The organism is Streptomyces sp. NBC_01450 (assembly GCF_036227505.1).
Classification (GTDB): domain Bacteria; phylum Actinomycetota; class Actinomycetes; order Streptomycetales; family Streptomycetaceae; genus Streptomyces.
Genome location: NZ_CP109481.1, coordinates 228,574 through 339,896, shown reverse-complemented (window position 1 = coordinate 339,896; position 111,323 = coordinate 228,574). Strand labels below are relative to the sequence as shown.

Here is a 111,323-nt window from a genome sequence, read left to right as displayed (position 1 = left end):
CCGGTCACGCCGGAGACGGACCTGTACGACCTCGGCGCCGACTCGCTGACCGCCATCCGGCTCCTCAGCGAGGTGCGCAAGCGCTTCGGCGTGACCATCCCGCTGGCCCAGGTGCACGAGGTCCGCACCGTGCGCACGATGGCGGCACGCGTGCGATCGGGCGGGTGAGCGGGTAGCCGCCGACGTTCCCGGCCGGCCGGTCGGCCGGGAACGTCGCGCTCGAACGGCTTGTATCGGATCAACCTCGGATCAACTTTGGATCGGAGATGATGTGGGCGACAACGACAACGACAACGACAACGACAACGACAACGACAACGACAACGACATCGACGCGGTCGTGGTCGGCTCCGGCCCGAACGGGCTCGCGGCCGCCCTGGTCCTGGCCGCCGCCGGGCTGCGGGTCCAGGTCCACGAGGCGGCCGACAGCGTGGGCGGCGGCGTCCGCACGCGGGAACTGACCCTGCCGGGATACCGTCACGACGTCTGCTCGGCGGTGCACCCGATGGCCGTCGCGTCCCTGTTCTTCCGCGCCTTCGATCTGGCCTCCCAGGGTGTCCGGATGGCCTGGCCGGAGGCGTCGTACGCCCACCCGCTGGACAGCGGCCGGGCCGCGGTGGCGTGGCGTGACCTGGACCGTACCGCCGCCGGGTTGGGACCGGACGGATCCAGTTGGTCCCGCCTGCTCCGCCCGCTGGTCGATCGGACGGAACCGCTGGTGGAGGCGGCGATGTCCGACCTGCGCGGGATCCGCCCGCAGGTGATGGCCCTCGCACGCCTCGGGCTGCGCGTCACCGAACAGGCGTCGCCGTGGTGGAACGCCCGGTTCCGCGGCGATCTCGCCCCCGCCCTGCTGACGGGCGTCGCGTGCCACTCGATCGCGCCGCCGCGCACGCTCGCCTCGGCCGGCGTGGGCCTCCTCCTCGGGTCGCTCGCCCATTCCGTCGGCTGGCCGCTGCCGATCGGCGGCAGCCAGGCCATCGTCGACGCGATGGTGGGGCAGCTGACCGAGCACGGTGGCCGCATCGTCACCGGCCACCGGGTACGGTCGCTCGACGAACTGCCACCCGCGCGGGCCGTTCTGCTGGACGTCGCACCGGGTGCCCTGCTGGAGATCGCGGGCCCACGACTGCCCGAACGGTACCGCCGTCAACTGCGCGGCTTCCGGCACGGCGGCGCGGCGTGCAAGGTGGACTTCGCCCTGTCCGGTCCGGTGCCGTGGTCCGCACCGGACTGCGCGAAGGCGGGCACCTTGCACCTGGTGGGTTCACGCGCCGAGGCGGTACGGGCGGAGTCCGACGTGGCGGCCGGCCGGCACGCCGAGCGTCCGTTCGTGCTGGCCGTACAACCGGGGGTGGTGGACCCGGGGCGTGCCCCTGCCGGACGGCATGTGCTCTGGACCTACGCCCACGTACCGAACGGGTCCACCAGGGACGTCAGCGAACAGATCAAGCAACAGGTGGAACGGTTCGCCCCCGGCTTCCGGGACCTGATCCTCGCCGAGCACGTCGTCACCGCGGCCGAGCAGGGCCTGCACAACCCCAACTACGTGGGCGGGGACATCTCCGGCGGCGCGACGACCGCCTGGCAACTGGTGATGCGACCGGCCGCCCGCTGGGACCCCTACCGGACACCGCTCCCGGGCGTTTACCTGTGCTCCGCCTCCACCCCACCGGGCCAGGCGGTGCACGGGATGTGCGGAGTGCACGCCGCGCGGCGTGCACTGCGCGACCGCTTCGGCGTGCGGTCGGACCCCTTGCGGCTGGTCGCCGAGGCGTACGGCGGCGGGACGAACACGGCGGCGGCCGACCGGTAGTGACCGGTCGGCTGTGCCTCGGGACCCGCGGGCTGCTGGGAGGCCCTGGCCCCATTCGTCGACCTGGTAGTAGTGAAGCTTCCCTTTGATCGTGGACACCTGGAGACTGGGACCTGAGGTTCCAGAGGAAGTAGCACCAGGTGGGAAGCAAATACACGAAGCGGTACACCGAGGAGTTCAAGCGGGACGCGATCGCGCTCGTCGACTCCTCGGGCAAGACGGTCAGCGCGGTGGCCCGGGAACTCGGCATCAGCTCGGAGTCCCTGCGCGGCTGGTACCGCAAGGCCATGGCCGACCGGGGCGGGGGCCAGAGCGGCGAGCTGACTAGCCTCGCGCTTTCGCGAGTGGGTCTGTCCGAGTCTTGATCAAATAAATGGAGAGTGCAGCTGACCTGCAACGATGGGACTTGTCGAGGGTCCTGTCAGCTGCAAGGAAAGAAGCACTCTCCAGGTGAAGAAGAGTAGCGGGTCGTACCCGCGTGTCCGTGTCGAGGGCGGCGGCCGTGGAGTTGTTGCCCAGGCCGGGGCCGTGCTGCTGGTCGAGACGGTCCGCAGGTCCGCCCTGGACACCGCGATATCCGCGGCGCTGGCGCCGTGGCGCAAGCGGCGGGCCGGGCACGATCCGGGCAAGATCCTGCTGGATGTGGCCCTGGCCGTCGCACTCGGCGGCGACTGTCTGGCCGACGTCGGCATGCTGCGGGCCGAGCCGGCGGTGTTCGGCCCTGTGTCCTCCGATCCGACCGTCTCCCGCCTCGTCGACGCGCTCGCCGCGTCCGGCCCGAAAGCTCTTGCAGCGATCCGCGGCGCACGTTCCGAAGTGCGTCAGCGCGTCTGGGAGTTGGCCGGGGCAAGCAGTCCGGCCGCCGACGGCCAGGTGATCGTGGACATCGACGGCGTGCTGGTCCTCGCCCACTCCGAGAAACAAGACGCCACCGCGACCTGGAAGAAGACCTTCGGCCATCACCCGCTTGTCGCGTTCGTCGACCACGGCCCAGCCGGGTCCGGAGAGCCGGTGGCGGCCCTGCTGCGGCCCGGCAACGCGGGCTCCAAACCGCCGCCGATCACATCGAGACCGCCCAACTCGCCCTGGCCCAGATGCCCCAACGCCTGCGGCGGGGACGGCAGACGCTCGCCTTCGAGGGCGTGCTTGAGACCGGTGCGGGCCGCCATCCGGGCGCCGGCGTCGACCGAGCCCCAGAAGGCGTGCGTGACGATCGCGGCGGCGAGGTCGCGTTCCCGCAGCGTCGCGAGCTCCTTCTGCTCCCGCTCCGACCAGCCTGGCGAGTCGGCGTACGAGCGTGCCGTGCCCAGCCAGTAACCCTCGGGACGCTGCCACGCCTCCATCGGCTCCACAGAGTAGGGAAGCCCCCTGACCAGGGCGGACAGTTCGGCACGTGCCGTGTTGAGGTCCTGCTGCAGCTGAAGCAGATCGCCGGGAAAGTCGTACGTTGTCGCCACGACCCCAACAGTAGTTCGACCCGGCGGCCGCGCTGCCCGTACGACGACGCAGCGGCACCATGTGTCCGGCCGCTTCCGCCGATGACAGCTCAGCGCTGGTCGGGCGGGGCGTCCTGCATGTACCAGCCGTAGGCAGCCATGGACTCCTTCGTCCACTCCATCAGCAGGTGCGCGCCCTCCTTGACGCGACTCTCGTCATGACCGCCATCGTTGGCGAACCACTGGACAAGAAGGCCGGCCGCCGGGCGGTCCACGTCGCCGGTGTCGCACACCGGGCACAGCTCCAGGTGGATCGGCCGCCCGTGTTCGTCGTCCTGCGGCGCCACCCCGCTCATGATGAGATCGCCCCGGCAGCGTGAACACTGCGGCAGCCGGTCGGAGAACTCCAGAAACGCCATGGCCAGCCCCCTTGCTCTGGATGTGGCCCTCCACCCAAAACCCACTGACCTGCGCCGTCAACCCCTCCCGCAGCGGTGAACGGGCCCCCGACCACGGATTCTGTCCACAGGGGAACGGGTGTCTGCTGGATGAATGATCGACAGCGACGACACGCAGCAGCCGGCCCCACGCCGCAACAGGGTCCTGGACGCCCTCAAGCGGGCGGAGCGCAAGGTGTTCACCCGACCCGCGCCGAAATCCGCAAAGGCTCAGGTGGAATTCCTCTACAAGCAGGCCAAGCAGTCCACGAAGGCCCTCGCCGAACAACTGGGCGTCTCGACCCGCACCGTGCAGCGCTACCGCGCCGGACAGCAGACGAAGCCTCAGAAGAGGCTCCAGGCGGCCTTGGTGGAGGAGACTGAATCCCAGTGGCAACCACAGGTCAGAGTCCAGGCGCGGGAGTGCGCGGCTACGACCGGCGGCATGCAGGTGGAGGTCTACGCCTACTTCGGATTCGCCTGCTCCGGAAGCTCGGACGACGGCCGCGAGCGCTACATCAGCACGCCGATCTCACCCACCTACGCGAAGCAGATCCTCCAGATGCAGGAGGCCGGTGCGACGGAGGAGGACCTGCATCCGGTCGTCGCGGACGCCATCACCGAGTCCTATTTCACGGAATGGGGCTCCCGCGCCAAAGGCATCCGAGCGGATTTCACGCACGTGAGGTCGATAGATTTCAAGTTCTGACCACCCGCAATTCAGAGCCTGCTATAAAACGTATTGAGCCAAAGCGCGATAGTTGTCACATAGGCAGGCCTGTTGTCACCTTCGAGGTTGGGCGCCGGACTCGGGGGTGTCGGCCGATGTCCCGTGGCGTTCTGGTTGGCAGATTCGCAGTCTTTCGCGTTCGCGGTGGCTGATTCGCATTGGATCTTGCTTCGATCGTGGGGTTTGAGCCCTGCTCCGCTCGGTTCGCTGCTTCGTGCCTGTCATGTTCGTTTTTGGCAGGAACACCGAGCCGGAGGTGGGGATGGACCTGGGGTTGGTCGATGTCGAATGGGCTGGTGACGGGGGTCTTCGCCGGTCCCCGCTGAGTGCAGTTCACCGGGTGAAGTTCGAGACGGCGGCGCCTGTACGTCGGTTCGCGTCGTACCGCGGGCAGCGGCACTTCCCGGGCTGGTACTGGGCGGCGACGACGTGCTCGCTGGTGGGGTTTGAGTCGTGGCTGGAGCGGGATCGGGTGATGCTGCTCGATCACGATCGACGGGTGGCCGGGCTGTCGTCGCAGCCGTTCCGGGTGTCGTGGCCGGGGGCAACGCGTCTCGTCTCGCATACGCCGGACTACTTCGCCCGGCTGGAGGACGGCTCGGCCGTCGTGATCGACGTCAGGCCGAGGGATCGGGTGGGGCCGCAGGACGCGGAGAAGTTCTCGGCGACCGAGTCGATGTGCCAGGCATTGGATGGCTGGTCGTACGTGCTGGTGCACGAGCCGGACCCTCTAGTGATGGCCAACGTCCGCTGGTTGTCAGGTTATCGCCATCCGTGCTACCGCGTCCCCGGCCCGGCCGGGAGGCTGTTGGACGCCTTCGACGAGCCGCAGCTTCTGGCCGACGGGGCCTGGGACGCGGGCGATCCTCTGGAGGTGCTGTCGACGCTGTTTCACCTGTTGTGGTCCGGCGAGTTGGAGATCGATCTGACTGCCCCGTTGGGGGACGGCGCGCAGGTTGTCCGCGGGGAGGGGACCGATGGGTGAGATCGCTCCTCGCGGAGTGCAGGGAACGCCACGTGCTGGAGGTGATCACGGGACTGCCGCCGGACACCGAGGAGGGAACACCGCCTCAGCCCGAGTACGACCCGGCCTGGCGAACACTGACGGAACGGGAAGCGGCCAAGGTCGCCGAGCTGACGGCGGCTGGGCACCGGACCAGCAGGCGGATGTTCATACGGATGCGTCAGCGTTACGAGGCCGAGGGATTGTGGGGTCTGGTCGACGGTCGGTCCCGCAAACCGCCGGCGGAGGTCGGCAGCACCGGCAGGGTCGACAACCGCGTGGTCGAGGCCCTGACCACGGCTCTGGCCGGACAGCATGACCTGTCGAGCGGTTATCGCAAGCGACTGTGATGGTCCAGACCGAGCAGATCCTGGCCGCTCGGCACGGCGAGGACACGGTGGAGATGCCGACGTTGTCGACGTTTTACCGGTTGGTGAACAGGCTCACCAAGGGCAATGACCCGTCCGGGGCTGCCACCGCCCGACGACAGCGTGCTCTGAGGCCGACGGGACCGTTCACTCCGTCCCTGGCCGTCCGGCCGGGCGAGATCGTGCAGATTGATTCCACCCGCCTGGACATCATGGCCGTGCTCGACGACGGTGTGGTGGCCCGGCCGGAGCTCACTATCGCGGTCGATGTCGCCACCCGCACAATTTGCGCTGCTCTGCTGCGGCCTGCCGGGACCAAGGGAGTCGACGCGGCCGTGCTGCTGGCACGGATGCTGGTCCCGGAGCCCATGCGGCCGGGCTGGAGCCGCACCCTGTGACTTCCTCAACCTGGCCCCAGGTGAGCGTCGCGCCGGCATCATCGGCCGCCGTTGCCGGTCCTGCATGGCCCGACGCAGCTCGGCGGCACCGATGGTGATCACGCTCAACCCCGTTCACCGATACGTGTGTTATCGCCACCGGGCGTGGACACGGACCACCCATGATCTGCCCTTGACACGGCTGCCGGAAGCGCTCCGGGCACAGCATCAACTCGATCGTCTCGCCCGTCGCCACCAGGCCCCGAGCATGGCGAAGGCTCTCGACACCGCCCACAAGGTCGTTGACGAATGGGCGCTACACGCCACCCCGATCAACGTCGGGGACGAGTGGGCCCGACGGCTCAGCCACATCGCCGCAGAACCGGTCAGCCGGGCAGTCCCGACTTCCGATCAACGCCGCCTGGCGGCCTTCCCTGAAACAGTCGTGCTGGCGGAACTTGTCCTCGATCCGCCTGAACACAGCATCGAGCCGAAGGACCTCTACCTGGCGACGACCGCCGAGCTCAGCCGTCGGCTTTCACGGAGTTACACCACACTGGGCATCCAAAACCCTCTCTTCCAGCACCTCTGCAACCCGCAGACCGGCCTCGATGAGAGCCAAACGCACTGAGCGTGACACGACCTCATGAGTCGGCACGGAGCGGGAACATGACGCTCAATCGCGGCAGTCTACGAGTTGCCTCTGCTTCATCCCTGACATTCCAGCGTTCCCCCGCCAACCCCCGGTTGACCACGTGCTCGCCGCGCTGAGCCCGCACCGCGGCATAGAACTCTTCGTGTCGGCGACGGGTGAATCGTGACCCTCTGACGGCGGATCAAAACTGACCCACTTCGTGGTCTTCTGACCAACCTGATCTTGATCGAAGGTCAGGAGAAGAGGGTGATTTCCGTGGAGGACTGGGCAGAGATCCGCAGGCTGCACCGGGCCGAGCAGATGCCGATCCGGGCGATCGCCCGGCAGCTGGGCATCTCGAAGAACACCGTGAAGCGGGCCCTGGCCACCAACCGGCCACCGCTCTACTCCCGGCCGGCGAAGGGTTCGGCGGTCGACACGGTCGAGCCGCAGATCCGGGAGCTTTTGAAGCAGACTCCGACGATGCCCGCGACGGTGATCGCCGAGCGGATCGGCTGGGACCGTGGCATGACCGTCCTCAAGGAACGCGTACGCGAGCTGCGGCCCGCCTATCTGCCCGTCGATCCGGTCTCACGCACCACCTATCAGCCCGGCGAGCTGGCCCAGTGCGACCTGTGGTTCCCACCCGTCGACATCCCGCTCGGATACGGGCAGTCCGGCCGTCCTCCAGTGCTCGTGATGGTCTCGGGATACTCGCGGATCATCGCCGCACGGATGCTGCCCACCCGCACCACCGGCGACCTGATCGACGGCCACTGGAAGCTGCTGACCGGCTGGAACGCGGTCCCGCGGATGCTGGTCTGGGACAACGAGGCCGGCATCGGCCGCGGCAAGGTGACCGGCGACTTCGCCGCATTCGCGGGCCTGCTCGCCACCCGGATCTACCTCTGCCGGCCCCGTGATCCAGAAGCGAAAGGGCTGGTGGAGCGGGCCAACGGTTACCTGGAGACGAGCTTCCTGCCGGGCCGCACCTTCACCGGGCCCGACGACTTCACCACCCAGCTGACCGCCTGGCTGGCCATCGCCAACCGGCGCCAGCACCGCACCCTGGGCGCCCGCCCCGTCGACCGGTGGGAAGCCGACCGGGCCCAGATGCTCACGCTGCCGCCGGTCGACCCGCCGCGCTGGTGGCGTTTCGCCACCCGCATCGGCCGCGACCACTACATCCGCGTCGACACCTGCGACTACTCCGTGCACCCCCTGGCCATCGGCAAGAAAGTCCAGGTCCGCACCGACACCGACGAGGTCGTCGTGACCCTCGCCCCCGGCGGGGCGGAAGTCGCCCGCCATCCACGGTGCTGGGCCAAGCAGCAGACCATCACCGACCCGGTCCATGCCCGCGCCGCCGCCGTTCTGCGCGGCGACTACCGCCACCACCAAGCCTCCCAGGCCCAGGCCGCCCGCCGGCACAACGCCGCCACCGCCAGTGATCTCGTCGAGGTCGAACAACGCCAACTCGACTCCTATGACCGCATGTTCACCCTCATCGAGGGCGGCGGCCAAGCCGATGATCCGGAGGTCTCCTGATGCCCACCACCAAGACCGCCGCCGCGGCGGCGGGGCCCAGGACCGGCCGTCAGACCGCCGCCGACCTGTCCTTCCTGGCCCGGGCGATGAAGGCCCCGGCCCTGCTGGACGCCGCCGAACGCCTGGCCGAACGCGCCCTGAAGGAGACCTGGACCCACACCGAGTTCCTCGTCGCCTGCCTCCAGCGGGAGGTCTCCGCCCGCGAGTCCCACGGCGGCGAGGCCCGCATCCGCACCGCCCGCTTCCCCGCGATCAAGACGATCGAGGAACTCGACATCACCCATCTGCGCGGCATAACGCGCCAACAGCTCGCCCATCTGGGCACGTTGGACTTCATCGCCGCGAAGGACAACGCTGTTTTTCTGGGACCGCCGGGAACCGGGAAGACACACCTGGCGATCGGACTCGCGGTCCGCGCCTGCCAGGCCGGCCACCGGGTCGCGTTCGCCACCGCCGCCGAATGGGTCGACCGCCTGGCCGCCGCCCACCACGCCGGACACCTCCAGACCGAGCTCACCAAACTGTCCCGCTATCCGCTGATCGTGGTCGACGAGGTCGGCTACATCCCCTTCGAAGCCGAGGCCGCGAACCTGTTCTTCCAGCTGGTCTCGAACCGATACGAGAGAGCGAGTGTGATCGTCACGAGCAACAAACCCTTCGGACGCTGGGGCGAGGTCTTCGGCGACGAGACCGTGGCCGCCGCCATGATCGACCGCCTCGTCCACCACGCCGAGGTCCACTCCCTCAAAGGCGACTCCTACCGCATGCGAGGACGCCAACTCGGACGCGTCCCCACCGCCACACACGACACCGACTGAACACCGGCAACCAGACCCGGTGGGTCAGAACTCGACCGCCCACACCGGGTCAGGATTCAGCCGCCGCCGACACTTCGCCACACGGATCTGGATCCCCGGTCACAAACCCGTAGGCTTCCGACGCCACATAGTCCAGCAACTCCCACCCAGGCCAGTCCTCGCCCCAGTCCCTCCAGCTCCTCCCGGTCAACGCCAGCACCTCAGACGCATCAGCCAGAGCGTCCGGGTCAAGCACCGCTCGCCCGAAGATCTCGCCTCCGAGCCCGACCATCCAGAGGCCGAAGTAGTCGAAATCGTCGTCCGAGCACCGGCCGCCGAAGATCCGCTCAGCTGCAGCAACCAAGTCCCAGTGGAATGTCTGACGGGTTACCTGGTCGAGGCACAGCTGGAACTCGACGATCTCCACCTGCGACCTTCGCGACAGTTCATTCCGCAACCAGGCAAGTCGCGCATCCCTGCCCTCCGACTGGCGTCGGCAGGTCTCCATCAGTTCCCAGAAGGATTCAACGTTCACGCGGCACACACTGCCAGGTGCCACTGACAAGCACCGAGATCACTTCCGCGAAGGCCAGGTCGTTTGAGAATGCCGCCAACACCGGGCCGCCGACTACTTGGCAGCTCCGCAGGTCAGCGCCGCATCACCTGCCATCCGGTCTGCGACAGGACAGCCGACTCCATGGTGGTGGGTCGGCGTCCGCCGCAGTAGGCCACCACTGCCGTCGCCGTGGAGTTCAGGAAGATCGTGAACCAGGATGACCTGTCCACCGCGTCGATGGATCCGGTACGAAGCGGCTCTTCCCCGGCTCGCCGAAGGATGTCGACACTGTCGGCCAGGCCATCGATCGTGTGGCCACGCTTCAAGGAGTGGTGCATTCGACCCCGGAACACGCCCGCGTGCCGGTTGGCCGGGACCAGGCCGTCCCAGACGACGAAGTCAGCCCCAGCGATCAAGGCGTTACGCGCAGGCCCGCATGCCGGAGTCTGTTCGTGGAGCATGGCGATGAGGTCGTCGCGAGTCACACTGTGCCCCGGTGACAGGAAGACCAGTGATCGGCTACGTGTGACAACTCCAGCGCCTCTCTGGTGACAGTCAGGCTGCTTCGACCTGGTTTCTGTGCAGCCTATGCGGTGCCGTCGGTGACAATTACCGAGCCTCGGCACACGTATTCGGCGGGCCGTCGCACAGCGCTCTGACGGCGGTCCGCTCCTTACTCCGCACCCGAATGCGAGGCCCTGATGAGCAGCCCCTGGCCGCCCCGGCGCACTGTCCGCCATCCCGTTCCCCGCGCGGCCGCGCCCCGCGAGCCGGTCGACCACGCGCGCATCGGCCGGCGGGTCGTGCGCCGCCGGGCGAAGGGCATGGACACCGCCGCCGTCGTGGCGGCCCTCGAGGACGCCCGCTTCGACTCCCGCCACGAGCACCTCGCCGACGACACCCGCGGCCGGGCGGAGCTCGCGGAGTGGGAGCGCATCGCCCAGCTGCTCGCCGACGCGGCCCCGGGCACGGCCTACGACCCGGACACCGTCGACGTCGTCCAGGAGGCGCTCGCCGCCGAAGCCGCGGCCCGCTGCCGCCCGGGAACCCGGCCTGCGCGAAGCCGCCCGGATCGCGGCCCACGCCGATGAGCTCCAGGCCGGCAACAGACCCTTCCCTGATCAGGGGGTCAGTCCTCCGCGATGACCTCGTCCGCCTGCATACCCTTCTGGCCCTGCACCGCGATGAAGGTCACCTTCTGGCCTTCCTTGAGACTCTTGAAACCGTTCCCCTGGATCGACCTGAAGTGCACGAAGAGGTCCGGACCGCTCTCGGGGGTGATGAAGCCGAACCCCTTCTCTTCGTTGAACCACTTCACGGTGCCGGACTGCCGCTGCGCCATATCCACTCCCTCGAATCACGTGCTCGGGCTGGACGTGCAAAACGCCCAACGAGCTGATCATTCCCGATGACGGGGACGATCCCGGGAATCCCCGACCTTGTCTGACAAAGTGATCGGAGCCAGGCGATCAAACTCACCTGACAAACGGTCAAGATCTCCTGTCAGAGGTCAGCCGCCGCGATCACCGAAAGTGACCGTCACGCTGTCACGCTCCGGGGTGTCACGCTCCCTCGATCGGGTGTCACGCCGTACTGTCACGCTGCCCGCCCGGCCCGAAAAAACGGGCCAGAGGGCCGATTCCAGGGCCCGAGCCGATCAGCGTGACACGGGTTCGGGCCAGGCTACGGTCCGCGTTCGTCCGTGTCCGGTGGTGACCTGTGTCAGTGGGTGTTGATCGATTGCCAGCGAAGGCCGATCGATTGACTTCTGTGCCATTTAGGGATGACTGTCTGCGGGGTTTGTGACAGTGGAGGATGACCGCAGACGGCGACGATTACTCTGCTCGACGGGTCTGTAGTGTGCTGCAATGACAAGAAGCGAGCGGCTCGCGGAGCAGTTGGATTGGTACTGGCGCAAGAACCTGCGGCCACGGCTGGACGGTCTTACTGACGAGGAGTACTTCTGGGAGCCGGTGCGCGGCTGCTGGAGCATCCGCCCACGTGGCACGTCGGCCGCACCGATGTTGGAAGGCTCGGGGGAATGGACGATGGACTCCGCGTCCCCAGCCCCGGTGCCGGCACCGGTGACCACGATTGCCTGGCGGCTGGCGCACATCATCGTCTCGTGCCTGGGCTATCGGGTCGGATGGTACTTCGGAGGCCAGGACGTCGACTCCCAGACATTCGCCTACGCGGGGACCGCTGACGAGGCGCTAAAGCAGCTCGATGAGATGTATGGGAGATGGAACGCGGGGGTCCGCGAGTTCTCGGACGCTGACCTGGACAATCCGCCCACGGTGGGTCCCGAGCGGTTTCCCATGGAGAACAGGGTCCTGCACGTCAACAGGGAGCTGATCCATCACGGCGCCGAGATCTCCCTGCTGCGCGACCTCTACCGCCGGCAGGACGGAGCCGGACCGCACCGAATATGACTTTCGGTAACCGGCGATCGAGCTTCGGAAACTTACGTGGAGTCCGTGACGCTCCATGGCTGCTGCCGCCGATAGGCCTCACGATCTTTAACCGCCGTTCTGCCTTCCCTACGTTCTCCTTCGGGACAGGACAGCGTCATCTTCCGTCGCCGATATGCCTTCTGGCGACAGCGCTGAGAGCATGTCCGGCGCTGTGACCTACGACTCCCTTCTGGCATAGGGCCTGAACATACTGGGTAGCCCGGTGATTCAAGGGATTCGTTGCGGGTCGGGGCGAGGGCGTCAGCCCTCGCCCCGACCGATTTGGGTGGAGCCGCAGGTCCCGGCAACGGGACGGGGCTTGGGGTTGTCGCCGCACGTTGCTCTCCGGATGACCGGTAGGCCCGCTGACGGCATCGGGCTGAACACGTGCGCCGTCGTGACTGTTGTCGGCGTGCAAGTGAACGTGCACCACCACGTACGGATGAGAATGCACCGTTGTTGATGCGTGGAGGGGGCTGAGGCCGGGAGTCTTCTGTCGTCTGTTTGGGGTCGGTGGAGGGCGGCTGGCAGTGGTGTTGGACCCGCATCGGTGGTTGGAGCTGAGGCGGTTTCGCGGTCTGTACGAGTCGGGTGCGATGAGCCTGCGGGAGATCGCGAGGGAGACCGGGCTGAACCGTCGCACGGTCGCCAAGTACCTGTCGGGTGAGGTTCCGGTGGCGCCGCCGAAGAGGGCTGTGAACGGTCAGCCGCGCCAGCGGGTGGTGGACGAGGTTGCGCCGCTGATCGATGCGATGCTGCGGGCGGAGATCCTGCTCAAGGGGGCGGTGATCCACGAGCGTCTGGTGGCAGAGTACGGATTCACCGGCAACTACCAGCGTGTGAAGATGTATTTGCAGGAGGCAAGGCTGCGGATCGCGGAGGAACTGGGCATCAGCCCGGGTGAGCTGGCCGGACTTCACCGCCGGTTCGAGGTGGTGCCCGGAGCTCAGGCCCAAGTCGACTGGGGAGACGAGGGCAAGATCCTCGCCCACGTCGGGATCGCGAAGGTCTACTCGTTCCACATGACGCTGTCGTACTCGCGGGATCCGTTCTGCTGCTTCACCACCAGCCAGGACCTGGCCTCGTTCTTCGACTGCCATCGTCAGGCGTTTGCCCACTTCGGCGGTGTCCCGATGTCGATCGTCTACGACCGGACCAAGACTGTGGTCCGTCGGCATGTCGCCCCTGGTGAGGCCGTTCCTCTGCATCCGGAGGCGGTCGCGTTCGCTGGGCACTACGACTTCGATCCCGACGTCCTGGCCGCATACAGGCCCACTGGAAAGGGCCGGGTCGAGCGCCAGGTCCTGATCGTCCGCGACCACGTCCTGGCTGGACGCGCCTTCTCCTCCATCGAGGAACTGAACGCCGCCTTCACTGCCTGGGTCCCGCTGCGGCGGGCCAAGGTCCATGGCACTCACGGCGAGGTCATCGGTCTGCGGGCGGTCCGCGACCACATGGCTCTCCGTCCCCTGCCGGCCACCCCATACGTGGTCACCCAGCGGCACCTTCGCTATGTCGGCAAGGACTGCCTCGTCGCTTTCGAAGCGAACCTCTACTCGGTGCCGGCTCTACGGATCCGCCCGCGGCAGCTTGTCGAGATCAGAGCCACGAAGTCCCAAGTCACCCTGCATGCCACCACACCCGATCGCCAGGGAGAGACCCTGCTGGCCACCCACCCGCGGGCAGTTGGCCGAGGCGCCCGGGTCGTGGACGAGCGGCACTGGGACGGTCTGCCCACCGGAGCCAGCCGCCGGGTCACAGCGGGCGGAGACCTGCCCGCACCCCGCCGGCAGGACGGCGGAGCGGAGGCGGGATCGCTGTTGGCTTTGCTGAACCGGGCCGCGGCCACCCAGGTCGAGGTTGGCCGACGGCCGTTGTCGGTCTATGACGAGCTGACCGGCACCCGCCCCTTCACCACCCACCCGAGCACGAAGGAATCGTCTTGAGCGAGCTGGTCTCCACCCGTATCCGCAGCACGGCCGCGAAGCTGGGCCTTCCGCACCTGGCCGAGGCCCTGACCCAGTACGCGCAGCGGGCCGATGAGGCCAAGATGGGCTACCTCGACTTCATCGACCTGGTTCTGTCCGAAGAACTCGCCGTCCGTGACGACCGCCGCTTCCGTCAGGGCCTGCGGCTGTCGAAGCTGCCACACCACAAGACGCTCGATGACTACGATTTCTCGTTCCAGTCCGAGCTCGACCCCCGCAAGGTCAAGGACCTTGCCACCCTCTCGTTCGTCGAGGCCAAGGCCAACGCTGCCCTGCTCGGACCGTCGGGGGTGGGCAAGACGCACATCGTCGTCGCTCTCGCGGTCGCGGCCTGCCGGGCCGGCTATTCGATCTACTTCACCAGCCTTGACGACATGGTCCGCAACCTCACCGCCGCCGAAGCCGCAGGGCGCCTGACCAGTAAGCTCGGCAGCTACCTACGGCCAGCCGTTCTCGTTCTGGACGAGGTCGGCTACCAGCCCCTCGCCCGCGCGGAAGCCAACCTGGTCTTCCAAGTGATCTCAAAGAGATACGAAAAGGGCTCGATCATCCTCACTTCGAACAAGACCTTCAGCGAATGGGGAGAGGTGTTCGGCGATGAGGTCCTCGCCACCGCCATCCTCGACCGCCTCCTCCACCACTGCGGAGTCATCTCCATCAACGGCCCAAGCTACCGACTCAAGAACCGACTCGCCGCCATCGAACGCGATCGCAACGACGCAGCCTGACACCCGGTTGGCGCGAGGCCCCAGCTACCTGGGTGGGCGCCTTCTACGGGCAGTGGTCCAGCGGGCATTGCGAGCCGCCGACGTGCCTCTGAGAGCCGCGAACTCGTTCGGCCCCCGCACGAGTCGGCATGCGCCGGTGTCCTGGTCCACGAGGATGGGCCAGTTTCCGCCCACTCGGATCGGACGCCCATCTTTGCCCTTCGCGGTGGGGTGCCAGGTGAAGCCGAACATGCCCGTGACGGCCGGGGTCGCCCACAGGCCCAGTTCAAAGGCCCATTCATCCCACTGCTCGGTCAAGCCACGACCGAACTCCTCTGCGAGCCGCCTCGCCTCGCTCTCCTCCAACAGGACCCCCTCCTACGGCGTCTGAATTCACAGGCAGACCATACGAGAGAGGGCTCGAACGTGGTGCACGTATCTCTGTACTTGCTGGAGCAGCCAGAGGAGTACGCCGACAGCGTTCGAGCTGCTGGATCGCCCGCGACAGAGGCGGCTGCGCGATCCCGAGCCGCTGCGCGGCGCGCCCGAAGTGCAGCTCTTCAGCGACAGCGACGAAATATCGCAGTTCCCGGCTCTCCATCCGGCCACGCTACCCCGGATCAATACCCGGACAGTATCGCCGCCCACCCGATCGGTCTTGGACCCCAGCCGGAGTCCGAGAGCAGCATGGTCCTCATGAGTGAACGAACGATTGCGCTGGTCACCGGCGCGAACAAGGGAATCGGCCACGAGATCGCCGCGGGCCTGGGCGCCCTCGGCTGGAGCGTCGGCGTCGGCGCCCGCGACGATCAGCGCCGTAAGGCCACGGTGGAAAGACTGCGCGCGGCCGGCGTCGACGCGTTCGGCGTACCACTGGACGTGACCGACGACGCGAGCGCGACCGCCGCCGCACGGCTGATCGAGGAACAGGCCGGGCGCCTCGACGTGCTCGTCAACAACGCCGGCATCGCCGGCGGCATGCCGCAGGAGCCCACCCGGGTCGATCCCGCCACCATCCGGACGGTCGTGGAGACCAACGTGATCGGCGTCATCCGCGTCACCAACGCGATGATGCCGTTGCTGCGCCGCTCCGCCTCACCACGGATCGTGAACATGTCCAGCAGTGTCGGCTCCCTCACCCGGCAGTCAGGAACCGCTGCTGAGCAGACGACGGGTCCGATCGCCGTGGCGTACGCGTCGTCGAAGACGTTCCTGAACGCCGTCACCCTCCAGTACGCCCGGGAGCTGAGCGGCACGAACATCCTGATCAACGCCGGCTGCCCCGGCTACGTCGCGACCGACCTCAACGGTTTCCGCGGCGTGCGCGCCCCCGAACAGGGCGCGGCGATCGCCATCAAACTCGCGACCCTGCCAGACGACGGCCCGACCGGCAAGTTCTTCGAAGACGCCGGCGTAGTGCCCTGGTGATGTGCACGGTGGTCATCACCCGCGGGGTGAGGCGGCTTCGCCCGCGCGTCTCGAACAGGTTCATCGGCTGCGGCGGCTGACGCTCCGCTGCCCGGGGCAACGCTCCGCACCGCTACTGGTTCCAACATGAATGGCAATTCACCGCAGGTCGTAAGCAACGTGACCATCTGGTTCCAACAAGCGTGACCTGCGGGGTCCGAAGCGCAAGGTCACCACACCCCCATGGTTCCAACTACCGCGTCCCGTCACAATCGCCTTGGCCAGGTGCTCGGCGTGGTCTTCGAGCAGCGGCTTGATGGTGCCGTAGTAGGGCTGGTGGTCAGCTTTGCGGAGCCAGTGGAACACGTTGTGTCGCTCCCGGGTCCAGACGGCGCGTAGTTCGGGGTCGGGAGCGATGTGCGGCGGGCAGGGCGCGAAGTCGGGCTCGCCTTCGGTGACGCGGGTCCAGATGTAGGCGCTGACGGCCAGGCGTCTGCGGTCGTCGCTGATGGGCGTTCGATGGCTGGTGAGGTCCGGGAGCTGGGTGAGCATGTGCTGCCAGCTCTAGATGATCAATTCCAAGGGGTCAGTGATCGCACGAGGTGAGCGAGCGGAGGGTGGCTTGTCCGGTGCGGTCGTTATGCCAGATCACGGTGGTCAGCGCGAGGATGCGCTGCATGACGCGGGCGATGACGCCGCGGGGTGTGCGCCCTCGGTGCTGTTCAAGGTCGAGTTGTCCTTTGAAGGTCTCGTTGATCGACTCGATGACTTGTCGCAACGGCTTGAACAGGGATCCGCCGGGCCGTTGCCGTTCGCCCTTGCGGGTCGGCCGTAGCAACTGGATGCCCTGCTGGGTAAGTTCGTGTTCGAAGTCGCGGCCGAAGTAGTTCTTGTCGCCGATCAGTGTCTGGCCGGGGCGGGCGGCGACCAAGTGCGGTTCGGCGGCAAGCAGGTCCAGCAGGGTCTCGCGTTCGTCGGCCTTGGCCCCGGTCAGAGCGAAGACGACGGGCAGACCCTGGAGAGTGCATATCAGGTGCAGGCGCAGGCCCCAGAAGAAGCGGCTGTGGCTGGCGCAGTAGCCGTACTGGGCCCATCCGGCCAGGTCGGAGCGTTTCACGGTCTCCCGTGAGCGTCCGCATTCCACGGGCGTGGAGTCCACGATCCACACGCTGTCGCTCCACACCGAGGTGCTGGTGGCCAGGATCCGGTTGACCCGGCGCAGCAGCTCGGCGGCTTTGCGTAGCCGCTTGTTGTAGCCAGGTTGCTGCGGCAGGTACGGGAAGAGGTGCCGCAGGTGGGCCCGGGCATGCCGCAGCCACCTGGCCTCGGATGTGAAACCGAGCAGGGCCTGCATCATCGCGAGGGTGACCAGCTCGGCGTCCGTGATCTGCGGCGCGATCCCCACAGCCGGCCGCCACGGCGCCAAGTCCGGCCGCTCCTTCAGCAGATCGTCGGTCGTCGCATAGAGTGCTGTCGCGAGGGTGTCCAGGTTGTTCGTCACACAACGATCTTGGACGTCCTCGTTCTCGTTTCCACCGACACCCCTTGAAATTGATCATCCAGTGGCGAGGAAGTCTGTGAACGACAGCGAGAGGGCGCCGTACAGCGCCGGAGCCTGGGCCGTTGGTTGGGTCACCTTCCTGGGATCCGGCTATGCGGCCTCCGTGCTGCTGAGCAACGCCTGGCATGACTGCGACATCGGTATCAACGCCTCAGCCAATCTCGGGGACCTCGTCATGGCATCGACCTCTATGGCCATGGCTTCCACGTTGCTGTGGGGGCTCATGCGCAAGGTCACCGGCCGTCGACAGTTGCTGCTTCCCCTACTCATGACCGTTGCCGCAGCCGCCGCCCTACTGTGGCCCCTAATGGCGATCTGGCACGCGCCTGACGGTTATCCGGTCAGCTTCTGTGCGCCCGACAACGTGCCACCGTGGTGGCCGGATTGGCTTCCAGTGTGAGGCAGGAGGCACTTTTCCTGGCCCGCCGCGGCGTCTGCGTCGGCGATGGTGCACAACGACCGCACCGGACAAGCCAACCTCTGCTTGCTCACGCCATACGATCACTGACCCCTTGGAATTGATCATCTAGGGTTCCAGGGGCCAGGTTGCCAGGGCTTCGCGTCGGTGTTGGTAGTCGATGGCGGGGCCTGCGAGGAGTTCGGCGGTGATGGCGTCGAGGGCTTGTTCGAAGTCGCGGGCGGAGCCGCCCTGCTGATCGCATTGCTCACCAGTCACGGCCAACGGCTCTTCTATATCCCTGGCCGCACCGTTCACCACGCCTCCCACAGCTACTGAGGGGACGGCAAGACCGACGCCAAGGACGCCTACGTCATCGCCGACCAGGCCCGGATGCGCCGGGACCTGCAGCCTCTGCAGGACTGGGATGAGATCGCGGTGGACCTTGAAGATCCTCACCGCTCGCCGCTACGACCTGCAGCCGACCGCACGCGGGCCATCAACCGAATGCGGGCCCAGCTGCTGGAGTACTTCCCCGCTCTGGAGCGGGCGTTCGACTACGCCGCGGCCGCAGCTGTGGTCCAAACCCTGGCCAAGGCCGTACTGGCACTGGACGAGGAGATCTCCAGCATCGACCTGAAGATCGCTGCCCGCTTCCGTGAGCATCGCGACGCGGAAGTAATCGTCAGCATGCCCGGGATGGGCCCGTTGCTGGGGGCGGAGTTCATCGCCTGCACCGGAGGGGACATGGACGCCTTCGGGAGTGCGGGGCGCCTCGCCGGAGTCGCTGGTCTCACCCCGGTCCCACGGGACTCAGGCCGCGTCAGTGGCAACATGCGCGACCACACCGCTACCACCGTCGGCTCCTACGCGTCTTCTACCTCTCCGCACAGATCGCCGCCCGGTTGGCTTCGTTCGCGTTCAGCAGCAGCGTTTGTTCACTGGTTGCGGCGGCATCTGGTGATCGACAAGTTCCTGGATGTTCACGAGAAATAGCGTCAGGGCCTGGGGACGGCCTGGCCGACAAGGTCAGGGGCTCTGTCGTGCAGTGTCAGCCTGGCGCGCAGAGCACTTAGTGGCTGTTGTCGTTCCGATCTTGAGAGGTGGCCGTCGAACGGGAGTCTCGATCGGGTGACCGCGGCTGGTCACGGGCATAAAGGCAGGGCCTCTTGGTAGCTCGGGGTTGCGAAGCCAACCGAGATCCAGGAGACCCTGTTGCCGCAGTTGTACGCGCTCGCGCCGGTGGAGTTCAACTCGGCTGCACCGACGTGTGATTGTGTCGCTCACCGGTTCGGAAACGCGGCCGATCACCCGGAACGTGTTCGGTGGTTTCCGTCGGACATGACGGACGCGGAGTGGGCCGTGGTCCGGCCGCTGCTGCCGGTGCCGGGCTGGCTGCGGGGCCGGGGAGGGCAGCCGGAGGCGTACTGCCACCGGGCGATACTCGATGCGATTCGCCACCTCGTCGACAATGGCATCAAGTGGCGCGCGATGCCTGCCGACTTCCCGCCGTGGGACCGGGTCTACGCGTTCTTCCGCCGCTGGCGCGACCACGGTCTGGTCAGGGAGTTCCACGACCGGCTGCGCGCCAGGGTCCGCGAGGGGCTGGGCCGCGACGCGGAGCCGAGTGCGGGTGTGATCGACTCACAGTCGGTCAAGGCGGACGCCGTCGTCGGTGCGGACAGCCGTGGCTTCGACGGCGGCAAGCTGGTCAACGGGCGCAAGCGGCACGTCGTGGTCGACACGCTCGGACTGCTGCTGGGGGTGATGGTCACCGCCGCGGACACCGGCGACCGCGCCGCCGCGCAGGTCCTGCTTGGGCGTCTTCGGACGACGTGGTGGGCCTGCTCGCTGGTGGTGGCGTCGGAAGTGCTGTCAGAGTGGGACGTGTAGGCGACTGGTCCTTTGCCATTGAGTACGGTGACGCTGTTGGCCCCACCAGCACCGGCTTGGGCGCTGTCTCAGCCATGGGGGTGGAGGCGGTCAACTTCTCCCTGAGTCCGTGGCACCCGCCATCGATGTTCGCCTACTACCACGATGGCGACTGCATCTGCTCGTTCGGTATCGGGGAAGAAGCCCGCCGGTGGGGTAAGAGTCCCGACCTGCTGGTCCCAGCTCTTACCGAGATGGGAGTTCTGCCGGCACAGCTGGATTTGCGCGGGGCTGACGCCGAACGTGTCCGTAGGCTGAGCGTCCTGGTGATCGAGGAACACTTCCGATTGCAGCTGCCACGGGCGGACGTGCTGGACGGGGAACTCCCCATGTTCATCGTGCGCGAGGCATGATCGCGAGAGTCATATCATCTCCGGAGCCACAACTGGATCGCAGCAACGGTGGCGGTGCCGTGAAAGACGTACGCCCTCTTGTCATAACGGGTGGCCACGGCCCGAAAGTTCTTGATCCTGTTGACGGTGCGCTCGACCTCGTTCCTGCGGACGTATCGGGCCCGGTCGAAGACCGCAGGTCTGCCGCCCTTGCTTCCGCGGTTCCGACGGTGGGACCGCTGGTCGCGGCGCTCGGGAATGGTGTGCTTGATGTGCCGACGCCGCAGATAGCGGCGGTTGCGGCGAGAGCTATACGCTTTGTCACCGCTCAGATGGTCTGGTCTGGTTCGCGGGCGCCCGCCTGAGGGGCGGGGAACTCGAACCCGGTCCAGGACCGGGATCATCTGTGGGGCGTCACCCCACTGACCGGGCGTCACGAGAAGAGCCAGAGGCCGCAGCCCGCCTTCACCAGCCAGGTGGATCTTCGTGCTCAATCCTCCGCGGGAGCGGCCGAGAGCCTCATCGGATTGGTGCTGGGCAGGGCGACTGCGCTTGCCGGGTATCAGTGGTGCCAGCTTGGGAGCCCCGGCAGCATGCTGGTGAACGCGGCACACGGTGGAGTCCACACTCACCATGGACCAGTCGACCCGGCCTTCCGCATCGGCTTGGGCTTGGACTGCCTGGAGAACCCTCTCCCATGTGCCGTCCGCCGACCATCTGCGATGCCTATCATGGACCGTCTTCCACTTCCCGAACCGCGTGGGCAGATCCCGCCATGGAATGCCAGTCCGCTGACGGAACAGGATCCCGTTGATCACCCTGCGATGGCTCTGCCAACGCCCACCGCGCCCGACGTTCTTCGGTAAGTGCGGCTCCAGCCGAGCCCATTCCTCGTCTGATAGGTCGCCTCTCCCCACGCCGACCGAAACGATCAGGATGTCAAGACAGTCACGCGACCCATCGGACAGGCCCTAGGACGACGTTCCGCCGGGATGCCGCAGCCCGGAGTGAGCGCCAGCACGACGCCCGGCCCAAACAAGTCCGTCGTCCAGGACGGAGTTCCCCGCTGCACGATGAAGTGCTGCCTGAACTCCTGATCAAGAGGATTCTGGCGCAGCTGCTCGGCCGCCGGTCAGCTCGCCATACTGGCCGGCTCCTGCTCGCGATGGTGCTTGAGCGCGTCACGGGCGGCCTGTACGTCGCCGGGAGCAAACGTCATCCAGTACTGGTGGCACACGAGAAGCTCAGCGAGTTCGAGTTCCCTCGCTCGCAGCCGGTCAATCTCCTCGGCGTCCTCCGGGTCCCAGCCAGGCGAGGCGGGACGGGACGCCGGCCGCCACGCGTTCTCGTGTGTCTCCCACGCGTCCATCGGTTCCACCGACCACGGCACCTTTTCGAAAAGAGCCCGGAGGTCGGGAGGAATAGTCAAGACCTGTGGATCAAGTCAGTCGCTGTGGTGTCCCTGACGTAGTCGGCGACTGGCGTCAGCGCGCACGCGTCGGGTTCTTCCGGCCTCGGCGAGCAGGGTGAGGGCGGCGGGTGAGGGCAGGGTCTCGACGGCCTTCCGCTGGAACCAGTCGGATCCGGTGGTGACTTCCTCCGAGCTCCATGGCTCGCCCACGGTGATTGACCGCAGCAGGGTCCATTCGCGCAGTCGGCGGGCGAGGAACTCGCGCTCCGTGGTGATCTCGGCCATCGCGCGGGCCCAGGCGGTGAACCCCTCGTCGGTCAGCAGCTGCGCCGCATGATGGTCGAGGTGGCGGACGATGGCCGACTGCGCCATCGTCGTGTCCGAGTCGCGCAGGATTCTGGTCACCAGATCGGCTTCGTCTTCGTCACGGACGACGGCCAGCTCGTGCAGGTAGCGGGCGAATCGCCGGTGCTCGTCCTCGGCGGACCGGTCATCGGCGCGGTGGGGACCATTCATGCGGCGGCCTCCTCGGGGCGCTCGACCAGGTGGCCGCGTTCAAAACGGGCCCCGGCCCGCACCAGCGCCACGAGATGGGGTGCGTTGACCGTGCGCCAGCGGGCCTGAGCGGATTCGATCAGCTTGAAGACCATGGCGAGGGCGGCTCCCCGGCTGCCGGCGCCCTTGGTGACCTTCGTCCGCAACCGGACCGTGGCGAAGGTCGACTCGATCGGATTTGTGGTGCGCAGATGGACCCAGTGCTCGGCGGGGAAGTCGAAGAACGCCAGCAGCTCGTCCTCGTCGTCCGTGATCCGCTTGACGACCTTGGGGTATTTCGCCTGGTAGGCCCGCTCGAAGGCGCGGACGGCCCTGGCCGCGTGCTCCTTGTCCTCAGCGTTGTAGATCTCCTGGATCGCGCGCTTGGCCGCGGGCTGGGCCGACTTCGGCAGCGCGTCCAAAACGTTGGCCGTTTTATGAACCCAGCACCTTTGATGGCGGGTGTCGGGGAACACCTCGTTCAGCGCGTTCCAGAAGCCGAGTGCGCCGTCTCCGACGGCCAGGACCGGGGCCCGCATGCCTCGGCGGGCGCAGTCCCGCAGCAGCCCGGCCCAGGCCTCGGACGACTCGCGGTATCCGTCGGTCATCGCGATCAGCTCCTTCGTGCCGTCGGCCCGCACGCCCATCAGCACCAGGACCGCGGCCTTCGCCTCCTCCAGGCGGATGCGCAGGTGGACGCCGTCGGCCCAGACGTACACATAGTCGGTGGAAGACAGGTCACGGTCCATGAACGCCCTGTGGTCGGCCTGCCATTGGACGTTCAGCCGCGTCACGGTGGCGGGCGAGAGGCCGGCCGAGGAGCCGAGGAACTGCTCGAGTGCGGGTACGAAGTCGCCGGAGGACAGGCCGTGCAGGTAGAGCAGCGGCAGCACCTCGCTGATCTTCGGGGACTTCCGTGCCCAGGGCGGCAGGATCGCCGAGGAGAACCGCTTACGCTCGCCCGAGGCCTCGTCAATGCGCTTGTCGTTCACGCGCGGGGCCTTGACCTCGACGACTCCGGCGGAGGTGGTGACCTTCCGCGGCTGGTGATGGCCGTTGCGCACGACCAGGCGGTGACCCCTCTCGTCCCGCTCACCGGCCAACTCGGCTATGTAAGCATTGACTTCCGCCTCCAGGGCGGCAGCCAACATCCGCCTCGCGCCCTCGCGGACGATCTCGTCGATCAGGGAGCCGTTTGGCGTGGAACCGTCAGCATTGACTACCGTGAGCACGGGCGTGCCTTCCCGACCGGCGCTGCGAACGCCGGCCTACTCGGTGACCTTCAATCGATCACTCGGGAAGGTACGCCCCTCGCGTGCCACCCGAGCCCCGATCCACAGGTCTTGAGCATTGCTCGGAGGTCGGCGCGGACCTGATCAAGCTCGTTCTGGGCGTCGATCAGCATCGGGGGAAATTCGTACGTTGCCACGCCCATATGGTACGTCTGTTCGAACCGGACCCCGGCCTGCCCAGGGCGGATTGCGGCACCTCCTGCGCCGTCATGTTGTCCCCGCGTCGGCCGGCGGATCGACTGCGGATGTGTCTGTGAGCGGTTGCGCGGGCGTGCCGGTGTGGGTCTGGCTGAAGTAGGCGAGGACATCGGCGGCCTGTGCTTCCCGGAGGGCTCGCCGTTCGTGGGGCCCTCTCCGGAGCTTGTTCCACGCGTCGACAAGCTGTGTCGCATGGCCGATCCCGAAGATGATGACGACGACGGCACAGCTGCCCCACCAGGGCGCGTCGGCCACTGCCCCGAGCAGACCGCCCGTGATGACACTGGTGACTGCGGAAGCGTTCATGCCACGCTCCTGGCGGTGCAACGGCTGCAGAGCCGGCCTGCGCCGCCTTCGCGGGACACGGGGAGTGGACGCGAGAACACGTCAGGGCTCCTCGGATACGGAGGAAGACGATGGCGGACACCTGCCTGGTGCCGTCCGCGGGGGAGCGCGCCGCGCGGTCGGCCATACGGCTCTCTGTGGTGAGAGCGTCCCTGATGAGCTGAAAGCCCCGCCCGAGGGTGACGTGCTGCCAGCGTACTGAGCATCTTGCACACCGTTCCCCCCGCCGCTTGGCATGAGCGTCCCCGGACACCCCGATCGACGACCGGCAGCGGGCCGGTGCCGGAGAGCGCAATGCCGAGACCCCCTCGTGCGGGCCGCACATTCAGAACGTAAGCACCGGTCCCCGGTGAGGCGGCACCCTGCAGGAGACGGCAGAGCTGTTGAGGGGCGTAGCCCTGGGCGGGTGTGATCACGGGAGGACTCCGGAGGGGATCGGCTGCGCGGACGGACGCGCAGAGGGAACAGGGGGCGGGCTGCGGCTGGCAGGCCGAGAGCACAATGGGGCAGGCGACGGTTAGCCGTGCAACTGCGGGACCGGGAGGACACTGTCACTGACTGGTCCTTCGTTCGAGGGTGCTGACCTGCGACTTCTCCGCAGATCGGATCTTGGACTGCACTTGGGGTGCTGCTAGCGAGTCGATTGCCCAAGCGGGCTGCGCCGCGGCCGCCTTGTGAAGGGACGCCCGATACCTCATCGGCGAGCTACTCACGCAACCGCCGGAGTCAGCCTCAGGACTGCCTTGCAACGCCGAGGTGCACGGCCCGACACGGGCCGCCGAACGGCGCTGGGGTCGGCGCCACCGGTGGCACAGTGGTTCCATGTGCGGCCGTTACGTCTCCACCCGCAGTCCCGAGGATCTGGTCCAGCTCTTCCAGGTCACCGACTGGCGTGCCGAGGAGGTGCTGGCGCCGAACTGGAACGTCGCCCCGACCAACAACGTGTGGGCCGTCCTCGAGCGCATGCCGCGCGACCGGACCGATGCCACCGCGGTGGAGCGGGAGTTGCGGCCGCTGCGCTGGGGCCTGGTGCCGTCCTGGGCGAAGGACATGAAAATCGGCGCACGGATGATCAACGCGCGCGTGGAGACCGTGCACGAGAAACCCGCCTACCGCCGCGCATTCGCCAAACACCGCTGCCTGCTGCCGGCCGACGGCTTCTACGAATGGGAACAGGCCAAGGACCCCGACACGGGCAAGGCCCGCAAGCAGCCGTACTTCATCCATCCCGAGGACCAGCAAGTGATGGCGCTCGCCGGCCTGTATGAGTACTGGCGCAACCCGGAGGTCAAGCAGGACGGCGACCCCGCCGCCTGGCTGACAACCTGCACCATCATCACCACCGAAGCCACCGACACGGCCGGCCGCGTTCACCCCCGCATGCCGCTCGCCCTCACACCGGACCACTACGACTCCTGGCTTGACCCCCACCACCAGGACCCGGACGAATTGCGCGCGCTGCTCACCCAGCCCGCCGCCGGCCATCTGGATGCCCGGCCGGTCTCCACGGCCGTCAACAACGTCCGCAACAACGGCCCGCAGCTCCTGGACGCGATCACCCGATAGCTGCTGACGCTCGGCGGCCGAAGGCGCTGCATGGGATGTAGCGGCTTCCGTAGTTGGCGAGGGCGACGCGAAGGCCGTGGCCGTATGGTCGGCCTCGCCATAGCTGGCAGGCCAGCTGCACGCCCAGCGACCGCAGCACATAGACGCGCCCGCCCGCTGTCAGAGGCGCCCCCTACGGTCGGAGCATGACTTCCTTACCAACCCCGCCCACGAGCGACCGCTGGCTGCTCCAGATCACGATCCAAGCAGCGCGCGCCGACGACACCCGCTGGCGTGAGCAGTTGGCCGCGCTGCGCTCTGTATCGTCGTACGACCCGGACACCCAGACCTGGAGCACCTTCATCGGTGCCCTCAATCTGACGGCCGTCCGTACACTGCAGGCGCTCTTCGATGCGGCCCGATCGTTTGGGGCCGACATCCAGCTGGAGGCCGCTCCCGTCCCGGCATCCTGGCAGGGACGAGCGAGAGTGAGGTGGCCGCCCTCTTCACGTCGCAGGCCGACAAGGGCCGGCCACTCGGCCAACTTCCCGCGGACTGACCAGCGCGCGTAGGGCCTCACGCTTTCACTGCCGTACTGGGTACGCCGACCCGAGCAGCGAGCGGATGTATTTCCCTCAACCGATCTCGTCGACGTGGGCAAGGGTCTGCTGGCGGCCGCCGGACAGGCCGACGCTCACCGCGTGTCCCTTGTCAAATGGTCTGGTCCGAAGCCGTGCTCGTGACCTGCGGCGACCAGATCAGCTGAGACAAGCAGCGGCTCGGAATCTCAACTGATCCGGTCCGGTGTGTGCGGGTGCTGCACGTCGTCTCAGCCGATCTGGTCTGCTGGTGCCGGGGTGCCTGGAGACCAGTGGATGGGCTTGGATGAACGCTGTGGGTCGCTGGAGCAATCTCCCGTCTTCCTACACTGAGAGACGTGCGTCGCCTGTTGGCGGCCTCAGGGGTGTTCGCAGTCGGCGGGCCCGTGCTCAGCCCCTCGACTGGGTGACCTTCGGGGCGTCAGCAGTGGGCAAAGGCTGCGGACATGGCCTTTGGCAGGACGGGGGCGGGGCCTGGGAGTGTGGGAGAGGGCGGGTAGACGGTCCTGCCCTCCTTGATGGTCTCCACGACGGTGATGTCCTTGATCTTCCGTTCGGGGATCGTGAGCGGATTGTGGCTGAGGATCACGAAGTCGGCGAGCTTGCCGACCTCAATGCTGCCCTTGGTGTCCTCTTCGAAGTACTGGCGGGCGGCGTTGATGGTGATGGACTTCACCGCGTCCAGGGCCGACACACACTGGTCCGGGCCCAGGACGCTTCCTGAGCGGGTGATGCGGGTGACCTGGCTGGACAGGATGGCGATCGAGTTGGGCAGGGCGACGGGGGCGTCGTGGTGCGAGGTGTAGGCCATGCCGCGGTCCACCGCCCACCGGGCCGGTGAGATGTCGACCGCACGTTCGGGACCGAGCACGGTCTTGCGGTACCAGTCGCCCCAGTAGTAGGTGTGCATGGAGAAGAACGACGGGATGATCCCGAGTTCCCGAAACGCCTCGACCTGGTCCTCGCGGGCGGTCTGGCAGTGGATCGCCGTCGTACGCCGGTCCTGTCCGGCTTCTTTGGTGGCCGTGCGCACGCACTGGATGAGCTGGTCGATGGCGGCGTCGCCGTTCACATGCGCGATGACCTGCCAGTTGTTGGCGAAACCTGCCCGGACCTGGGCCAGGACGTCCTTGTCCGGCAGGGTCGCGTAGCCGCGGTAGTTCTCGTTCTGGCCGTCGGGAGGGGTGAGGTAGGGCTCGGTGAGCCAAGCGGTGCGCCCCTGGGGCGAGCCGTCCAGGAGCAGCTTCACTCCGGCCGTGCGCAGGCCCTTGGTGTACTCCCGGCTCGCCTGGACCGTGTCAGGGGACTTCATGGCCTGGTCGGCCTTGACGTAGACGACCACGTCGGTAGGCAGGCCATCGGGGTGGGCGTCCGCGACCTGCCGCAGGAGGCCCAGGACCTCCAGGCTCGCTCCCCCCTCCTGCACGGTCGTGAAGCCGAATCTCGCCGCCGCCCGGAGGCCCATGGCCAGGAACTGCCCGCTGTCGATGGGGTCCATCCCGGCGACGGCCAGGTCGGCGGCGGGGTTGAACGCGGTCTCTTCCAGCACCCCGTTCGGCTCTCCGTACACGGGCTCGGATTCGGTCACGCGCTCCAGCTTCCGCCTGATCACCCCGCCCTTCGGGTCCGGTGTCGTGGCGGTGTACTTGAGCCGTTCGAGCCCCAGGCTGTTGACCGCTCCCAGATGGAAGGACTGGTGGATCGCCAGAACGGGCTTCTCGGTGGAGACCACGTCCAGGTCGTGGCGGGTGGGGTGCTTGCCCTCAGTGAGCATGGAGTCGTCGTAACCGAAACCGATGATCCAGTCCGAGCGTTTCCCCACCTCGCTTTCGGCGAACGCGCGCAGCTTGTCCTGGAGGGATGCGATGCCGGTGACGTCGCCGTCGGGAGCGGCCAGGAGATTGGCGATGGTGGCCTGCAGGCCGGTGCCGGTGATGTGGCCGTGCGCATCGATGAAACCCGGCAGCAGAGCCTGGTCCGGCAGCAAGTCGTGCAACCGCGTGTCCGGCCCCTGCCACTTGGCCCGCGCCTGGGACAGGTTGCCGACGAAGACGATCCGACCGTCCTTGACCGCCACCGCCTCGGGCGCTGCCGACTTCGCGTCGGCGACCGTCACGATGGAACCGCCGGAGAAGATGATGTCAGCATCTCCAGACCGCGTTCCCGGCGAGATTTCCTGGGACATCACACACCACCTGTCTCCTGTGAGCGATCAACCTTCGCCACGAAGAGTAGTCACTTGCATGCAAAATATGATTGATCGACGCCGGTCAGCAGCAGAAAGCCGCACGCCGCGACCAGATCGTCGGAAACTGACACCAACGGCAGTATCGATCGGCGTTCGCCACCGGGCGTACTACTCGGGGTGGCCCCAGGCGCAGGGGGCATACAACCGTGACGAATAATGCGCGGGTGACGACGAGTTCAGTGCCGTATGCGGATGTTCCCGCTCGCCCCTGGGTGTCCGCCGATGCCAGGCGGTGGGCGGACGTCCGGGTGCCCGCGTGGGCGCGGCCGGTGGGGCCGGCTGTGGTGCTGCTGGTGGCGGTGGTCATGGCGGCGGTGATGTTCTCGCCCGACTTGATGTGCACGGTGGCAGCGCCCTGTGGGGCGGACTGGCTCGATGCGGCCGGATCGATGCTCTTCCTGCCGCACTTGGTGTGGTTGTTTGTGCTACCGGAACTCGCGCTCGTGTCCGCTCCGTTGCTGCTGATCTGGATGAGCAATCCCGATATTTGGCTGGGTGGGCCGGCTGAGAAGATCGCGGACGCCGTCGTTGTGGCGGGGCTGTGCTGGGGCTGGGCGGCCGTCGTGGCGCGGCTGCGTGCGCGCGGCCGCCAACGCTCGCTCGTGCTCGACGCGGCCGGCGGCATCACGGTGCCTGCCCCGGCGACGGACGACGTCCGCCCTTGGCGCCGGGGCCTGGTCCGCGGCATTGCGGGGGCGATCCTGTGCGCGGTGGCCGGTGCCCTGATTACGACCGTCGTCGTGGACGACCGAGCAGACGACCGCCTGGCTCGTACGGCCACGTCGGAGAACGCCCGAGTCGTGGCCTACAACACTGACGACTACACCGTCACCGTCCGCCTCTCAGACAACACACGACACAGGTTCGACGCGCAGGGCAGCTATCGGGTCGGCAGTAGCGTGCCGGTGCTGATGCACCGCGATTGGATGCGGCTCGCCACTGAGCCCTACGGCGACCGCACCGGCCGCCAGGCGCTGGCACTCGTCCTCGCCGGGCTCGGTGTCACCGTGCTCGGCTCGGGCCTGCTCTCCCGCCGCCGGGCGGTGGCGCTGCACCGCGCCCCGGTCCCGGTACTGCGCGTCCTGACCCGTCACGATCAGGGGCGTACGGAGATATTCGCCGCCGACGACACCGCCACCCTGCGTCCGGTGCTGAGCTACGAGCCCCACACCGGTACCCGCACGGCACTGCGCCAAGCCCTGCTCTACGGTGCACCTCACGAGGGAGGTGAGTTGATTCTGGCGAGCGCAACGGAGTCGGGGCAGTGGCTCGTCGAAGGGACCGCGTCCTCGATACGGCACGGTTCTCCCGACGGCATGGGCAAGCCCGAGGTATACCGTCCCGGCACAGCACGCACAGCACGCACAGCACGCACAGCACGCACAGCACGCACAGCACGCACAGCACGCACAGCACGCACAGCACGCACGGCCGCACACCGCCGGGCCGCTGAGGCCCACGTCCAAAACGCCCTCGCCGCGATGACCCCTGCTACCGGACCGGTCCGGTGGCAGGCAGGTCCGGTGGCGCGCTCCGTCGGAGCGGCGTTGATCGTCGTGACCATCATGCTGCTGGGGACGCTCTTCACGGGTTCCCCTACGTGGTGGCAGCTGCCCTTCTGGTCGGTAGGTGGTTTGTACTGGGTGAGCGTCTGCCTCCGGATGATGATCTGGCGGATCACCGCCGACTCCAATGGACTGCACGTTCGCGGCCTGTGGCGTACTGCCCACCTCCCGTGGGCGGATGTCATCGGCGCTGTCTACACCCCCGAAGGTGAGCTGATCGTCCGTTGCCGCACCAATGTTGACGACGCCCCCGTCGGCAGTGTCGGCTTCCCGCCGCTGGAGCGACGGCTGCGCCGCCCAGGCCGTGCTGAGCGTGCCGCCGCCGAGATCACCGCGATGGTCCGCGAGCCGGGCCTGCGGCCGAAAAACGACGCCGGATGCACATGAGCGACCCCCGCTCCGACACCGTCACGCTCAGCGGTCCGTCATATCGGCCGCTCGGGGGCTGACGCCAAGCAACTGAAGCTCGCGTGGCCTTGCGGTGGCTGCCGTACTTCGCTGCTGTAGTGCAGCGGCTCCGGAGAGCATGATCAGGTCGAGATTGGCTGTACCTGTGACCTACGGCGAAGCAAGGTGAGGAGCGTGAGGTGCGCCGTCTCACACGACCCTCACGCGCAGCCGTGAACGAGGCCAACGGTGCACTGGCGATGAACAGGCGTCGGTCCGATGCGGGGACGCTTGGCATCCCGTATGTACGTTCGATCCTGCGGTGTTGTGGCCTCCTTCGGGGGCGTAGCTTCAGGGCGCACCGTCAGGGCGTCCGCAGGCGCTCAATGAGTGCGGCGGACGCTGACGCGGTATGCCACGACAAGCTGGAGGCCGCGCGCGTCTGTCAGTCGAGGATGCGGAGCTGGGCGTCGGGTGTGCAGTGGGTGCAGGCGCGCACGCCCGAGGTGAGGAGCCGGCGTGCTTCGTCGCGCGGGATGGGGCGTCGTCGTTTGCCCGCGGCGTAGCAGCCGCCCATGTGCACTTCGATGGGCGGGCGTCCGTTGCCGATGCCGAGTTCGACGATCCAGTCCGGCTCCTGTGGCCGGTTCTTCCGGCCCTGTTCCTGTTCGGCTTCCTGCTTCTGGAGGGCGGCGATTTTGGTGTCGATGCGCTGCAGCCACATGGCGTGCCACACCCGCAGGGTGAGCAGTCGTGCCAGGTCAGGCGGCAGGTCGTCGAACATGTTTCCGATTCTAGATCTGAGAGTGTCCGGGCCCGCCCTCTCGCGTGTTCGAATTCTAGTTCGATAATGTGGGGTGGAGGAGGTGGGTGCTGTGGAGGCAGGGACGGAGGCACGGCGGGTGGCGAGTGTGATGCATGTGCGCTGCCCGGACCGTCTGCCGGGGGACGTCTACCGGCAGGTGCTCGAGCAGCTGGCGGAGCTTTCCCCGGTCGTTCAGGCGCTGCCCCCGTCGGCGGCTCTGGTGGAGTTGAAGGGCGCGCTGCGCTATCACGGCGTGGATGGGCGGCGGCTGGGGGAGGTGCTGCGGGTGCGGACCATTTCCCGGCTGGGTGTCGACGTGCGGGTCGGGATCGGCCCGTCCATCACGGTCGCGGCCACCGCCTCCGGCCAGATCGCCGAGCCGGGCGGCGTCCTCGCCGTCGACCCCGGCCAGGTGGCCGACTGGCTCGGACCGCTGCCCGTCGAAGCCCTCCACGGCATCGGCCCCCGCCACGCCCAGGTCCTGCGTGACTACGGCGTGCACTGCGTCGGCCTGCTCGCCGCGATCCCGCCCGACACCGTGCAGCGCCTCCTGGGCGGCCGGGCCGGACGCCAGGTGGCCGACCGGGCCCGCGGCATCGACCCCCGCCCCGTCACCCCGCGCGCCCTGCCCGCCTCCGCGAGCGTGAGCCGCACCTTCCCCCGGCACACCCTGGACGGCGCCGCCGTCCGCGCGGCCCTGCTCGACCTGGTCGTCACCCTCGCCCTCCAGCTCCGTGGCCGGGGCCAGGCGGCCCGCGGCCTGACCCTGATCCTGCGTTTCGCCGGAGGCACCACATGGGAGAAGACCCGCCGGCTCCCGGAGGCCTCCGCCCACGACGACGACCTGCGCACGCTGACCTACCGGCTGATCGACGCGGCAGGACTCCAGCGAGGCCGCCTCACCGGAATCACGCTGAAGGGCGAGGACCTGATCGCCGCCGACCAGGTTGCCGAACAGATCAGCTTCGACCGGGCCCGCGAGGCCCGGCTCGTCGCCGAAGAGGCCAGCGACCGCATCCGCGCCAAGTTCGGGCCCGGCGCGATCCGCCCCGCCACCACACTCCTGCGCGTCTCCTGACCCGACCGAACCCGCCGCGGAGGCGAAACCCGTGCTGCTCCAACCACCAGGACTTCCTGGCCTGTTGCCCCACACCCTGCCGCACTGGCCGTACGCCACCGCGGTGGACCAGGCGCTGGTCGGCCGTGGTGTCCCGCCGGGCATCGTCCGGGTCGACCTGGGCGCCCGCCCGGACGAGCGGATGCGCATCCGGCTGAGATGGGATGTGAGCCGCGGATGTAGTCAGGCGTGACGGCCGGGTTTACCTGACCGGGCCTTCATCTTCTCCTGGCTGTGTGTCAGGCATGTCCAGGATGGCCTCTCGGGTGTATTGAGGGCTCTTTGGGGGTGGGGCCACGCTAGGGGCCATGAGTTCGGTGAGGAGCCTGCTCGGGTCATCCGTGGATAGCGCCAGGCCCAGGGTCTGCACGATGCGCAGAGCGCAGTCCCGGATGGACTGAGCGTCCTTCTCGGGCGCCGCCGTGCTCCTAATCTCGTCACACACTCGGCTGAACTGTTCAGCGCTGATCGTTGGCCGGCTTATCGGTTGCGCCATGGTGCGCTCCTCCTGGAAGAGCGGGCGGTTCCACCCGCTCTTCCAGAAAGCGCTGAGCACACTTCAACGGCAACTGGAGAGAGCCGGCGCGCAGGCGCTTGACCAGAGCCGCTCAGACTTCGTTGGCACGCGCTCAACGCGCACTGTCACAGGACAGACTCCCGGGGCCGCGAGAGTCCGGTGTGGCGCAGCCAGTACCCGCCGGGCGGACGACTGGCGGGCTGCCAACAGCTGACACCGACAATTACAAGATCACCGACAGAGTCAAGATTAGTGAATTTGTGAAGCGTTGATCGCCGCAAGGCGATTCATGTGGACGACGTTTGTGCGGCTGGGGCTTTCCGTCCTCGAGGCATGGTGCCGCACACAGACCACACGTCAACCATCGACTGCGGCACGCCGCATGAGGCGGGGGCGCAGGGCGACAAGGAGTGCAGCGATGACGGCCCAGAGCGCGAGCGTGACGATGGGTCCCGTCGCGTGCGCGCCCCCGAAGTAGCTCAGGCTGCGGATTGCGCGGACGGCTGCGCCAGGCGGTAGCAGTGCCGAGACGGCTCGGGCGGCGCTGGGCAGCAGATCAACCCCTATAGCTGCGCCGCTGGTGGCGTTGCCGACGGTGAGCAGCACGAGGGTGGCGATGGGGAGGCCGACTGGGCCGAGGTAGGCGCCAAGCAGTTTGGTGGTGAAGGCGGCTGCGGCTGCCAGCAAGGTGAGGGTGAGGGCCAAGAATATGACGGAGGCCGGGACAGCGCCCAGAAGGGGGCCGGCGATGATCGCTGCGAGGGTGCCGATGGCCGCCGAAGCGCCGCCGAGCAGCCAAAACCGGTGACGCAGGTGTAGGAGCTTTGCCAGGCCAAGTACGTTCGAGGCGAGGACGAAACCGGCCAGGGTCACACCGAAGGCCACGTAGAAGCCGGCCAAGCCGCGGGCGTCGAAGCGGGCCAGGGGGACGACGTCCTTTGTGGTGACATGCATGCCCGCGCCGTTGGCGTAGACACTGACGAGGTTCTTCACCGCCGCTGTGGTGGATGGGCCGTCCGCCCCGGCGATCTCGAGACGCAGCCGCCCTGCGCCGTCGGCGCTGAGCGCGGCGGCAGCCTCGCCATGCTCCACTGCCTGGCGCGCGCTCTCGGCGTCAGCGGCCAGGTGCACCTCGACGCTGCCGCCGAGGGCCTGGCGCATCTTGTCTGGCAGGTGGTGGGGCGCTGTGACAGCGATGGGGACTTGATGTGGCTGGGGATCACGTTGCAGGCCGACGTAGCAGCCGATGAAGGCCGATACGACGATCAGGGCGATCACAATCGGCTGGAGCCAGATCTGTATTGGCGGGCGGCGGGTCTCTTTCGGCCTGGGCAGGAGTCCGGCTCCTGCGGACGCTTCTTGGCATTCGGGGGCCGATCGGATAGGGGTTTCCAAGGCCGGGCCTTCTGGTTGAGGGACGTGGGGGTCGTCCAGGGGGAACAGGCGGAGGTCAGCAGACCTCCGCTGCAGGCCCCTGATATTGCGGGCAATCGCGCGCAGGCATGCGACAGTGGCACCCAAGACATTTAAGAGCATATGCTCGTATTCTGCATACGGCAAGCACGCACCCCCCCGCACGGTCACCGTGCGGCTGCCGAGTCATCGCTCCCACGGCACGGACCGGCACGAGCTCAAAGAGATGAGAGTCGTGGCCAGATGCAGGCACGGCCCCGCTGTGGCCTGCGTAACGCCATCACGCGCGTTTGCACGAACAGGGCCGGCCGCCCGGTGCATGCCGACCCACCGCCGGCACGACGATGGCTCGGCTTCGAAGATCTCGCTGCTGCGCCGGTATCGACACCCGCTCAATGCCTCGTCTCCGCGATGGGGCACCACAGGTCACACAACAAGGCGTGCTTCCGACAGTGGCGCCAGGCGCGACCTTTGCCACGCGCACGCAGTGCGCACACCGTCCCCGTGGAGATCGACCAACGACGACGCCGGATGAGACGCAGCTGCCACGGAGGCAGACCACCAGGATTCGACCGGAGACATACCGTCGACACAACATGATCGAGCGCCGCTTCAACCAACTCACGGGCTTCCGTGGGATCGCCCGACGACCTGGGCGTCAGCCTGCAGCACGGCGGCTACCAGTACATGTGCGTTCATGTTCTCGAGGTCGACGCAGCGCGCACCGAACTCGCTAAGCGCGGCGTCGACCTCATCGGCAAGCCTTTCGAGATCGAGGACACCAGCCGTCGCCTGGCGTTCTCCGGGGCCCGTGGGGCAACATGATCGAACTGTCCCAGAAGCTCCCCGCCGGCTCCCGACCGGCCCCCGCTACGCCCTGGACGGCGTGTCCACCCGAGCCCTTGAGCAAATCCAAGCCCATGCCAAGGCCGTCGGCGACATCGACTCGCTGGCGCAGACCGGCTCCACCATTGTCCGCGCTCACCAACACTCCTCCGCCACGGGCGAAAAGGGGGATCCACCGGCCGGACGAACCGGACGATCGCGTCTTCGGCCCATCCTGAGGCGGACTGACCACCAAAATCCACCTCGCCTGTGACGGCAAAGGCCGCCCGCTCGCGATCCCGGTGACACCAGGACAACGCCACAACAGTGTCTGCGCGCGGCCTCTGATGGAACGGATCCGTATTCCTCACATCGGTTTTGGCCGACCGTGCTGCAGGCCTGACCAGGTCATCGCCAACAAGGCTTACAGCCCCTGCGGTTGGATGACCTGACGGAGTTCGCGGTTGCCTCACAGCCGACGGAGCCGGACGGCCCAAGAGGCGGCGCCCGGGCTGGGCAGTGAGGCCTGCCCCCCGGGATCGCCGTCTCAGGACTCGTCGGCGAGGAAGTGCTCGGCGAGGGGGGTGCTGGCGAACTTCTTATTCATCTCGCGGGAGAAGAGCAGCAGCGTGTTGCGCGGCCGATGGAGCACCGCGAGCTCCTGGGCCTGTCCGGCGGCGTTGCGGGTGACCGTGACGACAACCTTCATGGGCTCGCCGAGGACCGAAGCGTCGTAGATCTCGAGGAAGCCGTTGTCGCCGAAGTCTCCGGTGAAGCTGAAGTCCTGGAACTCGTACAGTTCGCGGGCCTTGACCACGATGGCGCGGACCGCCTCCGCGCCACGCGCGGTGCCGTTCATGGCGGCGCCTTCCAGGGTGACGTCGTCGGCCAGGTTGTCCAGCCACCAGGGGTAGTAGCTGAGTCCCTGACGGTCGTTGTCGCTGTTTTCCGCGTTCGCCATGTCATGTCTCCTTCTGAGATCCGGCCCTGGTCGCCTACGTATGGACCGGCTGCCGGTGATTCCAGCGAGCAGATGAGAGCATATGCTCCTATTTTCCCGGTAGCAAGCCTGCCGCCCGGCCGGCGTGGCGCCACCAGGGGCTGGCTGACCTCGTCACAGCCGCAAGCTACGAGTACATGGGAGCAGAGTCTCCAGGTCGCCGAGGGCGCGGGCGAACCAGGTTGGCCAGGCTCCGCCTAATGTGCGCCCACGCACCCTCTACTGGGTCGAGGTCGGGCACACACCCTGGCCCACCGCCTGCAGCGCAACACGCCGGGGCAAGATGCGCGGCCTCACCGCATGAACACTCACACACTCAAGGCCGTGAGCTCGCATCCGGGCGTCCACAACGCCCTCGAGCCTTGCCACTCACAGTCGGCACGCAGCGGACCAGCCGGACGATGCCGACCCAGCGACCGTCACCCAACCCTCACCTGGCGCGCCGCCAGCCCCCTACGCAGTCACGATCCATCCGGAAAGCCGCACAGCCGCTCGCCAATCAGGGGCGAACCGTTACGGCGGCCACCCGAGCCATTACATCGGGAGTGTCATGAATCAGGCTCTGGTCCGTAGCCGGTGGTGACGTCGAGTAGCCGTCCGCGATCATGGTCTTGTGATGGATATCAACTCCCTTATAGGGATGCTGCTTTCCGGACTGTCGGCGCTGGTCGTTGAGGACGTGGCGGAGGGCGGCGGCACGGTGGTGGTCACGGTCCGCACTCGGGCTGTAGCCGTGTTGTGTCCGGTGTGTGGAACTCCGACGGCGTAGGTGCACGGGTATCGCCATCGGGCAGTGACGGAGGTGCCGGTCGACGGCCGCCAGGTCGTCGTCCACCTGCGCGTACGGCGGCTGGTCTGTCCGATCCGGGGTTGTTGGCGGCAGACCTTCCGGGAGCAGATTCCCGGACTGCTGGAGCGCCACCAGCGTCGCACGGTGCGGCTTGCCTGGCAGATATCCCAGGTGGCACGGGAGTTATGCGGCCGGGCGATCCCGTCGCGCCAGCCGCCTCCTGCTCACCAACCCCGAAAACCTGCGCTCGAAGGAAACGACTCTGCTGGAAGAGATGGCCGCAGCCTGCCCGGAGATGACAGCACTCGCTGATCTGGTGCGCAGCTTCGCCGCCCTGCTGAAACCGGCTGCGGGCAACGACGTGAAACTCACCGAGTGGATCGCGGCGGCCCGCGCCGTCGACCTGCCCCACCTGCGCAGTCTCACCAACGGTCTCGAAATCGACCGGCCCGCGGTCGACGCTGGCCTCACCCTGCCCTACGGCAAGGACCGGGTGGATAGGTCCCCCGTTGGCCAGGCCGAGGCCCAGAGCGTAGGAGGCGCCGTCGGCGAAGCCGGCGACGGCGATCCGGTCGCGGTCTACTGCGAAGTGGTCGAAGACGCTGGCCATGGCGTGCTGCACGCTGGCCGCGTCCTTGCCGAATGCGCCGTCCGCGATGGCATCCCAGGTGACCTGTTCGGAGCTGGGGGCCAGGAGCAGAACCTTGCGCCGCGCGGCTTCCGTGCGCAGCAGGGTCAGTATGTCGCCAGGTACGCCGGTGGCTCCGTGGAAGGCGACCAGCAGAGGAGGCACGCACCAGTGGGGCAGGAGGGGTGGTACGTAGAGGAGGGCGGGTTTGGTGGAGGTGTCGAGCCAGCGCAAGCCTGCACCGAGCGGAGCATGAAGGGGCGGGGCGGGCTCGACGGCCAGGGCGCCGTCAGCGAGTCCGGTGGAAGTGGTGAGCACGGTTCCTCCGTGAGGCAGTGGCTGCGGCGCCGCGCCCGTGCTCCGCGACGCGGAACCGAAGGGGTGCGGTGGCGCGCGCCCGTTGCGGGACGAGGTGCGCCACCGGTGCTGCGCCGAGAAGGGGGCGCATCGCTCGTTGGTGACGGGGCTCCGGCCGGCGGGGCCGGCACGGAAAGCCGCCGTCATGTGCGTTGAGGGCAGCTGCCCGGGATGGTGTTGACGAGCCTGAACACGGGGGCATGAAGTGGCCCTTCGCGGTCAGCCGGCGCCGGTCCACGAGATCCACAGCAGGGTCATGGCGATGAACAGCGAAATGGGCTCCCACCACAAGACGCGGAAGCACCACTGATCAAGAAGTAGCTACCCTCACGCACCGACCTCGCGACCGAACGCGGGACCGGATCCGGGTGCGACGCGACCAGGCATGACAGCGGCGTCACGAGGTATGGACCTCCCCCTTCACTCCGGTGTGACGCTGCTCCCCGGGTCGGCGCCCGTCAGGCGTCGTCCGCAAGGTTCCTCGCTGGACTGGGCGGCTTGGCCTGGACGAGCTCCTTGACGTCGGCCTTCGCCGGATGGTGGTCCATGCGTGTGAAGGGGCCGAGACGGCGTTCATTGAGCCCGCAGACCCTGAGGAGCGGGAGACGCCGGTGCCGGTGTCGGCCTCCAGGCCTTGTTCGGTGGTCAGAAGACCTGGGCGAAGCAACCCAGGGTGACAGCTATCGAGAGCACTGCCAGCGAGACTGCCATGAGGGGCTTGGGCACGTGCATGGGAATCCTCCATTGTTTGGGCTGATGTGGCTCACAGGCAGTACCGAACGAGCCACTCGTCGGCGTTGTATGTGTTCATCGCCGGGTTCGGCATCGTGGCCGCCCGTTCTTCGATCATCTCCTCGGGGAGGATTCGCTTCGGCAGCTCGCCAAACCGGGCGGGCGTAGCGGGCGGGCGGCGGCCGGTGAGGTGGAGCTTCGGGGAGAGTTCGGCCGCTGCGGAGAGTGTCGGCTTACGCACGGGCGCAGATCCGATGGGGGTTTCCATGACAAGGCTTTCGGGTGGAGGGGTGCGAGGCTCGCTGGAGGGGTCAGGAGGAGGCGTCAGGCCACAAATATGAGCATTTGCTCACATTTATTTTGATGGCAAGAGTGGGTGATTCGGGGGGGCGTTGACGTCGAGTGACTGTCGCATTTGAGAGTACCTGCTCGTATCGTGGGTGGGTGAAGCTCCGGAGGAGACAATGACCATTGCGCCGACGAATCCCGGCGACTCGTGCAACAACCTGGCCCTGCGCAAGGCGGCCTGGTACCTCGGTGCGACCTACGACAAGGCCCTGGCCCCGGTCGGACTTCGCGCGACGCAGCTCAGCATCCTGCAGAAGCTGAGTGTGCACCGAGAAATGACGATCAGCGGCCTCGCCGACGTGATCGCCATGGACCGCACGACGATGGCCTCAAACCTGAAGCCGCTTGTCCGCGAGGGTCTGGTAACCGTCGAGTCGTCGGCGGCCGACCGCCGCGCACGGATTGCTGCCATCACGCCGGACGGCCTCACCCGACTGAAGACGGCGCTACCACTGTGGAATGCCGTGCAGGCGCAGTTCGAGGAGAACTTCGGCGCCGACGGGGCAGCCCATCTGCGCGCGTACCTCGAAGCCGTCCTTCACACCGGATTCGAGCCCTGGGCCGAGTAGGAGACGATGCTTCTGGCGCTACTGAGGGCTGACGCCGGTCGCCCTGACGTCACCGAAGTGCCCGTGAACACGCCGGGCGTGACGGACCCCTGCCCTCTTGACGCGGCTGCTTCCCTGGAGCGGGCGCATGGGGGGGAGTCGTCGGGGGTGTGTGAGATCGGGCGTCGACGGCAGGGACTCGCTGTGCCGCCTGGACAGGCAAGGTCATCACAGAGTCGACTCTGTCGGCCGCGACGCAGGAACTGATCGTAGATCCGGGTCGGCCAGATCAACGGCTGAGGCTTCTGCACCGACATGCACACCAAGGGACGCCACGCACGGCGGGGAGACCTCGGTGCGTCTCAACCTGATCGCGACTGAGGCCACGGTGTTCACCGAGGCCGAGCGGGCGGCCTTGGAACTGGCGGAACAGGGCACGCGCATCGCCGACGCGGCCGGTGGCGTCACCGACGAGGCCTGGGCGAACGCGGCCAACCGCTACGACGAGGACCAGTTGGCCGGGTTGGCGTCCCTCATCGCCGTGATCAACGCTTACGACCGCACCGCATGAACGTCATCGTCCAGCGGCCGGTCCAGCTTCGACGACGCCTCCACCGTTAACTTTCCAGCTGGCGGCAGCCACGGCAACACGCCCTGCGGCGCGGCCTTCGCTTCCTTGTTCCCCAATCCCATCCGCACTCGATTGCGGAATCGATCTGAACGCCGAGGGCAAGGTCCGCCGTTCCGCAGGTCTCGCGGTCACGCCCTCGGTACCCGGCGCCCCGGAACCGGCGTGTCACTACGAACAAGTACGCCGTGGCGTTCTACGACCGCTCGCGCAATCAAGCGGGATCTGGCACGACGTACGCATCTGCGGCTACGCCGTCAATCTGCGGGCCTCCCGGGCTCGTCGCAAGCAACCGCCTTGGCCGCAGGCGGTGAGCCGCTCCTTGAGAAGGGGTCCGTCAGGGTCGGCTGACGGAGATGTCGTCGGGGGCGTCGAGCGGGGTCGGGGTGAGGTCGAGGGGGGATGCCTCGGTGTCCGGGCTTCCGTCTGGCCCGGTGGTGGCGGTGCGCTGCCGGCGGCGGTCGTTGTACCAGGCGATCGCGCACGCCGCCAGGTACAGCAGGCTGATGGGGGTGGCGAGCAGCAGCATGCTGAGCGGGTCGGTGCTGGGGGTGGCGAGCGCCGCGAAGGCGGCGATGGCCATGAACATGCCGCGCCACCAGTCGGCCATCCGGCGTGCGCTGATCACGCCGCCGAGGTTCAACAGTACGAGGAGGACGGGGAGTTCGAAGGAGAGTCCGAAGACGAGGACCATGCGGGTGGCCAGGTCGAGGAAGTCGTCGACGGGCAGGAGGTTGGTGGCGTTGTCCGGGGTGAAGGAGATAAGCACCCGTGCCGTGGTGGGCAGGGTCCAGTAGGCCACGGCGGCACCGGTCAGGAACAGGGGGATGCTCGCCCCGAGAAAGGTCAGGGTGTATTTCTTCTCGTTGCGGTGCAGTCCTGGTGCGACGAAGGCCCACAGCTGATACAGCCACAGTGGGCTCGCGGCGACCACCCCCGCGGTGATCGACACCTTCAGCGCGAGGGTGAAAGGTGACAGAAGGCCGTTGAGAGAGATCACGCCGCAGCGGCCCGCGTCGTCCGCGCCGGCAGGCTGGCCCGGAGCGCAGCCGGGCAGGGGATCGATGAGGAATCCGATCAGCTGCTTGTAGAACAGAGCCGCAACGACGGTGATGAGCAGGATCGCTCCGACGGCCTTGAGCAGGCGGTTGCGCAGCTCGCGCAGGTGCTCCCCCAGGGACATAGGCGCGGCGTCATGTGCTGGTTGGATCGGCATGGGCGGTCCCGGTCCCTTCAAGTGCGGCACCGGCCGGATGCTGGTCGGTGGTTTCGGGGTTTCAGCGCCGGTGGGAGGTGTCTGCCTCGGTCGCCTCCGGGGCCGTGTGCCGGCTCTCGGCCGCGAGCTGGTGGGCTGCGGTGGCGTGGGGTCGAGGGTTCGTCCGCGTCGTCCTTCTGCATGGCCTTGGTCTCGCTCTTGAGGATCCGCAGCGACTGCCCGAAGGAGCGGGCCATATCGGGGAGCCGCTTGGCGCCGAACAGGAGCACGACGACGAGCAGGACGAGGATGATCTCGGGTGCTCCGAGCCTGCCGAACATGGGAGTTTCCTTTCCGAGGGTCTGAAAGCGCAGGGGCGGTGCTCCTGCGCGGTGGCCTGGCTGCGGACGGATGCGGCAGCCAGGCCCTGCGTGCCGGTCGGTGCGTTGACGGGCCGGGCCGACGGCGAGGCGGCCGTGGTCCTTCCCGGTTACGGGCCGTTCTTGTCGAGGCTGTAGCGCCCCGCGCCGGTGGCTTCCCGAGGCCCGTGGCCGGTGGCCGCGGGAAGCGGGCCGGGTGCGGCGGCCTTCCCGAGGCCCTTTGAGGTGTTGGTTCCGGCGCTGTCAGGCGGTTCGTCCTCCAGGCCGAGGTCGGCGGTCAGGTCGCCCAGCCCCAGGCTCTGGTCACCCAGCAGGTTCTTGGCCACGAAGGTCTTCGGGTTGAGGTCCTCGAGATTCAGGTCCTTGAGCTCGGTGGGGAGTTCGTCTCGAATGCTCGCCTGAGCGCTCTGCGAGAACTCGCGGAGCTTGCGCAGGGTCCGCACGGTGTCGGACACCATCTTGGGGAGCTTGTCGGGCCCGACAAGAATGACGGCCAGCACGATCAGCGTCACAACTTCGAGTGGGCCGATGTCGGAAAACATCCATGCCTCCCGTCGGGGATGGTGAAGGTTTCGCCGCTCCTGGAAGGAGGCGAAGCGTGGCGTGCCAGTCGTCCGAAGGGGCGCCTGCCGAACGCAGGCCGGCCGCACGACGGCGTGCGGCTCCCCGGGGCTGACCACCCCGGGTACAACTACGTAGGAGCGTTCGCTCCGGTCCTGCCCGCCGGGACACCCGGCGGGCAGGACGACCTCGGTTGAGGGCCCCTGCGGTGGGATCAGCGCAGGAGCCGGGCGAACAGACCGGACTCTTCGGCGAGGAGCTCCGGCTGCTCGAAAGCGGCGACACTTCCGCCCGGTCGAGCGCGTGCCGTCATGCCCGGGGCATGCCCGGACGTCTGGCCGTCCGCTAGCGGGACGGGCCGGCGGCGCGGCGGTACGGGGTCAGGAAGCGGGTCAGTTCCGTGAGCAGCTCCTTGGGGGCCTGCTCGGCGACCCAGTGGCCGGCGTCGGGGATGACCACGCCCTGCACGTCGTTCGCGAGGGGCTTCATCGCTCCCGCGACAAACTCGTGCCAGCTTTCCTTTCCGCCGATCGCCAGGACCGGCATGGTCAGTTTCGTGTGGGCGCGTTTGTCGTTCTGGTCGAGGGTGGCGTCCCACGCTCGGTAAAGGCCAAAGCTGCCGCGCAGGGTCTCAGGGTCGGAGAAAACGCGGTAGTAGTACTCGCGGGTGCGGTCGGAGAGCCTCTTTCCTCCCTGGATATCGAACTCGTATCCGAAGAAGACGTCTTCCCGGCCCCGGACCAGCTTCTCGGTCGCTGGGTGGTTCACCCGGTTGAAGGCGATGTGCCAGAGCCGGTCGTTGTCGGCGGCGGCGCTGAACAGCGATGGCGAGGGGTTGTGCATCGGCGGCCCGGGGACCTCCAGGAGGGCCACCCGGGCGACCCGCTCGGGGTGGTCCGCTGCCAGGGCGTAGCTGATGACCATGCCGGTGTCGTGGCCGACCACGGCGAACTGGTCGTGTCCCAGGGCATCCATGAGGGCCACCAGGTCATTGGCGAGGGTAGCGGTGTCGTAGCCGCCCATGGGCTTGCCGGTCAGACCGATGCCGCGCTGGTCGACGGCGATGACCGTGTAGTGCCGGGCGAGCTCCGGCATCACCATGCGCCAGGCGTACCAGTTCTGCGGCCAGCCGTGTACCAGCAGCAGCGGCGGGCCGTCGCCTCCGATGACCGCGTGCTGGCGCAGTCCGCCGGCTTGGATGAACCGGCTGGTGAACGTCTTGGTGAACCCGGCCGGAAGCCCCGGAGCCGTGGAGACCGAACCGAAACCCCTCGGCCTGCGCACGGCGGGGGAGGCAGTGGCGGACGGGGTCAATCCGCCTACCAGCGAGATACCGGCTGCGGCAGCAGCAGCAGCCGCGCCGCCGACGAAGCCGCGTCGGGACAGCCCGCGCCGGGCACTGTGTGACACCGGCTGTGATCCGGGGCCTTCCTGTGCGGGCGGCTCCATGGGAGACATGGTCATGAAAATTTTCCCTTCGTACGTTGCTTGAGCGTCAGGGCGAAGCCAGGACCTCGAGACTAAGGAGCATATGCTCGTATTTACGCCGGCTTCGGGATCCGACTGATGGTGCGCCGAGGCTGTGTTCAGGGGCTTATCGAGGCCGGCCGCCCTGCAGGCTGGTCGTCGCCCGTCATCCCCGGGTGACTGACGGGATGTCAGCGACCGGGGAACCGCTGCGTGATCTCCTGGAGCACCCAGCCGTTGCCGTCCGGGTCGCTGAAGGTGGCGAAGGAGCCGTAGGAAGCGCGGCCGGGGTGCAGGCCGGCAAGCCGCCCCTGTCCCTCGACCCGGTGGGTGACCTCTCCGGCCTCATGGCCGTGGTAGAGCAGTCCTGCGGCGTCGTGGAAGACTTCGCCCACCTCGATGCCGCGACCGACGAGTTCCGCGCGGGCTTCCTCGATGTCGGAGACAACGAGATACAGGCCCTGGGCCGAGCCGGGTGCGGCGGAGGTGATCCCCGTGCCGAACATGATCGAGCACTCGGAACCGGGCGGCGTGAAGTGCACCGCGCGCCAGTTCTCGCTGGCGGCCATGTCGATGTCCAGACGGAATCCCACCTGCTCGTAGAAGGCCTTGGCCCGATCGACATCGGAAACAGGCAGCACGGTGACTTCGAGCTTCATGTACATGTAGGGGTCTTTCTCTCTTGATGTCGGTGAATCTCACACCTGCGAGTCACCGGTCGACGGGGGCTGGGGGCGGCGGAGCAGTGCGAGGTGCCCACCGGCTCGGGGATCGCGATCCGGAGGGTGGACGATCGGGTTCCAGGTGGCGCACGCCTGCTCGATGCCGCCGCTCTTGAGGTGCATCTCGGCGCCGGTCACCAGGTCGAGGGCGACGACCCGACCTGCATAGGTGTCAGATGGGCGGGCTGTGGCGGCGAGGGCGTACGACAGCCAACCGTCACTTCAGGTGGACGGTGAAGTGCCTCTCGGTGTCACCGGCAGGAACGGTGCGAACAAAGCCTCGGGCGTTACGGTAGTCGCCTGATCCGCCGGTGATGCCGACGTCGACGTAGGACGGGGCGGGCAGGTGGAGCAGCGCCTGCGCGGCGAACTGTCCCTCAGGCAGAGAGAAGGTGCCCAGGCACTGGAGCGCGGCCGGATCGACGTGAGTGTAGGTGCAGACGACGCTGTGATCGCCGACCTTCTCGCCGTCGCGGTAGAGGTCTTCGTGGATGACGCGCTGGTCACCCGGGCTGATTCCCGCCCGGCCCAGATCGAGGTCTTCGAGCGAGGTCTGTTTGCCGACCAGCTCGAAACTTTTCGCGCGCTGGCCAACGACGTGTGCACTGGTGGAAGTCGACGTGTCGGCCGACGCCATCGGGGCGATGGCGACGCCAGCGGCGACGCTACCGGCGACGACAGTGGCGATGCCGGCGGCTGCACTCAGGTAACGCAGCTTGTTGATCTTCAATGTAGTCGGCAACTTGCCGCTCCGTTCTGTGGTGTGTCGATTCGGTGGCGGCAGAACCTCGGCCCGGATGCGCGGGGCCGACGCCTGCTCCGATCGACTTGGGTACAACCTCTGTTGAGGTGGCATTTCGACACTCACGCAACCCACGTCATCTTCCAAGGGGGTGACGGATGATCCGGTGGTGACTGCCTGGATGCCGAGTCGTGCTCTTGCTTGTGCGGACCTTGCGTAGTACCGGGTTGTTGCACGTGTCGACGAGGTCCGCCCGCGTCGGGGCCATGTCGTCATGACAGGGCTTACCGATATAGACGATAGGAGCATATGCTCCTATCGTCGGGATGGCAAGGGATGGGCCTTGGGTGACACCCAACGTGACCCTCGGTCCATCGCCGGGGGGGGGGCGGGTGTGCGGTGGTCGAGTAACCCCCCCCGGCCCTTCGCGGTCGGACGGTGATCCACCCGCGACCCGGACGTCCTCATCGTTGCGGACGTCGGATGCGACGAGCACCTCGCCGTGCCTTCGCTGTTGCTCATTTGGTTAGTGGATGCTCTAATCAATATCCCTGGCGGGTAGTGACTTCGTCCAGGCGCTACCGGATCAAGGTTTCGCCTGTGCCCGTCGGATTCGACGACTGAGGAAAGATCGTTAATGCAAACCTTCAGGAAGGCCCTGATCGGGGCGACCGCGAGCCTTGCTCTCGCCGCAGGCATCGTCGGCACCACCGCCGGTTCTGCTTCCGCCAACGAATGGAAGCTGTGCAGTGGGCAATATCTGCAGTTTGAGTGTTGGAGCGGTCCCGATAGGCAGTCGGGCCTGTCTTGGTACTGGGACGAGGCCTTCTCCTCCATCGAGACCAATGGGACGGCTATGGAGGTCTGGACCAAGCCGGGCTTCAAGGGGGATTACGGGTACTTCGCCCCCTGGGGTTACTGGCCGACGCTGACTTATCCCTACGAGAACAACATCAGCTCGTTCTCCTACCCCGGAGTCTGACCTCCGCCCCCAGGGGCACAAGACGACCACATGGTGGGCTTCTGCCCCTGGGGTCCGCGCCGCGTCCAGCACGCACCTACCGCCCGCAGAGCGAGGCCCTCGCTGCGACACGGAACCACGTCACCCGGGCTCTCCCCTTTCCGTCACGACCGATGCACGGTGATCCTTGATGTCGACCGACCCGACGAGTCCCCGCCCGCATACCCGACTGTGCGATGCCATGCTTCCGGCAGGTCCGCAGCCACGTACGCCCTCGGCGGTGGCCGAGCCTCGTCGTGATGAGGTCCAGGCGGCGCGGTGGTGTGGTGGCCGTTCTACCAGGCGGCGCGCAGTGACCACATCGGTGCTGTCGGTCGGTTTGAACGCTGTGGTGCTCGCCGGGTGCGCTTCCACGGACGACGGCAGCCAGCGCCGCCCCGCACCCTCGCCGCCGCCGGCGCAGCAGATGGTCCATCTTCTGGAGAGCGTGCTTCCTGAAGGCGAGCTTTCCGGGCAGCGGGGCAACGGAGTGGTGAGGGGTGACAAGCCGGGCCCGCCGCCTTCCGCCGAGCTGGTTTTCGGCGATGGGCCGCAGGCAGCGAAGGTGACGGTGAAACTCAACCGCTATCCCGTTCCTGTCCCCGCGCTGTTGTCGCAGTGTCCTAGCACCGCTTATTACCCCTACAGCCGCTGCGCACAGAAGACGTTGCCCGGCGGGGCCAGGCTTGTTGCGGACGAGTCGCCGCAGGAGGTGGACAAGTCGTCCGGCGCCAAGGTGTACAGCGCGCTGCTGACGTTCGACGACGGCAGGCAGGTCGCCGTGTTCGAAAGCGGCAGCCCGAACGGCCGGGCGACTACGAAGGCCTCCGCTCTTCCGCTGTCCCTTGATCAGGTTTCGGCCATCGCCACCTCGCAGGTGTGGCGGCCCGTTTTCTCGGCGATGACCGTCCCGCGTAACGGAGATCCCGGCGCCGGATCGACCCCCCGGATGTCGGGGGCGCAGATCAGCGGGACCATCGAGCAACTACTGCCGCCAGGACTGCCCGCCTCGAACAAGGGCGGATCGGAGGGCTTTGGGTACGTCGTGGTCGACGACGGCCGGGGCAAGAGTCTGGTCGCCGTGAACGTCCAGCGGTGGAAGACCGACGACCCCAACATGACGGATCTGTTCCGCAAGGCCGACACCCTCCCCGACGGTACCCGTGTCAGCATCACCAAGGGCGCCCCCGACGACGGTGGGGAGAGAGCGATCGAATGGTGCGTCGACACCTTCCGCACGCACGGCCTGCGCGTCGCGATCTCGGCCCTCAACGCCCCCGCCTACCCGCTCTCCGCCACCCGGGAGGAACCTGCCCTCACCACACGGCAGCTCCAGCAGATCGCTCTCGACCCGGCCTGGCGACGCGCCAGCCGTTGACCCCTTCACGGCCTGAGGGGTCGACGCCCGGCTGCGCAGGCCTACGAGCCTTCGGAGTGTTTCTGCTCGGACTCCGATGACCCGACGCGGGGCACACCCCCGCAACCCACCTCGACCAACCGCCATGGCAATCACACCGGGCCCACCCACCAAACCCACCAGCAGAAGCCGGAAAGCCACCTTAAATCACCGGTACCGGTATTGGCCCTAGTGGTAGTCCTTCAGCAGTGCCTGGCAGGCGGAGCGGGCGATCCAGGCCTGGGCACGGTCAAACGGCCAGGCGCGTTCGCCGACGAGTGTCATCCAGGCGTGTGGGCCAAGGTGGAACCAGAGCACATCGACGGCCTCCGTGCGAGAGACGTCGGCGCGGAGCGCGTCAAGTGTCACGAGGTGGTCGGCCACGCGGGTGAGGGCTTGGACGTAGTCGTCGGCCCCCCTGTCCAGGACCGCTTTGACGGCGGGTTCCCCTGGTGGGTTTCGGTAGAAGAGCCCGTACACGAGGTCCCAGTGGCGTTCGTGAGTGAGCCGGGTGCCCTCGGCGGTCAGCTCGATCACGGTGCGTGGGTCGTCGCTGGCCTCGATGGCGGCGAGGTTTTCGGCGATGGCCGGGTCGGTGAGGGCCGGCTCCAGCAGGGCCGTCAGGATGCTCGGCTTGTTTCCCACGCTGGTGTACACCGTCGGGACGGCGACCTTCGCTGCCTCCGCGATCCCCCCGATGGTGACCCCGGGATACCCCCAGGCCAGGAAGAGTGCGTGCGCGCTGCTCAGGACGGCCTCACGCGTCGCGGCGGCCGAGTCGGTGCGACGGGGGGAGTGGTACTTCCGGGTGGTCACCCGCGCATTTTACCTTCTGCCCGGGGAGTGAATATTGACAATAGGTAATTCTAATGAATATGTTCAAGCTTGTGACTATAGAGACTTCTAATGAATCTGTTGCGGTCATTGAGACCCGCCTTGTCCATCAGGTCCATCGCGTTGCCACCACCCTGCTGGCCGAGGCAGCCGTTCGCCCCTCGGTGCCGCTCGGCGCGCTGGCACAGCTGCGCGACTTCCTCGTCGTGAACCTGCGCCATCACCACGAGACCGAGGACGACGACCTGTGGCCGCGGATCGTTGCGGCGGCGCCGGCCACGGAGCACGGACTCGGTGCGCTGAGTGAGGAGCACGAGCGGCTGGACGCGGAGCTCGACCTGCTGGCCGCGGTGAATCTGAGCGGCGACGAGGAGGACGGGGCCGGTGAGGCCGTCGGCACAGGCCTCGGCGGCGGCGCGACGGATGGCTTCCGGGCCGCACTGCGGGACGCGGCCGTCGCGGTACGCGACACGGTCCAGGATCACCTGGCCCATGAAGAGCCACTCCTCTTTCCCGCGCTCCGCGACCACATCAGCCCCGCGGAATGGCAGGACTTCGCGCAGCGGGTGATCGTGACCACGCCGCCCGTGGCCGGACACCTGATGGTCGGTTTCCTCGACGAGGCGGGCACACCCGCTGAGGTGGAACTGATGCTCGCGGCCCTGCCGGAGCCGGTGCGCCCGCTCCTTGCCGCCATGCGCCTGCAGGCTACGAACGACCTGCGGATCCTGCGCGGGATCGGCTCATGACCTCCGCCCGCGTCCGGTGGCCGGACGCGGCGGACGCCGTGATCAGGGGCGACCTCACCGTCGCGGCCGCCTATGTCACCCCGGCCGGCGGTGCCGTGGTCACCAGCGTCTCGCCGGTGGGCCTCTCAGACCGGGAGGCGGGCCTTGTCGGCTTCACCACCTCGCTCGGCTTCCAGAAGAAACTGGAGCGCATTCTGCGGGACCCGCACGTCTCACTCGCCTATCACACGCGTGATCACGGCTTCGCCGCAAGTAGCTCATACGTGCTCGCGCAGGGCACCGCGTCGGTTGATCTGCGCCCTTCACCGGAGCGCCTGGCGGAGCTGATGCGGGCCTCGGAGCCCTTCCTCGGGGAGACCAAGCGCGGGCCGATATGGGACTGGGTGCTGCGCGAGTACCACCAGGAGCGCGTCTTCGTCGACGTCGACGTCGAGCGCGTCGCCGTCTGGCCCGATCTGGCGGCCCGCGGAGCGATGACGGTCACGGGCGCCGCCTGGCCTGAGGAACCGGCCGAGCAGAAGCCGCCGATGAACGGTACGGGCCCACGCGTCAGCCTCTCCGCAGTCGCGCGGCAGATCGGTGGGCTGCCGCACCGGCTGCTGGCCTTCCGGGGCGCTGACGGCTTCCCTGTGATTGTCCCGGTGGCGGTCACCGGACACGACGACACGGGACTGTACCTCGACGTGCCCCCTGAACTGTTGCCGCCGGGCGGGCGCAGAGCCGGGTTCCTCGCCCACGCCTTCCGGCCTCAGTGCGTCGGGCTGGCCATGCGGACGTTCACCGGATGGCTGTCCGTCACCGATGACGGCGCCCGCTACGCCCCCCACACGTCCAAGGGGCTGGCCGCGCCACCGTACAAGACTCTCCTGACGGTCTCGAATGGACTGCTGGCCAAGTACGGGCTGTGGCGTGCCCGTCGTGACGGCACGGCTGCCCGCCTGCAGGACCTCGCCGCCCGCGGCCAGGTGAGCTGACCCGGAAGGCCATGGGTCGCCCCGCGGCCTCGTCGCGTCCCAAAGCGGCGGGGTGTTGGCGGCCGAGCGGGCTGACGCCGGCCGGTCATCTTTTCGAAGGCGTGGGGATTCACCTCCCGGAGTGAATCACCGCGTGACACACACTTTCCGAGCGGAGATATACCAATGAATTCCCTTGCCATACACGCCGGTTCGATGTTCGACGGATTCAGCCTGTCGGGTCCCGCCACCGTGCACGTCTCGGGCGGCCGCATCGTGCGCGTGGACCGCACCGGCGCGCTGCCCGCCGACGGCAGCGAGGTCATCGACCTCGGCCGCTCGGCCTGTCTGCTGCCCGGCCTCATCGACACCCACGTCCACCTCGCCTTCGACGCCGGCTCGGACCCTGTGACCTCCTTGGCCGCCGCCTCCGACAGCGTACTCTTGGCGCACATGCGGGCCGCGGCCCGGTCCGCTCTGCTGGCCGGCATCACCACCGTGCGCGACCTCGGCGACCGCGGCTACCTCTCGCTGGCCCTCGTGGAGGAGATGGCCAAGCACCCGGAGCAGGGTCCGGAGATCCTGGCTGCCGGCCCCCCCGCTGACCACGCCGGGCGGCCACTGCCACTTCCTCGGCGGCGAGGTCGAAGGCGCCGAAGCTCTGCGTGCCGCTGTCCGCGAGCATCACACCCGCGGCTGTGCCGTCATCAAGATCATGGCGAGCGGCGGCCACATGACACCCGGTTCCGTGCCGCCGCACGCGTCACAGTACGGCTTGGAGGACCTGCGTGTCGTGGTGGACGAAGCGCACCGCCTCGGACTGCCGGTGGCCGCTCACGCCCATGGCATCCAAGCCATCAGGGACGCCACCGAAGCGGGCGTCGACAGCCTGGAACACGTCTCCTTCCTCACCGCTGATGGCATCGTCTCCGAGCCCGACCTGATCGACACCATCGTGAGAAAGGGAACCTTCGTCAGCCTGACGCTGGGCATGGACCCCGGCGAAGCCGTGCGGCCGCCCCAGGGCATGGCTGCGCATGCAATGGCCGCACATGTCAATGGCATCTTGGACACCTACAGCAACTTGCACAAGTACGGCGCCAACGTCGTCATCGGATCGGACGCTGGTATCGGGCCCTGGAAGCCCCACAACGTCCTCCCCCACGGCGTGGCCGACCTGGCGCGGCTGGGCGTCGCGCCGCTGGACGCGCTGATCTCCATGACCAGCCTGGCAGCCCGCCTGTGCCGTGTGGAGGGCCGCAAGGGCCGGATCACCCCCGGTGCCGACGCCGACATCCTGGTCGTCAACGGCGACGTCGAGCATGACCCTGCAGCCGTCCTGGACGTACAGGCAGTCTTCCGCGCCGGTATCCGCGTGTGCTGATCAGAGCGGGGGACCGGCGCGGTGGCTGCTGCTTCGTTTGTAGTCCTCGCCAGAGGGGCATCCGGAAGTGCCGCTTCGAACGCCTACCACGGGGAAGGTGGCTCGTGCCCAGGTCGGTTGCGGCCCGCGGCATCCTAGGCCGCGCCGAGGGTGGTCCCCCAGCGTGGTCAGAACCAGTGGAATCGAGTTGACTAGGCCGTTTCTGATGGCTCTTGGTGGGCTGGTGGATCTCGCGGGTTGCCGGGCAGGAGGCCCGTCTGGTGCGGCGACACAGCTCACGGACGCACAGTGGAAGAGGATCGAATCTCTTCTGCCCTGCAACGGCAGGCCGGGCGGGCAATGGGCGGATCACCGGGAGGTGGTCAACAGGGTGTTGTTCAGGGCCCGGACTGGAGTTGAGGAACGGGCGCGGCCACCCCTTCGGGGCGCTGCGATGGGTGCCCGGGCGGCTCGGCTTCGCCGAGTGGCGAAAGGCTTCGGGAGGATCTGCTCCTTGCCCACCAGCTAATAAGAGCATATGCTCCTATTAGCTGGTGGGCAGGTGTGGTCCGCGTTGGCCGCAAGTAGTCACATAGCGGCAGCTGGAGTTGTCCGCTCGGTCGGGCCCCCATCCCTCCCGGACCGCCTCGACCGCCCCTTCATCGCGCGCCTGTCCGGGCACGCGCAGCATCGCGAGGTCGTACCGACCGAACATGTGCAAGGAGTATCACCATGACTGTCGTAAAAGCCGCTGCAGTCCAGATCAGTCCCGTGCTCTACAGCCGCGTGGGCACCGTCGAGAAGGTCGTGAAGAAGATCCGCGACCTGGGCGAGCGGGGTGTCCAGTTCGCGGTCTTCCCTGAGACCGTCGTTCCCTACTACCCCTACTTCTCCTTCGTGCAGCCGCCCTACAAGATGTCCAAGGAGCACCTGCGCCTGCTTGATCAGGCGGTGACCGTACCGTCCGCCGAGACCGACGCGATCGCCGAGGCCGCCCGGGAAGCCCACATGGTCGTCTCGATCGGCGTCAACGAGCGTGACGGCGGCACCATTTACAACACGCAGCTGCTGTTCGATGCGGACGGCACGCTGATCCAGCGCCGCCGTAAGATCACGCCGACCTATCACGAGCGGATGATCTGGGGCCAGGGTGACGGTTCGGGTCTGCGTGCGGTGGACAGCGCCGTCGGTCGCATCGGCCAGCTCGCATGCTGGGAGCACTACCTGCCGCTGGCGCGCTATGCCCTGATCGCCGACGGCGAGCAGATCCACGCCGCGATGTATCCCGGCGCCTTCGGCGGCCAGCAGTTCGCCGAGCAGATGGAGGTCAGCATCCGCCAGCATGCGCTGGAATCTGCCTGCTTCGTGGTCAACGCCACCGCCTGGCTCGATGCCGACCAGCAGGCGCAGATCGTCAAGGACACCGGCGGCCCCGTTGGCGCGATCTCCGGTGGCTTCTTCACCGCCATCGTCGATCCCGAGGGCCGCATCATCGGCGAGCCGCTCACATCCGGCGAAGGCGAAGTGATCGCCGATCTGGACTTCGCGCAGATCGACCTGCGCAAGCGCCTGATGGATGCGCGCGGCCACTACAGCCGCCCGGAACTGCTCAGCCTGCAGATCGAACGCACGCCGGCGCCCCACGTCCATGAGCGCAGCACTCACGTGCAGGTCCAGACCGCCCGGGCGGCTGAAGAAGGCCGCCCCGTCGAGGCCCGGTGAGCTGTTTGCCGAGCCTGGAGGTCCTGCCCGGGGCTCGAACCGGGCAGTAACTCATGTCGCCCATTGTCAGCCTGCGACAAGAGGGGATGAGCGGCGCAGGCGCTGGGACTTTCCATTAAGGGCATATGTGCCTAATGCGTCGCGGTGTCGCGAATCCGCTTCCTGTTTTTCCCGTCGCACCTGGGAAGTGCCCAGATGAACGGCTGAGCGACAAGTGTCGGATCAAAGCCGAAGGGATATGACCCCGGTCGACGACGCCGATGCCATCCTCAAGCTCGCCGACTACCAGGGCTGCTGGTCCATGGACGAGTTCCACTTTTGACCCGATGCCCGAGGTCAGCCGAAAGCTGCCCCGCGCACCGGATGGGACCGGGCGCCTGGTCGGCGCCGGACGGGAACAAAAGCGCGGCGAGAAATTTTAAGTCGAAATTCCCATTGCATATCACCGTCGCTCGTAACGATGGCACAGATTAGCCGAGGCTGAGGATGGCCCTGTGGGTCGTCCGGCCATGCGAAGAGGAGGAACCCATGACTGAGTCAGAGACTGAGAAGCAGCGCGTTGACATCGGAAAGCAGCACCCGGCCAATTACAAGGCTCTTATCGCCCTGTCCTCGACAGTGGAAGACACCGCCACCGCGGCAGGTCTTGACCCGCTTCTGGTCGAGATTTTGAAGATCCGCACGTCCCAGATCAACGGCTGCGCGTTCTGTCTCAAAATGCACACCCGCGACGCGCTCAAGAAGGGCGAGAACCCGGACCGGATCGCAGTGCTGCCCGCGTGGGAAGAGACTGGTTACTTCTCCGAGACCGACCGCGCGGCCCTACGTCTGACAGAGGCGATCGCGCGCGTGTCCGAGGGGCATGTGAGCGACGACGACTACAAAGCGGCAGCAGCTGTGCTCTCCGCAGATCAGGTCTCGGCGGTCGCCTGGCTGTCAACGCTGATGAACGCCTTCAACCGCGTCGCGATCACAAGCCGATACCCGGTCGCCGGCAACTGAACCAGCTTGTAGTCCGCGCGGGCATACGAGTGCTGTCGTCCCAGGATGAGTCCTTTGCGTTCGGACAGCCCCGTTCGACGCGTCGGACCTCGCCCGTCGGCTGACCTAAACCTGTACTTCACGGTATAGGGGGCGGCCTCGTGAAAGGCGGGCAGCGCAGTCAAAGGTATTTGCGGCACAGGCAGGTCCGCGTGGATCGGCGGCAGCGATCTGGCGGTGACGCTGCACCGCGCCCTCTGTGAGGCGGTGCGCCTGGGTGTCGCGTCGGCGGCGGTCTACCTGCTGGACGATGAGCGCAGCCAAATCAGGGTTGCGATGATCGGTGGCAGCGCGCCTTCCCTCTTCACGTTTCCCGGCCGGATGGGCCTCGACGCTCCCTACGCCTCGGCACGTGCCCTGGCTTCGGAAAGCGTGGCGGTACTGGCCGAGCCCGACTTGGCGGACGCGGACCAAGAGCATGTGCTGCCCTATCCGTACATCGCTCTCTCGGCTCCTGTCATCGCCGCCGATCACCGCTTCGGCTCCCTGACGGTCCTCCGACCGGAGACCCACGGCGGCTGGGAGGCGGAGATCTGCACCGGATTGAAGGAGATCGCTGACGATCTGGCCGTGACTCTCGCCGAACTAGCGGACAGTGGCACGGTGATCACACCGGGGCATATGCCAGCGCTCGTGCCGGTGTTCGACGGGCATACGGACATCGGCACGACGGGTTGGGGGGTGCCCGGCGTCGCTGGTTCCGCGGGCCTGAGCCTCATGTACCCGGTGCGACGCCTCTCTGACATGCTGAACCAGGCTACGACTCTGGACCACATTGTCGCAGCGGCCCAGCACTGCATCGTGTCCCCGTTTGGAGCCCGGGCCCTGGCCCTGGCCTCGGCCAGCGAGGGCCGCCTGTGGGTCCTGGGACATTGCGGGGCCTCCTCCGGCCTGGTCCGCAACCTGCATGGCGCCAGACTGGACGCCCGAACACCAGAGGCGGAGGCACTCCGAGGGCGTCCACTGTTCATCTCTGGCGACCGGCGGTGGTGCCCCGGAACCCTTCGACCGTGAAGAGTTGGAGGCCTACCTTCCGCTCGTCGGGAGCAGACACGTCATCGACCTGCCCATCACCGAGAGCAGCCACATCGTCGGCGTCTGCTGCCTGGCCTTCGACGGGCCCCGCTATTTCCCGCCCGAGGAGCGAGCCGTCCTCGGCATGATGGCGGGATCGCTGGGCGCAGCGGTGGACCGGGTCGAACTGAGCGCGAAGCAGCACGAAGTTGCCGAATACCTTCAGCGACGTCTCCTCCCGTCCACACTCGTTGAGTTGCCCCGGTTGACCACCACGGCGCGATTCCGGCCCGCCACGATCACCTTCAGCGTGGGCGGCGACTGGTACGACGTGATCAAGGGGCCGGGCGAACGAGTCGTACTGGTCGTCGGCGATGTGGAAGGCCATGACATAGAGAGCGCCGCCGTCATGGGCCAGGCGCGCAGCGCGGTGATCGCCTACGCGACCGAAGGGCACAAACCCACGGCTGTAATCGACCGGACCAGCCGGCTGCTCACCGAACTCGGGACGAATCTCCTCGTCACCTGCTGCGTCATCACCCTGGACACGGCCGACGGCACGGCCAACGTGGCCTTGGCCGGCCACCCTGAACCGCTGGTGCAACGGCCCGACGGAAGCATCGGTACCCTGCAGGCGTCGGCCAACCTACCCATGGGCGTCACCACGGGATACGCCTACCAGGAGCGCGAGCACACCCTGGAGCCCGGATCCGTACTGATGCTGTACTCCAATGGGCTGACCGGCTGCGACGAAACCGACCCCGACGCCCGAGCACTTTTCGACTCCGGCAGCCGCGAAGTCGACACCGACCTCGAACAATTGGCCGACCTTCTCATCGCCGACACACTGGGTCCCCGCCAACGTCGCGACGACGCGGTACTCCTCCTGGCCCGCTACGAAGGCGCCGGTGGCCAGAGCGTGCTGCGGACAGGACGCCTGCGCATCCAGCGCCGCGACCTGCACGGGGTCAAGGCGGCACGCACCTTCGTCGACGACCACCTGACTTCTTGGGGACTGGCAGCTCTGTCGGAGGATCTCCAGCTCATCGCCAGCGAGATCGTCACCAACGCCCTCATCCACGCGGGCAGCGACGTCGACGTATGTCTGCGGGCATTCCCCGACCGCGTCCGGCTAGAGGTACGGGACTCCGACAGCAACCCGCCCGTCCCCTCACCCCTGACCCTGGCCGAGGAAGAGAAAGCGGAATCCGAGCACGGCCGCGGCCTCCTCATCGTGGAAGCCCTGAGCACCGCGTGGAACAGCACTCCCAACGGCCGGGGCAAGACGGTCGCGATGGACCTACCCATCCCTAATGCCTGAAGCGGGGTGCACCGGGCGGGCTGGCGAGGCACCTGCGGTGATTCTCTGTGAACTATTCCATCAGGTGCGCGCAGTACAGCCGAAGCAGCTCCCCATGAAGGTCGCGGGCTCGTTCCGACAAGTCCGTTACAGGGCACGGCAGTTCGTCGGCCAGGCGTCCCGGATCGAGGAACGCCCGCCGCTCTCACCGAACTGCCCTGGAAAGTGCAACTCACAGGAGATCCGCCTCCCCGGAGACTTGTCGCGAAACGGGACTCTGTTCCGTACTCGGTGGTGACGCCGAGTCTTCTCCTGCCACCATGACACCTGTCTGGCCGGGGTCAGCGGTGCAGTCGTCGGGCTTGGAGGTACTCGCCGGCCAGCAGTCGCAGGGTGGCGATCTTGGCGGGGCCGGCGGGGCCGGCGGGGCGGCGAAGTAGGGCGGGGATGTCGGTGCGCGGCGGACGGCCGACTCACCATCCCCGAGCAGACCTTGGCGCAGTACCACGTCACCCGCGCCGACCTCGAGCAAGCCCACGACCTTCCCACCGTGCGGGCGCTGATCACCGACCTTCTCGACCGAACGGACCGTGCCCTGGCCGAGGGCCGGACCGTGATCGAACTCGCCCCGCCTGCTCACCGGCCCATGATCCGGTGCATGATCCGCTTGGATGAGCTCACCAGCGCTGCCGCAGATCCTCGGCGAGGTCGTTGACGAAGTCGAGTCGCTGGCTGGCATCGATGTAGGTACGGCAGGCGGCACGGTAGGCGGCCTGGTGGCCGTCCGGGCCGAGCAGGGCAGCTACGACCATGAAGGCGGGCAGTGAAAGCCGTCGACGTACTGTTGGTAGTCGGCCTCGGTGGCGAACCCGTTGAAGTCGAGGTCCGTGGTGGCCGCGGCGAGGTAGTCGAGGACGCGGTCGTGCAAGACGGGGTGCGAGGCGACCGGTGTTCAGCAGGGGGCGCAGTTCGGGGTGTCGGTGGTTCAGCGGCAAGGCTTTCGGTGACGTCCCGTTCCCACTGCGCGTACGCCGTCTTGCGGTCCGCCACCGGTCCGCTGTCGAGCAGGCTGTCGGTGCGATGCATGAACGCGGTGGCGGCGATCACGTGCGGAACCATATGGTCCGGCAGCAGCAGTCCGGCGGCCACCGCGGCCTCACGTTTGTACCGGGTGACCTGTTCCCGCTGCTGGCCGTGGCGGCTTGGTAGGAGCCGACCCCTTTTGTCGACCGCGGAGGACAAGCGTCGCCGCTGGCTGCCGGACCGGGCCTCAGCCGACCCAAGACACGACCACGCCGATGGCTGTCAACGCTCCTAGACACGCGCCGGTGCTGACAACGAATTAGGGTCCAGGCAGGCCAGGCCGATCTCGTTGAACCGGTGGATCACATCGCGCACCGTGTCCTCGTCGGCCTGGACCAGCCGGGCGATCACCGGAACCCGGTTCCCGCCGGCCGAGGCCAGCAGCATCATCGTCCGTCGGTACCGCACCGAACTGGTGCTGCCCCGGCGGGGGATCTGCTGCAGCTCTGGCCTTCTTGGTCCGCCAGCCTGCGCACCCGCACAGGCTCGGCCACCACATCTCCCGGCAGTCGGAAACGACGTCGCCACCTACAGTAGGCTACCCACGATTGCCTATCGGCGTGTCCTGGAACTGGTGGTAGCGCGGTAGGGGGCCAGGAACGGGATGAGTGCTGCGAGCAGATCCTGAGGGGCTTCTTCGGCGACCCAGTGGCCACTGCCGGGGATGACCAGGGGCTGTACGTCGTCGGCTGCGAGCTTCATCGTGTTCGCGACCCCCTCCCCGACACTTTCGGCTCCGCCGATCGCGAGAACGGGGATGGTCAGGTGTCGCTTCACCCGGTCGGCGTTCTGGGTGAACGTGGTGTCGAGGTCGCGGTACCAGCCGAAACTGCCGCTCAGGGCGTGGCGGTGCGAGGTGAGGGATTCGACGTAGTAGCGAATGGCGTAGGCGGGCAGCTTGCGCGCGGCTTTCATGTCGAGCTGCCAGCCGAAGTAGATGTCTTCCCGGCCTGCCACAAGACGTTCGTTGACGTCGTTGAGCCGGTTGAAGGGGAAGTGCCAGAGCATGTTGTTGGCCTGGGCCGGGCCGAGCAGGGGCGGTGAAGCTGTCACACCGGGGATGACGGCCTCTGCCACGGCGAGGCGGTCGACCCGGTCGCGGTGGTCGGCTGCGAGCGCGTAGGCGATCGGCATGCCGGTGTCGTGGCCGACGACGGCGAACCGTTCGTGGCCCAGGGCGTCCATCAGCGCGGCCAGATCGCCTGCGAGCGTGGCGGTGTCGTAGCCGTCGCGGGGCTTGTCGGTCAGTCCGATTCCACGCTGGTCGACGGCGATGACCGTGTATTGCCGTGCGAGCACCGGCATGATCATGCGCCAGGCGTACCAGTTCTGAGGCCAGCCGTGTATCAGGAGCAGGGGAGGCCCGTCACCGCCGATGACGGCGTGCTGACGTATTCCGCCGGCGTGTATGAGCTGGCTGGTGAATGTCTGCCGAAATCCTGCGGGGAGCCACGGGACGGCGGATACTGAGCCGAATAGCTTCGGTGTCTGCCGGGGAGTGGCCGCGGCGGGCAGCGCTGCAACTCCGGTGAGGGCGGCACCAGCGGTGACCGCGGCCGCGCCGCCGACAAAGGCGCGGCGGGAGATCCGGGGTGAGGGCTGGCCCTCGTGCGACGGCGGCGTCGCGCCAGGTTCTGCCTGGTTGTGCGATTCGAATGGCGACGGGTTCATGCTGGTTCCTTTCGTGGAGTTGCTCAGGTTCAGCAGCGCAGCGCTCAGGCTCAGCGCGCTCGGATCGGTGTTGCTGCGCGGAAGCCGCGAAGTGCTCCGACGCAGGTACGGGTGGACCACGCGGGTTGTCACCTGCGCGCGTGAGCTCCTCTGCACGCCTGGCGGCTCTTGGCGCGGGCGGCGAGGTGACGCCCCCTTGATTACGAGCATATGCGCGTATTGCTGAGGGGGCAAGGGTTGGCCACCTGAGAGGCACTCCGCCTCCGCGGTGCGCAGGTGCAACCTTCCGTTTAAGAGTAGTTGCTCGTATAATGGGGATGAGCTCTGGAGGAGACGATGAATGCTGTGGCGTCGAAGGCTGATGAGTGCAACAACCTCGCGCTGCGAAAGGCATCGAGGTATCTCGGCGCGACCTACGACAAGGCGTTGGCACCGCTGGGCCTGCGGGCCACGCAGTTCAGCATCCTGCAGCAGCTCAGCGTGCACGAAGAAATGACGATCAGCGGTCTCGCCGACGTGATCGCCATGGACCGTACGACGATGGCGTCCAACCTCAAGCCGCTCGCGCGTGAGGGGCTGGTCACCATCGAGACGGCGGCCGCCGATCGCCGAGCGCGGAGTGTGACGATCACGCCGGAAGGTCTGGCGCGGATGAAGGCGGCACTTCCCCATTGGGAGGGCGTGCAAGCCGAGTTCGAGGAAAAGTTCGGCGCTGAGCCGGCGGCTCAGATGCGCACTCTTCTCGAGAATGTCCTCGGCACTGGCTTCGATCCCTGGGCCGAGTGAGTGTTTGCGGCCTCGGGACGAGCACTACTGGTTGGGCGCACCCGTGCGGAATGTGGACGCCCTGTTCGGTGCGTAGCGCCACCGGATCGTAACCATTGGCAAAGTGCCTCGTCCGTGCTGGTGTCCGGGATTACGCACCGTGTTGCCTGCATCCAGATAGCAGCACTGAATGACGGCCTGCGTAGGTGGCTGAGCACCCCGCAAGCGGGGAATAGTCGGGGCCGCCGTATCCGCTCGTGCTGACACCTCCGCTCTGAGTGCCACGGAGAATGTGCCGCAGATCGACTGGCTCAACCGCCCGGTGGACGTGACCGGACCTGCTGAATCGTCCGCGCCACCCGGCTCTTCTAGCAGGCGTCGAGCGCGGGTGAGTAGTGGCGCCGACCCCTGCGACCTGCACTCCTGGACCGCTTCGGGGGCAGCCCGCACAGCGGCTTACCTGTCTGGCGTCGGCCTGTGCCGCGGTGGCCACCTCTGGGGCCTTGTGATCAATGGAACGGATGTCCCCTGGTGCCTCACCCACTCGGTTCTGCGGCCGCCGAGCATCTCGGAGGGCGTATGAGATCTCGGGCATGCTCGGGTTGGCTCGGTGGCTTTGTCTACTAGTACTCCACCCGGACTTCTGTATTTCTCCTGGTCAACGGCCTGGCGGTGGGGAGTGTAGCGAGGGTTTGGCATGGGTGGGACGGTCTTGGATCAGCTGTCCCGCCAACGTGTGTCCGCGCCGCATGTAATGACAGCGTCGGGCACGTGCCTGGTGGCGACGCCGCCATCGGGACCAGTTCACCGCGTGGTCACGGCGTGCAGGATGGCGGCCGGGTTGAGCTGCCAGCAGACGACGAATTTCGGCTGGTGTGAGGTCCACGAGGTCGGGTGTGTCGGCCTCGGCACCCCTTTTTCGCGCTCCTGCACGGCCATCACCGCGAGGAACGCGTGGGCGGGCGCTGTCACGTTGGCTGACCGGGTGGGATGATCTTCTGGTTGATCACGCTGGGAGGGGTCGTCCGTGGGGAGCACGTCGCCGTCGTACAAGGGGCACCGGTACCCGGTCCAGGTGATCTCGCACTGCGTGTGGCTGTACTTCCGGTTTCCGCTCAGCTTCCGCGAGGTCGAGGAGCTTATGCTCCAGCGAGGCGTCGTCCTCTCCTACGAGACCATCCGCCGCTGGTGCGCCACATTCGGCCAGGCCTACGCGAACGGACTGCGCCGCCGCCGGCCCCGGCCCGGCGACAAGTGGCACCTGGACGAGGTCTTCTTCAAGATCAACGGGGTGCAGAAGTACCTGTGGCGGGCCGTCGACCAGGACGGCAACGTACTCGACATCCTCGTCCAGAACCGGCGGGACAAGGCCGCCGCCCGACGCTTCTTCCGCAGACTGATGAAGAAGACCCGGTCGGTGCCGCGGGTGGTCGTCACGGACAAGCTCCGCACCTACGGTGCCGCCCACCGTGAAGTCATGCCCTCCGTCGAGCACCGCTCACACAAAGGACTGAATAACCGGGCGGAGAACAGCCACCAGCCCACGCGCCAGCGTGAACGTGCGATGAAGGGCTTCCGCAGTACTGGTGGAGCCCAGCGGTTCCTGTCCGCGTTCAGCGGCATCTCACCCCACTTCCGGCCCCACCGCCACCTGATGACAGCCTCCGACCACCGCGCCGAGATGACCATCCGCTTCGCCATCTGGGACCAGATCACCGGCGCTGCCAGCCGGCCCGCCACGGCCTGAACACAGGCCCTGACCGCGGGCCCACCACGCCCCGACGCACCATCAGACAGTCACGCACCCAACAACGTGACAACGCCCTCCCACCAGCCCACCCGGCAGCGCGAACGCGCGATGAAGGGCTTCCGCAGCATCGGTGGAGCACAGCGGTTCCTGTCCGCGTTCAGCGGCATCTCACCCCACTTCCGACCCCACCGCCACGTGATGACCGCCCCCGACCACCGAGCCGAGATGACCATCCGCTTCGCCATCTGGGACCAGATCACCGGCGCTGCCGGCCGACCCACCACGGTCTGACCAAAGGCCCGGAACCCAGCAACACCACACCCTGACACGCCGCCAGATCTCCACACACCCAACAACGTGACAGTGCCAAGGCGGCCGATGACGAGCGCAGCGTACGGCTGCCGTGCGTTGCGGGCCGGGCTCCCTCTTGCCGGACGTGGCGAGGGGGCCGAGTGGTGTGGGTTGATGGTCAGGCCGCAGCCTGATGCGATCTCGGTGCCCGCCTTCCCGATGGGGCGCCCGCCGGGTGATCGTCCGGCACGCGCAGCTGCCCTACTGGCCGTAGCGGCGCCGACGCTGGCCAGGGCTGCATCGTCACAGCCTCGTCCACCACCCGCCTCACATGCGGGTGCGGCCCGGCCGGAGGGTTTCCGGGCGGGCCGCGGTGGGTCGGCGGGCCGGCGCGGGCCGGCCGGTTTCGTCGGTCAGTCTCCGTCACTCGACTTCGTGGCGGTCTTGGAGTACGCGTCGTGCCAGGCGGCCTTCGCGCCCGAGTCACCGATCCGGTACACGTCGACGACCGCGCCCGCGGCCACCACCACAGACAGGATGGCCGCGGCGACGTGGAGCACCGACCCCGACCGCGCTCCCGACCGAGCCCCGGAAAGCTCCCGCGACTGCGGCGCGCCCGTACGGCCGGAGATCCACCACACACCGGCCGCCAGCACGAACAGGCCCAGCGCCCAGGGCAGCATTCCGTCGCCCAGCTCGGCGTGCCGCCGCACCAGCGGGTCGCTGTCCACGTGTCGCTCCAGCCACTCCCCGGCCTGGGTGGCCAGCGGCACGGTCGCCAGCGTGACCAGGGCGAGCAGCGGCAGTGCCAGTCCGAGCCGCCGGGCGGCCTGCGGCCACAGCGCGCATATCACGAGCGCCAGCGCGCTGAGCGGGACCAGGACAACGACGGCATGGACCAGCAGCACGTGCGCGGGCAGGCCGTTGATCAAACTCATCAGGCGCTCCTCCAGGGGCGGCCGTGGGGGACGCGAACCCGGATCGGGTGTTCGGGGGAGCCCTTTCGTGCGTCCGCGTGTTCGGGCGCGCCAGCCTGACACAGGAACCTCTCAGGTTCTTCTGAGCACCATCCCGCCAGCGGCCCGGCCCGTCCCAACCAGCTCGGGCGTCGTCCCACGTCGGCGGGTGGCAGAGCGGACGTTCGCCTGGCTGGGACGGTGCGACGTCTGTCCTCCCCGCGCAGGCGGGGGTGAGCCGAAGGCCGACAACCTCGGCAACGCCGAAAAGAAGTCCTCCCCGCGCAGGCGTTCCGCGTCACTGGCATTGCGGGGCCGCCTGTGTGTGCCGGTCGATGCTGCACTGCGCGTGATGTCCTGTTTGCCGGCGCCCCTTCGTACCCACGGTGCAAGTCGGCTCGCCTGACGCACGTGCCGCACCGCCGCGTGTCTCGGGTCTGGACATGCCTGAGGGGCCAGCACATCGTGCTGGCCCCTCAGATTTCAGTAGCGGGGACAGGATTTGAACCTGCGACCTCTGGGTTATGAGCCCAGCGAGCTACCGAGCTGCTCCACCCCGCGCCGGATTCCTCCACCCTACGCCAACCATCCCGCCCCCGAGACCATGATCGCCTGCCTGGCGCGAGGGGCGTCGGCGGCCAGGCCGTGATTCTGTGGGCTTCGACCGAGAGCGCGCCGAGCGGCGGACGGATTCCCCCGATGGGCTGGCCTTTCCCACCTTGGCGCTGCCTGGCCCGGCGTCGACGTCTAGGTCGGCGAACGTGTACGGGCGCGGCACACAACACAACGCGGGGGAGTGGGATGAGGGGTTGGGAGAGGGCGCTGTCGGTGCTGGAGGCGCTGCGTGAGCGCGGGAAGGCGGCCGGGCATGGCTGGACCCTGGACACGGAGCTTCTCCCACCGCACCAGGAGCAGGTGAACGCCCTGGAGAATCAGGGCCTGGTGGAGCTTGTCTGCCGGGAGGACCGTGCGGAGCTGTCGGTTCTGGAGGGTCGGCCCGTGCGGTGGGCGGCCCGTCTGACGCCGTACGGCCACGACACCCTTGCCTACGTCCAGTCCCGTCCCCGGCCCGAGTCCACGCCCGCTGAGACGGATTCGGACCGGCAGGTGGTGGAGCTGATCCCGTCGCAGATGGCGGCGCTGCGGGTGTTCGTAGGCCTCACCGGCCAGCTCCGGGTGGCGCCCGCCGATGGGCTGGCGGAGCAGGTCCGTACGGCTTCGTGTGATCACGGGATCAAGCGGTGGCGGCTGTATCTGACACAGGAGCAGATGGAGTCGGTGGGCGTTGTCACGTTGTTGGGTGCGTGACTGTCTGATGGTGCGTCGGGGCGTGGTGGGCCCGCGGTCAGGGCCTGTGTTCAGGCCGTGGCGGGCCGGCTGGCAGCGCCGGTGATCTGGTCCCAGATGGCGAAGCGGATGGTCATCTCGGCGCGGTGGTCGGAGGCTGTCATCAGGTGGCGGTGGGGCCGGAAGTGGGGTGAGATGCCGCTGAACGCGGACAGGAACCGCTGGGCTCCACCAGTACTGCGGAAGCCCTTCATCGCACGTTCACGCTGGCGCGTGGGCTGGTGGCTGTTCTCCGCCCGGTTATTCAGTCCTTTGTGTGAGCGGTGCTCGACGGAGGGCATGACTTCACGGTGGGCGGCACCGTAGGTGCGGAGCTTGTCCGTGACGACCACCCGCGGCACCGACCGGGTCTTCTTCATCAGTCTGCGGAAGAAGCGTCGGGCGGCGGCCTTGTCCCGCCGGTTCTGGACGAGGATGTCGAGTACGTTGCCGTCCTGGTCGACGGCCCGCCACAGGTACTTCTGCACCCCGTTGATCTTGATGAACACCTCGTCCAGGTGCCACTTGTCGCCGGGCCGGGGCCGGCGGCGGCGCAGTCCGTTCGCGTAGGCCTGGCCGAATGTGGCGCACCAGCGGCGGATGGTCTCGTAGGAGAGGACGACGCCTCGCTGGAGCATAAGCTCCTCGACCTCGCGGAAGCTGAGCGGAAACCGGAAGTACAGCCACACGCAGTGCGAGATCACCTGGACCGGGTACCGGTGCCCCTTGTACGACGGCGACGTGCTCCCCACGGACGACCCCTCCCAGCGTGATCAACCAGAAGATCATCCCACCCGGTCAGCCAACGTGACAGCGCCGTGGTCGGGTTTCCGAGACGCACGGCCGGGGGCCGTCGACGGCAGGTCGCCGCGATCTGGTTACTCGGCGGCGGGGGCTTCGTTACGGATCCTGTCGACGAAGGCTGCCTCGACCTGTGCGATGCGGTTGGCTTCTTCGAACACGCTGAGGACCTGTGCGGCGGGGATGACGACAGCGCCGGATGCGTCCGCGAACACGTAATCACCTGGGTGGACAGTCACGCCGGACACGACGACCGGCCGGTTGGCCTCGAAAGGTGTCACGACATCGCCGCCCCACTTGGTTGTCTGTCCCAAGCAGTAGGCGGCGAAGTCGTAGGTCGCGATTTCGGTGAAGTCCCGGAGACGCCCGTCCGCCAGGACGCCCGCAAGACCGTGTGCTGCCACCAGCGAGAGCTTTGATCCGCCTCCGAGCGATACCCCGGAATGCCCGTTGCCGGCCAGGACCAGCACCCGCCCCTGCGCGCCGTTTTCGATGGCGTCATGGAACAGCTGGGAGAAGTTGTAATGCTCAAGTGGGAGTGCTTCCTCGCACGAGGGGAAGAACGAGATCGTTATCGCGGGGCCCAGGAGGATACGACCCGGGGTTGGGGTCACCAGGTCGTTGATGTGACACCGGTGGCGGTGCATTCGTCCCATGGCGTCGGCGACGTCGGGGGTACGCACTCGCGAGGCGAGACCTTGCAGGTCGTTCTTGTGTGCCATGAGGCCTCCCGTCCGGTCATGCAGTCGTAACGTCAGGCCGGTGCGGGGATCTTGACGTAGTCCAGTCCGCCGGCGTCGAGCCACGTCTGGGTGGGGGAGCGGACCAGGCGAAGCAGGACGCTGTCGCAGCCGGGGCAGCGCAGTACCATCCCGGGACCACCGAGGTAGGCGTGCGTTTGGGCAAGCATCATCTGTTCGCCGCAGCCACGACATCGTCCGGAAGCCATGGTCATGTCGGTTCCGAACAGAGACTCGAGGTCCCCGGCGGCGGCGTTGCCGTCAAGGAAGTCAGGCGTCAGGGTCATGGAATTCACCTCGCTTTGTGTCGATGCACCCGGGAGAGTCGTCGCCACTGGTGCCCGGCCGCTGGCGGGGTACCACCCATGGCCGCGCACGCCACCTGCCTCTCGTCATCTGCTGGGTCCAAAACGCTCGGTTCGGATACGGCCAGGGTGGTGGCCGAAGGCGACCAGCAGTCCGGCGGCCTTTTCGACGAAGCCGGTGGAACCGCAGACATAGCAAGTGGGTTGGAAATCCGGTGGCCACCCGGCGCCTGACAGGTCAGAAGCGGTGAACCGCCCGGGGGGCCGTGGCCACTGTGGTGGGGTGGCGCGGGAATAGAGGTACGTCTTGTCGAGGCCCGGGTCGTCCCGTCTCAATTCCGATACGAAGAGCTGGTACTCCGGGCTGCGCACGGAATATACCAACCGGAAGGGCGTACGGCTGCCGATCGCGCGGCGCGTGCGGATCATCGCCATCAGCGGCACCAGGCCGGAGCCGCCGGCCACGAGCATAATCGGCTCCTTCTGCTCGGGACGCCACACAAACCATCCGCCGACCGGTCCGCGCAGCTCCACCACGTCGCCCACGGCGAGTTCGTCCGTCAGGTACGGGGAGACCTCGCCGTCATCTACACGCTGAACGGTCAGTTCGACGCTCTCACCGTCGGGTGCCGACGCCAGTGAGTAGCTGCGCTGCGTGCTGTAGCCGTCCTCCGCCGTGAGCCGCACATCGACATGCTGTCCCGCCAGATGACCCGGCCAGCCGGGCACTTCGAAGACGAGGGTGTGCGCAGTTTGGGACGCGACGCGCCGATCGGTCAAACGGGCAGCCTTCCAGCGCAGCCGGTCGCTCAGTCGCCTTGATACCGCTGCTCGCGCCATGGGTCCCCATAGTCGTGGTAGCCGATGTTCTCCCAGAAGCCCCGCTCTTCCTTGTCGAGCAGCTGGATGCCGCGCACCCACTTCGCGGACTTCCAGAAGTACAGGTGCGGAATCAGCAACCTGGCGGGGCCGCCGTGCTCCGGCGCGAGTTCCTCGCCGTTGTATCGGTAAGCGATCCATGCCTGCCCGTCGAGGAGGTCCTCCAGGGGGACGTTGGTGGTGTAGTCGCCGTAGGAGTGAACGAGCGCGTACTCGGCACTGGTCTCCACGTCCTCCAGAAGGACGTCCAAGGAGACTCCCTGCCACTCCGTCTCGAACTTCGACCACTTGGTGACACAGTGCAGGTCAACGGTTTGCGTTTGGCTGGGCAACGCCATGAACTCCGCCCAGTCCCAGATGTGCCGTGCGCCGGTCTCTGCGCGGATAGTGAACTCCCACTGGTCAAGGTCCACCGCAGGGGTGGGTCCGGCCGACAGAACGGGGAAGTCGGTGGTCTCATACTGCCCAGGAGGCAGTCTGTGTTGTGCATCCCGTGCTCGGCCGTGGAACCCTCGTGAAACGATGGGCATAAAAGTGCCCCCATTCTCTGCACAATGCGGTTTCCATTCTCCAGGACATCGCGCAGCACAGCATCTCGAGACGAGCCGGCGGCGTCGTTCTGGGCATCAATCCGGCTTGTCCTCCGCCCCCGATCCTGCGGATGTCCGCTAGTGTCCTGCGCCGGAAATCGCGGGCTTAAGTCTGTAGCCTGTTTTCATGTCTCGGGGTCCTCGTGCCGTCGAAGTTGTGCTGCTTGATGAGGAGCGCGCCGAGTTGCTGCGCTGGGCGGGCGGGGCGGTGGCGCCCCGCCTCGTCGAGCGGGCACGCATCGTCTTGGCGTGCGCGGATGGAAAGCCGAATACGCGTGTGGCGGCGGAGTTCGAGGTAACAGCGGACACGGTGAGGAAGTGGCGCTCGCGGTTTGCTGACCGGCGGATGGCCGGGCTTGTGGATGAGCCGCGGCCGGGCCGGCGCAAGTCGGAGCTGGTGCTCAGAGATGACGAACGGGCTCAGCTGATGCGCTGGGCGAGGCGGGCGAAGACCGCGCAGTTCCTGGCGCTGCGCGCGAGGATCGTGTTGCGGTGCGCAGGGGGTGGGACGAATAAGCAGGTGGCGGCGGAACTCGGGGTGCGCGAGCAGTCGGTGAGCCGCTGGCGGTCCCGGTTCGTCAAGCGGCGGCTGGACGGGCTGGTCGACGAACCGCGGCCGGGGCGGCCGCCGTCCATCCTGCTCGACCAGGTCGAAGACGTCATCGTCGCGACGCTGGAATCCACTCCGGGCCAGGACACCCACTGGTCGCGGTCTTCCATGGCGGCCAGGACCGGGCTGTCGAAGTCCACCATTGGCCGGATCTGGAAACGGTTCGACCTCAGAGTGCGGAACGTGAGTTCTTGTCCGTTTCGTGGTTGAGGTTGGGGAAGGATCGCTGGTCGCGGGTGTGGGGTGGCCCTCAGGCGTCGGGGCGGGCGAACAAGCCGGGTTCGGGTTCGATGAGGATGCCCCGGCTGACCAGGCGTTTCAGTTTGCAGCGGATGCCTTCGGTGTTCTTCGGGAGGATCGGCAGGTCGAGGGCCTGGCAGAGATCGCGGGCGCGCATCGGCCGGTCCGCGTCGGCCAGGGCGGAGAGGATCTGCTGGTAGGCGGGGTGGTCGGGGATGTCGGGGCGGTCCGGCCCGGTGGCGGGTGAGGGTAGCGGGAGCGTGAGGAGGGTCTTGCGGGTGATGCGCAGGTTCTCGCTCTCCGCGTCGAGTTCGCCGAGCTGCCGGGTGAGTTCTTCGATGCGGTCCCGGAACTGCTCGGCTTGGTCGTCCAGTTCGCGTTCGCGGGTTTCGATGTGTTCCAGGATGGCTTTGACCTGTGGGTTTTCGCTCATGCGGTCCTCCAGGAGGCGATGGTGGCTCCGGTGAGGCGGCGGCTCATGACGGAGGTCATCGCCCACAGGACGCGGGAGCGGGAGGAGGCGGGGCGGTGTTCGTAGTCGCGTACGAGACGGCGGTAGAACATCAGGATCCCGTTCGTCTGCTCCACGATCCACCGTTTGGCCTGTGGAACGAAGCCTTTGTCGTCCGGGTTGCGCTCGACGATCTCGACGTCGATACCCACGTGTCTGCCGTGCTCGACGACCTTCTTCTTGAAGCCCTGGTCGACCAGGGCCTTTTTCACCGTGTCGCACTGCTCGGTGACAGCGTCCAGCAGGGCGATGCCGGCGGTGTTCTCGTGCGCGGAGGCGGGCAGGACGACGCAGTCAATGACGAGGCCCAGCACGTCCACGGCCAGGCATCTCTTCCTGCCCGGCACCCTTTTCGCGGCGTCCCGGCCCGTCGTCGTGGCCGGGACGCCGACGGCCACGTGGATGCTCTGCGTGTCCAGGACCACCAGGCTCGGGTCGGCTAATCGTTTCCGCTTCTCCCGCAGCTGCCAGCGCAGCAGGTCGTGAATGTCCTGGTCGGTGCCCTCGTCGCGCCAGAGGTAGAAGTAGTACTTCACCGCTCCGGGCGGGGGCATGTCATGGGGCAGGAACTCCCACTGACAACCCGTGCGGTTCTGGTAGAGGATGGCGTTCACGATCTCCCGCATCGCGTACTTCCCCTGATGCCCGCTGACCGACGGATGCCGGGCCTTCCATGCCGTGATCACGGGTTCGACGAGCTCCCACTGCTCATCGGTGAGATCACTCGGGTACGGCTTGCGCATGCTCATGCCACAACTCAAGCGAACCCCGAACGCCTGACCGGCAGCGATGCCCCAACGTCACACCATCGAGCGATGACAAGACCGACGGAACGCCACATCCCGCACTCTCAAGCCGCACCTGCAGGATGCCTTCAAGCTGTCCACCGACCCGCAGTTCGTCGCGAAGGTCGTCGACGTCGTCGGCCTGTACCACGACCCGCCCGAGAAGGCCGTGGTGTTGTGTGTGGACGAGAAAGCCCAGATCGTGTGCCACGAACGCTGAAGGAGGCGTTGATGTAACTGCTTCTGGAAGCGGTGCTGTGCAGGAGATGGAGGTAGGTCCTCCGGGGTCGCCCTGCAGGGGGAGGCTCCAAACCACCGCAGGCTGCGCCGGTTAAGTGCCGGTCGTGGTGAGCGCTGCGGCAAAAGGCGCGGCAGTGATCGCGTCAGGTATGGGTCAGGAAGGCGAGCGTGAGCGAACCGCTGATGACGTGTCGTAAATTTTCTCAGTGGCGTCGAAACCGGGGCATGATCTGGGCTCCGGGACAAGTCCGGGGAGCCTGCCGACTGCCCGGACGGCGTCCGGCATGGAGGCGGCGCGAGCCTGGCCCGGGCTCTTGTGCGGAACGTGGGAACCTGTCGCCCCGATACTGCGGCCGGCCCGTTGGGCCGGTGGCGAGAGGGAGAACCTCAAGCGGACAAAACCGCGAGGGGTCGAGTACCGATGCGGGGCACGGGGGCGGACCGTCTCGTAGTAGCGATGAGGCCCTGTAACGCGGGCGGAGCGAAGGGGACGGATCGTCCGGGTCTGCTTGGTGGCCAACCGGAGTGCCCGGGATGAACCAGGCAAGCGGATCGAAGTCGTTTGAGATCTCGAAACACCTGGTGTTCGAGGCGTACTTGAGGGTCAAGGCCAACAAGGGTGCGGCGGGCGTCGACGGCGAGTCGATCGAGCAGTTCGAGGCGGACCTGCGGGGCAACCTCTACAAGCTGTGGAATCGCATGTCGTCGGGCTGCTACTTTCCGCCGCCGGTCAAGATGGTGGAGATCGACAAGCCGGGAGGACGCGGGGTCAGGGTCCTCGGTGTGCCCACGGTCGCGGACAGAATCGCGCAGACGGTGGTGGCGATGGTGCTGGAGCCGCTGGTGGAGCCTGTGTTCCACCCGGATTCCTATGGCTATAGGCCCCGGCGGAGTGCACTGGATGCGGTCGCGGCGTGCCGGGAACGGTGCTGGAGAACGGACTGGGTGATCGATATGGACATCCGGGGCTTCTTCGACAACCTCGATCATGACCTTGTCCTCAAGGCGGTCGCCCACCACACCGACCAGCGGTGGGTCCTGCTGTATGTGGAGCGGTGGCTGAAGGCCCCGCTCCAGCGGTCGGACGGCAGCCTGCTCGCCCGGGACCGTGGCAGCCCGCAGGGCTCAGCGGTCTCACCCGTGTTGTCCAACCTGTTCATGCACTACGCGTTCGATGCCTGGATGTGCCGGGAGCACCCCGGCATCCAGTTCGAACGGTACTGCGACGACGTGGTGGTCCACTGCCGCAACGAGGTTCAGGCGCATCATGTGCGCCAGGCCATCGCCGAGCGGCTGGCCGAGTGCGGGGGCCTGGAGTTGCATCCCCAGAAGACCCGCATTGTGTACTGCAAGGACAGGAACAGGCGCGGCTCGGCTGAGCACACCTCGTTCACGTTCCTGGGGTACGGGTTTCGCGTGCGCAGGCTCCGGACGAAGCGCGGAGAGTACTTCTTCGGCTTCAACCCGGGCGTCAGCGACGAGGCCGCCAAGCTGATCAGAGTGCAGATCCGCCGCTGGCGGCTGCACTTGCGCAGTGACACGACCCTGGAGCAGCTCGCCCGGGAGATCAACCCGGTCGTGCGGGGCTGGATCAACTACTTCGGTCGGTTCCATCCGACCGCGTTGCGTTCCAGCCTCAACCGCATCAACGATTATCTGGTGCGGTGGCTTGTCCGCAAGTACAAGCGGTTCCGGCATAAGCGAGCGCGGGCGCGAGAGGCGCTGGGCCGTCATGCGAGACGGTTCCCAGGACTCTTCGCCCACTGGAAGCTCGTCAAGCCGTGACCGTGGACGACTGGACGATGGGAGCCGTGTAAGCCGAGAGGTTTACGCACGGTTCTGAGAGCGGCGGCGGGTGAAATCCCCGCCGCCGACTCACCCAGGCGCTGGACCGCTCGAAGCCGGTGCTGCCGATGATGCCCGGCATGCCCGAACGGCGCACCCATGACTATCTCCGGCACGGCATCACCAGCCTGTTCGCCGCCTTCAACATCGCCGACGGCACTGTCATCGGTGAACTGCATCGCCGCCACCGGGCCATCGAGTTCAAGAAGTTCCTGGTCACGATAGACAAGGCGGTCCCCGCCGGACTCGACGTGCACCTGGTGTGTGACAACTACGCCACCCACAACACCCCCGAGATCAAGACGTGGCTGGGCAAACACCCCCGTTTCCACGTGCACTTCACCCCGACCGGCTCCTCCTGGATCAACCAGGTCGAGCGGTGGTTCGGTCTGCTGACCGACAAACTCATCCGCTGCGGTGTCCACACCTCCGTGAAGGCGCTGGAGGACGACATCAGGGCCTGGATCGACTCGTGGAACGAGAACCCCAGGCCCTTCACCTGGACCAAGACCGCCGACGAGATCCTTAAATCCCTCGCCGACTACCTCACCAAGGTCACTCCGCCAGCCACCGAAAACCAGCAAGAGACTTAAGCCTGCGATTTCCGGCGCATCACACTAGTTGCGGCCTGCCATGACCCCGCCGTCGACGTTGAAAATGGCGCCCGTCGTCCAGCTCGATGCCGACGAGAGGAGGAAGACGATCGCGGCGGCCACATCCTGCGGGGTTCCGACCCGGCCGAGCGGGTGCAGCCCGCTCAGCTGCTCCATCGCGCCGTCCAGCTGGTCTGCGGGGAAGACCTTCTCGAACAGGGGCGTCCTGGTGACGGCGGGAGCCACGGCGTTCACACGGATGCCCTCGCTGGCGAGCTCGATGGCCAGGTTGTGCGTGAGGGCGTGCAGGCCCGCCTTGGCCATCGAGTAGGCCGACGACGGTGTCACGGCGACGGCCTGGTGCGCCCACATGCTGCCCACGTTCACGATGGCGCCGCCCTGACCCCCGGTGACCATGCCCCGGACGATGGTCTGAGTCAGGAAGAAGGTCGCCCTGTTGAGGTCGTGATAGGCGTCGTAGTCCGCGACCCCGTAGTCGAGGAAGAGCTTGGGCTTGAAGAACCCTGCCGAGTTGACGAGGAGGGTGGCGTCGGGGTGATCCTCCGACAGCTGCTTCTGCGCCTCGACGACCTGGTTCCGGTCCGCCAGGTCGGCCGCGATCGACCACGCGCTGCCGGAGCGCGACAGGCTTGCCACGGCGTCGTCGAGCTTCTGACCCGGGCGGCCGACGATCACCGCGCTGCCGCCCTCCGCGATCACGTCTTCGGCGACCTTGAGACCCATGCCGCTGGCGCCGCCGATCACAACGAGTTTCTTGCCTTCGAAGTCCATGGCCGCGCGGTCCTTCTCTATTGAGCGGTGAACATTTCTCTCCTGTGCTGCTTAGACCCTGCCATAGCGGTGTCTACAACAGCTCTATAAGGTCTCTGCCCGTGAGGTTCCCCCGGCGTGCGGGAGGTGCTGATCAGCTGGTCAGGGCGGGTTGACGGGGTTTCAGGTTCGTTCGTTCGGCCGTTGCCCGCTCGGCGTAGTGCTTCTCCTCGAACTCGACGGGGCTGAGGTAGCCGAGCCGTTTCTGGATGCGCCGGCTGTTGTAGAAGCCGTCGATGACCCCGTTGCCCAATTGCTTATGCGGCGAGGTCGAGGGCAGCGAGGTGTGATGTCCGAGTGGGAGCGAGTGGTTGTCCGGTCCACCAGGCGTCGAGCCGGAGTAGGTTGACGGCGGTGGCTGTGAGGATGTGCGCGAGGGCGGTCTTCCCCAGTCCTGCGTAGCGGGTTCTGCGTGCGCCGGTGGCTGTGACCGCCTGGTGGATTGTGCCCTCGATGCCGGAGCGGATCGCGTAGACGGCCTTCCATTCCTCTGTGGACTGCTCGGCGCGGACGTGTTCGAGAACGGCGTCTTGATCTTGCGGACGGACGGTGAGCTGGCGACCGTAGCGTGTCGAGTTGGTGCACTGCCCGCGGGAGGGGCAGGGCCCGCAGGTCTCGGTGGCGAAGCGGATGCGGATCGCGGGTCGCTGGCTGTTGTCGAGCCCCTCGGTCCGCCGAGGCGGCCGTGGCGGCGGATGTGGGCGTGTCAGTAGCTTTGTGTAAGTCCTTTGTGTTCACCTGGTGTTGAGCCGGTCCTCGAAGAAGAGTGAGAACTGGTTCAGCGCCTTCTTCCAGTGTGCCGCGACGTGGTTGACATCGCGGGCTTTGGGGGTGATCAGCTCGCGGACGGCGAGGTAGAGCGCCTTCAGCGCGGCCTGCTCGGAGGGGAAGTGCCCTCGGTTGCGGGTGGTCTTGCGAAGCCGCGCGTTGATTGACTCGATCAGGTTCGTCGAATACACGACCTTCCTTATCTCGGGCGGGAAGGCCAGGTAGGGCGTGAACTCGTTCCACGCGGCCCGCCAGGCGCGCACGACGGCCGGGTAACGCTGGCCCAACTCCGATGCGGTGAAGTCTGCAAGGGCCTGCTCGGCGGCCTGTTCGGTGGGCGCGGTGTAGATGGCCCTGAGCGCCGACACCACCGCCGGATGGTGCTGTTTAGCGGCCAGTCGCAGCGATGCGCGAATCAAGTGGATCACGCAGGTCTGGACCGGGGCCTTGGGCCAGGTCGCGGTGACCGCATCCGGCAGGCCCTTCAGGCCGTCGCAGGCGACGATGCAGACGTCTTCCACTCCGCGGTTGCGCAGTTCGGACAGGACGTTCATCCAGGTCGTGGCGCCCTCGCCCTCGTCGCCGACCCACAGGCCAAGGACGTCCTTGCAGCCGTCCATGTCGACCCCGACGGCGAGGTAGACGGGCTTGGAGGCGACTGATCCGGACCGGATCCTGATCCACAGTGCGTCGATGTAGATGATCGGCCAGATGGCGTCCAGCGGCCGGTTCTGCCAGGCGGCGAGCTCGTCGGCGACCGCGTCGGTGACCTTGCTGATCAGATCGGGTGAGACCTCGACCCCGTACATGCCGGCCAGGTGGGAGCGGATATCCCGCACCGACATGCCCCGCGCATACAGCGACAGGATCTACTCGTTGAAGCCTGCCAGCCGCCTCGCGTGCTTGGGCACGAGCTTCGACTCGAAGGAGCCGTTGCGGTCCCGGGGAACCGCCACGGTGACCGCGCCTGCGTCGGTCAGCACGGTCTTCGGCGAGGTCCCGTTGCGGCTGTTGCCCGAGCCGCGGCCGGCCGGATCATGCTTCTCATAGCCGAGATGTTCGGTCATCTCGGCATCCAGGGCCCGCTCCAGCACGGCCCGGGTGACCTCGGTCAGCAGCCCGCCTTGGCCCAGCAGAGCGGCTCCTGAGGCGTCGGCGCGGTCCATCAGCCGCTCGACGACCTCGTCCACCAGCTTGTCCTCGACCGACTCGACAGCCGAGGCGTTCTCGTTGTCCGTCATGCCATGTCCGTCCCAGCTGACCAGGGCCCGAGCCTGGGCTCCGGCCAGCCTTTCACATCACGGACTCACACGATCTTTCAGACACGCTCCCGACCAGCGCGGACGAGGCCTGGTAGCGCGCCCATTGGTTGTCGGTCGTGGCGGAACTCGCCGTCGTAGACCGCCGGTTGGTGTGGCCTGCGTCGCGCACTTCAGGCGCGTCTTGGTGGCCGGTGGTGTGTGTTGCGGCAGGGGCAGAGGTTTTGCGGAGCGTTGCCGCCCGCTGTGCCCCGGGCTATGACTTCGGGTCGTCGACCTTGAGCTTGTCTCCGGTGTTGGAGACGAAGACGACCAGGAGCTTGGCCCGTTTGGTCCGGCTGGTGTTCTCGGTGAGGAGGTGGTGGGCGCCCGGCTGCTCGACCCAGTTCTCGCCCTGGTGGTAGGTAGTCACGGGCTTGCCTTCGAGCTGGCTGCGCACGGTGCCTTCGAGGACGTAGGCGTAGACGAACGCCTGGCCGTGCCGGTGCGGCAGCGCGCGTGCGTTGGGCGGGAAGGCGACGACCGCCGAGGTGAACGTCTTGCCCTTCACATTCGGAAGGGCCTGCTGGAGCAGCGGCTTGAGGGTCTCGGTGGAGGGCGTTGATACCATGGCCGCAGGCGATGCCACGGACGCCGCCGGCCGCGTGGCGTGGGCGGGCTGGTTGGAGGTCGAGCAAGCCGTGGCCGCAGTCAGTGTGGCGACGGCCAGCAGGCCACCGGCGATCCGCATTCCGATCATGATCGGTCTCCTGTTCAGTCTTCGGTGACGCAGATGATCGTCTTGCCGGGGGTGCGCTTGCCGCGGGCGAACGCGGAGGGTGCTTCGGCGAGCGGCCGCACAGCACCGACGACCGGCTTGAGCCGGCCGTCCCTTACCCGCTGGGCGAGGTCGATGAGCCGGGCGCGGTCGGGTTCGACGACGAAGAAGACCGCCCGCCCGTCCTTGGGCTGGACCTTGGGCGGCATGGCGATGGTGACCAGCGTGCCGCCGGGGCGGACCAGGGCGGCCGAGCGGTCGAGGATGTCGCCGCCGATCACGTCGAACACCACGTCGGTCTCGCCGACGTCTTCCAACTTCTCGGTCTGCAGGTCCAAGAAGGTGTCGACGCCCAGGGCGAGCGCCTTGTCCCGGTCGGCGGAGCGGCCGGTGCCGATGACACGGGCGCCGGCCTCGCGGGCGAGCTGTACTGCGATCGAGCCGACGCCGCCAGCGGCGCCGTGGATCAGGACGGTCTGGCCGGTGGTGAGGCGGCCGTGGTCGAACAGGCCCTGCCAGGCGGTCAGCCCGGAGATCGGCAGTGCGGCGGCCAGGATGTGGTCGATGTCCGCCGGCAGCGGAGCGAGGTTGCGGGCTTCCACCGCGGCGTACTGGGCGAGCGAGCCGTTGCGGGTCCAGTCGGCCAGGCCGAACACCCGCTGGCCGACGCTCAGGCCGGTGGTGCCGTAGCCCAGCTCTGCGACGACACCGGACAGCTCGTGCCCGGGCACGCTCGGCGTCCGGTCGCGGCCGGCGCGGTCAGTCCACGTGCCCGGCCAGTCCAGCTCGCCAGGGGTGAAGCCCGCGGCGTGCACCCGCACGATGACGTCATTCTCGGCCGCATGCGGGTAGGGCGTGTCCGTCACGGACATCCCCGCAAGACCAGCGTCACGGTCTCGCACAGTGATGGCTTGCATACAGGTCCTTGCTGGGAGGGCGACTCGAGCGCGCAGCCCGTTCACACGCAGGGCTCATAGCGGCTCGTCATCGGGAAGACGCAGCAGGTGGATGTATGCCGTGCCGCGTGATCGATTACACCTGCTCGCGTATTCCTTCGTCGCCCGTCGTGCGTTCTCATCAGGGAGACGAGGCAGCCCCTCCGGGTGTGACAGCTCAGACGCGCACGAGTTTGTCCGGGTTGATGACCCGGCGGTACGCGGTGATCAGACCGTCTGTGATCTGGACCGTGTCGACGGAGTAGACCCGGCCTTCGCGGTAGAACATCAGGGCGAGCTCGCCGCCGTCCTCAGCGAAGTCGATGCGGTCCGGTTGCCACTGGCGCCCTACACGCACCATGACCTCGGCGACGCGCTCGCCGCCGTGGATGAGCTTGCGCGCCGCAGAGACCTTGCCGCTGCCGTCGGTGACGTAGACGGCGTCCGGGTGTAGGAGCCTGACCAAGCCGGTCAGGTCCCCGGCCTCGTACGCGGCGCGGAAGACCGCGAGGACGCGTTCGCGTTCCGCCTTCGACGCCTGCGGCATGGACTGCTTCGCCTTGGCGACCCGCCGTCGCGCCCGAGAGGCGAGCTGCCGGGCACCCGGCACAGAGATGTCCAGCACTTCGGCGATCTTGCCGAACTCAAGACCGAAGACGTCGTGCAGGACGAAAGCCACCCGCTCAGGCGGGGACAGCTCCTCCATGATCAGCAGCATCGCCGAACCAACGGACTCATCAACGAGTACCTGCTGCGAAGCATCCGGCCCCGTCAGCAGTGGCTCCGGCAGCCACGGGCCGACATAGGTCTCCCCGCGGACCTGGGCACTCTTGAGAATGTCGTACGACCGCCGCGCGGCCACCGTCACCAGCCAGGCCCGCAGATCACCAATGTCCTGCAGATCCGCCCCGGCCGCCCGCAGCCACACATCCTGGCCACGCGTCGGCCACACTCCCCAGCAGCCGGTAGACCACACCGAAAACCGCAGGCCGGTGCCTCTCCCATCCGGCTCCGAGCGAGTCCACCTGCTCAGACCGTCCGGGCCCATGCCCGTCACCCATGCAGATCGCAACCTCCTCCAGCTTGCGGATCCAGCGTAGTCATCCGAACTCGGGATCTTGGCGGACAGCTCCGCGAGCCCGGACGTCCACCTGCGGCAACGCCCGTAGGGTGGAACTCCTGCTGGCCGACCCCGCGACCACGCCGCACCCGGGCGGGGTGCTGGTGATCGACGACTCGGGCGACCGCAAGGACGGGAAGGCGACCGCGCACATCGGTCGGCAGTGGCTGGGCCGACTTGGCAAAACCGACAACGGCATCGTGACGGTGACCACCTGCTGGGCCGACGAGAACCTCTACTACCCGCTGCACGCCGTGCCCTACACTCCCGCCCACCACTTCCCCAAGGGCAAGAGCGACCCCGACTTCCGCACGAAGCTGCAGATCGCCGCCGCACTCGCCCGCGCCAAGACCGCCGGGGTCACCTTCCGAGCCGTTGCCGCCGACTGCGCCTACGGCGACCAGGACGGCTTGCGCAGAGACCTCGCCGCGGCCGGGCTGCCGTTCGTGATGGCCCTCAAACCGAGCCGCGGCACCTGGGCCTACGGCAAGGATGCCTACACCCCCGTCCACGCCGCCCGTGCCCTGACCTGGACAAGACCCCGACCATCCCGGCGACTGGACCGCCATCGAACGGACCTTCCGCGACGGACACACCGAGACCTGGTGGGCCGCCGACGCCCATCTCGGCTGGTGGGGACCCGACGGGAACGTCCGCCTGGTCGTGGCCACCACCGACCCGGCCACCCTGCCCACGCAGGCCACCTGGTACCTGGCCACCGACCTGCCCCGCCCCGGCGACCGCCGCGAGGCCGACAGCCCCGAACCGGCCGCCGACCTGCACGAAGTCGTCCGGATCTACGGCATCCGCCACTGGATCGAGCAGAGCTACAAGCAGGTCAAGGACGAACTCGGCTGGGCCGACTTCCAGGTCCGCTCCGACACCGCGATTCGCCGCCACCAGACCCTGGTCACCTGCGCGTTCTCGTTCTGCTGGGACACCTGGTTCGCCCGACCCCCCAACCGGGAAGCCCTCCCACCGGTCTCCTCGGCTGTCACGCCGGCGGTACTGGCTGAGAGGGGGACCGAGCGGACCCCACCAGCCCCATCCGGCCAGCTGGCCCAAGGCGATCCGTGCCGTCCGGGCCTGGCTCGACCCCTGGATCACCCTCCAACGCTGCTGGCGAGCCTGGACCAACGCACCGCCACCACCCGAACTCCAAGCCCTGATCAACGCCGTCGGCGCAGGCCACCCACTTGATCTCTACTGCCCGGTCTAACAAACCACCGCTAGTGCCGCGGCAGGCAACGTTTGCCCTGTTGTGATGTGACGCGCCGCCTCGGTGCTGTGCCGGGCGGCGCGGGTCCGTCACGCTGTCCGGGTGGCGGAACGAGTACGTGTACGCGAGATCGACGATGACGAGGGCAGACGGCTGCTTCGGATCATCCGCCGGGGCACCGGGTCGGTGGTGACCTGGCGGCGTGCCCAGATGATCCTGCTGTCCGCGCAGGGCATGCCGGTGGCGAAGGTCGCCGAAGTGACGTTCACCAGCGATGACCGGGTCCGCGATGTGATCCACAACTTCAACACCGACGGCTTCGACTCCCTGTATCCGAAGTACAAGGGTGGTCGGCCGAAGACCTTCACCCTGCCTGAGCGGCGCGAGATCAAGAAGATCGCGAAGTCCAAGCCGGCCGAGCACGACCTGCCGTTCTCGACCTGGAGTCTGACCAAGCTGGCGGACTTCCTGGTCGCCGAGGGGGTGGTCGACGACATCAGCCACGAGGGCCTGCGCATCCTGCTCCGCGAGGAAGGCGTCTCCTTTCAACGCCTGAAGACCTGGAAGACCTCCCGCGACCCCGACTACGCGGCCAAGAAGGCCCGCGTCGAACACCTCTACGCGATCGCCGACGGCGAGGTCATACCTGAAGAGGGCGAGCCCGAAGTCGTCTTCTGCATGGACGAGTTCGGGCCCCTCAACCTGATGCCCCACCCGGGCCGGCAGTGGGCCGAACGCGGCGGCAGGCACAAAGACCCCGACCGCGAACCCCGCCGCAGGCGGCGGGCGACCTACAACCGCTACGGCGGAGTGCGGCACCTGTTCGCCGCCCTGGACCTGGCCAAGGACAAGCTCTACGGCCACATCAAGCCGGTCAAGAAGCGCACCCAGTTCCTGGAGTTCTGCCGCTACCTGCGCAGCCTCTATCCACCCGAGGTCCGCATCGCGATCGTCTGCGACAACTTCTCCCCGCACCTGACCACGAAACGGTGCCAGCGGGTCGGCACCTGGGCCACCACAAACAACGTCGAGATCGCCTACACCCCCACCAACAGCTCCTGGCTCAACCGCATCGAGGCCCAGTTCACCGCCCTGCGCTACTTCACCCTCGACGGCACCGACCACGCCAGCCACAAGGAACAGGGCAGCATGATCCGCCGCTACATCATCTGGCGAAACCGCCACGCCGATGACCGGCGCCTACGCGCCCTCGTGGACAGGGCAAACGTTGCCTGATGCGGCACTAGTAGACTGTCGCAGCTAATTCCTGGGATAGAGGTGACGCAGTTTGATGCGTGCGTCGTGGGTGGTGAACTGCCAGTCCACCTGACGTTGGTCGGTGTTGGTGGCGTTCTGCCAGGCTGAGAGTTCGGTGTTGAGGGTGTCGAGGTCGCCGATCCGGCGGTCGAGACATTGCCTGGTCAGCGCGGAGAGTTCGATCTCGGCGATGTTGAGCCATGACCCGTGCTTGGGCGTGTGGTGGATCTCGAGGCGCTGAGCCAGGGCGAAGGCCTCTTCTGGTTCGAATGCCTCGTACAGTGAGGCGATGCCGTGGGTGTTGAGGTTGTCCATCACCAGCACAACCGTCTCGGCATCGGGGTAGTCCACGCTCAGCAGCTGCCTGACCTGGCCGGCCCAGTCGATCCGGGTCCTCTGGGACAGTGCCTGAACTCGACGCCACCCGCGCAGGGGTTCGACCCATACGAAGATCGAGCACGTGCCGCAGCGGATGTACTCGCTGTCCTGGCAGGCGTCGTGACCTGGGCGGGCCGGGAGCGGGTCGCGGACATGGCCGAGGAGCTGGTAGGGCTTCTCGTCCATGCACACGACCGGACGTGCCGGGTCATAGGGCCGGGCATAGACGGCCAGTACGTCTTCCATCCGGGCCGCGAACTCCGCGTTCGCCCGTGGTGGGATGGTCCAGCACTTCTTCAGGTGAGGACGCAGTTCCGTTTTTTTAAGACCCGGCCGATGGTGGAATGGTCCAGATCGGGGATGTCTTCGACCAGTGCGACGTGCTTCTCCAGCAGCCGCAGCGACCACCGGGTATAGCCCTGGGGTGGCTGTGAGCACGCCATCGCGATCAGCCGGGCTTCGACCTCACCGGTCACCGGTGAGGGCACCGGCGGGAGGTCGCGCTTCTTCCGCGCGATGGTGGCGTGAACATCGCCACCGGTTTCGGTGAAACGCTTGGCGACCAGCCGCAACGTCTCACCGGAGACGCCGAGCCGGGCCGCGATCACCTCCTGCGAGCCGATCCCGCCTGCAGAGGTGTCGAGTGCGAGCAGCACCCTCGCCCGCCTGATTACCGAGGCCGGATGAACCCCCGTCGTGGTCACCCGGACCAACTCCTCGCGGTCCTGCGCGGTCAGCACCACCGGCCTCTTCTTCTGCGAACCCATCGCACCAGTCCTGTCCGGCAGAGCGGGAGAGGAATCTGCCAGACGCAAGCCTCTCAATCAAACAGCCCATACCTAAGCAGCGACACGCTACTAGCTTCCGAGCCGAATAGCGCAGGGTTGGAACACCGACTCTTCCCCAGTCGGGCACGCCCGGGTCCGCCCGTCAGGTAGCAGCCGGCCTCGCCACGGTCGCGTGGGGGCTGGCATCAATCCTGGCGATGCGGGGCCTCAACCTGCGATCGATCGCGTCGCAAAGCGTGGTCGTCTCCAAGGACCCGTAGCGCGCGGCAGGCCAGCTCCGGTTCCTCCCGTAACCGGCACCATGACGGGCCGATCGCCGTCGCCGCCGCCGAACAGACAGCCGATGCTGCCCGCGACCGTGCCGCGCAGTACCTCCTGACCGCGCGGCTGAAGGAGTTGCATGCGCTCCTGACCGGCCCGTCCTTCCTGCGGGTTTTGGGTGCCTGACGCGGCCAACGGCCCTGGCGGCCGCCATCATTGACGGACGTACCGCACCTTTTCCCTCCTGAAAGGCGATCGCCGGTGGACGCACTGCCCCTTCCTGATGATGTGCCTGCCTCGCGTCCTTCACCCGTCCCTGCCGGGGAGGTGGCGGCCGTGCCGGGGTGGGGACGCCGGATCACGGTGCCGTGCCCGGAGTGTGGTCTGCCCACGCACCGGCACCGGACGCTGGATTTCGGCGGTGCCACCCAGTACGGGAAGTCCTGGCGTCCCGTGGTCATGGTCGGGGGCGAGTCGGCAGAGGAGGACGGCGCCTGGGTGGCGCTGATCCCCGGTGACTTTCCGGCGCGTCCATTCGCGCAGACGGAACTCTTCCATCTCGTCAGCGGCATCGCCTGGCCGGGCGCGCATCACCGCGACTACGGCAGCGCCAAAGTCGCCCACAACGCATGCTGCCCGGTCGGGCACACCGACCGCCCGGACAGCAGCCGCGGTGCCGGCGAACTGTGGCAGGCCATGCGTCTGCGGATCACCCGCCGCGAGCGCGGAGGCGCTGGATGACAGCCAGCGGCGCTCAGTCGTCGACCTCCACGCTGGTGCACCCGCCGGCTTCAAGGTCGTCCTTTGACCGATCTGACCTTGTCATAGCTGACGACGGAGGCGCGGGGCGTGCCGTCGGGGTCGGTCCAGGTGAGGCCGTAGTTCGTCATCGCGACCGCAATGTCTGCATCATCGCTGCCGCCACTGACAGCGGGCCGGACCGGGCGTTATAGCGGGGCTCGTCACCTCGGTGGCGACCATGCTTCGGGGCCGCCGCCGTGCCACTCGATCAGGTGCGAGTCGGCTACATCGATCTCGTCGACACCTTCCAGCCCGGCGTGCCGGAGGAATGTCCACGAGAACGGGGTTCTGGCACAGATCTTGGGGAGCGGTCGCAGAGGGTGACGAGTCGTTCGATTGAAGGGCGGCCACGAGCCCGGCTGTCCGACTCGAAAGCTCACCTCGTAGCCTCCGCACATGACCGTTGATCCGTTCCAGTGCCGCTGCGTCCTCTGCTATGACTACGGTGACCGGGACGAAGCGGACCGCATGGATCTGAAGATCATCGAGGATGTGCAGCAGCACGGATGGCACGTCGTGATGGTTCCCGAGGACGAGATCGGTCCTGGATTCGCCTACACGATCGGCCTGTCACACACTCAGGGTGCACCTGAGCTCGCCATGTTCGGGCTCGATGTCCACGCCATGCACCGCATGCTCAACAGACTCGGAGCGAAGTCCGCCGCGGGTGCTGTACTGGCTGACGGCCAGAGGCATCCTGGCGTGGTCGACGGTCACCAAGTCGCGCTCAGGCAGGTCGATCTCCGTTGGTACCGGACCTTCTTCGGGCAGGCCATCGAGTTCTACCGGCGGCCTCCTTTTCCCGTGTTGCAAGTTGCGTGGTCCGACGTGGATGACCGCTTTCATTGGGAAGAACAGGCTGAGGAGAGGCATCGGGAGTCACAGCCTCAGTTGTGGCTGCGTCCGAGTGAGCACCCTGTCGGGATATGGACGACCGAACTCTGACCTCGAACGTGCCCACCAGCGACAGGGCAACACCGTCGCGAGAAGTTACTGGAGCAAGATCATTTTGCGGAGCAGTTCGAATCCGGCTCGACCGTAGAGCTGTCTCTTAATCTTCTTGATGCGGTTCACGGCGCCCTCGATGCTGCCCGAGCTCCAGTCCAGGGTGAGCCCGGCTGTCACAGCGTCGAGGTCCCGGAGCAGGTGGAGTGCGAAGCCGGTGAGACCGGGTAGCTGGCTGGCATCGACTGCGTCGATCCAGGCAGGGAGCGTGGCTCCGAGGCGTCCGCTGAGTATCTCGCCGAAATCGCGGACGTGTCTGGCGGCCGTGTCCAGTTCGGGGCAGCGGGTCAGAACGTCTTTCAGGCCGACGCGCTCTTCCTCGTTCAGGGCGGTGGGGTGACGGGTGAGCCAGCCAGTCACCTGCCGCACCGTCGGCGGCCGCGGTGGTGCGGCGGACGGAGCCCCGCGCAAGGTGGCAATGTGCGCGCGGACCATGGCGTAGGTGACGGGGGCGTGCTCGGCAACCAGCTCGCTGTGCAGTCGGGTGGCGCTGGTGCATCCCGCGGCGAATCTCCGCTCGAGGTAGGGCTTGTAGGGGTCCAGCCTGCTGGATCGGGGCCGGCTCTCGCGGATGGTGTCCTGCCAGCGTGCGGCGGTCGCGTACCGGAGCACGGTGTTGAGGCCCCAACCCAGGTGCCGGGCGATCGCCCGGCGTGAGTGGCCTTGGGCGAGCAACTCGTGGACCAGGGCGTGTGCTGCCTTCTTCCGCTCGGCCCGCCGGCCGACGGGCTCCGAGTCGTCCTGCGGCCGACCAGCAGCCAAGCGGGTGGCCTCCGGCAACATGTCGCTGGGCGACGGGATGCGCAGGCAGTCGCGGTGGGCGGCGACGCAGGTCTCCACGGCCCGGCCGAGGCCCTGCCACAGATGGAACCGGTCAGCGACCTGCAGAGCGTCGGGGGCACCGCGCCGGGCACCCTCGGCATAAGCGCCCGCCCGGTCCCGGCAGATGATCTCCACGCCGGGGTGGCGGTCCAGCCAGGCGGCCAGCGGCCCGGCTTCACGTGTCGGGAGCACGTCGACCACGCGATGGTCTTCGACGCTGGTCAAGACGGTGGAGTAGGTCTGGCCGCGACGAATCGCGAAGTCGTCCACGCCCAGCACACGCGGAGTACTGAACCGTGGATCGGGCAATGCTATGACCCTGCGTAACAAGGTCATCCGTCCCGCGCCGAAGCCCAGCTGGGCAGCCAGCCGAGCGCCGGCCCGCCCGGCCAGGGCGAGCCCCACTCGCTCCAGGGCATGGTTGAGCCGGGTGGTGAACCGTGCGTGCGGGGCGGCCAGCCGGGAGAACGGCTCGGCGAACGTCCGGCGCGGGCAGTCCGCCGACCCACAGATGAAGCGCCGGACCGTCAGCCGGATCACAAAGCCCTGCTCAGCGAGCGGAAGGTCCTTCAGCCTGCGCAGGTAACGGTCGTGGACACGGTCCGAGAAGCGGCTGCAGTCCGGACATGCAGCCCCGGCCGCGCGGCCTCTCGCCACCACCTCGACCGTGCCGAACGCGGCCGTCACCGCCTCGACATACACCTCGTCGATCCCGTCGAACACCAGCGAATCCCAGAACGGTGCATCGGTCTGCATGACCAGCACCATCACCGTCCACAGCCGACCACGGCAGAGACGGCCAAGGGCTTGGCGGAGCGTCAGTTTCGTCTGCCTGACGGCAAGGCGTACGCGGTCTCACGCGACCCCGCCCCTCGCAATCGAACACCGAAGTGACGCTCCGCAACTACTCCCCAAGATCTGTGCCAGAACCCCGTTCTCGTGGACAAAGTCAGCGGTCAGCTCGCCAAGCGAGCGTGCGGTGCCGATGAGCTCTCCGTTGACGCGTACCCGCCGACTGCCGTCGGTCGGGGATGGCGGGTACACGATGACGTCGAGCTCTCCGGGCATGGTTTCAGGATTGTTCGGCCTGCCCGGATGCGCCCGGACTGCGGGCTCAGAGCCCCGCGCAGCGCGCGCCGGACGGTGTGGACGCTCGTAGGCTGGCTTTCTCGGGGCACGTCGCGGAGGTCTGCCATGCCCCGAACCATCTGGTCAGGCGCCATCTCGTTCGGCCTGGTCACTTCTCTGAACTAGAGCCGACTGTCGACGTCGGACAGATCTCAGGCCTCGTTCTTGAAGGCGGCGTGGAGGGTAGTGCTGGACGGACTACACCGAGGCGAGTTGACACATAGGTGACCAAATGGTGCCCATGATGACTCCCGGGCTCCGGGCACCGGCCACCCGGGCGGGAACGCCCGTCAGTATGGGGGTCCGGCCGGGGTGGCCGGGATTGTGTTCTGGTCCGGCAGGTCCGCGTCGTTGGTCAGCGGGGCGGTGCTTCGACGCCCGTCATCGCGAGGGCCGCTGGCGGGAGCCGGTCGCCGTGGATGGTGATGTTCGCGAGGGCGGAGTTGAACTCCTGGAGTTCGTCGGGGCTGAAGCGGACTTCTTCGGCGCCGATGTTCTCCAAGAGGTGGGACAGCCTGGTGGTGCTGGGTATCGGTATGATCCACGGCTTCTGGGCCAGCAGCCAGGCGAGGTCGATCTGGCCAGGCGTGGCACCCTTGCGCACTGCCCACTCCTGGAGCAGCTGCACCAGCGGCATGTTGGCGGCCAGATTGTCCCGGCTGTTGCGGGGGAACAGGGTCCGGACGTCGCCCTCCGCGAACTGGGTGTACGGGCTCATCGTGCCGGTCGTGAAGCCCATGCCCAGCGGTGCCCAGCACACGAAGCCGATGCCGAGTTCCTCGCAGAGCGGCAGGACGTTCTCCTCGGGGCCGCGCCACAGGGTGGAGTACTCGTTCTGGATCGCGGTGAGCGGCAGGATCGCGTGCGCCCGGCGGACGGTCTGCAGGCCCGGCTCGGACAGGCCCCAGTGCAGCACCTTGCCCTGGGCGACGAGGTCCTTCACCGTGTCCGCGACGTCCTCGATCGGGACGGTGGGATCGACCCGGTGCTGGTAGAGCAGGTCGATGTGGTCCGTCCGCAGGCGCTTCAGCATGGCGTCGACGACTCGGCGGATGTGGTCCGGACGGCTGTTCAGGCCGGTTACGGCCCCCGTGTCCGGGTTGACGTCCCAGCCGAACTTGGTCGCGATCACCACCTTGTCGCGGACGGGCCGCAGTGCCTCACCGACGATCCGCTCCGCCTCGAACGGCCCGTACGCCTCGGCCGTGTCGAAGAAGGTCACCCCCTGATCAACGGCTGTCCGGATGAGCGTGACCATGTCCTTGCGGCTGGTGACGGGGCCGTAGAGGTTGCCCGGCATCGTCTGGGTGCCCAGGCCGATGCTGGAGACCTTCAGGGACCCGAGCCTGCGGCGACCGGTCTGCGTGATCGCCGCGGTCACCTGGTTACGACCGCGGACGGGGGCCCCGGTGCCGTTGGCCGACGGTGCCGCGTGTGCCTGGGCCGGTGCGGCCCCCGTCACGGCCATCAGCGAGGTCGCCGCGAGTGCGGCCGCCCCCAGGAAGCCGCGACGGCCGCGGTCTGCCGGACTGCTGTTCAACTTGCTGTCCTGTTCGTGCATGGGGTACGTCCTTCGTGGTCGTCTGTTGAGCGCACCCTCGGTGCATCACCGTGGGTGACGAAGAAGCGGGCCTTGCTGCCCTGGTCCGGTTGCGGTCCGGCCCGGCCGAACGCAACCGCGACGTGGTGGGCTCGGCGAGCGGCCGAAGCAGATCGATCCTGAGATGAACGCCTGGCGCTTTGCCCAGCGGAGTCGGTCCAGGTCCGTGGGCTTCGGATGATGTCCCCGCTCGTCTGGCGACGGACGTTCTGTGGCCTCGGTGGTCCGGGCGGTCGGGTTGATCGAATTGGCCGGGGGCTATGCCCATGAGACGTCGCCGGGCCGGATGAGCCCCTACCTGCACCGGGTCTTGCGATGTCAGCGCGCGTCACCCGGAAGCGTCGGCCTTGATCTCCTCCAAGGCGCGGCGGAGGAGGGCGCCCCGCGCCGGCAGCTGACCGGCTGGCTGCCCGCATGGCTGTGTCGCTTGCACGCCGAAGTCCGCGAGAAGGAAAGGGTGTTTCTCAGCCGAGGCGGTACCCGCCGACGGCGCTGACCGTCTGCGGGTCGCGGTGGTCGAAGACGATGCTGGCGCCGGTGTCCAGCGCGGCGATGTGGTCCATCTCGTCGCCGGTCAGCTCGAAGTCGAAGACCGCGAGGTTCTCGGCCATGCGCTCCGGTCGCGAGGACTTGGGGATCACCACGACACCGCGCTGGGTCAGCCAGCGCAGCACCACCTGGGCCACGGACTTGCCGTGCGCCTCCCCGATGGCGCTCAGCGTCGGGTCGCTGAAGATGTTGTTGCGGCCTTCGGCCAGCGGGCCCCACGCCTCGATCTGCACGCCGCGCTCGGCCATGAGCGCCTGGTCGTCGGCGCGCTGGAAGTACGGGTGGGTCTCGATCTGGTTGACCGCCGGGACGATCTCGTTGTGGTCGATCAGGTCGACCAGGCGGTCGGAGTAGAAGTTCGACACGCCGATCGCCTTGACCAGGCCCTGACGGTGCAGGTCCTGCATGGCGCGCCAGGAGCTGTAGTAGTCGCCGAAGGGCTGGTGGATCAGGTACAGGTCCAGGTAGTCAAGGCCGAGCAGGCGCAGGGACGTGTCGAAGGCCGCCTTGGCGCCCTCTTCGCCCTTTTCGTTGACCCACATCTTGGTGGTGATGAACAGCTCGTCACGGGCGATGCCGCTGGCCTTGACGGCCTTGCCGACGGCCTCCTCGTTGCCGTAGGCGGCGGCGGTGTCGAGGTGGCGGTAGCCGGCGGCGAGGGCGTCGGTGACGACCCGCTCGGTCTCCTCGGCGGGGACCTGGAAGACGCCGAAGCCGAGGATCGGCATCTGGACACCGTTGTTCAGCGTGACATTGGGGATCTTGGACATGGTGAACCTTTCGGGGTGGTGCTGAAGGGCGCGAGGGTGCGCACCGGCACGTGGGGGAACGGCGGTTCGTCGCCCGTGCTCAGCCGGTGGCCGGCGGCGGGCTGGATGGTTTTGGGGAATGTGGGCCGGGTGCTACTGGCCGCGGTCGCTCGGTTCTTCCTGAGCGGGCTCGACGGGGTCCGGCGCGGCAGCCCAGCTGGCGAGCAGGTCGAGGGCCTGGCGGCTGGGTGAGCCGGGTTCCGCGGTGCAGACGATCAGCACGAGACCGGCATCGGCAGGCAGATCCAAAGCTTCGTAGGAGAGCTCGAGGTCACCGACGACCGGGTGGTGCAACCGCTTGACTCCCGTGCGGTGCAACCGGACGTCCTGTGACGCCCACCGGGTGCGGAACTCCTCGCTGCGGGTGCACAGCTCCCCGATCAGATCGGTGAGCGCCTTGTCGTAGGGGTTCTTGCCGGCCATGAGGCGCAGCCCGGCGACGCTGTCGCGGCCGGTGGCCTCCCAGTCGAGGTAGTAGCCGGCCGCGCGGGGGTTCAGGAAGCGGAACCGTGCGGCGTTGACCGGCCGGGCGGGGTCCTCGTACAGCGGAGACAGGAGGGCTCTGCCCAGCGTGTTGGTGGCCATGACGTCCCCGAGGCCGTTGGTGACATAGGCCGGGGACAGCTGGCTGTCCAGGATCGCCTGGATGGCCGGACGTACCCGCTGCACCGCCGGGCGCCGGCGTACTGCCGCGCCGCTGTTGGCCGCACGCGCCAGGTCGAACAGGTGTGCCCGCTCGGCCTCGTCCAGCAGCAGCGCCCGGGCCACGGCGTCCAGGACGCTCTCGGAGGCTCCGCGCACGTTGCCGCGTTCGAGCTGGGTGTAGTACTCCACGGACACCCCTGCCAGGTCGGCCACCTCGCTGCGTCGCAGACCGGGCACACGGCGGGTGCCGCCGTGGTCGACGAGGCCCACCTGCTCGGGGGTGACCTTGCCGCGGCGGGAGATCAGAAAGTCCCGTACCTCGCTGCGGTTGTTCATGTCTTTCACGCTACGGGCCCCACCTCGACCGTGGGAGATGCTGCCAGCACCCCCCTCGGCACCATCCCGCACGGCGGCGTCCGCTGAGCCACCGCACGCTCATGCCGGGCCGCAGGTCGTCGCGCGCATCTGACCGCGGGTCCGGCCGAGCTGGCCTGGGGGTGATCCGCGCCCGTCGGGCGGCCAGGAAACGTCGCACCCCGGCGGCCCATACCGCGACGGCGGGCATGTCGCCTGCTCGGTAGGGGGTGCTGGCAGCATCTCCCACCGTCACCGTCGGCTACCTAGCCTCGATGACGAGGCAGCCGGTGTCGGCCGGTTGCACCAACGATGAGGAGCGCTTCATGCAGTACACCCGTCTGGGCACCTCCGGACTGAAGATCAGCCGCATCGCACTCGGATGCATGAGCTTCGGCGACACCTCGCAGATGCCATGGGCCCTGGACGACAACGGCGCCGAACCGATCTTCCGCCAGGCCGTCGAGTCCGGGATCACCTTCTGGGACACCGCCAACATCTACGCCTTTGGCACCTCCGAGGAGATCGTGGGCCGCGCGATCAAGAAGTACACGAAGCGTGACGACGTCGTCCTGGCCACCAAGCTGTTCAACCCCATGCACGGCGGACCCGGTGGGTCGGGCCTGTCGCGCAAGGCTGTGATGGAGCAGATCGACGCCTCCCTGACCCGGCTGGGCACCGACTACGTCGACCTCTACCAGATCCACCGCTTCGACCCGCAGACCCCGGTCGAGGAGACGATGGAAGCTCTGCACGACCTCGTCAAGGCCGGCAAGGTCCGCTACCTCGGCGCCTCCTCGATGTGGGCCTGGCAGTTCGCCACCATGCAACACGCGGCCCAGAGCCACGGCTGGACCCCCTTCGTGTCCATGCAGGACCAGTACAGCCTGCTGGCACGCGAGGAGGAGCGGGAGATGTTCGGCCTGCTCGCCCACTCCGGCGTCGGCTCCATCCCCTGGAGCCCCCTGGCCGGCGGCCGCGTCGCCCGCCCCTGGGGCCAGGACAGCACCGCACGGGCCAAGGCCACCCCCGACACCGACTACGCCGGCCGCCCCCTGTTCGTCGACACCGACGAAGCCATCGTCGACGCCGTCCAGAAGATCGCCGACGCGCACGGTGTCCCGATGGCCCAGGTCGCACTGGCGTGGGTACTGAAGAACCCCGTCGTGTCCGCGCCCATCGTCGGCGCCACCAAGACCCACCACCTCACCGACGCCGTCGCCGCGCTCGACCTCACGCTCACCGAAGACGAGATCGCCGCACTGGAAGACCCCTACACCCCGCGCCTGCCGACCTACTTCTGATCGGCCAACCAAGGGTCTGCCCCACTTCAATCGACTCTTCTCGGTAGAGCGATCAGGTCGCGTGATCTTCAGGCTTGGGCGGTGTGGCGTGGGCACAGGGGTGTTGGCCAATGGGACCGGCTGAAGCCGTCCCCGCCCGTCTTCACTGCTCTTTCCGTCGGGCTGGAAGGCCGAGATTCACCGGCCGACCAGGCGACTTGGTGTCGATCTGGCTGATCTTGGACTCGGCGCCGGCCAGACTGACGCGGAGCCCTTCGATCTCGCCGAGCCAACCCTCTCCTTCCGCCTCCGCGATGCGGTCAATGAGGTTGTGCCGGATTTCCACGAGCCGATCGCGCTGGGCGGGATCGGGTCGGAGGAGGGAGCAGCGGACGCAGGCGTGTTCGTGGATGCAGGCGGTTCCGTAGGCGCGGGCGCAGGTGCCGACAGAGAGTTTTCGGCGTTCGAAGTGGCCGAGGAAGTCTTCCCATTCCGTGTCGGTGGGAGTGCGGTACTCCTCGGCCGGGCGCAGTGCCCGGCGGCGTGCGATGAATGCGCGGTGGGCTTCGATGGTCTCGGCGGGGTAGATGGCGTGGTAGCCCATGGTGGTGTTGATGTTGGCGTGACCGGCGATGGCCTGGGCGCCGAAGCGGAGCTCCTGATCGACCGCCTGACCCGCGACGACATCGAAGGCGAAGAGTTCACCGACCAGTACACCGAGGCCGTGGAACAGCTCATCGAGGCGAAGCGCGAAGGCCACGAACCCCCGGAGACGCCCGAGCGGGAGGCGCCGACCGGGGAGGTCGTGGACCTGATGGCCGCCCTCCAGGAGTCCGTCACCAAGGCCCGGACCGCACGCGGCGAGGACGCCACCGTCCACGACATGCCCAAGAAGCCCGCGGCCAAGAAGCCCGCGGCCAAGAAGACGGCGAAGAAGCAGCCCGCCAAGAAGACCGCCGCGAAGAAGACGCCCAAGAAGGCGACGGCCCGGAAACCGCGCAGCGCCTAAGGGCTGTCCCGTAATGATCTCCGAACTGCCTGGGGCGTGTGGGCCGTGGTGCGGGCCACACGACTATCCGGCGAGTGTGAGGTTGTGCAGGTGGGCGATGCCGAGCATGGCGTGGTGGACTCCGTCGCTTTTGAGTCGGCAGTCGCGGAGGATCTTCCAGGTCTTCGTGCGGGCGAAGACGTGCTCGACACGGGCGCGGACCTGCTTGTGGGATTTGTGGTGTTCCTGTTTCCAGTCCGGAAGGTCTTCGCCCTTGCGTCGGCGGTGGGGTATGACGAGCCCGGTGCCGGGATGGCCGCCGTCGGCGATCGTGAGCGTCTTGCCAACGGCGGCTTTGGCGCCGGATTCCTCCCATGCCTTGCAGTCGTTGCGGTTTCCGGCGAGCGGCCGGCCGACCACGACGACGTGCCGCGTGTCGGCGTCGATGACGACCTGATGGTTGGTGGAGTACCTGTAGTTCTTCGACTGCTCGGCGATGGTGTGGTCGCGGGTGGGCACCAGAGTGCCGTCCACGATGAGCACGGTGCCCTTGGCGAACCGCTTGCGGTGCTTGAGAGCGAGCACGGCACGAGGTGGTCGATGATGCGGTCTGCCGCCGACTTCGAGACCCCGAACAGCGGGGCAAGCTGCCGCATCGTCAGGTTCGTGCGCCAGTACGCCACAACCAGCAGTGCCCGGTCCTCCAATGGAAGGCTCCATGGCCGGCCCCTCCGGACCGCGTCCGCACCCTCCCGACGCAGAACCGTCACCAGCTTGCCGAACTACCGCGGGCTCAACCCAGTGAACGGGGCTATCCAGGAAGGCTCCGACGCCGTGATCACACCAGCCACGGCGAGATCATGCCAGGTGCCCCTACGGATTGAGCTTGATCAGGAATCCACGCTCTCCGGGGAAAGTACCGGCTCTGCCCACGCCGCGAAGCCAAAGACCGGGCGCTCAGCAGGTCCGCCGGTGACGTCGTCGACAAGCGTGCGCCGAACTCTCCGGCTCTGGCGCACCAGGTAGCGCAGACCCTCAATCTCCACGACCCCGCACTCCCCGGCACTGAGATCCACGGACACGTCCTCGACCGGGCTGACCTGCCACCCTGCCTTGCTGGCGAGATACACCCAGACCTCGAATGCCCGCTCCGGATCCGCAGCCATGAAGCTTGACCCCACCTTGGCAACGATCTGCACCGGATCCGGCCGCACATCCACCGTCACGACAGCTCCTCTCCCCGAGACAGGATCATCGCAGCTCACGCCAGCGACTCCCGGAGCGACCCCCGCCTGCTGCCTACTGTGCTTTGCGGGACAGCCCTTAAAGCGGGTGTACGGGAGCGTGTGAGGGACGTCCCGGCAGGTGGAGGAGCCATGTCACCATTGGGCGATGCTGACTGAGGAGGACGCGCGCCGACTGGTGCTTGCCAAGATCGACGACGAACGGGGCTGCGTCGAGTACGACCTTCAGATCCTGCGGGTGGAGGCCTTGTCGTTCGGGTGGATCTTCTACTGGGGCGCGGCCTGGGACGGTCAGAGCGGACAGCGCCCGCGGTTGGGAGGCAACGGTCCATTCCTGGTGGATCGTGAAAACGAGCGGTTGATCCGTACAGCCACCAGCGTCCCCGTGGCCCGTCAGATCGCCGACTACGAACGCCGACTACGACGCGAAGCTCACGCCCGGAATCTGGCAGCGAAGCAAGCCGTACAGCAGCGCGGTACCGCAACCCCATCGACTGCCCCCGCCCGTTGGCGCCCCTCAGAGTCCTTGGAGCGACCGGAATGACCGTCGTTGACCGAACTGGCTAGAGCTACGGATCAGATGCTGAGCCTCTGTAGCAGGCATCATGGGCCTGTGGGGATAGACGTGGAGCTGCACTCAGCACGGCCGCCGCGTAACTGGCGCAAGTCCCGGGCAACGGTGCTGCAGAGTTCGTACGGGCACGGGGACGCGTTGGCCGATGCGATCGGCTCGCTCCGGCTGCTCGGAGTTCCTGGGCGGCTGACCGCCGTGGATCCGTACGGGGATGCTCTGATGAACGAGCAGGAGTCGGCCGCTGCTCTCGGCGAGATCCCGGAGCTACGGCAACGGTGCACCGATGAGCGTCAGCTCGCCGCCTTGGACGATCTTGCAAGGCTGCTGGAACAGTGCGTCGGCACTCCAGGCAGCTGTCTGTGGTTCCAGGGCGACTGAAGCCCGTGCCCCATCCGTGCCCGATAGGCTGGGAACTCACGGGGAACCACGGTCACTAGCGAGCACCGCGCATAGCGAAGGCCCCAACCGATGTTCCTGGTCAGGGGCCGTTCACCTGCGGTGGGTGTGGGATTTGAACCCACGGCGACATCGCTGCCACGACGGTTTTCAAGACTGTGTGCAGGACACGGCTTGCCGACGCAGCCCCCATGCCCTGAACCGGCCACTCACGAAGATGCCGACGCCGGCGGACAGCGCAATCAGCACGACGGAGGCCCCGCCCCCCACTGTGGCGTGGCGACCCTGGGGCGCCGATGCCCCCAGAAGAGCGGTGATCCCGGCGAAAGTCGCGGCGGCTACGGCAAGGAAGATCGCCATTTCAGCCCACCACATTGCCTGCGTCGGTCGAGTCGTCATGGCGTAGTTGTACCTCACGCCTTCCTTTCGTACAGCAGCGAGGTACAGCAACCATCGCGACCGAATCCAACCGCGAGCAGCCCCGCATGACCGTCTGACCAGCCGAGCAGACCCCAGCGACCGCCCCGCCCATAGTTCGCGTCGAGGGGGCGCGAGGGGGCTGACTCCGGTCGCGTTACGATGCGCGGTCTGGAGGGGATCATGAGTCTCACTGTTCCGCCGGCCCCGTTCGACATCTCCGACGTATTTCCAGAACTCGTGCCGTATGCGCGGGCAACCACTCTGCTGTACCCGCGCGCTGGCAGCCCCGTACGAGACGAAAGCTCGCTGGGCGGGCCGCTCCTCTGGCCCGCCGATGAGTCCTGGCCGACGTGTACGGCTCCGGATCACTACAACCCCGCCCGCGGTTGTGCGGTGGTCGGCCCGGCCCCTGTCTCCATGGTGCCCGTGCTACAGGTCATCGCTCGCGACGTTCCGGCATTGGTGTTCCCGGCTGACACCGACATGCTCCAAGTGCTTTGGTGCCCGCTGATCCACTCCGAGCACGACCAGCACTCGCCGGTGCCGGTGCTGCGGTGGCGATCCATCGCCGACCTGGCAGATCGTCCACTGCTGGATGAGGCGCCACGGCCTTACGACTTCGACGACGAGTACGTCCCACGGCCCTGCGTGATACACCCCACTGAGACCGTGGAGTACCCCAACTGGGACATGCCTGCGGAGTTGTCCGAGCGCGTGGGCAAGTGGAGCGAGGAAATAGAGGAGTCCTGTGGCATCTCCTACTACGACGCCTTCACCACCCAGCAGAGCAAGATTGGCGGATACCCCGGCTGGACACAGCCACCGAACTGGCCGCACTGCGCCTGCGGTTCCCGGATGGAACACTTGCTGACGATCTCGGCGAGCGAATCGTGTGGCCGCTGGCTCCCGGTAGAGGAGCGCACCCGTCCCGGTTGCGGCTGGGAAACCGACAACCCAGAACTACAGCATGACGGCCACGAAATGATCATGGGGGACTGTGGAGGCGTCTATGTCTTCGTCTGCCGCAGCTGCCCCACTTGGCCCACAACCCATCGCTACGACTGCTGAGCCGTAGGCCGCTGAGGCCGGGTTGTGCGGCTCAGGGCTCGTCTCACCACGCAGAGGACCAATCCTTTCCAAGCCTGTGGCGTCTGTGGGCGTGCCACAGGCGTGCCACATGGTGCGGTCAACCACGGTCAACGACGGCTCGTCACAGTCGATATGCGCTGATGAGTTGGGCGGCGCGACCGCTGGACTGACCTGGGGAACTCCGCCGCCGACCACACCCGCCCTTACAAGGCAGCGGTTGTGGACCTCCCGCACACCCAAGGTCGGCCGGAATGTGGTCGAGGTTCACGAAAGTTGAAGTCTGAGTGCGTTGTGGCAAACCGGATTTCGTTCGAGGTGTGCGGCGCGGGTGATCATCTGGACAGAGGTTCGGGTGCGGCCGTGGGCATGAGAGAACGGGCCCCTTGGTAGTGACGCGGTTACGACACCAGCACGACCAAGCGGAACCTGTCAAAGCGATCAAGGCAGGTAGATCGTTCTAACGCTGTGCTGGGATCAGCGGGGTGTCTGGTGCCGGCTGGTTGATCCATGCCGCTGCGGGGAGCTTGGGAGGCTCGGGTGGTTTGCGGACGAAGCGTTCGGGGTGCTTCGCGTAGACCGCCTGGAGGACGTCGGCACGCATCTCGCGGAGCTGCTCGGCGAGACCGAAGTGCACGTCGTGGGGCGTGTGCAGGCCGATCCCGGAGTGCCGATGCTCCTCGTTGTACCAGGTGAAGAACTGAGTGCACCACGCCCGGGCGTCCTCGAGGGATCCGAAACGCTCGGGAAAGTCGTGCCGGTATTTCAGGGTCTTGTACTGGCTCTCGCTGTACGGGTTGTCGTTCGACGTCTTCGGCCGCGAATGCGACTTGGTGACGCCGAGACCGGCCATCATCTGGGCAACGTTCTGCGCGACCATCGGGGATCCGCGGTCCGAGTGGATCGTCAACTGCCCTGCTTCAATGCCGTACTTGGCGATCGACTCAGACAGGAACCGCTCGGCGAGGTCCTTGTTCTCGTGGGCAGCGATCATCCAGCCGACCGTGTAGCGGCTGAAGATGTCGATGATCGTGTAGAGGCAGTAGTAGACGCCTTTGACCGGCCCCTTCAGCTTCGTGATGTCCCAACTCCACACCCGGTTCGGGCCCTCGGCGACCAGCTCGGGAACGGTCCGGGGTGGGTGGACGGCCTGGCGGCGGCGTTCACGGACCTCGCCGTGCCGTCGCAGGAGCCGGTACATCGTCGACTCCGAGCACAGGTAGACACCCCGGTCCAGGAGCACCGCGTAGATCTCGGCGGGCGCCATGTCGGCGAACTCCGGGGAATGGAGCACGTCGAGGACCCGTATCTCCTCCTCGGGTGTGAGAGCGCGGGCGTGTCGGCGCCGTTCCCGCCGCGGCTTGGCCGGGGCGGGGCTTCGGCGGTGTTGGCGGTAGTAGGTGGCACGGCTCACGCCGAGAGCGGCGCATGCCTGGACGCGTCCGACCAGCCCGGTGAGCTCTTCAAGGGCCTGGTTGCGGGCGGTGTTGAACGCCACGGCCGCGAGCTGGGCTTCGGTCACTGGTTCTTCTCGCCGTTCCGGGCCGGGGCGCTGTCCGTGGCGAACTGGTCGAGCAGCGCGGAGAGTTTTCCCTGGACCTCGATGACGGTGCGGGCCTTCGCGAGGTCGGCTTCCAGGCGGGCTTTCTCCGCCTTGAGCTTCTCGATCTCCTTGTCCCTGGGGTCCGCCTTCGGCCGTCCGGCCGACGCGGCGAGCGCGTCCAGGGCACCCTTGTCACGCTGCTGCCGCCACGTCGTGATCAGCGACGAGTACAGGCCCTCCCGCCGCAGCAGAGCGCCCTTGCCCTTCTTGTCCAACGTCTCGTACTCCGCGAGGATCCTCGCCTTGTACTCCGCGGTATACCGGCGAGGACCGGTCGAACGGGCTTCTACCTGCGGATCAGGGGTCCCGTGGTCATTCGTGCTGGCCACCCGGGCACTACTCCTTCTCCGCCCTCGACTCAATGAATCATCCAGTATGCCTGACTCGATCTACTTTGACAGAGAGGGCTTTGACCAGGTCGGCGCCGGTCAGCAGGAAGTCCGCGGGGCGCATGATGCTGCGGAGCTCGCGCAGGTAGGGGGTGTGCACGGGCCGGGGGAGATTCCCCAGCGTGCTGCCGATGAAGGCGATCAACCAAGGGTTGCTGGCCGGCAGCTCGGGTGGCCCTGGAAGTGCCGTGAAATCGGCGCGGAGGGCATGGAATATGAGCTGCGGACACTCCTGCACGAGGTAGGCGCTGGCTTGATGCAGGGAGTCCTCGCTGACGTCGACGGGGACGTGGTGGAGGCCGGGTGGGCCGAGAGCGTCCGAGATCGGCTTTGTCTAGGTGCTACTCCCCGAGCAGAGCTCCACGAGGGCTGCGGGCCCCGGTCCGCTCAGCGATGTCGCGAGCATGGAGCAGGAACACCCCGAGCACCGCACGCCACAGGGGGCACTTTCTGAGCTGGTTGATCTGCTCGAACAGCTCGCTGCCCCGGGCATCGTAGAACCAGGCCGGCGCCGTGGCCTTCGGGGTGCGCGTCAGACCGTCTCGGATGTCGGTGCGCAGTGCCTTGGCGTATTGCTCGGGTGCTCGGCGTCCAGGGTGTTGGTGTAGCCGTTGGTGCGGATGTCGGTCGCGAGCCTCGCTTCGGTCGACGGCGGACCGTCGGGGTTCACCTGATGCGTCCAGGTCGGCCGAGACGGGAAGTAGCCGTCGCCCCGGGGCGTCATCGCGCAGAGCAGTCGGGCGTCGTCGAGCTTTACCAACGGGCGTGGGCGCATACGGACGGGACAATCGATGTGCTGGCGCTGGACACGACAGGCAGGGTGCCGTGGTGGCCCAATGGAAGGCACGAGGTGACGTCGAACCAGAACGAGTTAAACAGCGTCCGACATCAACTCTCGCAGCGATGCGGCTCGTTGGGGTGACGTTTTCCACGTCCGGGGGTTGGGTCGCCGACCTCGGTGCTCAGGAGTACACCGAAGACCGCACAGACCTGGCCGCGGCGTCCGTTGCTTTGATGGCGGAGTGTGGGGTGTGTCCCGGGTGAGCCCGGCTTGGGTGGGGGCCTGTGCGGCGGTTGTTGTGCCCGGGTTCGCTTGCTGGTGCGGGTGGGTTGCTGTCGGGGGCCACCGGTGCATTGACCCTGAGGCTTTTGCGGGATGGCTCCTGGCGTAAGGAATTGTGGTGGTCGGCGGGCCCAGCGTGGGTGGTGGGTGGTTGTGGCGGGCTGGGTCGGCCCTTTGGGCTTACCGCACCGTGGTGGTCGCTCGGTATGTGCTCTGAGGCCCTCGCATCTGGACATGATCGCCAGTGCTGCTCCGGCCCGGCCATAGGTTGGGGGCCATGAATTCGTCTTGGTCTGCTCGTCCTTTGCCGCCTGCCGCAGACGCGACGCCGCGTGCGGTGTTCGGTCCGAGTTGGTTCGCGGCTGTGATGGGTACGGGCATCGTTGCCAATGCGGCGGTCACGCTGCCCCGGAGCTGTCCCGGGCTGGGGACTTTCGCCGTGGTGGTGTGGGTGGGTGCCGCGCTGCTGTTGATCCTGCTGGCTGTCGCTTACCTGAGGCAGCGGGCGCTGCGGGTACACGCGGCCGATCCGGTGGCGGCCCAGTTCTTCGGTGCGCCGCCGGTGGCGCTGCTCACGGTGGGTGCGGGCACGTTGTTGCTGGGCCGGCGACTGATCGGGTTTGAGGCAGCGCTGGGTGTGGACTGGGTGCTGTGGTCGCTCGGTACCGTGCTCGGTCTGGTCACGGCGTGCATGGTGCCGTATCTGATGGTCACCCGGCACCGCTTCGCGCCGGACGCGGCGTTCGGCGGCTGGCTGTTGCCGGTGGTGCCGCCGATGGTCTCCGCCGCGACGGGCGCGCTGCTTGTACCCCATGCACCGGCCGGGCAGTTGCGGCTCGCTCTGCTGCTGGGCTGCTATGCGATGCTCGGGCTTGGCTTCGTCGCGGCGCTGTTGGTGCTGGCCATGATCTACGGCCGCCTGGTGCACCACGACGTACCTCCCGCAACAGTGGTGCCCACGGTGTGGATCGGCCTGGGGGCGTTGGGCCAGGCGGTGACGGCGCTCGGGGCGCTGGCCGGGGTCGCGCCGGGCGTGCTGGCTGCGACCTACGCGCGGGGCGCGGCGGTCGCCGCATTGCTGGGGGGAGTTGCGGTGTGGGGCTTCGCCATGTTGTGGCTGGTGCTCGCCGCGGGGCTGACCGTACGGACGGTTCGGAGCGGTCTGTCCTTCGCGCCCACGTGGTGGTCTTTCATCTTTCCGGTGGGCGCTTGTGTGACGGCCACCAGCGCTCTCGCGGCGCGGACCGGTTCGCAGTTGTTCGTGTGGGTGGCTGTCGTGCTCTATGTGCTGGTGGTCATCGTCTGGGTGGTGGTGGTTAGCCGCTCCCTGCACCACGCCGCCGGGCACCTACGCGGCTGGCCCGTTGCAAAGCACGCGCGCCGACGGCCCGTCGAGCTGGAGGCGCAACTTGGCGCGGCGCCCGTGCTCAGGGGCACCATCCGCGGGAGTTCTGGTGGCGGGCGTCCGGTTTCAGAGGCGCGTGTGACTGTTTTGGATTTGGCGGGTGATGTTGTGGGTGTGGCGGTTACTGCTGAGGATGGTTCGTATGTTTTTACGGGCCTTGAGGCGGACCGTTACACGGTTGTGGCTGCGGGGTATCCGGCCCGGGCGGCTTCGCTCACTCTTGACGCGGCGGGTGAGGATGCCTTTGATCTGACGCTGGTGCATGAGGAGGGGTGAACGGTTCCTCGTTACTGACGGGTCCGCTCCGGGTGTTCGGAGCGGACCTGTTGTGCTTCTGGGGTGATGGTGGGTGCTGTGGCCGGGCGGGGTGGTCCGTCCTGGCGTCTGGCGTTGCGTGGCGCGGTCGTGGGGGCCGCCGGCCGTGTCGCGGAGTCGCTTGCTGGCAGGTGGCTGCGTTGCTGTCGGTCCGCCGTCGCTGCGCTGCACCGCCGCCCGCCACCAGCGCTGCCGTGCAGCGCTATGTGCTGCGCAGGGTTGGTACTAGTACTCGTGCCGTGGCTGGGGTGGGGTTGTTTTCGGGTCGCGGCGTGGGGCGTTACGTGTGTTGCGGGATGTATTTCTTGCGCAGTTGGGCGAGTCGGGCCATTTGTTCGCCCATGCCGCGTGTTCCGGTGAGGGGTGCGTGGGCGTAGGGCCAGAGCGTGCGGACGAGGCTGGTGTGGTGTGCGCTGCCGAGGGCGATGACGGGGGCGAGGTGGAGGATGTTTCGGGTGGTGGCTTGTGCGAGGAGAGTTTGGGGTGTGATGGCGTCGTTGGTGCCGTGCGGGGTGTCGTAGGGGTCGATGACGTCGTCGAGGTCGAGCAGGCCGTGGCGTGCGGAGAGGATGAGCAGCCGGTCGGGTTGTAGCGCGTCGGCTGTTGTGCGGCAGGCGCGGTGGTAGGAGCCGGTGTAGAGGTCTCCGGCCGGTGCGCGGTGGTCCAGTTTGCGGCTGCCGCATGGGATGACGATGAGTTCTGGCCGGTAGTAGTCGTGAGGGTCGTTGGCTGTCATGTGTGTTGCCCTGTCTGTTCGTGTGTGAGGTCAGTGGTGCCGGTGCTGTATGGCTCGGGCATGGGTCTTCTCTGGGCCGGGGTCGTGGGGTCGGTGGGTTCGGGGTGCGGGTGGTTGTCCGCGGGGGTTGGGGGGAGGGGGAGCTTTTCATGTGGGGGTGGTGTTGGTGTGGGGTTGTCTCGATGTGTGGGTGTTATGGCGTGATGGGGTGGTTGGTCGGTTTGGTTGGTGTCTTAGCGTGGGCGATGGGACATGGCCGATTGGCTGGTTGTGTCGGTCTTCGGTGTTTTTGAGTGAGGGAAGAAGGCGATCGCCATGGTGGCGTCGCGATCACGTGCCGGGCAGGCGGGGTTTGACGGGCTGGGTTTCGGTATCAATGAGTGGCTTGTGGATGAGCAATATGAGCGGTATTTGCGGGATCCCGGCTCGGTGGAGGTGACGTGGAGGGAGTTCTTCGGTTCTTCGGTGCCTGCGGCCCGCACGCCGGCGGGTGGTGAGGGGTTGGTGGGGGAGGTTGGGCAGGACGCGGCGGTCAGGGCGGTGCGTGTTGCGGCGCTGATCGACGCGTACCGGGTGCGGGGGCATCTGGTGGCTGAGACGGATCCGCTCGGGGTGGGGCGAGGAGCGGGGGATGCGGAGCTTGATGTCGCGACGTTCGGGCTGGGGGAGGGGGATCTGGATACGGAGTTCGTCGTGGACGGGTTTGCCGGGCGGGCCGCAATGACTCTTCGTGAGGTGCTGGCTGCGCTGCGCGAGTTTTACTGCGGGAGCGTGGGCAGCGAGTACATGCATATCCACAGCTCGCGGGAACGTCGGTGGGTGCAGCAGCGGGTCGAGTCGCCGCGGGTGGGGCCGGATGTGGGCGAGCAACTGCAGATTCTCTACCGGCTGGGTGCGGCGGAGGCGTTCGAGACGTTCCTGCAGACGAAGTATGTGGGGCACAAGCGCTATTCGCTCGAGGGCGGTGAGGCGGCGGTGGTGCTGCTGGACGCGCTGCTGGTGCGTGCTATCGGGCAGGGGGTGGGGGAGGCTGTCATCGGTATGGCGCACCGGGGGCGGCTGAATGTTCTGGCCAACATCATCGGCAAGTCGTATGCGGAGATTTTCGGTGAGTTCGAGGATGCGGCGGATGTGCGGTCGGTCCAGGGGTCGGGTGATGTGAAGTACCACCTGGGTGCGGAAGGGACCTACCGTGCTCTGGACGGCCGTTCGATCGCCGTGTGTGTGGTGGCGAATCCCTCGCATCTGGAGCTTGTGGGGCCGGTGGCCCAGGGGGTGGTGCGCGCCAAACAGGACGGGGCCGCGGACGGTGGTGAAGCCTTTCCCGTCCTGCCGATCGCCGTCCACGGCGATGCCGCGTTCGCCGGTCAAGGCGTGGTCTTTGAGACGCTGAACATGTCGCAGCTACCCGGCTACCGCACCGGCGGGACGGTCCACATCGTCATCAACAACCAGCTCGGTTTCACCACCTTGCCCGCCAACGGCCGTTCGAGCGCATACGCCACCGACGTGGCGCGGACGGTCCAGGCGCCCATCTTCCACGTCAACGCAGACGACCCCGAGGCCGTGGTCCGGGTCGCACGCCTGGCGTTCGATTACCGTCAGGCGTTCCACAAGGACGTCGTCGTCGATCTGATCTGCTACCGGCGCCACGGGCACAGCGAGGTCGATGATCCCTCCATCACGCAGCCGGCGATGTACGACCGCATCGACGCCAGGGCTTCGGTGCGGGGGCTGTACGCCGAGGCGCTCCTGCGCCGGGGGGACATCGCCGAGCGGCAGGTGGAAGGCGCCTTGCGGGACTACAAGGGGCACCTCGAGCGGGCCTTCGCCCAGACCCGGGGGCTGCCGGTGCCTCCTTCCCCGAAGCCTGTGAACCCCGTGGACGCTCAGCAAGCGGTCGCCCCCGGGGCGGCGACCGCGATCACGGAGGCCGCCGCCCGGCACGTGATTGCTTCCCAGACCGCTGTGCCGGAAGGTTTCACCGTGCACGCGCGCGTGCTTCCGCAGCTCCAGAGGCGTACCACGATGCTGGATACGGGAACGATCGACTGGGCCACCGCGGAAACCCTGGCCATCGGCTCCCTGTTGTTGGACGGGGTTGCGGTGCGGCTGGCCGGGCAGGACTCCCGCCGTGGCACGTTCGGCCAACGGCACGCTGTGCTCACCGACCGGCGCACCGGCGCGGAGCACACGCCGCTGAGCTCCGTCGGCTCGGTGGCGGCCGGCTTCGCACCCTATGACTCGATGCTGTCCGAACTGGGAGCGCTGGGCTTCGAGTACGGCTACTCACTGGCACGGCCCGACGCTCTGGTGCTGTGGGAGGCCCAGTTCGGCGACTTCGCCAACGGGGCGCAGGCCGTGATCGACGAGTACATCGCGTCGTCCGAACAGAAATGGGGCCAGCGCTCCGGGGTGACGCTGTTGCTGCCGCACGGTCTGGAAGGGCAGGGGCCCGATCACTCCTCCGGCAGGATCGAGCGGTTCCTCCAGCTCTGTGCGCAAGGGAACATGACCGTCGCCATGCCCTCCCTGCCGGGCAACTACTTCCATCTGCTCAGGCAGCAAGCGCTCAGCGAGCGTAGAAGGCCACTGGTCGTCTTTACGCCGAAGTCGATGCTGCGCTCGAAGGCGGCTACCTCCGGGCTGACGGAGCTCACCACGGGCGCGTTCCGTGCGGTCATACCGGATGAGACGGCGGACACCGCCCGGATCAGGCGTGTGCTGGTGTGCTCGGGCAAGGTCTTCTACGACCTGGACGCCCATCGGCGCAGCGCCGGCCTGTCCGACACCGCGATCGTCCGCGTGGAGCGTCTCTACCCGTTCCCCACGGAGGAACTCGGTGCAGAACTCGCCCGTTTTCCGGCCGGGGCCGAGGTGCGGTGGGTGCAGGAGGAGCCGGAGAACCAAGGGGCATGGTCCTTCGTGGGGCCCCGTATGCACCGGCTGGCGGGCCGTCCCGTCGCATGCGTCAGCCGGCCGCAGGCGTCGGCCCCGGCCGTGGGCTCTGCCCGCCGGCACGCCGGTGAACAAAAGGATCTCGTGCTGTCGGCGGGCCTTTCCCCCTGAGCGTGGACACCTTGGACACTGGACCTTGAGGGTCCAGAGGAAGAGATGTCACGCATGGTGATGAAGGTGTATTCGGCGGAGTTCAAGGCGGACGCTGTCGCGCTGTACCTGTCGGACCCGAAGAACACGTTCGAGGGCGTCGGCAAGGACCTGGGGATCAGCCGGGAGACGCTGCGGAACTGGGTGCGGGCCGAGCGGGCCCGCAAGGGCCACGCGGCGGGCACCAGCGGCTCGCCACGGGCGGCACAGACTGCCGAGGTAGCCTCCGACGATGTGCTGAAAGAAGAGAACAAGCAGCTCAGGGCCCGGATCAGGGAGCTGGAAACCGAACGGGAGATCCTGCGGAGGGCCGCGAAGTATTTCGCCGGCGAGACCAACTGGTGAGCCGTTTCCAGTTCGTTGATGATCATCGCGGCGCGTTCGGCGTCAAGCGGCTGTGCCGGGTCCTGGAGGTCTCCCGGTCCGGGTTCTACCGGTGGCTGAAGGCCGCCCCGGCCCGCCTGGCGCGAGCTCGGGAGGACGCCCGCCTCGCGAGGCGGATCCGGGAGATCCACAAGGAGTCCGACGGCACCTACGGCATCCCGCGCATCACGGCCGAACTGAAGGCCGCCGGGATCGAGGTCAACCACAAGCGCGTCGAGCGGGTGATGCGCCGCATCGGCGTCCAGGGCGTGCACCTGCGCAAGAAGGTCCGCACCACGATCCCCGAGCCGGAAGCGGCCCCGGTGCCGGACCTGCTGCGGCGGGACTTCACCGCAAGCGAGCCGAACGCCAAATACGTCGGCGACATCACGTATCTGCCCGTCGGAGATGGCCAGTTCCTCTATCTGGCAACGGTGTTGGACCTGCATTCCAGGCGGCTCGCGGGCTGGTCGATCGCCGACCACATGCGCACCGGGCTGGTCACCGACGCGCTCGAAGCCGCCGCCCGCACCCGGGGCGGCAGCCTCGGCGGGGCGATTTTCCACAGTGACAACGGGGCGCAGTACGCGTCGAAGGAGTTCGCGAAGGTGTGCAGCCGGCTCGGCGTGATCCGCTCGCGCGGAGCGGTCGGCACCAGCGCGGACAACGCCGCCGCGGAGAGCTTCAACGCAACCCTGAAAAGAGAGACCCTCCAAGGAAAGAAACGCTGGTCAGGGGCGCGTGAGGCCCGCCTCGCGGTGTTCCGGTGGGTCACCCGCTACAACACCAGACGCAGGCACTCGGGGCTTGGCTACATCAGCCCGATCGCCTTCGAACAGCGATCAGTTACGCTGACCGCTGCCGCATAGCAAATGGTGTCCACGCTTCGGGGGAAGGCCCCGGCCTTCCACTGAGCGTGTCGCCCGGGGCGCTGGAGGGGAGTGTAGGGCGCCTGTTCGCAGTAGCCCCGGTGGGTGGGGGCCGGGTGGGTGGGGGTCGGGGTGGGTGGGGGTCTGGCTTTGCTGTCTGGTGGGCTCGGGGGCGGGTGTCCGGGGTGGTTTTGGGTGGGGCGGTCGGTTGCCTGGGTGGATGGGTGGCGGGCGTTTTGCTGGCGGTGTCGTGCGGGTGGGTGGTGGTGGCGGTGGTGTCTGTGGGTGTGCTGGCTGGTGTGTGCCGTTCGGGTCGGGATCGGGCCGGGGGGCCTGCGGCGGGGGAGGGGTTGGCTGTCTGTCTGTGTTGGTCTCGGGGGGTGCTGCTCTGGGGTGGTGGAGGTTTTCTCCGGGGTGGACGGGGTTTGGTGCGGTGCTGGTGTCGGTTCTGTGTCCTGGTGGGGGGTTCGGGCTGGCTTGTTGGGTGTTGGTATCTGGCTGGACGGGTGGGGCAGGGTGCGGCTGGGGGTGCGGCTGGGGGTGCGGTTGGACTGTCTGTGGGTGTTGGCGGCCGTGGGTGGTGGGCTGTGCTGTGGTCTTGGCGGGCGTTCTGGCGTGAGGTGGCAGGGTTGCGGTGGGCATGCCCGTATTTGGTTTCAGGTGAGACCGTATTGAGTGAGTGGGTGGTTGTAGTGTGGTCTCATGGCCGCCGGTGTTCCGTACACAGCTACCGCCTCGCGTGTGACCGACCGTCCTGGGGATGCCTCGCCTTTCGCTCTCGGTCTGCTGTTGCGCCGGGCGCATTGGCGTGCGGCCGGGGTGATGGAGGAGGCGCTTCGGCCGCTCGGTATCGAGTTGCGGCATTTCGCTGTGCTGATCGTGCTGGTCGACCGGGGGCCGACGGTGCAGCGGGATCTGGTGGCGGCGACGGGGTCGGACAAGGCGGGGATCATGCGGGTGGTGGATGACCTGGAGCGCAAGGGGCTGGCTGTGCGCAGGGGTGTTCCGGGGGACCGGCGGGTGCGGGCGGTGGAGATCACGCCTGAGGGTGTGGAGTTGTTCGATGCGGCTCATGTGGCGGCGGAGCCGCTGGCGGGGCGTCTGGTTGCCGAGCTGGGGCCCGGTGAGGCCGAGCGGCTGAGGGATCTGCTGACCCGGTTCGCCCATCCCGCGGGCGGTCAGGTGTAAGTGTGCCCGTGCTCCGGCTGCCTGCCGCGCGGGCGGGTTTGGCCGCTGCGCAGCCGGCGGGTCTGCCTGGCGGAAACCGTTTCCGTTCGATGGAGCGGTTTGGTGGTTGCGCGAGCAGGCTGGAGTGGCCTTGCGGCAGTGGTGCGGTGGAGGTGTCTGATGGCGGCGCGTCCTGGGGCTGCTCTGATCTTGCTGTGCGGGTTTTCCGGCTGGGTGAAGACGGCGCTGGCCGAGCGTCTGGCCGGCGGGGTTCCAGCGGTGCGTCTGTGCCCGGACGCATGGATGGCGGCTCTCGGTATCGGCCTGTTCGATGAGTGCATGCGCGGCCGGCTCGAGGGGTGGTTGTGGGAGCATGCCCGGGAGTTGCTGAGGCTGGGGCGGGCGGTGATCCTGGAGTTCGGCTTCTGGGCGCGTTCTGAGCGGGACGAGAAGCGTGCGGGAGCGCGCGCACTCGGCGTTTCGGTTGAACTGCACTGCCTGGCCGCCCCGGTTGATGGGCTGTGCCGCCGCCTCGAAGCCTGCAGCCGGGAGGGCGGGCCGGGGACCGTCCCGGTCGGCCGCGAGTTGATCGAGGAGTACGTGAAGCTCTTCCAGGCTCCCGGCGATGACGAGCCTGCTCTCTTCGGCGAACCGTCTTTGGGCCGGCGTGGATGACGGGCTCTTTCGGTGCCCGCCCGCCGGCCCGCCGTCCGTGCGGGTGTGCCTCTGACCCGCCGTCCGTGCGGGTGTGCTTCTGATCGCGCGCGGCGGCAGGACCCGGCCCGCACGTGGGCTGGGTCCGTGGCCAAGCCCTCGCCGGCCCGGCGAGGGCTTCAGGCCGAAGTCCCTCGCCGGGGCGGCCACGGCCCGCAGTGCTGTCGGTGCGGCGGTCGGTGCTGCGAAGGCGGCCCTGGCCGGGACGGGCTGTAGGTGCGGCCGGGACGGGTGCCTGGTGCGCCCGGCCCGCACCGTCGTGGACTGCGTGCAGCGCAAAGCCGGAGCCGCACCCGCACCGCCGCAGCCGGAACGCACCCGCACCCGCCTGCACCCGCACCCGCCTGCACCTGCACCTGTGCCTGCCTGTACCTGTACCTGTACCTGTACCTGTACCTGTACCTGTACCTGCACCTGCACCTGTGCCTGTGCCTGTGCCTGTGCCTGTGCCTGTGCCTGTGCCTGTGCCTGTGCCTGTGCCTGTGCCTGTGCCTGTGCCTGTGCCTGTGCCTGTGCCTGTGCCTGTGCCTGTGCCTGTGCCTGTGCCTGTGCCTGTACCTGTACCTGTACCTGTACCTGTACCTGTGCCTGCCTGTATCTGCGCCGTGTGTGGAGCGGCCGGGTGCTGTCCGGCCGGGGTCATGCGGCGAGGCGTTCTGCGAGTTGTTTGGCCTTGGCGTTCGCGTCCTGGAAGGCGCGCTCGCGGGAGGCCTCGTAGAGGGGGATCAGTTCGGACATGGCCGGGTTGCGGGGGGCCATGGTGAGTTCCGGGACGATGAAGTCCAGGTCCAGGCCGAGGGTGCCCTGGAGGACGGCTTTGAGGTAGTTCTGTACGAATTCGTAGCCCTCGCGCGGGGTGCCGGGTGCGTAGGAGCCGCCGCGGCTGGCGACGACGACGGCCGGGGTGCCCTGGGCGGAGGGGGCCGGGCCCGCGGTGCGGCCGGGCAGCAGCACGTTGTCCAGCCATGCCTTGAGGGTCGAGGGGATCGAGTAGTTGTACATGGGGGCGCCGATCAGGACGGCGTCCGCCTGCTCCAGTTCCTCGATGAGCTGCACGCGCGCGGCGAACGCGGCGGACTGCCCGGGGGTGTGCTCGCGCGGGGCGGCGTAGTCGGCGGACCAGGCGTCGGCGGTGATGTGCGGGACGGGGCTGGCGGCGAGGTCGCGGTGGATGACGGTGCCCTGCGGGTGCTGTTCCTGCCAGGCCTTGCGGAAGGCGTCCGTGACGCAGCGGGACGAGGACGCCTCGGCGGGGAACACGGACGAGTCGATGTGCAGCAGCGTGGCCATGGACGTTCTCCCAAGGGCGGTGCCCGGGCCGGGGAGCCCGGGGCGGAGGATTTGTACGCAGAGATAGTTATACACGAGATAGTATTGAGTGATACTGTATCGAGTGTGACGGAGATGGGTGTGCTGAGCGAACGGGAGGCGGGCGGTCTTGGACGTCTATGAGGCGGTCACGAGCCGGCGGGCGGTGCGCGGATTCACCGGCCGGCAGGTCCCGGAAGGGGTGCTGGAGCGGGTGCTGTCCGCCGCGGCCTGGGCGCCGTCCGCGTCGAACCTCCAGCCGTGGCACGTCTACGTGCTGACCGGCGGGCCGCTGGCCGAGCTCAAGAAGCGTGCCGGCGAGCGCCTGGCCGCGGGTGACCCCTGGGACGAGCCGGAGTACGAGCAGTACCCGCCCGTACTGAAGTCCCCCTACCGCGAACGCCGGTCCGCCTTCGGCGAGCAGCGCTACGGCGCGCTCGGCATTTCGCGCGAGGACCTGGAGGCGCGCCAGAGGGCCGCGTCCGCGAACTGGGAGTGTTTCGGCGCGCCCGCCGCCCTGTTCTGCTACATCGACCGCGACCTGGGCCGGCCGCAATGGTCCGACGCCGGCATGTATCTGCAGACCGTCATGCTGCTGCTGCGCGCCGAAGGGCTGCACAGCTGCGCGCAGATGGCGTGGGCGAAGTATCACAGGACCGTCGCGGAGGTCCTCTCGCCCCCGGACGGGCTGATCCTCTTCTGCGGCGTGTCGATCGGATTCGAGGACGCCGGGGCGGCTTGCGCCCGTACGGGCCGCGCGCCGCTGGGCGAGACGGTCACGTTCGTCGGCGGTCACTGAGACCGCCTGCCCCTCCGGCGGGCCCGGGCGCCGTTCCTCGCCGCGCCCGTATGCGGGTTCATGTGGAATATTCCGGACATAGTTCCGACGAAAGGCATGTCATGAAGATCGCAGTCATCGGCGGTACCGGACTGATCGGGTCACAGGTCGTCAAGGATCTGAAGGCCGCCGGGCACGAGGCGGTACCGCACTCGCAGTCCACCGGAGTCGACATCATCAGCGGCCAGGGACTGGACGAGGCGGTGGCGGGGGCCGACGTCGTCGTCAACCTGACGAACTCCCCGACCTTCGACGAGGCCTCCCCGGCCTTCTTCCAGACCTCGATGGACAACCTCCTGGCCGCGGCCCGCAAGGGCGGCGTCGGCCACTTCGTCATCCTCTCGATCGTCGGCACGGACCAGGTGCCGGAGCTGGACTACTACCGGGCCAAGGCGCTCCAGGAGAGCATCCTCGCGGCCGGGCCCGTCCCCTACTCGATCGTGCGGGCGACGCAGTTCATGGACTTCATGGACGCCGTCCTGTCCTGGACCGCCGACGGCGACACCGTCCGGCTGCCCGCCACGCCGATCCAGCCGATCGCCTCCAAGGACGTGGCCGGCGCGGTGGCGGAGGTCGCCGTGGGCGCCCCGCTGAACGGCATCCGCAACATCGCCGGCCCCGAGATCTTCCCCCTGGACGAGCTGGGCCGGATCACCCTGTCCCGCAAGGGCGACAGCCGCACCGTCGTCACCGACCCCACCGCCGGCATGTTCGCCGCCGTCAAGGGTGACGTCCTCACCGACAAGAACGCCCACCTCGCCCCCACCCGCTACACCGACTGGCTCTCCCGGCCCTGACCCGCTCACGCCCTCTGCGGCGTGCGGGCCGCGGAGGAGCAGGCCGCGGAGGAGCAGGGCGTGGAGGGCAGGGCGTGGAGGGCCGGGGGCGGCAGTCTGCGGCACGCCCTGGCCGATGAGGTCTGCGAGGCCTGTGTCACCTCATGCCGGCCGGCCGTGAACCGCTGGGCCGGGGCCGGGGCCGGGCGGCGGTCGGGCCACGGCCCGGGGGCCCCGGGCCGTGCGTGCGGCGGCCGGCCCCGGCGTGGGCCGGTTCGCGTCCCGCGCCGGGGCCGGCGCCACGTTCGGGATGCCTGCCTGCGCACCGGCTGTGATCAAGCGGCCCGGGGGAGCGCTGGATAGAATTCGGGCATGGGTGAGCGGCCCGTCCACGCGGCTGCGCCGGGATTCGCGCCGGGAGCCGGTTCCGGTGGCGCGGGGGTTTGTCCCGGGGTGCTCGCACGGTGGGCCGGGGGCGGTGTGTGATGGGTGCGGCGTCGGGGGGGATGGAGCTGTACTCCGGCCGGGCCTCGGGCCTGATCGGGGCGCAGATCGCGGGCTACCGGGTGGAGCGCGAGATCGGCCGCGGGGGCATGGCCGTCGTGTACTGCGCCAGGGACCTGCGTCTGGACCGTACGGTCGCGCTGAAGCTGCTCGCCCC

109 protein-coding genes, 2 tRNA genes and 18 pseudogenes (2 of these 129 only partly in view) are annotated in these 111,323 nt (G+C 67.6%); 66 read left to right on the top strand and 63 right to left on the bottom strand.

Annotation, left to right across the window (positions count from 1 at the left end; genetic code table 11):
• From OG568_RS49825 to OG568_RS49810, 4 genes and pseudogenes are all read left to right on the top strand, one after another.
• Positions 1-168: the 3' portion of an amino acid adenylation domain-containing protein gene (locus OG568_RS49825; RefSeq protein WP_329536756.1), read on the top strand. Its footprint begins 3,027 nt before the window's first position; 168 of the gene's 3,195 nt are visible here — the last part of the coding sequence; the start codon falls outside the window, past its left edge; the stop codon is at positions 166-168.
• A 103-nt stretch (positions 169-271) separates the two neighbouring features.
• On the top strand, positions 272-1,816 hold the full coding sequence (locus OG568_RS49820; protein WP_329536755.1) for a phytoene desaturase family protein: 1,545 nt from the start codon (positions 272-274) through the stop codon (positions 1,814-1,816).
• 140 nt (positions 1,817-1,956) lie between these two features.
• Positions 1,957-2,181, top strand: a complete 225-nt coding sequence (locus OG568_RS49815; RefSeq protein WP_329536754.1) for a transposase — start codon at positions 1,957-1,959, stop codon at positions 2,179-2,181.
• An 85-nt stretch (positions 2,182-2,266) separates the two neighbouring features.
• Positions 2,267-2,946: pseudogene (locus tag OG568_RS49810) on the top strand (transposase); the annotation flags it as partial.
• Positions 2,947-3,362: 416 nt separating this feature from the next.
• Here OG568_RS49810 and OG568_RS49800 read toward each other — a convergent pair.
• Positions 3,363-3,671, bottom strand: a complete 309-nt coding sequence (locus OG568_RS49800) for a DUF6300 family protein (RefSeq protein WP_329536753.1) — start codon at positions 3,669-3,671, stop codon at positions 3,363-3,365.
• 133 nt (positions 3,672-3,804) lie between these two features.
• On the opposite strand from OG568_RS49800, the gene tpg reads away from it, so the two are divergent.
• The 7 genes from tpg to istB (OG568_RS49765) all read left to right on the top strand — a co-directional run bounded on the left by tpg (position 3,805) and on the right by istB (OG568_RS49765) (position 9,167).
• The gene (gene tpg / locus OG568_RS49795; RefSeq protein WP_329536752.1) at positions 3,805-4,398 is read left to right on the top strand and encodes a telomere-protecting terminal protein Tpg; all 594 of its coding nucleotides are present in this window, start codon (positions 3,805-3,807) and stop codon (positions 4,396-4,398) included.
• A gap of 244 nt (positions 4,399-4,642) precedes the next feature.
• Complete coding sequence (locus OG568_RS49790) at positions 4,643-5,404, top strand: TnsA-like heteromeric transposase endonuclease subunit (RefSeq protein WP_329536751.1); 762 nt, start codon at positions 4,643-4,645, stop codon at positions 5,402-5,404.
• On the top strand, positions 5,401-5,772 hold the full coding sequence (locus OG568_RS49785; RefSeq protein ID WP_329536750.1) for a hypothetical protein: 372 nt from the start codon (positions 5,401-5,403) through the stop codon (positions 5,770-5,772). The genes OG568_RS49790 and OG568_RS49785 overlap by 4 nt, the downstream gene beginning before the upstream one ends.
• The gene (locus tag OG568_RS49780) at positions 5,769-6,188 is read left to right on the top strand and encodes a hypothetical protein (RefSeq protein WP_329536749.1); all 420 of its coding nucleotides are present in this window, start codon (positions 5,769-5,771) and stop codon (positions 6,186-6,188) included. Before OG568_RS49785 ends, OG568_RS49780 begins: the two co-directional genes overlap by 4 nt.
• 172 nt (positions 6,189-6,360) lie before the next feature.
• Complete coding sequence (locus OG568_RS49775; protein ID WP_329536747.1) at positions 6,361-6,798, top strand: hypothetical protein; 438 nt, start codon at positions 6,361-6,363, stop codon at positions 6,796-6,798.
• A 270-nt stretch (positions 6,799-7,068) separates the two neighbouring features.
• Positions 7,069-8,349: an IS21 family transposase gene (gene istA, locus OG568_RS49770; protein WP_329533422.1), complete on the top strand. Its 1,281-nt coding sequence runs from the start codon at positions 7,069-7,071 to the stop codon at positions 8,347-8,349.
• Complete coding sequence (gene istB, locus OG568_RS49765; RefSeq protein ID WP_329533421.1) at positions 8,349-9,167, top strand: IS21-like element helper ATPase IstB; 819 nt, start codon at positions 8,349-8,351, stop codon at positions 9,165-9,167. The genes istA (OG568_RS49770) and istB (OG568_RS49765) overlap by 1 nt, the downstream gene beginning before the upstream one ends.
• A gap of 49 nt (positions 9,168-9,216) precedes the next feature.
• On the opposite strand, the gene OG568_RS49760 is transcribed toward istB (OG568_RS49765), so the two are convergent.
• Both OG568_RS49760 and OG568_RS49755 read right to left on the bottom strand, forming a co-directional pair.
• A complete protein-coding gene (locus OG568_RS49760) occupies positions 9,217-9,654 on the bottom strand; it encodes a DUF4240 domain-containing protein (protein WP_329538236.1) in 438 nt (145 codons plus the stop codon).
• A gap of 140 nt (positions 9,655-9,794) precedes the next feature.
• Complete coding sequence (locus tag OG568_RS49755; protein ID WP_329536746.1) at positions 9,795-10,118, bottom strand: hypothetical protein; 324 nt, start codon at positions 10,116-10,118, stop codon at positions 9,795-9,797.
• A gap of 285 nt (positions 10,119-10,403) precedes the next feature.
• On the opposite strand from OG568_RS49755, the gene OG568_RS49750 reads away from it, so the two are divergent.
• Entirely contained in the window at positions 10,404-10,793 is a 390-nt protein-coding gene (locus OG568_RS49750; RefSeq protein WP_329536745.1) for a hypothetical protein, read from the top strand.
• Positions 10,794-10,831: 38 nt separating this feature from the next.
• Here the strand turns inward: OG568_RS49750 and OG568_RS49745 are convergent, their stop codons facing one another.
• Positions 10,832-11,044, bottom strand: a complete 213-nt coding sequence (locus tag OG568_RS49745; protein ID WP_329536744.1) for a cold-shock protein — start codon at positions 11,042-11,044, stop codon at positions 10,832-10,834.
• Positions 11,045-11,570: 526 nt separating this feature from the next.
• On the opposite strand from OG568_RS49745, the gene OG568_RS49740 reads away from it, so the two are divergent.
• From OG568_RS49740 to istB (OG568_RS49730), 3 genes are all read left to right on the top strand, one after another.
• Complete coding sequence (locus OG568_RS49740; protein ID WP_329536743.1) at positions 11,571-12,134, top strand: DinB family protein; 564 nt, start codon at positions 11,571-11,573, stop codon at positions 12,132-12,134.
• 551 nt (positions 12,135-12,685) lie between these two features.
• Complete coding sequence (istA, locus tag OG568_RS49735) at positions 12,686-14,101, top strand: IS21 family transposase (protein ID WP_329536742.1); 1,416 nt, start codon at positions 12,686-12,688, stop codon at positions 14,099-14,101.
• Entirely contained in the window at positions 14,098-14,871 is a 774-nt protein-coding gene (gene istB, locus OG568_RS49730) for an IS21-like element helper ATPase IstB (protein ID WP_329536741.1), read from the top strand. Before istA (OG568_RS49735) ends, istB (OG568_RS49730) begins: the two co-directional genes overlap by 4 nt.
• Positions 14,872-15,310: 439 nt before the next feature.
• On the opposite strand, the pseudogene OG568_RS61750 reads toward istB (OG568_RS49730), so the two are convergent.
• Positions 15,311-15,451 (bottom strand): annotated as a pseudogene (locus OG568_RS61750) (LysR family transcriptional regulator); the annotation flags it as partial.
• A gap of 95 nt (positions 15,452-15,546) precedes the next feature.
• Here OG568_RS61750 and OG568_RS49720 point away from each other — a divergent pair.
• Positions 15,547-16,278: an SDR family NAD(P)-dependent oxidoreductase gene (locus OG568_RS49720; RefSeq protein WP_329536739.1), complete on the top strand. Its 732-nt coding sequence runs from the start codon at positions 15,547-15,549 to the stop codon at positions 16,276-16,278.
• Positions 16,279-16,416: 138 nt separating this feature from the next.
• On the opposite strand, the gene OG568_RS49715 is transcribed toward OG568_RS49720, so the two are convergent.
• Together OG568_RS49715 and OG568_RS49710 are read right to left on the bottom strand one after the other, a co-directional pair.
• Positions 16,417-16,809, bottom strand: coding sequence for a hypothetical protein (locus tag OG568_RS49715; protein WP_329536738.1), 393 nt, complete (start codon positions 16,807-16,809; stop codon positions 16,417-16,419).
• Between the two features lie 34 nt (positions 16,810-16,843).
• Positions 16,844-17,758 (bottom strand): IS982 family transposase, encoded by a 915-nt coding sequence (locus tag OG568_RS49710; RefSeq protein WP_329536737.1) that lies wholly within the window; start codon positions 17,756-17,758, stop codon positions 16,844-16,846.
• Between the two features lie 76 nt (positions 17,759-17,834).
• Here OG568_RS49710 and OG568_RS49705 point away from each other — a divergent pair, with 76 nt between their 5' ends.
• Entirely contained in the window at positions 17,835-18,218 is a 384-nt protein-coding gene (locus OG568_RS49705) for a hypothetical protein (protein WP_329536736.1), read from the top strand.
• A gap of 126 nt (positions 18,219-18,344) precedes the next feature.
• Here the strand turns inward: OG568_RS49705 and OG568_RS49700 are convergent, their stop codons facing one another.
• Entirely contained in the window at positions 18,345-18,494 is a 150-nt protein-coding gene (locus OG568_RS49700; protein WP_329538328.1) for a hypothetical protein, read from the bottom strand.
• Here OG568_RS49700 and OG568_RS49695 point away from each other — a divergent pair.
• The 3 genes and pseudogenes from OG568_RS49695 to OG568_RS49685 all read left to right on the top strand — a co-directional run.
• Positions 18,456-19,117, top strand: a pseudogene (locus tag OG568_RS49695) (IS110 family transposase); the annotation flags it as partial. The gene OG568_RS49700 and the pseudogene OG568_RS49695 sit on opposite strands and share 39 nt — an antisense overlap.
• Positions 19,118-19,556: 439 nt before the next feature.
• On the top strand, positions 19,557-20,108 hold the full coding sequence (locus OG568_RS49690) for an IS5 family transposase (protein ID WP_329536735.1): 552 nt from the start codon (positions 19,557-19,559) through the stop codon (positions 20,106-20,108).
• The gene (locus OG568_RS49685; protein WP_329536734.1) at positions 20,096-20,500 is read left to right on the top strand and encodes a DUF6461 domain-containing protein; all 405 of its coding nucleotides are present in this window, start codon (positions 20,096-20,098) and stop codon (positions 20,498-20,500) included. Before OG568_RS49690 ends, OG568_RS49685 begins: the two co-directional genes overlap by 13 nt.
• A 14-nt stretch (positions 20,501-20,514) precedes the next feature.
• Here OG568_RS49685 and OG568_RS49680 read toward each other — a convergent pair whose 3' ends face one another.
• The 5 genes from OG568_RS49680 to OG568_RS49660 form a co-directional block, all read right to left on the bottom strand.
• Positions 20,515-21,396 carry an IS5 family transposase gene (locus tag OG568_RS49680; protein WP_329536733.1) on the bottom strand — a complete coding sequence of 294 codons (882 nt, stop codon included), beginning with the start codon at positions 21,394-21,396 and terminating at the stop codon, positions 20,515-20,517.
• 215 nt (positions 21,397-21,611) lie between these two features.
• Positions 21,612-21,857, bottom strand: coding sequence for a hypothetical protein (locus OG568_RS49675; RefSeq protein ID WP_329536732.1), 246 nt, complete (start codon positions 21,855-21,857; stop codon positions 21,612-21,614).
• Positions 21,858-21,923: 66 nt separating this feature from the next.
• A complete protein-coding gene (locus OG568_RS49670; protein WP_329536731.1) occupies positions 21,924-22,406 on the bottom strand; it encodes a hypothetical protein in 483 nt (160 codons plus the stop codon).
• Positions 22,403-23,656: an IS256 family transposase gene (locus OG568_RS49665; protein WP_329536730.1), complete on the bottom strand. Its 1,254-nt coding sequence runs from the start codon at positions 23,654-23,656 to the stop codon at positions 22,403-22,405. Before OG568_RS49665 ends, OG568_RS49670 begins: the two co-directional genes overlap by 4 nt.
• Positions 23,657-23,923: 267 nt before the next feature.
• Entirely contained in the window at positions 23,924-24,220 is a 297-nt protein-coding gene (locus OG568_RS49660; RefSeq protein WP_329536729.1) for a hypothetical protein, read from the bottom strand.
• A gap of 861 nt (positions 24,221-25,081) precedes the next feature.
• Between OG568_RS49660 and OG568_RS49655 the strand changes: the two genes are divergently transcribed.
• Entirely contained in the window at positions 25,082-25,825 is a 744-nt protein-coding gene (locus OG568_RS49655) for an SOS response-associated peptidase (RefSeq protein ID WP_329536728.1), read from the top strand.
• 185 nt (positions 25,826-26,010) lie between these two features.
• Positions 26,011-26,376, top strand: coding sequence for a hypothetical protein (locus OG568_RS49650; protein ID WP_329536727.1), 366 nt, complete (start codon positions 26,011-26,013; stop codon positions 26,374-26,376).
• A 448-nt stretch (positions 26,377-26,824) separates the two neighbouring features.
• Here OG568_RS49650 and OG568_RS49645 read toward each other — a convergent pair whose 3' ends face one another.
• Entirely contained in the window at positions 26,825-28,588 is a 1,764-nt protein-coding gene (locus OG568_RS49645) for an amidohydrolase (protein ID WP_329536726.1), read from the bottom strand.
• A gap of 227 nt (positions 28,589-28,815) precedes the next feature.
• On the opposite strand from OG568_RS49645, the gene OG568_RS49640 reads away from it, so the two are divergent.
• Entirely contained in the window at positions 28,816-30,603 is a 1,788-nt protein-coding gene (locus tag OG568_RS49640; RefSeq protein ID WP_329536725.1) for a hypothetical protein, read from the top strand.
• 445 nt (positions 30,604-31,048) lie between these two features.
• Here OG568_RS49640 and OG568_RS49635 read toward each other — a convergent pair whose 3' ends face one another.
• A complete protein-coding gene (locus OG568_RS49635; RefSeq protein ID WP_266593915.1) occupies positions 31,049-31,387 on the bottom strand; it encodes a DUF6233 domain-containing protein in 339 nt (112 codons plus the stop codon).
• A 130-nt stretch (positions 31,388-31,517) separates the two neighbouring features.
• Between OG568_RS49635 and OG568_RS49630 the strand changes: the two genes are divergently transcribed.
• Complete coding sequence (locus tag OG568_RS49630) at positions 31,518-32,486, top strand: DNA polymerase Y family protein (protein WP_329538235.1); 969 nt, start codon at positions 31,518-31,520, stop codon at positions 32,484-32,486.
• A 913-nt stretch (positions 32,487-33,399) separates the two neighbouring features.
• Here the strand turns inward: OG568_RS49630 and OG568_RS49625 are convergent.
• On the bottom strand, positions 33,400-34,320 hold the full coding sequence (locus OG568_RS49625) for a hypothetical protein (protein WP_329536724.1): 921 nt from the start codon (positions 34,318-34,320) through the stop codon (positions 33,400-33,402).
• 768 nt (positions 34,321-35,088) lie between these two features.
• On the opposite strand from OG568_RS49625, the gene OG568_RS49620 reads away from it, so the two are divergent.
• The gene (locus tag OG568_RS49620) at positions 35,089-35,280 is read left to right on the top strand and encodes a hypothetical protein (protein ID WP_266593919.1); all 192 of its coding nucleotides are present in this window, start codon (positions 35,089-35,091) and stop codon (positions 35,278-35,280) included.
• A gap of 547 nt (positions 35,281-35,827) precedes the next feature.
• On the opposite strand, the gene OG568_RS49615 is transcribed toward OG568_RS49620, so the two are convergent.
• Positions 35,828-36,241: a hypothetical protein gene (locus OG568_RS49615; RefSeq protein WP_329536723.1), complete on the bottom strand. Its 414-nt coding sequence runs from the start codon at positions 36,239-36,241 to the stop codon at positions 35,828-35,830.
• Positions 36,242-36,421: 180 nt separating this feature from the next.
• Positions 36,422-36,530, bottom strand: a pseudogene (locus tag OG568_RS61745) (IS630 family transposase); the annotation flags it as partial.
• Between the two features lie 363 nt (positions 36,531-36,893).
• Here OG568_RS61745 and OG568_RS61740 point away from each other — a divergent pair.
• Both OG568_RS61740 and OG568_RS61735 read left to right on the top strand, forming a co-directional pair.
• A pseudogene (locus tag OG568_RS61740) lies at positions 36,894-37,268 on the top strand (transposase family protein); the annotation flags it as partial.
• Between the two features lie 97 nt (positions 37,269-37,365).
• Positions 37,366-38,211, top strand: a complete 846-nt coding sequence (locus OG568_RS61735) for a hypothetical protein (RefSeq protein ID WP_443077920.1) — start codon at positions 37,366-37,368, stop codon at positions 38,209-38,211.
• 607 nt (positions 38,212-38,818) lie between these two features.
• Here the strand turns inward: OG568_RS61735 and OG568_RS49605 are convergent.
• Positions 38,819-39,028, bottom strand: coding sequence for a hypothetical protein (locus OG568_RS49605; protein WP_329536722.1), 210 nt, complete (start codon positions 39,026-39,028; stop codon positions 38,819-38,821).
• A gap of 223 nt (positions 39,029-39,251) precedes the next feature.
• Here OG568_RS49605 and OG568_RS49600 point away from each other — a divergent pair, with 223 nt between their 5' ends.
• Positions 39,252-39,704 (top strand): MarR family winged helix-turn-helix transcriptional regulator, encoded by a 453-nt coding sequence (locus OG568_RS49600; protein WP_329536721.1) that lies wholly within the window; start codon positions 39,252-39,254, stop codon positions 39,702-39,704.
• A gap of 206 nt (positions 39,705-39,910) precedes the next feature.
• Positions 39,911-40,254, top strand: a pseudogene (locus OG568_RS49595) (carboxymuconolactone decarboxylase family protein).
• A 394-nt stretch (positions 40,255-40,648) separates the two neighbouring features.
• Here the strand turns inward: OG568_RS49595 and tatC are convergent.
• From tatC to OG568_RS49555, 7 genes are all read right to left on the bottom strand, one after another.
• Positions 40,649-41,527 carry a twin-arginine translocase subunit TatC gene (gene tatC / locus OG568_RS49585; protein WP_329536720.1) on the bottom strand — a complete coding sequence of 293 codons (879 nt, stop codon included), beginning with the start codon at positions 41,525-41,527 and terminating at the stop codon, positions 40,649-40,651.
• 17 nt (positions 41,528-41,544) lie between these two features.
• Positions 41,545-41,847, bottom strand: a complete 303-nt coding sequence (gene tatA / locus OG568_RS49580; RefSeq protein WP_329536719.1) for a Sec-independent protein translocase subunit TatA — start codon at positions 41,845-41,847, stop codon at positions 41,545-41,547.
• 149 nt (positions 41,848-41,996) lie between these two features.
• Complete coding sequence (locus OG568_RS49575) at positions 41,997-42,428, bottom strand: Sec-independent protein translocase subunit TatB (protein WP_266593927.1); 432 nt, start codon at positions 42,426-42,428, stop codon at positions 41,997-41,999.
• 364 nt (positions 42,429-42,792) lie between these two features.
• Positions 42,793-43,911 carry an alpha/beta fold hydrolase gene (locus tag OG568_RS49570; protein WP_329536718.1) on the bottom strand — a complete coding sequence of 373 codons (1,119 nt, stop codon included), beginning with the start codon at positions 43,909-43,911 and terminating at the stop codon, positions 42,793-42,795.
• Between the two features lie 194 nt (positions 43,912-44,105).
• Complete coding sequence (locus OG568_RS49565; protein WP_329536717.1) at positions 44,106-44,579, bottom strand: VOC family protein; 474 nt, start codon at positions 44,577-44,579, stop codon at positions 44,106-44,108.
• Positions 44,580-44,612: 33 nt separating this feature from the next.
• Positions 44,613-44,774, bottom strand: coding sequence for a hypothetical protein (locus OG568_RS49560; RefSeq protein ID WP_329536716.1), 162 nt, complete (start codon positions 44,772-44,774; stop codon positions 44,613-44,615).
• A gap of 79 nt (positions 44,775-44,853) precedes the next feature.
• A complete protein-coding gene (locus OG568_RS49555) occupies positions 44,854-45,366 on the bottom strand; it encodes an allene oxide cyclase barrel-like domain-containing protein (protein ID WP_329536715.1) in 513 nt (170 codons plus the stop codon).
• Positions 45,367-46,015: 649 nt separating this feature from the next.
• Here OG568_RS49555 and OG568_RS49550 point away from each other — a divergent pair.
• Together OG568_RS49550 and OG568_RS49545 are read left to right on the top strand one after the other, a co-directional pair.
• Positions 46,016-46,360 (top strand): hypothetical protein, encoded by a 345-nt coding sequence (locus OG568_RS49550; RefSeq protein ID WP_329536714.1) that lies wholly within the window; start codon positions 46,016-46,018, stop codon positions 46,358-46,360.
• Positions 46,361-46,619: 259 nt separating this feature from the next.
• The gene (locus tag OG568_RS49545; RefSeq protein WP_329536713.1) at positions 46,620-47,756 is read left to right on the top strand and encodes a hypothetical protein; all 1,137 of its coding nucleotides are present in this window, start codon (positions 46,620-46,622) and stop codon (positions 47,754-47,756) included.
• A 207-nt stretch (positions 47,757-47,963) separates the two neighbouring features.
• Here OG568_RS49545 and OG568_RS49540 read toward each other — a convergent pair whose 3' ends face one another.
• The gene (locus OG568_RS49540; protein WP_329536712.1) at positions 47,964-48,590 is read right to left on the bottom strand and encodes a TetR/AcrR family transcriptional regulator; all 627 of its coding nucleotides are present in this window, start codon (positions 48,588-48,590) and stop codon (positions 47,964-47,966) included.
• Between the two features lie 59 nt (positions 48,591-48,649).
• Here OG568_RS49540 and OG568_RS49535 point away from each other — a divergent pair, with 59 nt between their 5' ends.
• The 9 genes and pseudogenes from OG568_RS49535 to OG568_RS61725 all read left to right on the top strand — a co-directional run bounded on the left by OG568_RS49535 (position 48,650) and on the right by OG568_RS61725 (position 57,465).
• Complete coding sequence (locus OG568_RS49535) at positions 48,650-49,357, top strand: hemerythrin domain-containing protein (RefSeq protein ID WP_329536711.1); 708 nt, start codon at positions 48,650-48,652, stop codon at positions 49,355-49,357.
• Positions 49,354-50,331 (top strand): hypothetical protein, encoded by a 978-nt coding sequence (locus tag OG568_RS49530; RefSeq protein ID WP_329536710.1) that lies wholly within the window; start codon positions 49,354-49,356, stop codon positions 50,329-50,331. Before OG568_RS49535 ends, OG568_RS49530 begins: the two co-directional genes overlap by 4 nt.
• 165 nt (positions 50,332-50,496) lie before the next feature.
• Positions 50,497-51,694: pseudogene (locus tag OG568_RS49525) on the top strand (amidohydrolase family protein).
• A gap of 205 nt (positions 51,695-51,899) precedes the next feature.
• A complete protein-coding gene (locus tag OG568_RS61730; RefSeq protein ID WP_443077966.1) occupies positions 51,900-52,202 on the top strand; it encodes a transposase in 303 nt (100 codons plus the stop codon).
• 203 nt (positions 52,203-52,405) lie between these two features.
• Positions 52,406-53,395, top strand: a complete 990-nt coding sequence (locus tag OG568_RS49520) for a nitrilase-related carbon-nitrogen hydrolase (RefSeq protein WP_329536709.1) — start codon at positions 52,406-52,408, stop codon at positions 53,393-53,395.
• A 528-nt stretch (positions 53,396-53,923) separates the two neighbouring features.
• The gene (locus tag OG568_RS49515; protein WP_329536708.1) at positions 53,924-54,397 is read left to right on the top strand and encodes a carboxymuconolactone decarboxylase family protein; all 474 of its coding nucleotides are present in this window, start codon (positions 53,924-53,926) and stop codon (positions 54,395-54,397) included.
• 216 nt (positions 54,398-54,613) lie between these two features.
• Positions 54,614-55,450 (top strand): hypothetical protein, encoded by an 837-nt coding sequence (locus OG568_RS49510; RefSeq protein WP_329536707.1) that lies wholly within the window; start codon positions 54,614-54,616, stop codon positions 55,448-55,450.
• 4 nt (positions 55,451-55,454) lie between these two features.
• On the top strand, positions 55,455-56,771 hold the full coding sequence (locus OG568_RS49505) for an ATP-binding SpoIIE family protein phosphatase (protein ID WP_329536706.1): 1,317 nt from the start codon (positions 55,455-55,457) through the stop codon (positions 56,769-56,771).
• A gap of 310 nt (positions 56,772-57,081) precedes the next feature.
• Positions 57,082-57,465, top strand: coding sequence for a squalene/phytoene synthase family protein (locus OG568_RS61725; RefSeq protein ID WP_443077965.1), 384 nt, complete (start codon positions 57,082-57,084; stop codon positions 57,463-57,465).
• Here the strand turns inward: OG568_RS61725 and OG568_RS49500 are convergent.
• From OG568_RS49500 to OG568_RS49485, 4 genes and pseudogenes are all read right to left on the bottom strand, one after another.
• Positions 57,428-57,562, bottom strand: coding sequence for a hypothetical protein (locus OG568_RS49500; RefSeq protein ID WP_329536705.1), 135 nt, complete (start codon positions 57,560-57,562; stop codon positions 57,428-57,430). The two genes, OG568_RS61725 and OG568_RS49500, sit on opposite strands and share 38 nt — an antisense overlap.
• Positions 57,553-57,678, bottom strand: coding sequence for a hypothetical protein (locus tag OG568_RS49495; protein WP_329536704.1), 126 nt, complete (start codon positions 57,676-57,678; stop codon positions 57,553-57,555). Before OG568_RS49495 ends, OG568_RS49500 begins: the two co-directional genes overlap by 10 nt.
• A gap of 416 nt (positions 57,679-58,094) precedes the next feature.
• Positions 58,095-58,327 (bottom strand): annotated as a pseudogene (locus OG568_RS49490) (helix-turn-helix domain-containing protein); the annotation flags it as partial.
• A 58-nt stretch (positions 58,328-58,385) separates the two neighbouring features.
• Complete coding sequence (locus OG568_RS49485; RefSeq protein WP_329536703.1) at positions 58,386-59,504, bottom strand: alpha/beta fold hydrolase; 1,119 nt, start codon at positions 59,502-59,504, stop codon at positions 58,386-58,388.
• 336 nt (positions 59,505-59,840) lie between these two features.
• Here OG568_RS49485 and OG568_RS49480 point away from each other — a divergent pair, with 336 nt between their 5' ends.
• Positions 59,841-60,290 (top strand): MarR family winged helix-turn-helix transcriptional regulator, encoded by a 450-nt coding sequence (locus OG568_RS49480; RefSeq protein ID WP_329536702.1) that lies wholly within the window; start codon positions 59,841-59,843, stop codon positions 60,288-60,290.
• A 783-nt stretch (positions 60,291-61,073) separates the two neighbouring features.
• Here OG568_RS49480 and OG568_RS49475 read toward each other — a convergent pair.
• Positions 61,074-61,241 (bottom strand): hypothetical protein, encoded by a 168-nt coding sequence (locus tag OG568_RS49475; protein WP_329536701.1) that lies wholly within the window; start codon positions 61,239-61,241, stop codon positions 61,074-61,076.
• 55 nt (positions 61,242-61,296) lie between these two features.
• On the opposite strand from OG568_RS49475, the gene OG568_RS49470 reads away from it, so the two are divergent.
• Together OG568_RS49470 and OG568_RS49465 are read left to right on the top strand one after the other, a co-directional pair.
• Positions 61,297-62,016, top strand: coding sequence for an IS6 family transposase (locus tag OG568_RS49470; RefSeq protein ID WP_329536700.1), 720 nt, complete (start codon positions 61,297-61,299; stop codon positions 62,014-62,016).
• A gap of 60 nt (positions 62,017-62,076) precedes the next feature.
• A pseudogene (locus OG568_RS49465) lies at positions 62,077-62,310 on the top strand (IS6 family transposase); the annotation flags it as partial.
• 413 nt (positions 62,311-62,723) lie between these two features.
• Here the strand turns inward: OG568_RS49465 and OG568_RS49460 are convergent.
• Both OG568_RS49460 and OG568_RS49455 read right to left on the bottom strand, forming a co-directional pair.
• Positions 62,724-63,248: a DUF2231 domain-containing protein gene (locus OG568_RS49460; RefSeq protein ID WP_329536699.1), complete on the bottom strand. Its 525-nt coding sequence runs from the start codon at positions 63,246-63,248 to the stop codon at positions 62,724-62,726.
• A 505-nt stretch (positions 63,249-63,753) separates the two neighbouring features.
• Positions 63,754-63,827: transfer RNA gene (locus OG568_RS49455), tRNA-Met, on the bottom strand.
• A 240-nt stretch (positions 63,828-64,067) separates the two neighbouring features.
• Between OG568_RS49455 and OG568_RS49450 the strand changes: the two genes are divergently transcribed.
• On the top strand, positions 64,068-64,574 hold the full coding sequence (locus OG568_RS49450; RefSeq protein ID WP_329536698.1) for a DUF6417 family protein: 507 nt from the start codon (positions 64,068-64,070) through the stop codon (positions 64,572-64,574).
• A gap of 50 nt (positions 64,575-64,624) precedes the next feature.
• Here the strand turns inward: OG568_RS49450 and OG568_RS49445 are convergent, their stop codons facing one another.
• From OG568_RS49445 to OG568_RS49425, 5 genes are all read right to left on the bottom strand, one after another.
• Positions 64,625-65,344 (bottom strand): IS6 family transposase, encoded by a 720-nt coding sequence (locus OG568_RS49445; RefSeq protein ID WP_329536697.1) that lies wholly within the window; start codon positions 65,342-65,344, stop codon positions 64,625-64,627.
• Positions 65,345-65,470: 126 nt separating this feature from the next.
• Positions 65,471-66,115 carry an RraA family protein gene (locus OG568_RS49440; RefSeq protein WP_329536696.1) on the bottom strand — a complete coding sequence of 215 codons (645 nt, stop codon included), beginning with the start codon at positions 66,113-66,115 and terminating at the stop codon, positions 65,471-65,473.
• Between the two features lie 32 nt (positions 66,116-66,147).
• Complete coding sequence (locus OG568_RS49435; RefSeq protein ID WP_266636310.1) at positions 66,148-66,420, bottom strand: DUF6510 family protein; 273 nt, start codon at positions 66,418-66,420, stop codon at positions 66,148-66,150.
• Positions 66,421-66,525: 105 nt separating this feature from the next.
• Positions 66,526-67,278, bottom strand: a complete 753-nt coding sequence (locus OG568_RS49430; protein ID WP_329536695.1) for a ferredoxin reductase — start codon at positions 67,276-67,278, stop codon at positions 66,526-66,528.
• Positions 67,248-67,847, bottom strand: coding sequence for a sulfite oxidase-like oxidoreductase (locus OG568_RS49425; RefSeq protein ID WP_266639883.1), 600 nt, complete (start codon positions 67,845-67,847; stop codon positions 67,248-67,250). Before OG568_RS49425 ends, OG568_RS49430 begins: the two co-directional genes overlap by 31 nt.
• 187 nt (positions 67,848-68,034) lie before the next feature.
• On the opposite strand from OG568_RS49425, the pseudogene OG568_RS49420 reads away from it, so the two are divergent.
• Positions 68,035-68,691: pseudogene (locus tag OG568_RS49420) on the top strand (helix-turn-helix domain-containing protein); the annotation flags it as partial.
• A 76-nt stretch (positions 68,692-68,767) separates the two neighbouring features.
• Here OG568_RS49420 and OG568_RS49415 read toward each other — a convergent pair.
• Together OG568_RS49415 and OG568_RS49410 are read right to left on the bottom strand one after the other, a co-directional pair.
• Positions 68,768-69,190: a hypothetical protein gene (locus OG568_RS49415; protein ID WP_329529971.1), complete on the bottom strand. Its 423-nt coding sequence runs from the start codon at positions 69,188-69,190 to the stop codon at positions 68,768-68,770.
• Positions 69,187-70,017 carry an IS5 family transposase gene (locus OG568_RS49410; protein WP_329529970.1) on the bottom strand — a complete coding sequence of 277 codons (831 nt, stop codon included), beginning with the start codon at positions 70,015-70,017 and terminating at the stop codon, positions 69,187-69,189. The genes OG568_RS49415 and OG568_RS49410 overlap by 4 nt, the downstream gene beginning before the upstream one ends.
• A gap of 100 nt (positions 70,018-70,117) precedes the next feature.
• On the opposite strand from OG568_RS49410, the pseudogene OG568_RS49405 reads away from it, so the two are divergent.
• The 3 genes and pseudogenes from OG568_RS49405 to OG568_RS49395 all read left to right on the top strand — a co-directional run.
• Positions 70,118-70,255: pseudogene (locus OG568_RS49405) on the top strand (IS630 family transposase); the annotation flags it as partial.
• 572 nt (positions 70,256-70,827) lie between these two features.
• Positions 70,828-72,078, top strand: coding sequence for a group II intron reverse transcriptase/maturase (ltrA, locus tag OG568_RS49400; protein WP_329530431.1), 1,251 nt, complete (start codon positions 70,828-70,830; stop codon positions 72,076-72,078).
• Positions 72,079-72,173: 95 nt separating this feature from the next.
• Positions 72,174-72,731, top strand: a pseudogene (locus OG568_RS49395) (IS630 family transposase); the annotation flags it as partial.
• A 24-nt stretch (positions 72,732-72,755) separates the two neighbouring features.
• On the opposite strand, the gene OG568_RS49390 reads toward OG568_RS49395, so the two are convergent.
• The 7 genes and pseudogenes from OG568_RS49390 to OG568_RS49360 form a co-directional block, all read right to left on the bottom strand.
• Positions 72,756-73,523, bottom strand: coding sequence for an SDR family NAD(P)-dependent oxidoreductase (locus OG568_RS49390; RefSeq protein ID WP_329536694.1), 768 nt, complete (start codon positions 73,521-73,523; stop codon positions 72,756-72,758).
• A gap of 133 nt (positions 73,524-73,656) precedes the next feature.
• Complete coding sequence (locus OG568_RS49385; RefSeq protein WP_329536693.1) at positions 73,657-73,815, bottom strand: IS3 family transposase; 159 nt, start codon at positions 73,813-73,815, stop codon at positions 73,657-73,659.
• A gap of 4 nt (positions 73,816-73,819) precedes the next feature.
• On the bottom strand, positions 73,820-74,200 hold the full coding sequence (locus tag OG568_RS49380) for a transposase (RefSeq protein ID WP_443077964.1): 381 nt from the start codon (positions 74,198-74,200) through the stop codon (positions 73,820-73,822).
• A gap of 96 nt (positions 74,201-74,296) precedes the next feature.
• Positions 74,297-75,571, bottom strand: a pseudogene (locus tag OG568_RS49375) (IS256 family transposase).
• Between the two features lie 274 nt (positions 75,572-75,845).
• Complete coding sequence (locus OG568_RS49370) at positions 75,846-76,328, bottom strand: cupin domain-containing protein (RefSeq protein WP_329536692.1); 483 nt, start codon at positions 76,326-76,328, stop codon at positions 75,846-75,848.
• A 14-nt stretch (positions 76,329-76,342) separates the two neighbouring features.
• Complete coding sequence (locus tag OG568_RS49365; RefSeq protein ID WP_329536691.1) at positions 76,343-77,263, bottom strand: NADP-dependent oxidoreductase; 921 nt, start codon at positions 77,261-77,263, stop codon at positions 76,343-76,345.
• A gap of 196 nt (positions 77,264-77,459) precedes the next feature.
• A pseudogene (locus tag OG568_RS49360) lies at positions 77,460-78,342 on the bottom strand (sigma factor-like helix-turn-helix DNA-binding protein).
• Here OG568_RS49360 and OG568_RS49355 point away from each other — a divergent pair.
• The 3 genes and pseudogenes from OG568_RS49355 to OG568_RS49345 all read left to right on the top strand — a co-directional run.
• Positions 78,341-78,970 (top strand): annotated as a pseudogene (locus tag OG568_RS49355) (IS701 family transposase); the annotation flags it as partial. The pseudogenes OG568_RS49360 and OG568_RS49355 overlap by 2 nt on opposite strands.
• A gap of 94 nt (positions 78,971-79,064) precedes the next feature.
• Positions 79,065-79,601 carry a hypothetical protein gene (locus OG568_RS49350; protein ID WP_329538327.1) on the top strand — a complete coding sequence of 179 codons (537 nt, stop codon included), beginning with the start codon at positions 79,065-79,067 and terminating at the stop codon, positions 79,599-79,601.
• A 121-nt stretch (positions 79,602-79,722) separates the two neighbouring features.
• Entirely contained in the window at positions 79,723-80,856 is a 1,134-nt protein-coding gene (locus OG568_RS49345) for an IS630 family transposase (protein WP_329536690.1), read from the top strand.
• A 24-nt stretch (positions 80,857-80,880) separates the two neighbouring features.
• Here the strand turns inward: OG568_RS49345 and OG568_RS49340 are convergent, their stop codons facing one another.
• Positions 80,881-81,663: an IS630 family transposase gene (locus tag OG568_RS49340; RefSeq protein WP_329534954.1), complete on the bottom strand. Its 783-nt coding sequence runs from the start codon at positions 81,661-81,663 to the stop codon at positions 80,881-80,883.
• Positions 81,552-82,022, bottom strand: a complete 471-nt coding sequence (locus OG568_RS49335; protein WP_266624875.1) for a helix-turn-helix domain-containing protein — start codon at positions 82,020-82,022, stop codon at positions 81,552-81,554. The genes OG568_RS49340 and OG568_RS49335 overlap by 112 nt, the downstream gene beginning before the upstream one ends.
• Positions 82,023-82,640: 618 nt before the next feature.
• Here OG568_RS49335 and OG568_RS49330 point away from each other — a divergent pair.
• Together OG568_RS49330 and OG568_RS49325 are read left to right on the top strand one after the other, a co-directional pair.
• Positions 82,641-83,045, top strand: coding sequence for a DUF6083 domain-containing protein (locus OG568_RS49330; RefSeq protein WP_329536689.1), 405 nt, complete (start codon positions 82,641-82,643; stop codon positions 83,043-83,045).
• A gap of 456 nt (positions 83,046-83,501) precedes the next feature.
• Entirely contained in the window at positions 83,502-84,050 is a 549-nt protein-coding gene (locus OG568_RS49325; RefSeq protein WP_329536688.1) for a DUF4262 domain-containing protein, read from the top strand.
• Positions 84,051-84,095: 45 nt separating this feature from the next.
• Here the strand turns inward: OG568_RS49325 and OG568_RS49320 are convergent, their stop codons facing one another.
• From OG568_RS49320 to OG568_RS49305, 4 genes are all read right to left on the bottom strand, one after another.
• Complete coding sequence (locus tag OG568_RS49320; protein WP_329536687.1) at positions 84,096-85,688, bottom strand: ISL3 family transposase; 1,593 nt, start codon at positions 85,686-85,688, stop codon at positions 84,096-84,098.
• 727 nt (positions 85,689-86,415) lie between these two features.
• Positions 86,416-87,621 carry an aldo/keto reductase gene (locus tag OG568_RS49315; RefSeq protein WP_329536686.1) on the bottom strand — a complete coding sequence of 402 codons (1,206 nt, stop codon included), beginning with the start codon at positions 87,619-87,621 and terminating at the stop codon, positions 86,416-86,418.
• A gap of 503 nt (positions 87,622-88,124) precedes the next feature.
• Positions 88,125-88,970, bottom strand: a complete 846-nt coding sequence (locus tag OG568_RS49310; protein ID WP_329538232.1) for an aldo/keto reductase — start codon at positions 88,968-88,970, stop codon at positions 88,125-88,127.
• 141 nt (positions 88,971-89,111) lie between these two features.
• Positions 89,112-89,999 (bottom strand): helix-turn-helix domain-containing protein, encoded by an 888-nt coding sequence (locus tag OG568_RS49305; protein ID WP_329536685.1) that lies wholly within the window; start codon positions 89,997-89,999, stop codon positions 89,112-89,114.
• Between the two features lie 344 nt (positions 90,000-90,343).
• Between OG568_RS49305 and OG568_RS49300 the strand changes: the two genes are divergently transcribed.
• The gene (locus OG568_RS49300; RefSeq protein ID WP_329536684.1) at positions 90,344-91,321 is read left to right on the top strand and encodes an aldo/keto reductase; all 978 of its coding nucleotides are present in this window, start codon (positions 90,344-90,346) and stop codon (positions 91,319-91,321) included.
• A gap of 142 nt (positions 91,322-91,463) precedes the next feature.
• Here the strand turns inward: OG568_RS49300 and OG568_RS49295 are convergent.
• Positions 91,464-91,943 (bottom strand): annotated as a pseudogene (locus OG568_RS49295) (site-specific integrase); the annotation flags it as partial.
• Between OG568_RS49295 and OG568_RS49290 the strand changes: the two are divergent.
• Positions 91,923-92,309: a hypothetical protein gene (locus tag OG568_RS49290; protein ID WP_329538326.1), complete on the top strand. Its 387-nt coding sequence runs from the start codon at positions 91,923-91,925 to the stop codon at positions 92,307-92,309. The pseudogene OG568_RS49295 and the gene OG568_RS49290 sit on opposite strands and share 21 nt — an antisense overlap.
• A 63-nt stretch (positions 92,310-92,372) precedes the next feature.
• Here OG568_RS49290 and OG568_RS49285 read toward each other — a convergent pair.
• Together OG568_RS49285 and OG568_RS49280 are read right to left on the bottom strand one after the other, a co-directional pair.
• A pseudogene (locus tag OG568_RS49285) lies at positions 92,373-93,139 on the bottom strand (transposase).
• 39 nt (positions 93,140-93,178) lie between these two features.
• On the bottom strand, positions 93,179-93,514 hold the full coding sequence (locus tag OG568_RS49280) for a hypothetical protein (RefSeq protein ID WP_329536683.1): 336 nt from the start codon (positions 93,512-93,514) through the stop codon (positions 93,179-93,181).
• A 166-nt stretch (positions 93,515-93,680) separates the two neighbouring features.
• On the opposite strand from OG568_RS49280, the gene OG568_RS49275 reads away from it, so the two are divergent.
• Positions 93,681-94,076, top strand: coding sequence for a hypothetical protein (locus OG568_RS49275; RefSeq protein ID WP_329536682.1), 396 nt, complete (start codon positions 93,681-93,683; stop codon positions 94,074-94,076).
• Between the two features lie 69 nt (positions 94,077-94,145).
• A complete protein-coding gene (locus OG568_RS49270; RefSeq protein WP_329536681.1) occupies positions 94,146-94,484 on the top strand; it encodes a hypothetical protein in 339 nt (112 codons plus the stop codon).
• A gap of 121 nt (positions 94,485-94,605) precedes the next feature.
• On the opposite strand, the gene OG568_RS49265 is transcribed toward OG568_RS49270, so the two are convergent.
• Positions 94,606-94,693: transfer RNA gene (locus OG568_RS49265), tRNA-Ser, on the bottom strand.
• Between the two features lie 409 nt (positions 94,694-95,102).
• Here OG568_RS49265 and OG568_RS49260 point away from each other — a divergent pair.
• Positions 95,103-95,990 (top strand): hypothetical protein, encoded by an 888-nt coding sequence (locus OG568_RS49260; protein ID WP_329536679.1) that lies wholly within the window; start codon positions 95,103-95,105, stop codon positions 95,988-95,990.
• A 478-nt stretch (positions 95,991-96,468) separates the two neighbouring features.
• On the opposite strand, the pseudogene OG568_RS49255 reads toward OG568_RS49260, so the two are convergent.
• The 3 genes and pseudogenes from OG568_RS49255 to OG568_RS61715 form a co-directional block, all read right to left on the bottom strand.
• Positions 96,469-97,940 (bottom strand): annotated as a pseudogene (locus tag OG568_RS49255) (IS3 family transposase).
• A gap of 37 nt (positions 97,941-97,977) precedes the next feature.
• Entirely contained in the window at positions 97,978-98,325 is a 348-nt protein-coding gene (locus OG568_RS61720; RefSeq protein WP_443077963.1) for an L-histidine N(alpha)-methyltransferase, read from the bottom strand.
• Between the two features lie 16 nt (positions 98,326-98,341).
• On the bottom strand, positions 98,342-98,788 hold the full coding sequence (locus OG568_RS61715) for an L-histidine N(alpha)-methyltransferase (RefSeq protein ID WP_443077919.1): 447 nt from the start codon (positions 98,786-98,788) through the stop codon (positions 98,342-98,344).
• Between the two features lie 552 nt (positions 98,789-99,340).
• Here OG568_RS61715 and OG568_RS49245 point away from each other — a divergent pair.
• Positions 99,341-100,744, top strand: coding sequence for a carboxypeptidase regulatory-like domain-containing protein (locus OG568_RS49245; RefSeq protein WP_329536678.1), 1,404 nt, complete (start codon positions 99,341-99,343; stop codon positions 100,742-100,744).
• A 319-nt stretch (positions 100,745-101,063) separates the two neighbouring features.
• Here OG568_RS49245 and OG568_RS49240 read toward each other — a convergent pair whose 3' ends face one another.
• Positions 101,064-101,519 carry a DUF6884 domain-containing protein gene (locus OG568_RS49240; RefSeq protein WP_329536677.1) on the bottom strand — a complete coding sequence of 152 codons (456 nt, stop codon included), beginning with the start codon at positions 101,517-101,519 and terminating at the stop codon, positions 101,064-101,066.
• Between the two features lie 315 nt (positions 101,520-101,834).
• Here OG568_RS49240 and OG568_RS49235 point away from each other — a divergent pair, with 315 nt between their 5' ends.
• The 4 genes from OG568_RS49235 (at position 101,835) to OG568_RS49220 (ending at position 107,701) form a co-directional block, all read left to right on the top strand.
• Positions 101,835-104,588, top strand: coding sequence for a multifunctional oxoglutarate decarboxylase/oxoglutarate dehydrogenase thiamine pyrophosphate-binding subunit/dihydrolipoyllysine-residue succinyltransferase subunit (locus OG568_RS49235; protein WP_329536676.1), 2,754 nt, complete (start codon positions 101,835-101,837; stop codon positions 104,586-104,588).
• Positions 104,589-104,642: 54 nt separating this feature from the next.
• A protein-coding gene (locus tag OG568_RS49230) for an IS3 family transposase (RefSeq protein WP_329536675.1) occupies positions 104,643-105,859 on the top strand; the annotation gives its coding sequence in 2 pieces (ribosomal slippage) (positions 104,643-104,958 and positions 104,958-105,859; 1,218 coding nt in all).
• Between the two features lie 702 nt (positions 105,860-106,561).
• A complete protein-coding gene (locus tag OG568_RS49225; RefSeq protein ID WP_329536674.1) occupies positions 106,562-107,047 on the top strand; it encodes a MarR family winged helix-turn-helix transcriptional regulator in 486 nt (161 codons plus the stop codon).
• Positions 107,048-107,206: 159 nt separating this feature from the next.
• Positions 107,207-107,701: an AAA family ATPase gene (locus OG568_RS49220; RefSeq protein WP_329529859.1), complete on the top strand. Its 495-nt coding sequence runs from the start codon at positions 107,207-107,209 to the stop codon at positions 107,699-107,701.
• A 678-nt stretch (positions 107,702-108,379) separates the two neighbouring features.
• Here the strand turns inward: OG568_RS49220 and OG568_RS49215 are convergent.
• Positions 108,380-109,030, bottom strand: coding sequence for an FMN-dependent NADH-azoreductase (locus tag OG568_RS49215; RefSeq protein ID WP_329529858.1), 651 nt, complete (start codon positions 109,028-109,030; stop codon positions 108,380-108,382).
• A 148-nt stretch (positions 109,031-109,178) separates the two neighbouring features.
• Between OG568_RS49215 and OG568_RS49210 the strand changes: the two genes are divergently transcribed.
• The 3 genes from OG568_RS49210 to OG568_RS49200 form a co-directional block, all read left to right on the top strand.
• On the top strand, positions 109,179-109,847 hold the full coding sequence (locus tag OG568_RS49210; RefSeq protein ID WP_329529857.1) for a nitroreductase: 669 nt from the start codon (positions 109,179-109,181) through the stop codon (positions 109,845-109,847).
• A 101-nt stretch (positions 109,848-109,948) separates the two neighbouring features.
• A complete protein-coding gene (locus OG568_RS49205; protein WP_329529856.1) occupies positions 109,949-110,683 on the top strand; it encodes an SDR family oxidoreductase in 735 nt (244 codons plus the stop codon).
• A gap of 464 nt (positions 110,684-111,147) precedes the next feature.
• Positions 111,148-111,323, top strand: the 5' end (the start) of a protein-coding gene (locus OG568_RS49200) for a serine/threonine-protein kinase (protein WP_443077503.1). It continues 985 nt past the right edge of the window; the window shows 176 of its 1,161 coding nt (coding positions 1-176); it begins with the start codon at positions 111,148-111,150; its stop codon lies beyond the right edge, outside the window.

Excerpts from the sequence above, each read along its gene's own strand:
- OG568_RS49335 (WP_266624875.1), bottom strand. The coding sequence starts at position 82,022 with ATGGGTTCGCAGAAGAAGAGGCCGGTGGTGCTGACCGCGCAGGACCGC.
- OG568_RS49745 (WP_329536744.1), bottom strand. The coding sequence starts at position 11,044 with ATGGCGCAGCGGCAGTCCGGCACCGTGAAGTGGTTCAACGAAGAGAAG.
- OG568_RS49550 (WP_329536714.1), top strand. The coding sequence starts at position 46,016 with ATGCAAACCTTCAGGAAGGCCCTGATCGGGGCGACCGCGAGCCTTGCT.
- OG568_RS49760 (WP_329538236.1), bottom strand. The coding sequence starts at position 9,654 with ATGGAGACCTGCCGACGCCAGTCGGAGGGCAGGGATGCGCGACTTGCC.
- OG568_RS49670 (WP_329536731.1), bottom strand. The coding sequence starts at position 22,406 with ATGAATGGTCCCCACCGCGCCGATGACCGGTCCGCCGAGGACGAGCAC.
- OG568_RS49315 (WP_329536686.1), bottom strand. The coding sequence starts at position 87,621 with ATGCACGAACAGGACAGCAAGTTGAACAGCAGTCCGGCAGACCGCGGC.
- OG568_RS49415 (WP_329529971.1), bottom strand. The coding sequence starts at position 69,190 with ATGAGCGAAAACCCACAGGTCAAAGCCATCCTGGAACACATCGAAACC.
- OG568_RS49435 (WP_266636310.1), bottom strand. The coding sequence starts at position 66,420 with ATGACCCTGACGCCTGACTTCCTTGACGGCAACGCCGCCGCCGGGGAC.
- OG568_RS49740 (WP_329536743.1), top strand. The coding sequence starts at position 11,571 with ATGACAAGAAGCGAGCGGCTCGCGGAGCAGTTGGATTGGTACTGGCGC.
- OG568_RS49515 (WP_329536708.1), top strand. The coding sequence starts at position 53,924 with ATGACTGAGTCAGAGACTGAGAAGCAGCGCGTTGACATCGGAAAGCAG.
- OG568_RS49430 (WP_329536695.1), bottom strand. The coding sequence starts at position 67,278 with ATGGCGCGAGCAGCGGTATCAAGGCGACTGAGCGACCGGCTGCGCTGG.
- OG568_RS49425 (WP_266639883.1), bottom strand. The coding sequence starts at position 67,847 with ATGCCCATCGTTTCACGAGGGTTCCACGGCCGAGCACGGGATGCACAA.
- OG568_RS49225 (WP_329536674.1), top strand. The coding sequence starts at position 106,562 with ATGGCCGCCGGTGTTCCGTACACAGCTACCGCCTCGCGTGTGACCGAC.
- OG568_RS49655 (WP_329536728.1), top strand. The coding sequence starts at position 25,082 with ATGTGCGGCCGTTACGTCTCCACCCGCAGTCCCGAGGATCTGGTCCAG.
- OG568_RS49645 (WP_329536726.1), bottom strand. The coding sequence starts at position 28,588 with ATGTCCCAGGAAATCTCGCCGGGAACGCGGTCTGGAGATGCTGACATC.
- OG568_RS49650 (WP_329536727.1), top strand. The coding sequence starts at position 26,011 with ATGACTTCCTTACCAACCCCGCCCACGAGCGACCGCTGGCTGCTCCAG.
- OG568_RS49460 (WP_329536699.1), bottom strand. The coding sequence starts at position 63,248 with ATGAGTTTGATCAACGGCCTGCCCGCGCACGTGCTGCTGGTCCATGCC.
- OG568_RS49480 (WP_329536702.1), top strand. The coding sequence starts at position 59,841 with ATGAATGCTGTGGCGTCGAAGGCTGATGAGTGCAACAACCTCGCGCTG.
- OG568_RS49660 (WP_329536729.1), bottom strand. The coding sequence starts at position 24,220 with ATGAACGCTTCCGCAGTCACCAGTGTCATCACGGGCGGTCTGCTCGGG.
- OG568_RS49565 (WP_329536717.1), bottom strand. The coding sequence starts at position 44,579 with ATGTACATGAAGCTCGAAGTCACCGTGCTGCCTGTTTCCGATGTCGAT.
- OG568_RS61730 (WP_443077966.1), top strand. The coding sequence starts at position 51,900 with ATGGCTCTTGGTGGGCTGGTGGATCTCGCGGGTTGCCGGGCAGGAGGC.
- OG568_RS49450 (WP_329536698.1), top strand. The coding sequence starts at position 64,068 with ATGAGGGGTTGGGAGAGGGCGCTGTCGGTGCTGGAGGCGCTGCGTGAG.
- OG568_RS49630 (WP_329538235.1), top strand. The coding sequence starts at position 31,518 with ATGCATGTGCGCTGCCCGGACCGTCTGCCGGGGGACGTCTACCGGCAG.
- OG568_RS49215 (WP_329529858.1), bottom strand. The coding sequence starts at position 109,030 with ATGGCCACGCTGCTGCACATCGACTCGTCCGTGTTCCCCGCCGAGGCG.
- tpg (WP_329536752.1), top strand. The coding sequence starts at position 3,805 with ATGATCGACAGCGACGACACGCAGCAGCCGGCCCCACGCCGCAACAGG.
- OG568_RS49305 (WP_329536685.1), bottom strand. The coding sequence starts at position 89,999 with ATGAACAACCGCAGCGAGGTACGGGACTTTCTGATCTCCCGCCGCGGC.
- OG568_RS49240 (WP_329536677.1), bottom strand. The coding sequence starts at position 101,519 with ATGACAGCCAACGACCCTCACGACTACTACCGGCCAGAACTCATCGTC.
- OG568_RS49275 (WP_329536682.1), top strand. The coding sequence starts at position 93,681 with ATGCTGACTGAGGAGGACGCGCGCCGACTGGTGCTTGCCAAGATCGAC.
- tatC (WP_329536720.1), bottom strand. The coding sequence starts at position 41,527 with ATGCCGATCCAACCAGCACATGACGCCGCGCCTATGTCCCTGGGGGAG.
- OG568_RS49410 (WP_329529970.1), bottom strand. The coding sequence starts at position 70,017 with ATGAGCATGCGCAAGCCGTACCCGAGTGATCTCACCGATGAGCAGTGG.
- OG568_RS49390 (WP_329536694.1), bottom strand. The coding sequence starts at position 73,523 with ATGGACTTCGAAGGCAAGAAACTCGTTGTGATCGGCGGCGCCAGCGGC.
- OG568_RS49530 (WP_329536710.1), top strand. The coding sequence starts at position 49,354 with ATGACCTCCGCCCGCGTCCGGTGGCCGGACGCGGCGGACGCCGTGATC.
- OG568_RS49440 (WP_329536696.1), bottom strand. The coding sequence starts at position 66,115 with ATGGCACACAAGAACGACCTGCAAGGTCTCGCCTCGCGAGTGCGTACC.
- OG568_RS49500 (WP_329536705.1), bottom strand. The coding sequence starts at position 57,562 with ATGGTCGTAGCTGCCCTGCTCGGCCCGGACGGCCACCAGGCCGCCTAC.
- OG568_RS49535 (WP_329536711.1), top strand. The coding sequence starts at position 48,650 with ATGTTCAAGCTTGTGACTATAGAGACTTCTAATGAATCTGTTGCGGTC.
- OG568_RS49750 (WP_329536745.1), top strand. The coding sequence starts at position 10,404 with ATGAGCAGCCCCTGGCCGCCCCGGCGCACTGTCCGCCATCCCGTTCCC.
- OG568_RS49575 (WP_266593927.1), bottom strand. The coding sequence starts at position 42,428 with ATGTTTTCCGACATCGGCCCACTCGAAGTTGTGACGCTGATCGTGCTG.
- OG568_RS49320 (WP_329536687.1), bottom strand. The coding sequence starts at position 85,688 with ATGCAGACCGATGCACCGTTCTGGGATTCGCTGGTGTTCGACGGGATC.
- OG568_RS49245 (WP_329536678.1), top strand. The coding sequence starts at position 99,341 with ATGAATTCGTCTTGGTCTGCTCGTCCTTTGCCGCCTGCCGCAGACGCG.
- ltrA (WP_329530431.1), top strand. The coding sequence starts at position 70,828 with ATGAACCAGGCAAGCGGATCGAAGTCGTTTGAGATCTCGAAACACCTG.
- OG568_RS49260 (WP_329536679.1), top strand. The coding sequence starts at position 95,103 with ATGAGTCTCACTGTTCCGCCGGCCCCGTTCGACATCTCCGACGTATTT.
- OG568_RS49220 (WP_329529859.1), top strand. The coding sequence starts at position 107,207 with ATGGCGGCGCGTCCTGGGGCTGCTCTGATCTTGCTGTGCGGGTTTTCC.
- OG568_RS61735 (WP_443077920.1), top strand. The coding sequence starts at position 37,366 with ATGACAGCACTCGCTGATCTGGTGCGCAGCTTCGCCGCCCTGCTGAAA.
- OG568_RS49615 (WP_329536723.1), bottom strand. The coding sequence starts at position 36,241 with ATGGCGAACGCGGAAAACAGCGACAACGACCGTCAGGGACTCAGCTAC.
- OG568_RS49325 (WP_329536688.1), top strand. The coding sequence starts at position 83,502 with ATGACCGTTGATCCGTTCCAGTGCCGCTGCGTCCTCTGCTATGACTAC.
- istB (WP_329533421.1), top strand. The coding sequence starts at position 8,349 with ATGCCCACCACCAAGACCGCCGCCGCGGCGGCGGGGCCCAGGACCGGC.
- tatA (WP_329536719.1), bottom strand. The coding sequence starts at position 41,847 with ATGTTCGGCAGGCTCGGAGCACCCGAGATCATCCTCGTCCTGCTCGTC.
- OG568_RS49485 (WP_329536703.1), bottom strand. The coding sequence starts at position 59,504 with ATGAACCCGTCGCCATTCGAATCGCACAACCAGGCAGAACCTGGCGCG.
- OG568_RS49715 (WP_329536738.1), bottom strand. The coding sequence starts at position 16,809 with ATGCTCACCCAGCTCCCGGACCTCACCAGCCATCGAACGCCCATCAGC.
- OG568_RS49520 (WP_329536709.1), top strand. The coding sequence starts at position 52,406 with ATGACTGTCGTAAAAGCCGCTGCAGTCCAGATCAGTCCCGTGCTCTAC.
- OG568_RS49570 (WP_329536718.1), bottom strand. The coding sequence starts at position 43,911 with ATGACCATGTCTCCCATGGAGCCGCCCGCACAGGAAGGCCCCGGATCA.
- OG568_RS49600 (WP_329536721.1), top strand. The coding sequence starts at position 39,252 with ATGACCATTGCGCCGACGAATCCCGGCGACTCGTGCAACAACCTGGCC.
- OG568_RS49690 (WP_329536735.1), top strand. The coding sequence starts at position 19,557 with ATGACGGACGCGGAGTGGGCCGTGGTCCGGCCGCTGCTGCCGGTGCCG.
- OG568_RS49370 (WP_329536692.1), bottom strand. The coding sequence starts at position 76,328 with ATGATCGGAATGCGGATCGCCGGTGGCCTGCTGGCCGTCGCCACACTG.
- OG568_RS49365 (WP_329536691.1), bottom strand. The coding sequence starts at position 77,263 with ATGCAAGCCATCACTGTGCGAGACCGTGACGCTGGTCTTGCGGGGATG.
- OG568_RS49720 (WP_329536739.1), top strand. The coding sequence starts at position 15,547 with ATGAGTGAACGAACGATTGCGCTGGTCACCGGCGCGAACAAGGGAATC.
- OG568_RS49800 (WP_329536753.1), bottom strand. The coding sequence starts at position 3,671 with ATGGCGTTTCTGGAGTTCTCCGACCGGCTGCCGCAGTGTTCACGCTGC.
- OG568_RS49300 (WP_329536684.1), top strand. The coding sequence starts at position 90,344 with ATGCAGTACACCCGTCTGGGCACCTCCGGACTGAAGATCAGCCGCATC.
- OG568_RS49235 (WP_329536676.1), top strand. The coding sequence starts at position 101,835 with ATGGTGGCGTCGCGATCACGTGCCGGGCAGGCGGGGTTTGACGGGCTG.
- OG568_RS49790 (WP_329536751.1), top strand. The coding sequence starts at position 4,643 with ATGTTCGTTTTTGGCAGGAACACCGAGCCGGAGGTGGGGATGGACCTG.
- OG568_RS49635 (WP_266593915.1), bottom strand. The coding sequence starts at position 31,387 with ATGTTCGACGACCTGCCGCCTGACCTGGCACGACTGCTCACCCTGCGG.
- OG568_RS49205 (WP_329529856.1), top strand. The coding sequence starts at position 109,949 with ATGAAGATCGCAGTCATCGGCGGTACCGGACTGATCGGGTCACAGGTC.